The organism is Sulfitobacter sp. 1A13496 (assembly GCF_043557225.1).
In the GTDB taxonomy this organism is placed as follows: Bacteria; Pseudomonadota; Alphaproteobacteria; order Rhodobacterales; family Rhodobacteraceae; genus Sulfitobacter; species Sulfitobacter faviae.
In genome coordinates, this window is the sequence record NZ_JBIFFP010000009.1 from 54664 (window position 1) to 135880 (window position 81217).

Sequence of the window (81217 nt, forward strand, 5' to 3'; positions counted from 1 at the left end):
GGCTGCCCCGGATCAGGATGTTGCAACTGCGCGCTTGGTACCGGAAGACGGGTGCTACTGGTACAAACACAGCGGCCCCGTAGAAACAACCTTGCTGCCGCTGCGCACGGCGAACGGCAATCGTATCTGCACCCCTCGCGAAACTTAATTGCGTTTGCCGTCCGCTGCTTGGCTTAGCTGCGGGCAGTCACGCTGTCCTCCGCCGAGTAAAGATAGGCCGTAGAGCCGGTCTCGACGTTCGGGTAAAGATCATTGATATGAGCCATGACCATCCGTACGCAGCCCGAACTTGCGCGGCCACCGATACTCCGTGGGCTCGGAGTGCCATGGATGCGCAAAAGGGTATCGCGATCCCCGACGTAGAGATACAGCGCCCTCGATCCAAGCGCGTTTTCCGGTCCCGGTTCCATGCCATCGGCAATGTCAGCATAAAGTTCGGGGTCGCGATTGATCATGCTCTGTGTCGGTTGCCAGTGCGGCCACCTGACCTTGCGCTTGATGGTATAGACACCCGGCTCGTAGAGGTTCCCCCGCGCGATGGCCACGCCGTAGCGCATCGCGGTTCCACCCTCTTCAATGTGGTAAAGATATCGTGCGACCGCGTCGACATGGATATCTCCCGGCACGAGACCGGCCTTCGCAAGGACTCGTTGCGGCAGGAACCGCGGGTGCAAATCCCAGGGATTGGAGGTTTCGGGGACATAATTTGGAGGCGTCACCTGTGCGTCCCATTCAGCCTTCTGCGCCTCGGTGGGCCAGCTATCGGCAAACGTCACGCCGGGAACGGTCGCAGAAAATAGCGCCGTTGTTGTTTGAATGAAGTGTCGTCTTGTCAGCATGTCGTACCCTTTCGGTTCCCACCGGCGATTGATGGCAAGAACGGTATGTGTTCTCCTTGAACAGATAGGACTTCTAGTGGCTAGAGGTTCAAGGGCAAATTTTCGTGAGTAAACATGCGATCCTTGCAGTTTCCAGTTTGCTTGGGAGGAGAAAACTGCTCGCACGATACCTGGTCCGAAGTTGCGCAGCGACAATTCGTTAGGGTCAGGATTCATAACCAGTAGATGACGGTTGCTGCGAGCGCGATGGCTGAGAGAAAGACCTTTGGACAGCGGTCATAGCGGGTTGCCACGCGCCTCCAGTCCTTGAGGCGCCCGAACATGATCTCGATGCGGTTTCGCCGCTTGTAGCGGCGCTTGTCGTATTTGACCTGGGTCTTGCGTTGCTTTCGGCCGGGAATGCAGGCGCGTATCCCCTTGTCTTGCAATGCTTCTCGGAACCAATCAGCGTCGTAGCCCCGATCCCCGAGCAGCCATTCGACATTTGGAAGGCTGCTGAGCAGCGCCCGTGCGCCGATGTAGTCGCTGACCTGTCCGGCGGTGACGAACAGGTTGAGCGGTCGTCCTTGGCTGTCGCAGATGGCATGCAGTTTTGTGTTCATGCCGCCCTTGGTTCGACCGATCAGGCGACCGCGCCCCCCTTTTTGGCGGCCATGCTGGTCGCGGTACGGTGTGCTTTCAGATAGGTCGCGTCGATCATCACGGTTTTTTCTTCGCGGTGTCCGGTAGCCAGGCCGACCATCATCCTGGCGAAGATGCCTTTCTCGCTCCAGCGCTTCCACCGGCTGTACAGCGTCTTATGCGGTCCATAGGCTTCAGGCGCGTCGCGCCAGCGCAAGCCATTGCGATTGATGAAGATTATCCCGCTCAAGACGCGTTTGTCGTCGACCCGAGGCTTGCCGTGGGACTTGGGAAAGAAAGGGGAAAGCTTGGCCATCTGCTCGTCGGTCAGCCAGAAAAGGTCGCTCATGTCACCGCTCCGTTTTCCGGGCCGTGAATCACGCAGCGCTTTGAAAATCAATGCATCCTGACCCTAGAAAGTTGCGGGGTACAGGATCACACGCGTGTCCAGCGGAACCATATCATACAACTGGACAATCTGATCGTTAACCAATCTGGCGCATCCGTTTGAAACGGCACTGCCAATAGTGCTTGGGTCATTTGTGCCATGCACACGTAAAAAGGTATCCCCGCGTCCCGGTTGAAAAAGGTAGAGGGCCCGCGCACCTAGAGGGTTGCTCAGACCGCCAGGCATTCCATTCCGAAACGGTCCATACTTTTTCGGTTCACGACGCAACATGCCCGGGGTCGGTGTCCAGCTGGGCCACTCCTTCTTTGCCCCCACATAGAATTCGCCTGCCTCGTAAAGGCCCGGGCGACCGATCCCGACAGCGTAGCGAATTGCAGTGTTATCGGGTTGGGTCCAGAACAGGGCAAACTGGCTTGGAACAACATGGATTTCGTATGGAGCGGAGCCCTCTGGAATGCTCACTACTTGAGGTAAATACTCCGGCGGTAAATCATACTTTGGCAGCACTACATGGGCTGAAACTGGCTGACTGGCCAAAGTGCCAACAGCCCCGGCGGCAAGGAGGAATTTTCTTCGATTCATGAAGCTGTGGCTTTCGAACGGTGAACGTTGAATGAACGCCGGTACACGAAAAAAGACTTTAACAAGTCATGCTAGGTGCGCGATCAGAACAATTTCACTTGTGTTCCTACCTCAGCCAAAGCGAACAGTTCTTTGATATGTTCGTTGTAAAGGCCGATGCATCCGTTCGACGATTGGCGGCCAATTTTCCGCGTGTCGCCCGTTCCGTGGACGCGGTAATATTGCCATGAAAGGTAGAGGGCGTGTGTACCCAAGGGGTTGTCTGGACCGGGTGGAAAATAGTCTGGCCAATCCGGATTGCGGATCTTCATCGAAGGCGTGGGGCGCCAGCTTGGTCCTTCCACTTTCTTGATAACGCTAGTGTATCCGCGTTTTGTCAGTTCTTCGGATTCCGGAACGCTCGACGGATACAGCTTATAAACACTTTCATCCTCTGACCAATATTGCACCGCTCGGGAATCAATGTCGCACAGGATTGCACCGTGGTTTAGATTATCGAAGTGATCCCGCCAGTTTGAGGTGCTGAAGGATGAAATATTGCGGCGCACTGGTGGCGTAGCAAGTGGTGCTGTGGTTTGCGCTGTTGCAACGCCTGCTCCTAGGAACACGCCACTTGCGGCCGCACCGAGCAGCGCTCCGCGACGTGAGATAAATGAGTCTTTAATTAGCTTCATGATCAATCCTTCGGTCGTGCCTCTTTCGCCTGGTTACAACCTTCACCCACTGGAGCTTCAAGCGATCAATTGTCACAAAACGTGAGACGAATGGCTAACGAACGCTTTGGGCTGGAAAAGCCTTGTCGCATTCGAACGGAAAGTGGCTTAAACGATCATCTGGGGCGGCACTAAAGCGTGCCAGGTCAAGCCGGTGTCAGCCTCGACAAATGACCTATATTAGGTCAGCTTTCCACATGCGATACCTCCCGTGCCCCGTCACCTCGCGGATCAAACCGCTTGCCTCCATCCATGCGAGATTGCGCTGAACGGCGGCGCGGCTGGCTCCGGTCATGGCCTCAGCCATCGGGGCGGAGACCAAGGGCCATTCCGTGAAAACCTTTCGCAAGGCAACCGGCGTGCGGCCAGATAATTGCGCCATGACGTTTTCTGCCCGCCCGATCCACACTTCAATATCATCAAGTGTTCGCATCGCCGTTAGAATTGCGCTGTTCATCCCATCCAACCAGCGGGCCAAACGCTCGGGTGGCAAGCCCGAAACGCGCAGCCCCCCGGCCCCGGCCATAGCGAGCGGCGCGAAGATGGCACCGCTTCCATCGCTGGTCGCGATCCTGGACGCGGTGACGGCAGCTTCGATCTGGTCGCCGTGGCGTCCGAGGCCCGCCAAGCTCCACAGGTGATACCCCATGCACGCCCGCGTGATCGGGTGGAGACCCTTTGCGGCTGCCATGACGTCCAGCCACCCACCCGCGCGATCCTCGAAACGCTCAGCGCTGTCTTCAATGTTCTCGGGATCGCGGCGATCCAGGAAGGCGGCCAAGTCAGCTTTCGGTCCAGGACCGCCTGTTAGGCGCCGAACAGCCCATCCAACTCTTGCCAGTGCATTTGGGTCATCCTGTGCACCTGACAGCCGCATCGATATCCAGAGCGCCAGACGATCAGAACTCACCCGATCCCCTGCGAACCAGCTGAGATCCGCTGCCTCGATAAGAGCGAGGCGATGCCGCCAGCCTTCCGGGCCACGCAGCAGCCGGTCATCCAGAGCTCCCAGGCGTCCAGCCACTCTTGCCAGTCGCGCAGCGTGAACGCCTTCTGCTTTTGCCCAGTCTTCGACGACAGCAGTGTCGGGCGGTTCCGCCCGTGGCCCTGGAGGCAAATCATCCGGTTCTTCTTCAAGTGACCTAGGTAGAAACCAGAGATCGTCTTCGTGAGCCTCTTCATCCTCCTCGATGGTGATAAGGAGGTCGCCGTAATCATCAGTCAAAGAAGAGGCTTGCGTCATCTTGTGTGCAAAATACTGATTTTTTGCACATTGCCCAGGCGTTTTCGTGGCCGCTGCCTGCGCCATTTATATAGTACGCGCGCGCGACTGCAGGTGAAACCTCTCAGATCGCTTTCAGCGCAAGGAAACCAAAGGTTTTTGGACGAGCACGACGAGAGAGCACCTACTTGCATTTGGTTACAAACGGTCGTTTAGTAGCGGCACCTTAAATTGCAAATGGCCCGTTTTCATGCCCCTGATAGGCTATGCGCGCGTATCCACAGACGATCAGACCCCCCTGCCCCAGTCTGAGGCGCTGCAATCTGCTGGATGCGTAGAAATCCATGAAGAGCACGCCTCAGGCGGCAATCGTGCCCGGCCAGTGCTTGCGCGCGTTCTGGAGCGCATCAGCAAGGGCGACACGCTGGTTGTCGTTCGGATCGACCGGCTTGCGCGGTCTCTGTCGCACCTTCTCGAGGTGATCGAACGGTTGGAGGCCAAGGGGGCGTTCTTTCGTTCCATTCAGGACCCGATCGACACCGGATCCCCGCAAGGCAAGTTCACGCTGCAGGTTCTGGGCGCCGCGGCCGAGTTTGAGCGGGCGCTGATCCGCGAACGTACCAAGGCGGGGCTGGCGAGTGCCCGTACTAAGGGCCGGGTCGGCGGGAACCCGGGCCTACGCGCCCGCGATCCAGCGGCGCTACGCAAGGTGCGGCTCGCGCGGCAAGACGGCTACATGGAGCGGCTGAACGAGACGGCTCAAGACTGGGTGCCACATGTCCGACGACTTCGACCCGATATGGCCTGGGAAGATGTGCTTCGGATCATCAATGGCTCCCTGCCCTACGACCGCCACTGGACGCAAAGCCGACTTCTGCGCGCAGTGAAAGCCTATGTGCGCGACGGGTTTCTGCCCAATGAAGTGCTTGGTCGCGCTGGACGACGCGAAACCGACGACCGCCTGCCCGTGATTGTCGCTGGCATCAAGGGCGCGGACCCTGACATCACGCTCTAGGCGATCTGTGACCGGCTGGAATCCATGCGCGAACGCTCCCCGCGCGGACGCGCCAGCTGGCAGCCGTCTTCGGTAAAAATGCTGTTGGAGCGGGCGGAACGACTCGGCCTCATGCCGTACGAATCGAGCCAAGATCAGGTGTAGCTTCTGACCCGAATCCAAAAAATTTCACCGGGAGAAAACTCCGCAGGAGGCAGAAAGTGCCATTAGTTGCTTGGGGTTAGCTACTATTGTGCCAACTCAACAGAGTGGCGGCTCGATTCGGTTGGATCTGCATTTAATATATCCATTTCAATGACTTGCTGTTTTTTTACGTGGCAACACCTATAGGTGCTGTGGATAACTTTTGCGCTACATCTAGATTCTTCTTGCCGGACTCACTGGATCGTGGCATTCCCATTCTGACGGCAAATTGCGTCAGACACGTTGTGCGTCGTCAAAATGATCAAGAGCCTTAACAGAGGCCAAGAGCGGGCGGCAGGATATGGATGATCGAAACGTTGGATATGCGCAAGGCATAGGCTCTTCTGACATCGGCACGTTTGCCGACAATCTGGCCGAGTCCTTGGATCGGCAGATGAAGATCGCCTTCGAACCCGAAGAGCGTAAAGCCTTGCGGCGTTTCAGCTCGACCGAAGTTGCCGGTCTCCTGCGCGTAAGCACGTCTAACCTGCGCAACCGGCACAAGGACGGTAGCTTCCCGGAAGTGCATACTGATAACCGCGGGCACCGGTTCTATACAGCCCAAGAAGTGGACGAATTGCGCAACATCTTGGAGCGCACAGGAAAGAACGCCGAATCGTATCGGCCAGGTCGACGCGATGGCGACCGACTTCAGGTGCTTTCGGTCGTCAATTTCAAAGGTGGTTCGTCGAAAACAACAGCGACGATTCATCTTGCACAGCGTTATGCCTTGCGCGGCTACCGTGTTTTGGTCCTGGATCTCGATCCGCAAGCAAGTTTGACCACATTTTTCGGCTTTCGGCCTGAGCTCGAGTTCGCCGAGGGCGGAACAATCTATGATGCTCTGAGATATGAGGATCAGGTTCCGCTCTCTGACGTGATCCAAAAGACCTACTTTCACAAACTCGACATGGTTCCGGCCGGCTTGATGCTCTCGGAGTACGAAACCGAGACAGCAAACGCACTCGCCCGTCGGATGCAGCCCATTTTTGCGGAGCGCCTCGCCTTGGCACTTGAGGAGGTAGAGGCAAATTACGACATCGTACTGATCGACTGCCCTCCTCAACTCGGCTTTCTGACTCTCACGGCATTGGCGGCCTCTACAGGGCTCCTGGTGACGGTCGTGCCAGGAATGCTGGATATCGCTTCCATGAGCCAGTTCCTGAAACTTGCGTCAGAAACGGTAAAGGCCGTTGAAGAAGCGATCGGACGCCGTGTGACATGGGATTTCGTCAAATTCCTGATCACAAGGTATGAGCCGTCAGATGGGCCACAGACCCAAATGGCTGGCTACCTGAGATCAATTCTCGCCGGCCAGGTCATGACTGAACCCATGCTGAAGTCTACCGCAATCTCTGACGCCGGAATGACCCAGCAAACCGTCTATGAAGTTGATCCCGGCCAGTTCATCAGGAAAACGATTGATCGCGCTCTGACCAGCGTGAACGGCGTTGCCGATGAACTGGAGCAGACGATCCAAATGGCATGGGGGCGTCGCTGATGGCCAGAAACATTTTCAACCAACCTCCGAAGGACGAAAAAGAGAGCGCGGCTCCCTCCCCTACCCTGCAAAAAACTGCAAAGCTGCCCGGCTCTGTTGGCGGTTTGCGGGACTCCTTGCGCGAAATCACGGCCAATTCGATCCGGGACATCGAACCCGGTCAGATTGACATGGTTGGCCTTCGCGATCGGTTGGCGCTGGAAGATACGAGTATCGACGAGCTTGCCGAGAGCATTCGCAAGCATGGCCAACAAGTGCCGATCATGGTCCGCCCATCGGGCCAACCCGACAGATACCGCATCATCTACGGCCGTCGTAGACTGGCAGCGATCCGCAAAATCGGAGGAACGGTCAAGGCAATCGTTCGCACATTGGACGACGACGCCTCGCTTATCGCACAGGGTCAAGAAAACAACCTTCGACTTGATCCGTCTTTCATCGAAAAATCTCTGTTTATCAGAGAGATGCAGGAAATTGGGTACAAACCCGGCGTCATTCAGGATGCTTTGGGGTTAACCCGGCAAGGCGTGTCCAACCACCGGGTCGTTATCGATCAACTGCCTGATGGGCTTGTTCAGCTTATCGGGCCGGCACATGGCATCGGAAGACGGCAGTGGGGTGATTTAGCGGCCCTATCGGGAAAGGTAGACTTGGTGAATTCGGCCAAAGAGGTGATCGCCGCCCTGCCCGACGACACTCCAAGCCCCGAGAGATTTCAGGCAGTCTATTCTGCTTGCTCGCACAAGGCGCGTGCAGACAAGAAACCGACCAGTCGCGGCGTGACGTCCGTCGTCAAGAATGAGAGCGGCGACACTGTCGGAACGCTGACAGTCGATCAGAAAGCGATCGCCATCAAGATCGCCAAAAAGGACAACCCGGAATTCGGCCAGTGGCTCGAGGAACGTGCGGAAGCTACGCTTTTGCAACTCTTCGATGAGTGGCGGAATGAGAGCGGCTCTGGGTCCTAACCCAAGCCACATAGAGGAACCCGAGCAAAGGAGAAAAGCGAAGACCAGAAAGAAAAGAGCCCCCCAAAGTTTCCCCTGGAGAGCCCTCATCATTCGATTTGCACTCATGATGTAGCAACCTCCAGCAAACCGGTCAAGAGTCACCGATTCGGTGAACCGATTTTTATTGCCTTTTCCCAGATGAAATCTTGGGAGGAGACAGGGAAGCTGTGGGCCAAACGGTCATCGTGATCAAATCATGGCATTTACAAAACTATCAATCGAGGCTGCTGGTGCAGATGCATCACGCGGCTCAATTCCCGCATCTGAAATCGATATCTGGACCATCTTCCGGGCCCTGAGAGACGCGCGCAGCGTGTTCGGGCTTCGCCCTGGCCACATCCAGACCCTTCAAGCAATGCTCAGCTTTTTGAAACCTGGCAACGGCGAAACGGTGTTTGCGTCCAACTACACCATTTGCCAGCGCGTTGGCGGGATCGACGAACGGACACTCCGCAGGCACATCAACCGCTTCGTTGAACTCGGATTCATCAAGCGCAATGACAGCTCGAACCGAAAGCGCTACCGCGTACGCTCATCCGGCGGCGAGTGCATCAGTTATGGATTGTCTCTCACCCCCCTGCTCCAACGTGCGAGCGAGCTTATCGCCATCGCGCAAGAGATAGAGAATAACCGGCGCGATCGGATATTTATTCGCAAACAGATCCTTACCAAGCTCGCCCATTTGGAAGAGCATGATCCCAGCAACACATTCATCAACCACGCACGGAAAGCTCTACGCAGGAAGCTGAGCCTCCCCGAATACCACGCTCTGCTCGCCAATACAGATGCAAAATGCCAGAGTTTATCTACCCCGGATGGCCCACCTGAAACTATGGAATTGCCCGCCAATGACGGACAAACTGTCCGGCATCAATCTAAGTCTAAGAAAGGAAGAAAAGATTTAGATAGCAACGTAGGCGATGAGGCCCTGAAACCAGACTTGCTTACCTCAGTCTGCGATCAGGCGACATCGTTCTCCACTGAGAGACTTAGAAACTGGTTGGACATTGAAAACCATGCTCGAACACTTGCACCCATGATGGGCATTCACCCAGAAACTTTCGAGAAAGCCAAGAATGCTGTAGGAGCTCAGAAAACGTCATGCGCGATCTTCATCATGCTACAGCTCGGAAAACGCATCAGGGATTTTGGAGCGTATTTCCACAGTATCACCCTGGGTCAAAGACAAAACCAATTTGACCCATTAGCTTTGATCAAGCGACTGTCCGAAACCAATGAGCAAACCGTCTAATGTCCACCGCGGTGGACTTCGAACGGGAAACAGCGCTTATGGCAACCACAACTGTCCAAACGCCCCTAACGGCGCGTGGTGGTTCTTCAGTTTATCTCAGACCAGCAGATGTCCACCGCGGTGGACAAGTGACACACGAGCGAGCCTTGTTGGAAATCTCGCCGGCCATGGAAGAAATATGCGGTCAGGCATTACACCCTAAATCCCTAAAGTTATTGTGGGAGGTCATCATCACCAAAAAGGTTTGGAAAGAGCCGCTCTCGATAATCCAACGGAAACGCCAGCCGCACCGGAGTCTTCGGTGAGGCAGAAGTCAGGTATCCGGCGGTGGTCAGTTTACTCAGTGTGTTGCGAGCAGTACGTTCGGACGTCTTGAGCACAATCTGCGCGTCACCACGTTCCAGTGCGCCATGCCGAAGAACCGCCGAAATCAGTTCCGGCGCTCGCTTGTCATCGATGGTATCTGCAACGAGACGACGATACCGTTGGTCCAATCCGCCGAGATCGAACAATCTTGCTGAGAAAGTGATCTGGTCGAACGTCACCTTTAGGAACCATTCACTGAACGTCTTCAGTGCCGCTTCTGACAGGTTTCCCCGTCCGTCGCGGTCTCCGCGGCGTGGGCTGTCGGCCAGATCCATCATCCGTTTGTACTCACCCCGGTCGGTCAGCCCGCGGGCCAGCCCACGCGATACGGACCAGAGCCCTTGGCCACCAATCCCCGCTGTGAGGGCCATCGCATGAGACATCAGCCTGCTGACACGGCCGTTACCATCCGGGAAAGGGTGGATGTAGTTCAGCCGGTGATGTGCAGAGGCGATCGCGATGATCCTTCCGCTCGAAGACCGCGCCGCAATCTGAAACCGTCTGTCGAAATGGTCCATGAATGCCGCAACGCGCGATGATGAGGGGGGTAGGTGGCGTCCGACCGCAACTTCCCGATCGTCATCCTGGCGCATGCACCCCGGAACGATGGGCTCTTGTGTGCCATCGGGATGCTCGATGACCCGAAACTCATCAGGCATCTCGTCGTAGAAGCTCTTATGGACCCAAGTCAGGAATTCGACAGATGTGGGGCGGGGCAGGGTGCCTATGCGATGCATCTCATCGATGGCCCGTTGAACGATGACGTGCGCCCGGGCCTCAAGGGCGAGAGGGCGGGTTTCTTCCTCAAGCTCGGCGCCAGCCAGCGCCTTTTCGATGTCGCGGGGGCGTGTGTTGTGCCCTTCGATCAGGTTGGAGTAGTAACAGTTCATCACGCGGACGAGATCGGCAAGCTCGGCTGCGCTGTCAGGATGCAGCCCTTGTCCCAGCCCGGTGGCTTCCCTCTGGATGTCGACCGAAAGGTCTGCCAATTCTGTAGGAATATGCTCCTCGAAGAAGCAGGGTTCGATCCTGGCGGGTGTTTCCAGCATTTTTGCCGATCTTCTATGATTGTAAAGTAATTGAAAAACATACACATTTCGGAGCCACAGGCAAGGTTTTGCCGATATGCGTTGCCGATCTTGGGTGCCGATCTAGAATTGCTGCATGAAATCAAAGGCTTCGGCAGATATGCCGGGCTTTTCGGTTTTGTTGTGTGTCCAAAGGGGCCGAGGAAAGTGAAAGTGGACTTCGGGTTTTGTGACTGACGGATGAGGGCCTTTGGGGTCCCTCAGATGGGTCCGGGCGGGGTTCCGGTCTGCCGTTCCGGATGAAGGGCATTCCTATGCAATCAGGTGTCTTGCGCGTGCTCCGCGCAACCGCCGCCTCCTGGTGGCGGCATAGAGAGCTGCGCCGAACTGACCATACGGCGCTGGCACAGCGGCTCGAACGCCAGATCGTCCTGCGTGATCTCGGCTATCTGAAGCAGGCGGCGTCATTGCCAAACGCACATGTGATCTGCGGGGAGGGTGGGACATTCCTCCATCTGGGTTGGACCACCGTGTCGACCTTCGCGCCGATCGAGCGCTTTCCCTTGGCCGCCCTCGCGGTCGCACGAGGAACCCCGTTCATCGATATCCGACCCATCAGTGATGTCATCGCCTTCGCTAACTTGCCGTGCGTGGCGCGGGACGGATCGCTCGACCCTGAGCATTCGGGTGCCGGCAAGTGCGTCTCGCTGACCACCTACATCGACATGGTCGAAGAGCTCGGTGCCAAGATCGCCAACGATCCGCGGTCCCGTCGGTCAACCTGATCCCCAAACTTCTAACCAACACACGAAAGGAGGCCAGCCATGGCCCGATCCCGCACGCCAAAATTCGATGCCTCCGAGGTCATCACAAACGAAATCATCCGCATCATCGAGTGCGGCGTTCTGCCGTGGCGCAAGCCCTGGACCGCTGGCGGCAGCTCTCGTCCCCTGCGCGTGGGCGGTGAGCCTTACCAGGGGGTCAACAACTTCCTGCTGACCATGCGCACCATGATGGCGGGCCACAGCTCGCCCTTCTGGATGACGCTGCCACAGGCCAATGCCTTGGATGCAAAGGTGCGCAAGGGCGAAAAATCCTCCGTGGTGGTCTATTACGGCCAGAGCCGGAAACAGGACGAGGCGTCTGGAGACGCCGACGAGGCCGATGGGGATGAGGCCCGCGTCTTCCGCTTCCAGAAATCCTATCGCGTGTTCAACGCCTGCCAGATCGAAGGGTTGCCCGACAGCTTCTTCCCTGACCCGGAGCCAGTGCCTGAACATCCGCCGTCCGAGCCCATCCCGCACATGCAGGCGTTTTTCGACGCCATTGACATCACGACCGTCTTCACGGGCACGGAAGCCTACTATCTGCCGCCTGTAGACAAGGTGTTCATGCCATCCATTTCTAGGTTCGAGAACCCGCGGAATTTCTACGGGGTCTGGGCCCATGAGCTGGCCCATGCCACCAAGGCGCGCCATCGGCTGAACCGCGACTACGGCCTCTCGCGCTTCGGCAATACGGCCTATGCCCGCGAAGAGATCGTCGCCGAGCTGACCTCGGTGTTCCTTGGCCAGACGCTCGGCTTTACGGCCCATACGCTCGAGATGAACGCGGCGTATCTCTACAATTGGCTGCGCGTTCTGCGCTCGGACAAGGGCGCCATCTTCAAGCACGCCGCTGACGCGCAGCGCGCCTGCGACTATCTGATCGCCAAATCGGAGGCGGGCAGGGCAGGGGAGGGCGCCAAGGCCGCTTGAGAAGTGTGTGACGGCAAAAGTTAAAGCTGGCTTTTGGAAGGGTGTTTCAACTTTTCAGAGGAATGCCCCATGACTATCACCGCACAGCCCCAGACAGACCGCCCGAACCCGACCGTGATCGCCGCGCAGAACGACGCGTTTCGCAAGCTCGCCTGCCTCGGGGTCCCGCCCGCGCAGCCTATACAGGGCCGCATGCATGTCACGCGCTCGCTTATGGAGGCTGGTGACGGCTTCATGGCCGAGGCGGTCAAGGCCACCGGAGCGTTCGATACATTCGAGCCCGAGAACGACCCTGAGGGATGGCATGACTTCGGGGCGGTCGAGATCCGTGGCGAGACCGTGTTCTGGAAACTGGATTTGTACGAAGCGGATTCCGACTTCCGCTATGGCGCCGAGGCCCCGGACAATCCCGCCACCACCATGCGCGTGCTGACCATCATGCTGGCGCGCGACTGGTAGGGCAGGGGACACCCTCTCCTGACACCCCAGGCGATGAAGGCCCACGGACCTCTCAAAGGGAGAGTGGGCCTTTTGTTGTGTTGATCCCTGAAGACGGGGATTGGCCGCGCATCTGAATGCGCGGGCCGCTCCAAACCCACCGAAAAGGATATCCCATGACCGCAAGCTTCAAGCCCGTTTCTGTCGCCATCGGCGACCTTGTCGCCCATCCCGCCAACGTGCGCAGCAACTCCCCGGAAACCTATGACCCCAAGAACATCGCGCATCTGAAAGCCAGCATCGCTGTTCTGGGCCTGCTCCAGCCTCTCCTGGTCCAGAAGATCGACGGCAAATATGCCGTACTCGCAGGCGGTCGCCGCCATGCCGCCCTGAAGGAGCTGGCGGCAGATAAGGCCGCCAAGGCGTTCACCGCTAAGACCAAGGTCGACTGCCGCCTTGTCCCTGAGGATTGCGACGTCATCACGGCCCTGTCGCTCGCCGAGAACATCACCCAGGCACCGATGAATGCCATCGACGAGTTCGAGGCCTTCGCCCGGATGATGGAGGTCGACGGCCAGACGCCCGAGACGATCGCAAAGACCTTCGGCGCCACGGTCGCGGCCGTGAAAGGCCGGTTGCGCTATGGCCTTATCCACCCCGACATCCGCGCCGCGGCCCGGGCCAAGGTGATCACGCTCGACACGATGAAGGCCTTTGCCGAGCACCCGAGCCAGGAGGTGCAGAAGGAGGTCTACGAGGCGCTGACCAAGGAAGACAGCTATCTACAGGCCTACACCGTTCGACAGGCGCTCAAATCTCGCGGCGTGCAAGTCAGCGACGATATCGGGGCTTTCGTGCGCGACGACTACGAGGCACGCGGCGGCACCGTCGCGGCTGACCTTCTGGAAGAGCATTCCGTGCTCGAGGATGCGGCTCTAGTCGAGACCATCCTGCTCGAGAAGCTCGGGGCCGCCGCTGAAGAGGCCCGCGTGAGGCTGGGCTTTGCCTGGGCCGATGCGATGGTGCGCTATGATTACGCGACCATGGCCGACTACGGCCGCGTCTATCCCGGCCCGATCGAGCCCGATGAGGCTGCCCAGAAGCGCATTGATGAGATCACCGCCGAGCTTGAGAAATTGCAGCTCGAGATGAAGGATGAGGGGCTCGAGGACGGTGCCTACAATGCCCTTTACGAGCGCGTGGACGCTCTGGAAGACGAAGCGCGCGATCTGCAGGAGGCTTACAGCAACGAGGACCTCGCCCGTGCAGGCGTGATCGCGTCCTGGTCGGGCGGGCAGCTGACCCTCCATGTTGGCCTCGTCCGCCCGGAAGACACCGTCAAAAAGGAGGGCGCGCGCGGCTCCTCGGCTAGCCCGACCGGGGAGGAGACCCCGGACGCCGGCGAAATCAGCTACCCGGCCTCACTGGCCGAGGATCTCAAGACCGAGCGGGCCATGGCCCTTGGCACCGCGATGGCGCTGCATCCGGAAGCCACGCTCGATCTGACGCTCTTCAAGCTGGTCAGTGACGTTCTGGCCAGTGGCATGAGTGTCACGCAGGCGATCAAGATCGATGCCCGCAAGGAATACCGCAGCCATGCCAAGATGGACGAGATCGACGAGACCTCGCTCGAGCAGGTGGCGGCGGCGCATGATGCGCTTGATCTGTCCTGGCTCGATGACACCCGCGCGCCCGCCGATCAGTTCGCGGCGTTTCGCGCGCTGGAGGCCGGCGAGAAGGCCAAGCTCGTGGCCTATGCCACGGCCAGCACCACGCAGTCCTGCTTCGCGCGGGACCGCCAGCGCGACAGCCTGATGCATGCGTTCGAGATCGAGATCATGCCCGACATCCGCGCCCACTGGACGCCGAATGCGGCCCTCTTCAACCGCTTCAAGAAGGCCTGGCTCCTGAAGATCCTCGGCGAGGATCTGGGTCTGGCCCAGGAGGCTGTGACGCTGGCCTCGTCGAGCAAGAAGGAGATCGTGGCCTTCTGCGACAAGCTCTTCGCCGAGCCCTTCGCCACGCTCACGGACGCGCAGCGCGCTGCCGTGGCCGCCTGGTGCCCGCCCATGATGCAGACCGCCGGTGTCGCCCGTGATGAGGCGGAGCCCGCTGCGGAAACCCCCGAGCCTGACAGCGAGGTCGCGCAAGCGGCCTGAGACCTCATGCGACCCGCGCGAAGTATTTCGCGCGCGCGGGTCGATCCTCTCATACCCAACGGAAAGACATCTCCATGGCTATTCTCAAGTTCTCTGCCTCCGCTGTCGCGGCGCAAATCGCCCATGCGCGCGCCTGCAAAACCTTCCTGCCCAACTGGAACGGACCCGTGGACAGGCCCGCCCTGATCCTCATCGTCGGCAATGGTGTGCATCTGCGCTCCAACGGCATCGATGGCACGACCACCCGCATCGTCACCACCGAACAGGCCGATCCGTCCTTCGCCTTCGCCGAAGGCATGAACCCGTTTCGGGACACCGACTGGATGGCGCAGCGCCGCATGGCGTTTCGCGATCTGACCGGCCAGTTCTACACCGACATCCTGGATGACGTGCAGGTGCTCATCGACCGGGGGCGGGGGGCCATCCGGCTCGCCACCGATGGCCACAGCATCCGCGTCTTCGTGCGCCGGGCTTCGGACTATCTCATCGGCGGGACCTACGAGGTGCCCTCGGGCCTCGGCGGCACCTTCCGGGTCATTCTCAAGGATGCCTGCGACACCTTCGCGATCGTGCAGAACTGCGGCAATTGCGAGGATTTCGACGCCATGCAGCCCTACCGCGTGCCGCTCGATGCGCTGATGGAAATCGATGACCGGAGGGCGGCGTGATGGGATGGCTTTTCTACACCGACGGCCGCGTCAAATCCTACGCGGATGAGAAAGCGGAGATTGCTCGGCTGTCCACCTTCGAGGGCGAAAGGCGCAAGACGGAACTGGTCAAAGCCTGCAAGGTGGGTTCGACTTGGTACGCGGCGTCAAAGGTCATCAATCTCGACGGCACCCCTGTCGAAGACACGACCTATGTGACCGATGCGGACGGGTCGATCACTTTTGGCGCTGTCTTCCTCACCCGATATGATGACGGCTTCTGGGGCTACAAGGACATGGAGGAAAGCGCTGGCCCGAACGAGTCTCGTGCTCCCCTTGGGCTGATCGAGCTTCTCTCCGACCTGAAGGACCCGGACAGCTACGCCCAGGACTGGCGTCAGCGCTGCCGGGACTGGGCGTCGATCCCGGACTACGAGGAAGGCGACAAGATCAAGCTCGCAGCACCTGTGACGCTCACCGATGGCAGTACCTGCCAGATTGTCACCGCGACCCACTACAGGCGCGGGCGGCAAAAACGCCGCTGCTACCGCATCGAGGAAACTGGTGGGCTCGTACGCCTGTCAAAGGCCTCGCTTGCGGGCTCGGAGCTGCTCAGCTCCGCGAAAGGTGCGGCTAGCCCGGTGCTGGCGGAGTTCCTGGTCGGGCGAGATTAGGTCCTGCGCCGGACGGTTCATCGGCCTGCCCGGCGACAGCAGATGCTGCGGCTTGTCTTGACATGACAATGCAAATGCATTACATATCACGAGTAGCAAAGACCCTTTTCTTTCAGGAGACTGCCATGACAGCGCTCGCACAAGATGTCTCGAAACTCACGGACCGGTATCAGACGACCGTGCCGGCGGGTGTGCGCAAACAGCTAAAGTTGGGTAAGGGCGACCAGATTCGTTACTGTACCGAGCCGAGTGGCAGGGTCTATATCGAGCCCGTGCGCAGCGACGAGGACGATCCCGCGCTCGGCGCCTTTCTCGATTTTGTCGAGGCCGATATCAAGGCGCATCCGGATCGCATTCGGGCGTTCGATGGGGCTTTGCATGGCCGTCTTGCAGCACTTGTCGGAGACGTTAACGTCGATCTCGATGCGCCGCTATCGCCCGAGGATGAATGAGCGGCGATAGCGTGCCCGCAGGGGCGCCCCTTGTCGTAAACGGATGGTCGATTTATGCGCATCCGCTCTTTCTGGACCAGCTCGAAGGGCTGACCCAGGAGGTCGAGGCGCGTAAAGCACGTGATCCTAAGACCTGGCGCAAGAAAAACCCGACGAAACGGCTGGCCGCCATCTTCAAGCTGGTCACCGAGGCCATACCGGCAGATCCGGGTGCCGCCGCCTTCCGGCAAGGCGGCACACTCGGCGATCACCGCAAGCACTGGTTCCGGGCGAAATTCTTCCAGCAGTATCGGCTTTTCTATCGGTTCAACAGCGATGCAAAGGTCATCGTGGTGGCCTGGGTGAACGACGACAAGACCCTGCGCGCCTACGGCAGCAAGACGGATGCCTATGCGACGTTCAAAGGGATGTTGGAAGATGGCAATCCACCTGACAATTTCGACGCGCTCTTGAAAGAAGCTGCAGCGGCGGGCAAGCGGTTCGAAACTTCCCTTGAAGCGGTGCCCGATCGGTAAGTGGGCCAGCTTGCTGTGACCCTTTGGCATTATCGTTTACGACGCCCCGCTGGAAGATGTAGCTCGGCTGATAATAGGGCCGGAGAAAGCACAATGATTGAGGCGGAAAAGGATAGGCAGCACCTCGGGCTAGAGGAGCAATGCGCGCCTGACCTGACGGGGCACCGTTTCCCAATTGCTGTGCACGTTGCAGACATGCCCGATGACCTCGGCAAGCTGCTGGATATCGGGCTCGAGGAGCATTTCCGTGGCGGTTGATGTCAATTCGTATGACGCGTGGTTTCGCGCGAAGGTACAGGCCGCGCTGGAGGAGGAATGCACGGGAACTTTCAAGTTCAGGTGATGCAGGCCGCACAGGCATTGATTGATGCGAAACGGGAGGTCGAACCCAAGTCCTGACCAAGCCTTGGAGGTCAGCGCGGTCTGATCTCCTTCACCCTGAAAAGCGAAAGTGGGCTTTTTGTCCTTTGGAACTCAGACCCTGATCCAAAGGAAACCCCCATGTCCAAGCCCAAACTGGCAAACCCGGCTCTCTCAATCTCCGACGCTAACCTCACCTCTGCCCTCGCGCAGATCGGCACGGAGATCGACCAACAACCCCTGCGCAGTTCAGCGCTTGCGCGCATTATGCGCAAGACGTTTCTTGGCAGCGATGCCGGCGGTGCCTGGGACTGGCGCATGGCATATGACCTGATGCAGGCCGCGGCTGTTCAGGTGCTGCTGCGTGAGGACGGCGCGGCAGGTGACATCGCCGTTGCAAGGCTGCTTGCCTCGCGGCTCCTGACGGAAACCCGCCGCTCCGAGCAGCAGATCCGGCTGCAGCAGTTTTCCACGCCGCTGCCATTCGCGGCGCTGGTCTTGCGGGCCGCGGCGATCCGCAAGGGCGAGACGGTGCTGGAGCCGTCGGCGGGCACCGGTGCCCAGGCTGCTTTCGCCGCCCGGGCCGGTGCCACGCTTTTGCTCAATGAAATCGACCCCTTTCGCCAGCGCCTCCTGCGCGCGGTTTTCGGCGGCGAGGTCACAGGCCATGACGGCGAGCATATCGATGATCTGCTGCAGACGCCCGTTCTGCCCGACGTCGTGGTGATGAATCCGCCCTTCGCCTCCTCGGTCGATCGCTCCCGAGACAAGCACATCGCCGCCAAACATCTTATCGCGGCTGCAAAGCGTCTGGCACCCGGCGGGCGGCTGGTGGCGATCATGCCGCCGGGATTCACGCCCGAACGCGATGCCGCGCATTGGTCCCGCGCCTGCGGTCTCCTGACGCCGCGCTTGGCGTTGACGATGCCGGGGCAGGTCTACCGCAAGCTCGGCACCTCTGTCGAAACCCAGCTGATGGTCTTCGACAAGGTGCAGGAGGACTGCGAAATGATCCGCGTCCCTGTGCGGGATCTGGATGAAGCCCATCCTTTTGTCGACGCCGTGGCCGCAACCCGGCCCGAGATGCGTCCCGCCCAACGGGCTGAAGCGACCCCTCATGCTCGGCCGACCGTTCCATCCTCTGCTCCGCGCAAGACCGCCGCTGCACCTGTCGCCGCCTCCAAACCTCGGGTCAAGGCCGTCCGCCCGCTCAGCTTCACGAGCCTTGAGACCCCGCGCGACAACAAGCCTATCTCGGACATTTATGCGCGCTACCGTCCGCAGCGGATCGAGATCGCGGGTGCGCAGGAACATCCCACGCCGCTGGTCGAGAGCATCGCCATGGCCTCGGTTGCCCCGCCCATGCCCTCAAACACGGGCAGTGATGACTTGCGCCTGCCCACACGGTTGATCGAGGAGGGAGATCTCTCCGAGGCGCAGCTCGAGACCATCATCATGGCGCATGATGCCCATGGGCGCGATCTGCCCGGTCGGTTTACCATCGATGACGACCAGACCAAGCTGACGCGCGCCGATGATGACCCAGACGCACGGGCCTATCGCCTTGGGTACTTTCTCGGCGACGGCACCGGTTGCGGCAAGGGTCGCGAATGCGCGGGGCTCATTCTCGTGAACTGGCTTTCCGGGCGCAGGAAGGCGATTTGGGTCTCCAAATCCGCCACGCTCATCGAGGACGCCATCCGCGACTGGACCGATCTCGGCGGCTCGCCCGCCGACATCCAGCCGCTCTCCAAATGGAAACCGGACCAGCCCGTCCCTATGGGTGACGGTATCCTGTTCGTGACCTACGCCACGCTGCGGTCCGCGGGCAAATGCGGCACCACGCGACTGAGCCAGATCCTCGACTGGATGGGCGCAGACTTTGAAGGCGTCCTCGCTTTTGATGAGGCCCATGCCATGCAGAACGCGGCAGGGTCCGAGCAGGGCAGGGGGGGCAAACCCTCCCAGCAGGGCCTTGCTGGCCTGCGGCTGCAACTGGCAGCACCCCGCGCTCGCGTCTTCTACATCTCGGCCACGGGCGCCACGAGCGTGCACAACCTGGCCTATGCCGCGCGGCTGGGGCTCTGGGGGCAAGGCCCCGAATACCCCTTCCCGAGCCGCGAGAGTTTCGTCTCGGCGATGGAGGCAGGCGGTGTCGCTGCCATGGAGGTGGTCGCGCGCGATCTCAAGACGCTCGGGCTCTACACGGCCCGCGCCCTCAGCTTCGATGGCGTGGAATACGATGTCCTCGAACACGCGCTCACCCCGGCCCAGATCGAGATCTACGACGCTTATGCGGGCGCCTTTCGGACGATTCACCACAATCTCGAGGCAGCTCTGACTGCGACTGGCGTCAACGACGCCTCGGGCGAGACCAATGCGTCGGCCGCACGCGCCTCGGCCAAGTCCCGCTTCGAGAGCACGAAGCAGCGCTTCTTCAACCATCTCCTGATGGGCATGAAGGCTCCAAGCATCATCCACGCCATCAAGGACGATCTGGCGGCGGGCAAGGTTTGCGTCATCCAGGTTGTCTCGACAGGTGAGAGCCTGCTCAAACGCCGACTTGAGGCGATGGACCCGGAGGATGAACTCGTTGAGGGGGCCTTGACGCCGCGCGACAATGTTCTCGGCTATCTCGAGCAGACCTTTCCGATCCATGCGCAAAAGCTCGTGGAAATCGACGGCAATATGGTCGCGGAACCCTTGCGCGATGAGACCGGCGCGCTGGTCGTCTCGCGTGAAGCGCTCGCTTTGCGTGACGCGGCCATGATGGAGTTGGTGACGCTGGCCCCGATCCCCTCGGCGCTCGATCAGATCCTCTGGGCCTTTGGCGACGAGGCCGTGGCAGAAGTCACGGGCCGATCGATCCGGCCCCTCAAGGCCGAGGATGGCCATCTCTTCATCGAAAAGCGCAGCGCAAGCAGCAATTCCTCCGAGACCCAAGCCTTTATGGACGGCGAAAAGGATATCCTGATCTTCTCTGATGCAGGCGGCACGGGCCGATCCTATCACGCGGCGCAAACGGCCAAGAACCAGAAGCGGCGGCGGCATTATCTGCTGGAGCCCGGCTGGCGCGCCGATGCGGCCATCCAGGGACTGGGCCGCACGCATCGCTCGGCCCAGGTCAACGCGCCCTTCTTTCGGGTCTGCACCTCCGATGTGCATGGCGAGAAGCGCTTCACCTCGACGATCGCCAAACGCCTCGACCAGCTGGGGGCGCTCACCAAGGGCCAGCGCGAGACCGGCTCGCAGGGCATGTTCCGCGAGGAGGACAATCTCGAAAGCCCGATTGCGCGGGCGGCTTTGCGGGGATATTTTGCCGATCTCGCCGCCGGACGGGCCGAGGCGATGAGCTACGAGAGCTTCACCGATTGGACAGCCCTGCGGCTGATCGACAAGGACGGTGTGCTGCTCGAAGAGCTTCCCCCGATCCAGCGGTTTCTGAACCAGGTGCTGGCGCTGCCCATCCACATGCAGAACGCGCTCTTTGCCGAGTTCATGCGCCGGATCGCTGATCAGTCTGAGCGGGCGCGCGCGGCGGGCACGCTCGATCTCGGCGTGGAAACCCTACGCGGCGACAAGATAGAACAGGTCTCCACCGAGGATCTCTGGACCTGCCCGAAATCCGGCGCCGTGACGCGGATCATCGGACTTGAGGTGACGGACCCAGTCCACGTTCTTGGGGCCGAAGAGGCCCTATCGCGGAATCCGGATAAGCTGCCGATGGTCAATCGCGCCTCCGGCCGCGCGGCGCTCATCTCGGCGCGGCCCATGCAGATGTATGACGAGGACATCGTGACGCTGATGCGTAAGGCGGTGCGGCCCAACGGGTCGAGCTATCTCGAAGAGGCGCGGTTCGAGTCCTCCGCCTGGGAAGAGATCGACAGGCTCGAGTTCACCCGCCTTTGGGATGCCGAGGCTGCGTCCCTGCCAAAAACCACCACGACCAAGCTCTATCTGCTGACCGGGCTGCTCCTGCCGATCTGGAAGGACATTCCGACCACCAATGAGCGCATCTACCGGGTCACGCCCGACGGGGCGACCGCGATGATCGGGCGCACGCTCAGTGAGGAAGGGGCAGCGGCGCTGCGCGCCCGCTTCCTCGTGTCCAACCCCCAAACACCGCAGGAGATGCTGACCGCCGCCCTCGGCACCACCGCGCCTGTCGATCTGGGCCGGGGTCTGACCCTGACCCGTCGCCGTGTCGCAGGCGAGATGCGCCTCGAGCTGGGCGGCGCGGATCGGGGCATGATTGATGGCCTCAAGGCAATGGGGTGTTTCACTGAGATCATCGCCTTCCAGCTGCGGGTGTTCCTGCCGCATGGGGACGGGATCGACACGGGAAGCATTCTGGCCCGGATCGTGGGGCAGCGAGCCGCTAGAGCGGCAGAACAAGCCGCCTGAAAAGTCAAAGCGAGCTTCCGGTCGGGCGGCGTGGATCGGGATTTGGCCGATCTGCGCTTTCCGGGCGCGCGCTGACCAATGCCACGCCCGGCCCCCCAATTGCAGACAAGAGGACAGACCCATGACCAATCCCCAGATCGATTATGCCGCGATGGCGGCTCAGTGGCGCGCGGAGCGCGAAACCACCTTGAAGGCGACCCGAGCGGAGCTGCTCGCGCAACTACGTGCGCTTGGCATCAGCGGGGTCACTGCCGAATACGAAGGCTATGGCGACTCCGGCAATGTCGAGGATGTGACGGTGCAGCCTGCAGAGGTCCAACTGCCGGAGGCGCTTGCCACAGAGGTTGGCGATTTCGCCTGGTCGCTCGCCTATCACCATCACCCGGGGTTTGAAAATAACGAGGGCGGCTACGGCACGCTGACCTGGGACATAGCACTAGACAGCATCACCCTCGATCATGCCGACAGCTATGTCGAATGCTCGCACAGCTATGACGAGGGGCTGTGAGATGGCCCATCCGCTTCATCATGCTGAAAGCTCTGCCCGGAAATTCGGCGGCGTGCCGTCTGACTATCAGTCCATACATGACTGGTTCGATGCCTCGAAAGAGCACCTCGCGCTCTTCACGCACCGAGCCATGCGCCACCACGCTCAAGGCCTGTTCGAGGCGGAACGGGTTTTCGGCCTGACCCTGACCAATAGCGCGGGTCGAGAAATCCCCGTGCGCTGGATCGGCGAGCAGCATGTCCGTGAAGACTGTCAGGGCCGTATCCCGAGCATGGCGGACTGGCTGCGACGGATCCAGCCTGAGCCATGGATGGCCAATGGCCACATCGACCGGCATGTCGGCGATGAGCCCTGCGGCGACCCAAGGGTTGCCTGGGCATCTGAAGTCGCCGCCGGAAGAACGGTTCTTGGTCTGAAGGATTGGATGGCGGCGCACGCGACGCAAGCCACGCAAAGCGCCTGACAGGACCCGGCTTTTTGCCAATTGAATGCCGCACGGAAGCCCGGTTGGAAGATCGGGCTTCTTGCGTCGTTTCCCCACCATTCTACTTGAGGAGGATCACATGACACTCGATGACATCAAGGCGGCCGTCGATGCCGGGCAGACCGTGCACTGGGCCAATACCGGCTACGTTGTCCACAAGGACCGGCTCGGTCAGTACCTCATCACCTATGTCCCGAATGGTAGCTGCATCGGCCTGACCGACCGTGGTGGGCACCGGTTGAACGGCAAAGAGGCGGAGTTCTTCATCGCGCAATCGAAGGTCGCCGCAGAATATCCGGGCAACCAATCAAGACCAGACGGGCAGGGGAGGGGCGTAGCACCCGGAGGCGCGGGGGCATTCCCACTCGGACAGCAGCTCTGACCCGTGGGCGGGGCTGAAAGGAAAGCAGGCTTTCTGATTTGTGATCCCTCAAGGGGTCAAGAAAGCAATCCCGGATGCGCTGGCAAGGACGTCAGGCACCGGCCAATCCAAAAGGAACCATCCCATGTTCGCAGGAACCCTCACCCGCAATGTCGAGACCGCAGCCGCTCAGTACACCGGCATGATCCACGGGACGCGCTTTGACATCGCCATCCAGCTTGAAACCCGCTCGAAGATGTCCGAACGCAGCCCGGATTTTGACGTGACGGCAGTCAACAAATCAGGCCGCAAGGTGCGAATCGGCACGGCCTGGAACGAGACCGGCACGACCAGCGGCAATCCCTACATCTCGATGCAGATCGATGTCGGTTTGGGCCCGTTCCGCGTCAATGCCGTGCAGACGAAGGAAGCGCGCGCGGCCCAGAGCGGCGAATTCGAGATCATCCCGCTGGTCTCGAACGGCCTGATGAAATCCGGCTCGATCTCGGGCGAGCTCACCGCCATGGACGCTGACAACGCCTTCACCGGCTACATCGCCAATATGATGTTCGATCTGGAGTTCATGCTGATCGAGAACAGCTACAAGTCCGAGGAGACCCACCCAGACTACCGCATCGAGGTCAGCTCGCCCCGGGGCACGCCGATCCGCGTTGGCTCGGCGTGGATGGCCAAGAGCAGCCGCACGGGCAATGACTACCTTTCGCTGCTGATCAACACGCCCGATGGTGATCTGCGCGTGAACGCCGTGCAGAACGAAGAGCAGCGCGGCGGGCAGACTTTCTCGATCATCCCGTTCATCGACAGCGGTGAGCAGCCGCAGGATGCGGGCGCGGGGCTCTCGCTGGTCGCGTGACCTTGGTACGAGGCTTGAACATCTGAACTGCAAGGGGAGCCGTGGGTTCACGGTTCCCCTTTTGCTGTGCTTGCTTCAATAGAGCGATCGAACTGCCACTTCATATGGCGTTCCGGTGTAGATGAGACTGCTAGATCGGAAGTGCCGCGCGGAGTTTCGATTAAAGTCAGACTTGTACAACTGCTTGAGCGGCAATCAATGCGTCAACAGCAACTTGAACCTCGGCGTAGAGCTCGGTGTCCAACTCTGCTGCGTCGATTTCCACAATCAGTGCGTAGCGTACGGAAGGCAAACTCTCAGCGAGAAGCTTTTTCGACTTCCACCAACCGGTGACTGGGTGAACAGCCAGCAAGTTGCGCCGCGCCAGATCTGAAGCCCTGCATGTCAGCTGATCTATATGGAGCGACCCGACATGGCGCCGATTGCTACCGAAGTCCCAAAGATCATCTTCGTCGCTTGCAGGACCATCGGGCTGTTCGGCCGCTTTGCTGATCCGGGCCAGAAATTGGGCTTCGTTCTCGCCAGCGCGATTGAGTTGGAAACGCAAGTTGTGGGACGCGTAGCGATACCGAACGCCGCGCGAGGCTTCGGACGGGTTCGGAGCGATAAAGCTACTGAGTGCCACCCGCAAGGTCACATCGGCATTGCCGAGCGCGCGCAAAGCCTCAACGGGCCAGGGAAGGGCGAACAGCTTCATTTCATTGTGGACATCACCGCCGGTCTTCTCTGAAATCCCGTACGGCGTAATCGTATCTTCCACGATGAGGGTCAGCGCGTTCGACGCGCTGCGGCGGGCACGCGCCATGTCCGGCACACCATACCCATAGCGCTGAAAAAGGGGCGTGAAGTGACCCTTGTTTGGCTGGGCCGGCAGATGCGCACGCATCTGCTGCGTCCACCGCGCTGACGACACGTAGAGACCACGCACTGTCTCGGGCCAAAGCGTCGGATAGTCCGACCAGAGTTCCGTTACATCCTTCGCGGCAAGCGCGGTCGCCGCGCTGGTATCGAAGGTGAATGTGAAGGATCGGACTGGGTAATTGTGGTGAGTCGAAAGCAGCGATAACCATCCATGCCGCATTGGCGGTGGCATGGCACTTAGCGCCCAGTTTCCACCCTCAAGGACGACGTCCGGCTTGTTCGGCCAATGGGACGACCACGATGCAGTTCTCGAAGCTGGCGATAGATCGCCGAATGGTGCAAGCGCCTGGGCCGGCTCTCCGTCTGGCAGTACGGTCTTCTCTGTAAAGGCCCCAACAGACAGAACATTCCATGCCTGGGCCGGCGACTCGATTTCGTTGTCTTCGTGATCGCATCGGTCCAGGTAGTTTCCGGCACCAAAGGTGAAGTTGTCGGTATTCCCTGCGGAGACAAGCACCAAGCGTTGTTGTTTCACCTCACCTGAAACACCGGCGGCGAGCTGATCGACCTCCGTCGACCATGACGTCGGCGCGCCGTCATGCGGGGTGTCCTCACCCGTCGTCGTGGTCATGGTGAAGGTCCGGCGCCGGGGGCCGACCTGTTCTACTGTATTGATCGCCTGCCTGGTAACCGCGCCGAGGAGATGATGCGGGTTCATCCCTGCATCAGGCAGCAGCTTCACGGATTCCAGACGGTTCACGACAGAAACCGGATTCGCCTGGTGCAGTTTCGGCGTCAGGTCTCCAAAGAGCGCCAGTCCTCCCATCTGCGTGCCATGGCCCTTCACATCCTCCAGCCCCCAGGCCGGGTTGGCGGCATGTCGGTCATCCACGCTGAGCGCCGGCTGAATGAGAGGATGCGCGCGACTGACACCGGTATCCAAAAGCGTGACGTAGCTAGGATCGGGATTGTCAGTGTAGGTCGTACGACCCGCGAGTTCGTCGACCCACTGCGCCTGTTCTGCCACCGGCAAGCCGTCGAAAAAATCCGCTGTGATGGTGGGAGCAGCAAGGGCGCGCACGCCGCCTAGTCGGCGGACGGCTTGGGCGAGCTGATTGCGATCGGCCTCTACGATCACAACGATATCTTCGGGAAACTCCAGCCGATCTGCTCCCACGGTAACGCCATAGTTTGGTGCGGCTGCGACGAAACCTTCGGTCATTTGAGGCTCGAGCCAAACCTCCCAAACGGTCGCAACATCCGCTGCTGGAAATTTGCCTGAAGGGCTGCGCCAGAGGGCACGCAATCCCGCTTCCGTGATGGCAGCGACGCTCTGCACTAGATCCGCGTTCTTCGGACGGCCTGGGATGAATTCACCATCCTTTTCCCGGTCGGGTGTGTCTTCCGTCCGAAACTGCTCGACCTTCTTGCGCAGCTTTTCAATACCCTTGGCTGTCGCAAACACCGTCGCGCGCTCTTCGGTGCCACCGGGATCAGGGGTCTCGGCGACGCGAAGGAGAGTCAGGCCACTAGCGTCGAGGCTGCCTTTCTTCAGGCGCTCGTCGATACGCGAGCGTACTTCCAGATAGACGCCGGGAAGTTCGGCTGCTGGAATATCTGGCAGCGCGTCGATGGCCTGAAGCAATGCTTGGGCGTGCGCCGCGCGATTGGGGACATCACTTGGTCTTTTGGACCCGCCCCCGCCCTTTGCTTGGAACGGGCGAGGTTGGCCGAGATTGCGAAGGTGGAAGTGCCGAAGGTCTCGTGCCATTGTCATCGGTCCCTAGTTCTTGGAGCGACCGTCGGCGTTCGAGGGCATCAAGCAAATCCTGTGTCGCAATCTTGTCGGTATCATTCAGAACAGCACGTCGAGCGGCATCTTCCGCCGCTGCCACAACATCGGCCGTTGAGAGGCCTGTGGCAACGTCTATAACCCGTTTCCATCCCATGCGAGCGAGTGAGAAGCCGATCAAACGGCGTTCGAGCGCCTGCCGAATGGCAGGGCCATCGGGCATGACATATGGCAAAACAAGATCAAAGCGGCGCAGCACAGCGCGGTCAAGAATTCCCGGCAGGTTTGTAGTGGCAATGACGATCGAAGGCCCGGTATCCTCATCCAGGAATTGCAGGAACGAGTTCAGAACCCGCCGGGCCTCACCGACATCGTTCTCACCGCCCCGGGCCGCGGCCAAAGCGTCGATTTCGTCGAAGAGATAGATACCGCGCGTCGTCTTGACGGCATCGAATATCATCTTCAGCTTCTGCGCTGTTTCACCCATGAATTTTGTGATCAGTCCGTGGAGCATGACCGAAAAGAGAGGGTACTGCAGCTCACCGGCAAGCGCTGAAGCACTCAGGGTCTTGCCGGTTCCGGGAGGACCGGAGAGGAGAACGCGCCGCCGTGGCTTCAACCCTTTCGCCTCGAGCTTTTCGCGCATTCGTGTCTCTACAACGAGATGCGCGAGTTCGCTCTCAATCCTGTCTGGCAAGATGACATCGACGAGGCGCTCGGTCGGATAGGACGCGGCAAGGAACTCCGCCAGATCACCGCGGGGTGTTGCGATAGGAGTGATCGCAGGGGTTCGCTTCGAAGGCGGCTTCTGTCCCGCTTCGGCCCATTGTCGCAACTGTTCAGCCAGACGGGTATGTCCCTTCTGCTCTTCAGCCGCAGAGAGTTGCATCGCCAGATCGTAAAAACGATCAGCGTCCCCTTCTGCGTGGCTCTTGACGAGACCGATGAGTTGTTGGGCGGAAGCCAAGGTCGAGTTGCTCTTTCTGAATGATCATTTTCAATGATACTAAGGTCTTTTCTACATTCGAACCCCTCAGCAGACCAGACAATTTGCGCTGTTTGGAAGCAGAGTGTGTCGGTTTTGTGCTCTCGAGCATCGACTTGGATGCTTGCCTTGCGGCCTCCCCCGCTCGGCTTCGCGTGTCGCAGGGGAGAACGGCCCTTCGGTCCGTCGCGCATTCGGCCATGCGGCCTCACCGCGGCGTTGCACCTAGGCCCCCGGTTTGCCCGCCTCGCGAGCACCTCCCTCCCCGGCCGCTCCGCCGGATTGCGCTCTGGTCTGTTTTGCTTGAGAGCAAAACGATCCCGCCACTCCATCCGTCTCCCGCGTCCGGTCGGGCCGTTTGCCTGCTCGGGTCGGGCAAACCTACCGTCAAAACACACACACATGAGTGCGGAAGCATATCCTCCGGATGGCCCCCAAATCAGCCCGCGTCAAGGATCGCAAAACTTTTCGGCGAGGGCGGTACATATGGCTTGGGGCGATCCCGTGCGTGAGCGCGGGCCTGTGTCGGGTGCTGCGCTCGGAAAACTTTTGCGCCCGGCAAGCCGGCGGCTGCGCCGTCCCTGACCCGGGCAGATTCGGAAACCAGGCATTCGGCCATGCCCCCACACTCACGTGGAGGCCTTGGAACCGAACACTGGAGATAAGAACATGGCTTACGACACCGCAAACACCTACGAGACCATCGAGCTTTTCGGGCTGACCGAGAAGGACGCACAGCTGCCGATCCCGGAGGATCACGTTCTGACCGACCGCATCATCCGCGAGAGCTTCGAGGCTCTGCTCGGGCAGCTGCGCGGGACCGGGCTCGAAGCGGAAATCGAACCGCTGGCGCACGGGCTCGCGACGATCCTGCAGCGCCGCAAGGTGGCGCTCGGCAAGGAGGTCGACCGCACCGCTGACAAGATCGGCGCGCTCGCAAAATCCCACGATGGATCCGAGATCGCCGAGACCGCGCTCGAAGAGGCGCAGTCGCGCTTTCTGCAGCTGCGCGATATCGTCGGCGCAATCGAGGTGATGAGCGAGGCCGCAGCGGAATGCTACGAGGTCGAGACGGGCCACGCCTTCATCCCGGCAGCCGGATCGCGCGCAAGCACCCGGGCGCAAGAGACCGGGGCGGTCTTCGAGGCGCGGCAGCTCCTGGAGCAGCACGACCGCGAGACTGCCGAGAAGTCCAAAGTCGAGGGGGTGCCCCTGATCGTCTCGGGCGCCACCGACTGGACCGATGTCGATGTGATCTTCAATACGCTCGACAAGGTTCGCGAGCGGATCAAGCAGAACCGCAATCAGGAAATATTCCTCTGCCACAAGGGTGGCAAGCACGGGGCGGAGATGATTGCGGCGCGGTGGGCCCGGGCACGGGGTATCGCGCAGGCGCGCTTCGATCCGCGCTGGTCCGCTCACGGACGGGCGGCACCGTTCAAATGCAACGACGAAATGCTGGACGAAAAGTTCGCGGCGACGGGGGTTGTGCTCTTCGGCGGCAACGGGGTCGCGCTGAACCTCGGGCAGAAAGCGGAAGCGAAAGGCCTGACGGTCATGCGGGTTGCTGACCCGGCGAAGAAGACTGCGCAAGATTGAAGAGAGGGGGTCGCGCTTGGCGCGGCCCTTTCGTCATGTCTCATGGCGCGTGCGATCGGTCACACTTGATCGGCAGCTCACGGCGTCCAGCACCGTCATCCTTCTACCCAGCCCGTCAGAGTTCGGCCCATCCGCATCGGTACGGGCTGGGGATGGTGCGCACCTCGCAAATCGTCAGCAGCGCAAGACCGAGGGGTCGAAACGTCGCACATGAGGCTGAAGACCTGCACAACCCTCGGGGGGGTGTTTCGGAACATCGCAGCCACGCGGGCGGGCTCCATCAGCACCCCGGCCAGGATCGGCGGAACTAGGACGCGGAAGGTGGCTGCGGCGTGATGGCAGGGGTCATCCGGATCACTCCTTTTTGCTCATAGATGTGGATCGCACGGGGTCGGCCCAATCGTGCCCTCAGCTCACGCTTCGGCAAGCACAAATACGGCTTCCACGGCGGAGCCGCGGACCCTCCGCATTTGCGCTTGCGACCGGGCCTCTTGCCCCCGTGCTGGCAGATCCCCATCGCAACAAGGAGTAACCCAAATGACCAACCACTACGTCGCCACCGTCCCCGTCAAGTTCACCGACACCGATGGCCAGGAGCGCACCCGTTTTCAGCGCGTGGGCGCGATGTTCCGCAACACCCGCAACGGGGACGGCTCGGAGTTCTTCAGCCTCAAGCTCGACTTCCCAGTCGCGGTCTCGGAGCTGGTGATGTTCCCGCCGAGCGCGAAAGATCCCCAGGATTAAATCCTTTGAAGAGGATGGGCCGCCCCAGGACGATCTTGGGGCGGCCTGATCCCTGTTCCAGGGATGCCGTCACCGGCGTAGGTGATCGCCGATAGCGACTTCCTATTGGTGCCGGTCGCTGCGCGTTCAAGGGGCGCACTCCCCCCCGGGATGATCAGGCCGCGACAGACCGGCCAGTCAGCCTCAAGGGGGCCATCCACAAAAACCTATCGGCCAGGGCCTCCCGGTTTTTGCGGCAGAGATTTGGCGGAGCCAAATCTGGCCCTCCTTGACCCTGCCTGTCCGCCCTGTCGGTGGGGTTTGCGCCCGCCCGCGGTTCCGTCCGAACACATGCGTGTTCGGTCAGACCCTCGGGCGGTGTTGGGGAAGGGGACCCAATGGACAGGTGGGTCGCCCGGTGGTGAGGGCAGCAGAGCCGCGTCCCTGCGGGCCGCGGCGTGAAGCGGACACCAAGGCTGCCTGAGTCTGAATGCAACGTAAGTATATAATTGACAGATAGATATATTATCGTATGGTAGGGGCAGCCTTGGTGGAAGGTGGCAGGAAATAGGGGGTCTTTCTTCCGCATGTCCCGAACAAAACGCCTGACAGAGACCGAGAAGATGCAGATCGTCCGCGAGGCCGCGGAAGGTGTGTCGACGTCTGAGCTGGCCGAGCGCTTCGAGGTCACATCGCGGGCCGTGCGCTATGTCCTCAAAGCTGATGCCGAGCGCCAGGCGGATGCCGCGATCCCGGTTTCCGCGGTCAGCGTGAAGGTCACGGCTGCGGAGCTTGCAGCCTTGGATGCGGTGCTGGCGACAGCCGGGATCGAGAGCCGGGCCGAGGGGCTGCGGCGGCTCATCCAGGCGGCAGGCGGGGTGTTCGTTCCGGACGTGCAGATGGCAGTAGAGATGGCGCGCTACCGCGCCTCTCTGCACGAGGTTGGCAATGGCGTCGCGCAGATCGCCAAGCAGATGGCGCAGGCCAACCGGCAGGGGCAGGGCGCTGGCCCGGAGTTCACGGAATTGCGCCTTGCCCAGATGCGCGGGTTGGCGCGGTTCATCCTGGATTCCGCTGACGAGATCGACCTTCTCCTGCGCCGCCGTCGGGACGCCATGCAGCTGCAGGCCACGGCCGCGCTGAGGGAGTTTGCCCATGCGGCCGAATGATGCTGTCGACGCTGTTACCGGGGAGGTGTTCCGGGATGGCTGGAGCCGCGTCCGGGGCTCGATGCAGGGGCTGCATGTCGCCAAGCAGAAACAGCTCATGCGCGCGGCAGCTGGGCACAGGCCAGCCGTCTTCAAGGCGATCCGGGGCGGGGGCACGCATACAAAATCGCAGCTCGCAAACCAGCTCGATTACCTGACCACCAAGTCCACCCATATCGTGGATTCGTGTGGGTTCTTGGATGGCAAGGTGAAGCTCGAGGCGGTTGAAATCAAGGATCTGACCGAGCGCTTTGCCAAGCGGTGGGATGCAGGCTTCAAACCCAAGCTGGGCCAGACCACACACATGCTCATGTCTTTCCCCATCGGCACGCGGGGTGAGGATGTGCGCGACATCGCGACGGATGTGGCCGAGCGGTTCTTCCAGAGTGACGCGGGGCATTTCGACTACATCATCGCGGTGCATGAAGACCGCGATCACCCGCATGCGCATCTGGTGCTGAACCGCCGCTCGCAAGAAGGCGAGTTCTTTTTCCTCGGGCGCAACCATCGCTTCAACTATGACGATTTCCGCCTTGCCATGGTCGAGGAGGCGGAGAAGTACGGCGTGCGCCTGGAGGCCACGCGCCGGGTGGATCGCGGGGTTGTGCATTACCCGGCCCCCACCCGCGAAGTTTATGCCGCGAAGGAAGAGGGGCGCGCACCCCGCGAGCGAGAACGCGTAGGGCAGGACCTGACGCGGACGCTGGCGGAGATCGCCAATACCAGAACTGTCTACCACTCGCTTGCCGCAGAGGCCTCCCGGGAAGCCCGGGAAGACATCGCCGCAGCCCTCTTCCGCGCGGGCGAGGTGCTGGCGCGTGGCGGGCAGGTGGACCGAACAGGAGATGTGTACATGGCCGAGGATCAAAGTTTCGAGGATCTAAGAAGCCTCTATGCGGAGAAGCTCGCGCGGGTACAGGGCATGATCGCCGAGAAGGCGGACGCGGAACGCCCCCTACTGGAAAAACGCCTCATCGAGATCCAGACGCAGGTCCAGCACATGCAGCCGCTCGGTTTGCGTTCGAGCACGTTGTCTGAGGCTCCGTCGGAAGGCGGGATCTATTCCGAGGCCAATATCGACGCCAGCCGGCTAGACAGTCTGGCCGAGCCGGACTTGCGGTCGCGCATTGACGCGGCCCTGCGCGGCACGGGGATCAGCACATCGGAAGTGGTGGCCCGGATCGAGACGGGCGCCTCAAATGCAGCGCTCGAACATCAATGGATCGCCGATGATCTCTCGAAGGTGGCCGAGGCGTGCGATCTGAACCTCGAACGCCGCGCCGACCTGGAACAGGCGCGCGACATTCTCAACGATGTGCATGTCGAACTTGGGACGCTGCTGGAACGGGAGAACGTGCTGCGCCGGGATGGTGTTATGGAAGCGGAAGCGGTCAGCGAGCGGTTCCATTATCACGAGGACGCGGTTCGGGCGATGGAAGGGACAATCCGTCAGGAGATGCGCGCCGAGGGTCTGACAACGCAGCAGATCGAGGACCGGGTCTGGGAGGTGGCCTCCAAGGCGGAGCGCCGGATCGAAACAGAGCAGCGCGCATATCTCGAGGCACATCCGGATCTGCTCGCACGTCCTGGCGATGTGATCGACCGGTCTGAGCCCTACAGGGAGACCATCACCGATGCGGCCCGCGCCAGTGAGATCACCCGTGAAGTCGACCGCATCATGGAGGGACGCGACCTCCGCACGTCCGTTGCGGATGCTGTCGCAGATGACTTGCACGTGCGCTATCCGGACATGCCGTCCCACCTCGCCCGTGGGCTCGGCGCGACCTATGCGGCCGTCGTCGAGATACGGGACACGGAGGCCATCAATCAGGTCCGCCGCGACAACGAGTTGCGCGAGGGGCTTGGGTCTGCCAAGCGCGACGACCTCCTCGCAGCCCGCGGTGAAACGGCGCCGCAGACTGACCGTGCCAACCGTTTTGCAGACGAGATTGCGCGTGTCCTGGAGCATGAGCGGGCGGGGGAGTTGTCCGCGCCCTTCGAGACCGAGGCGGAGCGGGACGCCTTCCGGGGCGAGATAGCGCGGGTGCTGGATGACCGCCAATTGGGCCGCCTCACATCCGGCGATGCCGATGCGCTGGACAAGGTTCTCGAGGACCGTCTCGACCGGCTCTATGTCGCCAAGGTCTACCTGCAATCCGATGCGGCGACGGCCAACACCGAGGCCTTGCGCCAGGTGGTCGATGAACTTGCCGACGCCGAGTATGAAAAACACCGCGCGACAGACATGGATGGCGAGACCGAGCGGGGCCAGGTCCATTGAGCGCCGCCATGGGAAAAGCGCGGATCGCCACGGGCGCCCTGCTTGTGACGCTGGTGACAGGGGCCATGGGCTATACCATTGCCTCGGCGGTGCTGACATACCAGGACCTTGGCTTCGGGGCCGAGATCGACTTCGCCTATGTCGCGCAGAACTACATGGCGATCCGCGATCGTCGACCGGAGGACGCGCAACTTATCCATCTGATCATCGGCAGCTTCGCCGCTGCCGGCCTGATGCTGAGCCTCGCCCTCTCGGGATCGGCCCTCACACGCTTTGGCCAGACCCATTGGCAGTCTGCGCGCGAGATGAAGGCCAACGGGTTTTTTGGCGCACCCGGGACCGGGTTCATCCTGGGCAAACTTGGGACGCCCGGCTCCCGCGCAAAATACATCTGCTCGAAAGTATTCCCGCACGCGCTGATCGTGGCGCCCACGGGCCGTGGCAAGACCACGGGCTTTGTCATTCCGAACCTGCTGATCTGGCAAGGCTCCGCCGTGACTCTCGATGTGAAGGGCGAGTGTTTCGAGGCCACGGCCCGTCACCGCGCAGCCCAGGGCGACAAGGTCTATCGTTTTGCCCCCACCGATTGGGAGGGCAAGCGCACGCATCGCTACAATCCGCTCCTGCGCATCTATCAACTGAAGGACCCTGCGCGCCAGCAGATGGAATTGCAGCTCCTGGCGACGCTCTTCCTGCAAAGCGACAACGACCGGGTGCAGGGCCTCCTCAAGGGCGGGATCGATCTCTTTGTGGCGGCGGGGCTTTTGGCATTCCAGCGCAAGCGCCCGACCTTGGGCGAGATCTACCGCATCGCCGCCTCGGGCGGGAACAAGCAGAAGGAGTATTTTGCGCGGGGCCATGAGGTCGACAACAGGGCCGCGAAGCTGATCTTCACGCGGCTGGCCTCCACCAACAACGACACGCTGACCTCTTACGTTTCGCTTCTGATGACATCGGGGCTCGATCAATGGCAGAACCCGGCGATCGACGAGGCGACGGCGGTGTCGGATTTTGATTTCCGGACGATCCGCAAAAAGCCCTTTTCGGTCTATCTCGTGGTCCAGCCGCTGATGGTGAAGCCGCTGGCGCCGCTGATCCGGCTCTTCTTCTCCGACCTGCTCTCGGCCATGCAGGAAAAGGATCCCGGGCCGGATGAGCCCTGGCCCGTGATGATCATGCTCGACGAGTTCAACCGTTTGGGCAAGATGCCCATCGTGGTCGAAAGCATCGAGACCCTGCGCACCTACCGCGGCCACTTGGCCGTGGTTACCCAGACGATCCCCGCCCTCGATGAAATCTATGGCGAGAACACCCGCCGTGCGCTGCAGGGCAACGCGGGCGTGAAACTCTATCTCACGCCCTCGGATGAAAAAACCGTCGAAGAGCTCAGCAAGGCTGTCGGCAAGACCACGAAAACCGTCATCACGCGCTCCCAGTCCATCGGCAAGAACCCCTTCGAAGGGCGCAGCCAATCTACACGGACTGAAGAGAGCTCTCTGCTGCCCGAAGATGAGGCGCGCCGCTTGCCGCTCGACGAGATCGTCATGGTGATCGATGCCCAGATGCCTGTCCGGGCGAAGCGGATCCAGTATTTTGACGACCGGCTGTTTAAGGCCATCCATGCGGCGCAGACAGGCGAGTTGCCATTTCCAGAGCCGGGGGGAGGGGGGCCGCAAGGCACGCTGCCGTTGAGCATGCGCGCCATGCCGATGACACCGCCACTGGACGGGTCTGGCGGATCCGAGGCCGACGTTGAGGCCGAACGCCAGGCTGCTGATGGCCAATCGTCAGGGAAAACTGATGTCGCTCCAAAGAAAACTTCGCCGGTCGTTCAAGCCGTTATCGCCGAGGAACAGCGACAGATTGAAATGGATTTTGGGGGGGAAGTGGCTGCTCTTGGTTCGGTGAAAGATGCGGATGTCGAGCAGGTACGAACGGCCGTACATGATTTGGGCGAGTTGGAGACAGCCCTAACACAGGGGCTCTAACTTGATGGGTTGTCGCATCCAGAAGTTGATGCAGTAAGAGGTGGTCACCAGCCGCGTTCTAGAAGTCTGAGATTTCGCTCTCTATCAGGTTTGACCCTTTGCAGGGGTAACCTCCATATCTTGTTGCTCCTCCCTTATGTTACTCCAGATAAAGTGTTACATCTGGAAAAGCCTGTTTTCGGGAATCGAGATGTGAATAAGAAAGTTACAACCAGCCAGCGAATTGGCGAAATCGGGGAGAAGGCGGCTAATCTTCAATTCTTGCGAATTGGGTTCCAATTCGATGGGCGTTCGCGGTTGGAAGCAGGGATAGACGGCATCGCTGAGGTGATGGACGATGATCAGCCGACTGCGAAGATGATTGCCGTTCAGGTCAAGGCTACTGAGCGTGGCAGCTATGTCGGCGAGACGAACGCCGGTTTCACCTATCGTGTCCGCGCTTCAGATTTCGACTATTGGCGTAGCTCCAACCTACCCGTCATCCTAGTTCTCTACAGGCAATTAGATGACACATTCTTCTGGAAGTCGCTCGAAAACCTCGTTGGCGAGGCCGAACGCACATTGCAGTTCGACAAGGAGCGCGACGTCTTGGACGGACGTGCGAAGGATCGCCTCGCTGCCCTGACCGTCGCCAAGCAAGGACACGGTTACTACGTCCCGCCACTTGGGGGAGGGGAGGACGCGATCATCAACATGGTGCCATTGCAGCTTCCTGAGGAAATCTTCGTCGCACAGACACAGCTCTCCACCCAGAAGGCGCTCGCCCGGATGAATAAGGTCCGGGAAGGCCAACGGTACGATTGGATGATCGATGAAACCTCGCTTTGGACATTCTGCGACCCGCTAACCACACCCGTTCGCGACCTAGTTGAGCGGGATCAGGTCGAACGGATCGAAACCGACTTTCTGGCACAACACGACGCCGTAGATCAGCAGCACAAATTTGCGGGCCTGTTGCGACATACTCTGGCGCATGACTTTCGGGATTTGCTTGGATGGGACCGAAAGAAAAAGCAGTTCTACTTCTTGCCGACACCTGGAGGCGTCGCGCGCAAGTTTCGCTATCTTGGTGCGAAGCAGAAGACACAGGCCGACGTTGTCAGCGTCTATCAGAAGTCGAAGGGGGAGGGGCCCATCGACTATGTGCGGCACCATTCATTCCATCCCCGGTTCGAGCGCTTGGCGGACCAATGGTACCTGATCATCAACCCATCCTACTACTTCACTTCGGATGGAGCGCGCGCGCTCAACTATCCGGATGCCTTGTTGTCCGGGAAGAAGCGCCTCGACACAAACAGCACCGTTCGAGGCCAGGTGATCATGTGGCATCGATTGCTGTCAGGTCTGGAATTTGAAGATGCCGGCGAACTGCTGGCACCCGACACCAAGACGGATCGTATCATCAAGTTTGGTGACCCGCCTTCCATCGAACTGCCGAAGAGTGTGCCCGAGGACGTGTGGGGCGCGAAGGCGCAAAAGTCGAGGAAGCCGTCCGGCTCGAATGAACAAGGCAGCTTCGACCTATGAGCGACTTCAAGACAAAGATCTTCCCGGAGCCTGAACTGGAATTTGGTGACCAACACCATCATCCTGATCCACGATTGGGGTTGCTACAGGCGGGCCCGTTGCAAACGAACCTGGGGGACACGATCAAAGTCGGCGTTGTTGGCAGCGCTCTGACCGTCGAAAAATCAGGCGAGTTTCTGAATGCGATCGAAGATGGGTTCGAGGGTAAGACCGAAAAGCACCCGAACCTGCACCCGGATTTCCCCGGGTTGAGAAACCAGAACCCCTATCGGTGCCGGTTTGAAATGGTGGCTGCCGAAGATGGAGTACTGACCAAAGGTCAGATCGAGAAGATTGCTAAGGAACCGAGCGATGCGCGTGCTGTGGAGATGGCCGTCGACGCAGTTATGGCGCAACTGGAAAAGCTGGAGGCGCATCATGAACGGCCGGGCGTGGTCATGGTTTCTCTCCCTGTCAAGTTGATCGAACGGGTCTGGAGAAACGAGCGGGCGCGCGATGACGGAGTTATAGAGGACGAAGCGGCCGACGCGAAAGCTGGCAGAGAAACCTCTCCGAACTTCCGTGGCTTGCTCAAGGCCAGAGCGATGGACCTCAGATTCTCAATTCAGATTGTTTGGGAGGATGTCATCAACCCCGATGCCAAGATCCCTCGCAAAATCAAGGAGAACTCTGACCGCCAAACCCAAGACCGAGCTGACCTCGCATGGAACCTTATGACGACGCTCTACTATAAGGGCAGCGGCAAGGTGCCCTGGCGCAGATTGCCGGAAGAAGGCGAGTTCACCGCCTGTTACATTGGCATCAGCTTTTTCAAGGATGCCGAAACCGACGAGATATGGACCAGTGCTGCGCAAATGTTCGACGAGCGGGGCAGAGGGTTCATTCTTAGAGGCGGTCCTGCACAGTCAGAGTCGCGGGGTCGCCACCCGTTCCTCACTATCGATGAGGCTCACAAGCTTACCGAGAGCGCCTTGGCCGCCTACAAATCGGTCCATAGAACGATGCCGGCACGCGTGATCGTCATGAAGACGTCGCGCTTTCGCGAGGACGAGGCCGAGGGTGTTGGCAAGGCGCTCGACGAGGCAGGTGTGGAACTGCGCGATCTCGTTTGGATTCATGAGAGCTATTCAGTCAAGGTGCTGCGCGACGGCGACTTCCCTGTCCTCCGCGGCACCTTCGTTGAACTGGACGGCAATGGGCTGCTCTATACCAACGGCAGCATTCCCTACTATGGGACCTATCCTGGCCTCTATGTCCCGAACCCCCTGTTGCTCTGTCCACACCCGCAAAGCGAGAGCACAATCGAACAGATTGCGAAGGAAGTTTTCAGCCTCACGAAGGTGAACTGGAACTCGACCCAGATGAACCAACGCTTGCCGATTCCGATCCGAGCAGCCCGTAAGGTTGGTGACGTATTGAAATACGTTCCCTCGGGGCAAAAGGTCAGCAGTGACTATCGGAAGTACATTTAGAGCCTCTTGGGCCTTCGGGAATTTGCAGAAACCGATTTGAAAAAATAGAACGCTAGGGAATTCGGATGAAGATTGACACACTTTTTATACGGAACTTCCGATGCTTCGGCGCAGAGGCTGAAACTCTCTGGTTTGAGAACGGGGTTACGGCATTGATTGGCGGAAACGGAGCCGGAAAAACGGCGGCGCTTCAGGCGTTAGCACGGCTTTTTGGTGTCTCAAGTGCAGAAAGACAGATCCAGACACGCGATTTTCATCTTAGGCCTGACCAAACCGAGCTCGATCCTGGAGCGACGTTGTCGATCGAGTGTATCCTGTCCTTCCCAGAATTAGACGGTCTTGACGAGGCGGCGGCGGCCGACGCCGTGCCGGATTTTTTCAACCATATGGCAGCAACCGGCCCTGGAGAACCGCTTAAAGCGCGCATGCGCCTGCAGGCAGTCTGGACGGATGACGGAACGCCCGATGGTACGGTGGAAGAGGACGTTCGCTGGATTGGTACGCTCGGTGATGACTACGATTGGGATGAGTGCCAAAGGGTCGCCGCCGTTGATCGTGGCACCATCCAACTTGTTTATGTGCCGGCGACCCGTAATCCGGCGGATCGTGTCACTGATTTGCTTAAGGGGCGTTTGTGGCGGGCTGCGAAATGGTCGGATCGCCTGTCCAAGACGACCGAGCGCGGAGCCAAGCTCATCCAGAAGCGTTTTGAGCGCGAAGCACCCGCAGAATTCATCGTCGAGCGGCTTACGAAGCGCTGGCGGGAGGTCCACGAAGCCGACACAGATTCGACGCCAGTGCTTAGACTTGTGGAAAGTCGGCTCGAGGAACTGGTCAGGCGCGTCGAATTTGCATTCCATCCCGATGAGGCCGGTCGCGAGCGGGCGCTTGTCGACCTAAGCGACGGTCAACGCTCTCTGTTTCATATAGCTCTAACTGCGGCGACGCTTGAAACCGAAAAAGATGCTCTGCGACTGGCCGCTGCCGATAGCCCGTTCGATCAGGAAAAGCTGCGGCGTGCTCATCTTACGATTCTGGCCATCGAAGAACCGGAAAACAGCCTGTCGCCGTTCTTCCTCTCTCGCATTATGAACCAAGCGCGCGACATCGGAGCGCTCAGCTCGGCGCAAGTACTGATCTCTAGCCACAGCGCTAGCATTTTGAGCCGTATCAAGCCGGACGAGGTGCGCTACTTCCGGCTCGATACGACCAGCAGGGCCTCATCGGTGAAATCTTTGACGCTACCTGACGATGCGACCGAGGCGGGTAAGTATGTCCGGCTCGCCGTGCGGGCGTATCCGGAGCTCTACTTCGCGCGGTTCGTCATCCTCGGCGAGGGGGACTCCGAACGAATTGTGTTGCCTCTGCTCGCGGAGGCGATGGGCGTCCCTCTTGATCCTTCTTTCGTGCCTGTTGTGCCGCTCGGCGGTCGCCATGTCGATCACTTTTGGCGGCTTCTTGACGCGCTGAAGATACCGCATGCAACGCTGATTGATCTCGACCTGGGGCGCTCACATGGCGGTGCGAACACGATAAGAACGACCGTCGGATCGCTCGCCGAAATTGGAAACGATCTCAGCAACAACTTGGATGTGATGATGGAAGTAGTCGAGCTCGCCAACCTTCCTGCCCTGTCCGACGAAGAGATGACTGATGGATTTGCCGAAAACAACTGGATGCAGGCGCTGAAAGACGAAGGTGTTTTTTTCTCCGATCCACTCGATCTGGACTTCGCGATGCTCGCGGCATTTCCAGACGCCTATAAGGAGCTCGATCCGGGCGCGCACGGTCCTGACGACAGTGAAGAGGCCTTGGAGCGCAAGAAAGCCGCCACTCTCAAAAAGGGCGGGAACGCTGGTCTCTACGATCCTGAGTGGGATGATTGCTTTATCTGGTATCCATACCTGTTCTTGAGCCGAAGCAAGCCTGAAACGCATCTGGCCGCGATTAATCGCATTCCGAAGGCAGATCTTGCCGCAAACGCTCCGCCTGAACTGTGCGCGCTGGTTCAACATGTCAAAATGAAGCTCGGTCTCGAGAACGGCGCAGATTGATGTTGGTGCTTCCCGATGATTGGAGGCCTCAGGGCGTCGACGATCTCGAGCCGGGCGCGTGGCAAGCGCTGCGCGAAACGGACCGAAGCGTATGCGTTACCGCCGGCGCAGGCGCGGGCAAGACAGAATTCCTAGCGCAAAAAGCAGCATACCTCCTGCAAACTGGCATCTGTCTGCCGCCCAAATGCATCCTGGCCATCAGCTTTAAAAGGGATGCTGCACAGACGCTCAAGGCGCGCGTAGGCAAGCGTTGTCCGCCCGATCAGGCGCGCCGTTTTCACTCGCTTACCTTCGATGCGTTCACCAAAAATATGTTAGACCGCTTTCGGGCCGCGATCCCTCAACCCTTTGGGCCGCCCCGCAACTATGAAATTGGGTTTCCGCGGCGCGATGATTTGGAGGACTTCCTCACCCGGAGCGGTCGGCGTGACATCGGCTGGCAAAAATTCGAAAAGGCGATCGCACGCGCGCCGCTTCCGTTCGATGCGGAGGGAATACCACCGGCTTGGCGCGAGCTACTTCATACTTATTGGCAGGAGCAATTGGAGCGTCCAACCGGTACGCTGCTCTCGTTTGCCATGATTAACAGACTTGTCGATTATTTGCTGCGCGAGAACCCCGCGATACGGCGTGCCCTGCAGCTCACCTATCCCTTCGTTTTCCTCGATGAATTCCAAGATACGACATATGCACAATATGATCTGGTGAAGAGTGCTTTTCATGGCAGTGATGCCGTTTTCACAGCCGTCGGCGACGACAAGCAACGCATTATGGGCTGGGCCGGGGCGATGGACAACGCCTTTCAGGAATTTGCTTCTGACTTCAATGCAGTGAACGGAGCGCTACGCTTTAACTGGCGGTCTCATGCGGATCTGGTCGCCATTCAACAGGTGATTGCGGAGCGCATCGATCCAAACGTAGAAGACGTTGAAGCAAGGGGGCAGCGCGCCGTCGACGGTCAGGTCGCTGCGCTTTGGCGTTTCGATACACGCGAGCAGGAAGCACAGCAAATCGCGGCTTGGATCGATAGAGAAATTGAGCACGGAATTCTGGAGCCGCATGATTGCGCCATTCTCGTGCGTATGCGCGCCGACGATGTTGAAGCCGAACTGACGGGCGTATTTGCAGCGCAAGGCCTGAAGATCAGAAACTTGGCGCGTAGTGTTGGTGGAATTGCGATTCAGGAACTACTTGCCGAAGAACTGACAGGTATCTTTATACCGCTCTTGAGGCTCGGTACTGGTGAACGTAGCCCGGGTGCCTGGAACGCCACTCAAGAACAGCTGCAAGCGCTATTCGCCATCGATACTGGCGATGAACGAGCCCAGGAGCGGCTGCAGCGAAGTATTGAAGAATTCTCCTCCACTTTGCGTGCGGCTATGCGCGATAACGAACAGAATGGCGAGAGCGCGGCAAATGTGTTTCAGATCGCCCTTGAATTTGTCGGTGCCGATCGGCTGCGCCAGGCTTTTCCCGCCTATAGACGGGACGCGGACTTCGAACGGGTACGGACAGGGTTCATCACGCTGTTTTGCGAATGCGCCGAAGCTGTGGACGCTTGGTCAGACGCTCTCGATCGCTTCGAAGGCATAGGCCAGGTGCCACTTATGACGATCCACAAAAGCAAGGGTCTTGAGTTTCACACAATGATCTTCTTCGGTCTCGATGCACAGACTTGGTGGAGCCTTTCACCCGGACGGGATGAAGAGCTGAATTCCTTCTTTGTCGCCTTCACGCGTGCCATGCAAAGGGCCTTCTTCGCTTATTGCAGTGAGCGCGGACAAGCGATCGGATGGCTTGAAAACATGTTGCTGCCGGCCGGTCTGGAGCGGGTCGACGGGCTCCTGCACCTTGCGGTTGGAGATGAATAGCAAGTTTAGTTTCAACCACGGCTTAGTGGCCCGTTGGTGCACACGGGGGTATGATCCCGGCTCAGAAGAAGGTGATCTCCCGCAGACCTTGAAATGCACCTTCTCTAAACGCGCCCGTTTTATGCAGCCGAGGGAAATCTGGAAGCCTGTCTAGCTCGACTAACGGAAGCAAAATGTCAGCGCTGAACCATGGCATTTTCGCGGACCTGCTTTCATCATACATCTTCGAAAGTGCCCTTCCGACCGCATAGGCTCCGGCCAAGTCAATTTTGGAAACGCGTGTTCTATTTCTGGGCAGCAGGCTCCCAGTTGTCGATTTACCGCCGACATTGAAATAGATCAGGTCATGGCCCCACCCGAGGCGTATGATATGTGTCCGGTCGGACCGTTGGATTGAAACTCCCGGATATAGGTCTCTGACCCAAACCTTATGTTCATCGCACCAGTCGAGGGCTTCCTTCAGCATCGCTACGCCGCCGAGGTCTTTCTTCCAGATCGGACATAGGTGCTGAAACCCGGCGAATTTGACCCGCTTCTGACTTCTGATGTCATTGGCAATGAAAGCGCCTTCGCGCGTGACCTTCGGAGACCACATTTGTTCCTCGAGCGTGGCTGCATCCTCCAAACCTATGTGTAAGTCATGAATCGCAACTTTGGTATCCGCGGAAATGGTTCTGTGTCGTGCTTCAAGCAGTGTGATGGGCGGTATCGGTTTCCTCGGGTATTGGTCGAGGATCGAAGGCCCGTTGGGTCGAACGATATCGTCAGAAACATCAACTGGTCTGTCCGTTTTCACGTCGTGGTCGACCAGCCAGCGGTACGGTGTCCCGAGGTCCATAGGATCATCATTCATGAGCGAAAGATGTGGCAGACCTTTTTTGAGGAACGCCATGATCTCGCGCGTATCCTGACGTTCCGCCCCCATGAGCCGTCCGTGAAAGGATTGGCGGTCTGACTTGCTTTCACGGGCTTTCAGTGTGTTTTCGATGCGCTCTCGTTCGATATCGCTTAGCTGGCGCCGCATGTACGCAATCGAAACATCTACGTCCCCATAGTCGTCAAGCTCCTCGAGCGCGCTGCCGAACAGCTTCAATGTGATACGTTGCAGGCGGTTCGGATCGCTGTTGATGACCTTGGCCCGAGCAAGCAGTTCAGAAATGATGGTCTGAACCTTATCGCGCCCGATACGCTTTCGCTTGGGTTCCAGTGCCAGGCGAGTTCCGTTTGGGGTTAGCTGCCAGCAAAACAAGCCTTCAAGTATGTCGGCAGGCTCCAAGTACCCAGCCTCGGCCATCTGGCGCAAGACGCGGTTGGCATGATGCGCATCGCAGTCCAGAACACGTATTGCCTCTTCAAGCCCGACAGATCTTCCATTCACTGCTGAGCGCAGGACTGCTTGAACCCGCTCTAGTGGTACCGTTTTTACTGGTGAATGTTTATGGGGCCTGCGTTCATCCAAGGCTCGGTAGCCGCGCAAAACAAAGCTTCATCACCTCCGCCCCAGCCTTCCCAGACGTGCAAGTTGCGCCAGCATCTGGGATCCGGCCCCCGGTGACCCTGTGCCGCTTGCCTGACCTGTCTGTCCCATGCCTTGCCGCACTGGCATCTGCTGCACACCAAAGAACTGCCGCGCTCTAAGGGCGGCAAATTCCGCACCACTTGCGCCACCGATTAAGTAGCGGTTGTAGGCTTGCTGGCTGCCCATGGCGGCGCGGGCGAAGCTGTAACCGCCGCCGAGACCACCTGAGAGGGCGGGCATCATGATGTTTCCGGAGATCGCGCGAACGATGAACGGCGTGGCGATAATGAAGCCCTTCGCCATGAGGACCATCATGAAGAAGGGGATGAGCGCGCCGATGTTTGAGGCCCCTTCCGGGTTGCCAAGCTCGCCGATGAGTGCGGAGGAGACACCCGTGATTGTCGCGAACACGCCGGCCACAACGATGGGGTAGAGCGCGAAGGAAACCAGTGCCGACAGCCAGCGCGCGAAATAGTCCTTGGTGACCTCGAAGAGGGTCAGAAAAATCATCACCGGTGCGATCCCGATCAGAAGTGCGATCATCAGGCGGGAGGCCACGAGGATGAAGGCGGCCAGCCCGCCGAGGATCGAGAGCAAGAGGACCCCGACAATGTCGAGCATGGCCCCTGCCATCCAGTTCAGCTCGGACCCGGCGGCGTTGAGATAGTCCCCTAGTTCCGCGATCAGCCGATCGAATTCTTCTGCAAAGGTGCCAGAGGGACCAGGGGTTCCGCCACCGACCGAGGCGACAAGCGCCCCCGCAATGCTGTCGATGCCGGCCAGGATGGCGGAGGAGAGGGCGTTGAACTGCACCCAGTTGGTCGCGAATATCCCGATGAGCCCGATCTTGACCGCGAGCCAGAAGGCCATGCGCCCGTCCATCGCCTTGTACTGGTAGATCATGTTCAGGAAGACGAGGATCACCACCAGAGTTGTTCCCAGCACCAGAAGCGTGCCGACTGTCGCCGCGACGGACCCGAACTGGGTTTCTGCGGCGGTGTCGAGATAGCCCTGGGAGGTTTCAACGAAATAGGTGACGACGCTCATGACGGGGCTGCCTTACCAATTGCCCGCGGCTTCGCAGATGGCCTTGGCGGCAGGGCGGGCAGCGTTTGCGCGGCGGTTGTAGGCGTCCGAGGCTTGCAGCATCTCCCATCGTTCGTCACTCGCGTACCTTTCCCGAAACACCGCCTCGGCAGCGTCCCAAGAGGGGAACCGGATTTCACAATCGCAGTTGCCAGTCTCGACGATGCGCTCGAGGTTTTGGGCGCGGTAGATGTCCTGAACCAGAACCCGCTGATAGGCTTGGCGCAATGGTATGTTTTGCATCCATTCGGACTCCAGCGGTCTGTCCGGGCAAACATCAAAACTGCGCTCAAGGCTCGGGACCAGGTTGCGCTCGGCCAAGGAGGATGACGCCGCCAGTACCAGAGCAAGAGTGACGAAAGTGATATCGATCCGGCAACGTATCATCAGACCGCGCCGCCAGCTGTCGTTTCCCGCTTCAGGAAGACAGTGTGTCCCACGTTGGCGAATTCCGAAGAGCTGATCGACACTACCTCCCAACCTTCTGCCCCTTTGGCATTAAGGCTGGCCTGCATGTCAGCGAGGCTGGTCTTACGAGTCATGGGAAAGCTGAGGATATCATATTCAAAGGTCTTCATTGGGAAGCTCCGATCTCATTGGCGCCGGGGAGGTAGAATTCGGTGATGCCGCGTTTGCCGTCATTCCGACCGGCTTGGATGATCACATCGATGGAGTTCTCGATGTACTGGATCATGTCAGCATAGGTCATTGGGATCTCGGTCTTGAGCGCCGCGATTGCGAGGCGCTGCACGGCAAGTTGCGGGGTTTCGGCGTGCAGCGTGGTCATTGACCCGCCATGACCGGTGTTTATCGCCTCGAGGAAGGTCATGGCCTCCTTGCCGCGCACTTCGCCGAGGATGATGCGGTCCGGGCGCATGCGCAGCGTCGCGGTCAGAAGCACATCGGCGGTTTGGAATTCCGCGTCGCGGTTGGCGATGAGGGTCACGGCATTGGGCTGGGTCGGCAGAAGCTCGGCCGCTTCCTCAATGGTGACGATGCGTTCTTCTGTTGGCACGTGCGAGAGGATCTTGCGCGCGGCGACGGTCTTGCCGGTGGACGTGCCGCCCGAGACGATCATGTTGAGCTTGTTGTCGACACAGAAGGCAAGTGCATCATCGATGGCGCCCGCGGCCACCACTTCGCGCAGTTCGCGGGTTTTCTCGAGGCGAAGTTCTTCCAGTTTGCGTTCCTTGCCATAGAGGAAATCGAGGGTGATCCCGTCGAGCGGCAGGCTTGAGAAGAACCGAAGGCTGATCGACATGGCTGAGAGCACGGCTGGCGGGGTGATGACCTGCGCCCGGATCGGGCGGCCCTTGTAGGTGATCGAGACGGAGACGATGGGGCGGTCCTTGCTCATCGCAGTGTTGGCGGAGGAAGCGATCTGGTTGCCGAGGTCCTTCACTTCGGTTGCGGTCAGCGTCTGATCCAGCTTCCGCATGAAATGATCGCCCTGGAATTCGCCCCAGCAGGTGCCGTCAGGGTTGATACATATCTCGATGACATCGTCGCGCGCGGCGGCATCGATCCGATCAAGCGAGGTCTGGAGATAGCTCAGCGACATGGGCTCAGAACATCTCCAGATCGCGGTCGACCATCACCGTGACGCGCGCGCCCTGATCGACATAGATGACGGGGCCGATGGAGAGGTAGTCGCCAATCACGCTGTCCGTGGCATCGGCCAGATCATCGCCCACGTCTTCCAGCACATCCGCGGCGGTTTCGTCCTGGACATTTGCGGCGGCGGCGCTTGGTGCGGCGGAGATCAGTGAAATCAGCGCTGCCGATCCAAAGCGCTCGTCAAAGCGCGTGTCGACGAAGCCAGTCACGCCGGAGCGGCCAAGTTCATCGCCTCCGAAAGAGCTGATCTGGATGGTCTGGTTGTCAGGCAGGATGATCCGGTCCCAAGCGATGGTGACCCGGCGCTGCGCGATATCAACGCCCGAGCGATAGCGCCCGATGAGGCGGGATCCGCGGGGGATCAGGAGGCGCGCGCCATCGACGCTGTAGACATCCTCGGACACAACGGCCCGGGTCTGGCCGGGCAGGGAGCTGTCGAGAGCGGTTTCCATGACCGCCTGGATCATTGTACCCTGGATAATGGTGTTGGACGGGTTGGCGATGACCTCTGCCTGCGTCACCGAAGTGGGCAGCGCGCCGTTCAATACAAAATCCGTCACTTCCCCGAAGGTGCGTTCGTTAAGTGCCGTCTCATTTGCGCCTGAGGTGCCACCAAAGGCGATTGTGGGCGAGGTGACGCGGCGCTCCTGAAACGCACGTTCTTCAGCGGCGCGGCGTTCAAGTTCCGCGAGCCGTCGTGCTTCCTCCTCGCGGCGGAGCCGTTCTTCTTCCCGCGCGCGCAACTCGTCCTCGGTGGGTCCGATGGGTGCGGGGAGCGGGCGGTTGGCCTCGAGTTGGGCCAGTTCCAGATCCATGCGGAGTTGCTCAAGGCTGCGATCCTGCGCCGTCAGTTCGTCCTGGAATCGTTGCTGTGCGGCTTCCGAGGCGGCTTGGAGCGCAGCGATCTGAGCGGTCAGCGCGTCGATCGCCTCTGCGGCGGCCGTGTCTTCTTGGACCACCGGCTCAGGCGCGTTGCGCAATTCCTCGATCTGGGCCTGAAGGGCTGCGAGCTGTGCCAGAAGCTCCGCATTTGGTTCCACCGGTTCCGGCGCGACCAGAACGACTTCGGGCTCAGGCGGGGGCAGGGTTTCGATGGCGCCGAACCCGTCGCCTTCGTTTTGGAACACGTCCGGCGTGGCCGTGGGTAGGGCCTCCTCTTCCTCGGTTTGGGACAGGAGATAGAGCAGCGCTCCGCCAGCACCGATTATTAGAACAACGACCAAGGCCAGAAGTGACGAGCGCCGCGGGGCAGGGGGCGAACCAGCGCCCTTGCCTTGTTCGAGGGCCGCGAGGCGTTTCTCGAGGTCTGTGTTTCCGGTATCGCTCATGAGCCTACCCCCGCAGGTGGGGTGGCCTCGATGCAGACCACCTCCTCTCCGATCCGCAGCACCCATTGTCGGTTCACTCCTGAAACCCGGATCACACCGTCCTCGGTGGCTTGCGTGTTGACCGTGCGCTCACGGCCACCCGCGTAACGAAAGATCGCTGGCACCGGTGCGTTCCGTGGGAACTCAAAATACGTGAACGTCCCGTCATCCCAGACGCGGGCAGGGGTAAACTCGGTCCGCGCGCTTGCACCGTAATTATAGTTCGGCGCTTGGGCTGCGATGGCACGTGTGGGGCGGCTGGTATCCTCGGGGTAGCGGAACTGGACCACGTAGAAGGTCGGACTGCGGGTCTCCTGGACGTTAAAGTAATAACTGCGCCTGTTCGTGTAGACGGTCACATTGGTATGCACCCCGCGTGCCACCGGCTTGATCGCGAAGGCCTGACCGCCGGGTACGCCGTCGATCTCGAAGCCTTCCGTGTCGCCCGCAATGATCGAGCGGATGCTCTCGCCTCCCCCGAACTCGACCGTGGTCACATGGGTGAGCGACACGCTGAGGCGGTAGACCTGACCTTCTTGATATGTTGCCAGCCGCACCCGATTGTCATTGGTCCCGCCACGCGGGATGGCTTCGGCGAAAGCAAGGCCGGGCAACAGGGCAATCAGCAATATGAAAAGTCGAGCGGGGAACAAATTCAATTCTCCAATCTGTCGGAGCGGATGGAATATTCTAGGACCGTGAAGCCGAAGGGGTTGGTCCAGACCTCGTCGATGGACCGGCGAGTCTCGGGACGGAACTCGAAGAGCAGCGTGGCGGTGAAGAGGCCGGTCTGGGTGCCGTTGATGGAGGTCAGACGCTTGCGCAGGCGCACCGTGGCGCGGTTGGTGCCTATCCGGTTGATGCTGAGGATTTCCACGTCGAGCCGGGCATTGGGGCCGTAGACCGTCGGTGGATAGTTCGTATTTGCGCTGTTCCAGATCTGGCGCAACCCGCTCTCGGCGGCCCCGTCCGAGCGGCGCAGGACGTTGCGGATGCGCAGATCGTTATCGAGCTGGTTGTAGACCTCGCGGTCGGCGACGTAGCGAAACACCTCCGCCTCGATGATCGCCTGGTTGGCGGTCACCGAGGAGGCGCCGACCGAGGCTTCGGGGAGTGCAAAGCCGGTGGCGGGATCATAGGGAACAACGACGGGGGGCGGGTCGACATCGAGGATCGAGACCGCCGCGGCGCTCAGACAGCCGATGACACCGAAGACAAGGCCCGTCAGGCCAAGGCGTTGCCAGAGCCGTTCGCGGCGCAAGGCACCGTAGACCAGTTCTTCCTCGATGATTTCTTGTTCACTCGCCACCATTCATGCCCCCACGATTACTCGGCCCGAAGGTCCGGCAAGGTGAAATCCATGAAGCGCTGTTCTTCGGCGATTGTGGCGGCATCAATCACGCCGCCTGTGCCGTCGCCCACGGTCTGCACCGCTTCGAGCTGCCACATGGCGACCAGCGCAATGGCGAGCTCCGCGGTCACGCGCGTGTTGAGATCGATGCTTTCCTTGAGTTCGTCCATGTCGTCGATGAGCCCGACAAGGCGGTCTACCCGCTCGAGCGATTGGCCCGCGTCCTCGTAGCTGTTCTGGGCGGCGGCTGAGACGAGCGCGCCGGTTGTTGCCTGCGTCGCCACGCGGTTGGCTCCGGGATTGCCGCTCGTGGCCATTTCCGAGAGGGTGTCCTCGTCAAAGCCGAGGTCGGCCAGCACCCGGTCCATCTGGGTTTCGATCTCGCCCGCGCCGGACCCGGACAGGCCGGAGAAATCCCCAGTCTTGATCGCCTCAATCGTGGCAAGGATGTCGCCGAACTCCTGGTCGAGCAGGCCATTGAGTTCGTCTTCCATTTCCATGCGGATGATTTCTGGAAGCTCGGCAAGGCGGGTCAGCGCTTCGTAGGTGCGCTGCAGCTCCGCGAGTTGATCCGTGAGTGTGGCAAGCTGTTCACGGAGCTGCGTCAGCTGCTCGTTTTGCAGGATCTCGTCTTCGATCATCTGCCGCAGCTGCTGGATGTTTTGCGCGATGTTCTGGGTGTCGACGACAGGCACACCTTGCGCGAGGGCAGGGGATAGGGCGCCAAGATGCAGACCGATCCCAAGTGTCGTGGCCAAGGCCGTCCTCACGAGCAAATGTCCCATCATTCAATCTCCCTGATCGTAAAATCCATGAACGCGCCTTCGGCCATGCGGGCGCTGGCCTGGGCCAGCTCTTCGGCGAAGAGCAGCTGGGTGCGGGCGGCCTGAAGCCGGATGCGGGCAGCCACGAGACGCACGAGTTCGGCGCGGGCATAGGTGTTGAGCGCGACGCTCTCCTGCACGTCCTCGGTTTCGGAAATCCGCGTGACGATGTCGGAGATGCGCAGGGCGGCTTGGCGGATCGCGGCGGGTGAGTTGCTGCCATAAAAGGCCGCCCCATGACCCGTGAGCGAGAGGTTGGCATTGGCGAGAAGCGCGGGGTCGATCGTGCCAAGCGCTTCGATCCCGCCGATACGGGTCAAATAGAGGTTATAGCGTTCGGGGATCACCTGGACGTAGTGCTGGGTCTCGCGGAAGGGTGGCACGCCGCCATACTCGAAAACCCGGCCGGGTCCGGCGTTATAGGCCGCGAGGGCGTTGATGATGTTGCCATCGAATGTGTTGAGCTGGGTCGCGAGATAGCGCGCGCCGCCTTGCACCTGAAGGTAGGGGCTGTCATAGTATTCCGGGTTGATGCCCAGATCGCTGGCGGTGCCCGGCATGATCTGGGTGAGACCATAGGCGCCAACGGGAGACCGTGCCCCAATCGTAAACCGGCTTTCCTGCCAGATCAGCGCTTGCAGCAACGCGCGCCATTGGACGGGGGAGAGACCCGCGCGGCCAACTCCCGCAAAGCCGCTGGTTTCCTGAGCCACGCGGATGATGAGCGGCTCGATAGTCTCAGACGCGTCCCCGAACATCTGTGCACCGCCGGGGTTGGGATCGATTTCGGCCGTGCCATAGACGGCTTCTACGGCGCGTTCGGGATCGCCACTGCCGCCCTCAAGCCCCAAGACCATGGCCGGCAGGCCCTGACCGCCGAAGCTGGTCTGGGCATCGAGGATGCGTTGCAGGGTTTCCAGCTGTTCGCGCTCGATCTCGGCGATGAGTTCGCGCACGGCAAGCTTGTCCGCCTGGAGGGCCAAGTCTGTTTCGCGGTCGCCGGTCTCGACGATGTCGCGCGCGGTCAGCCCGCTGTCATTGGTCGACACCCCTTGAGCAAGGGCAACACCGGGCAGCAGGCAAAGGGCCAAGATATGGGGCAGGCTAGACTTCAATGTCGCGCTCCGGTGCGCCGATCGGCGTGAAGCTGCAATCAGGCGCGATGGGGGCCGTCGAAGCGAGGAAGGTGAAGCAGTTCGCCTGCGGTTCCTGGTATTGGGCGCAGGAGGCCAAAGCGCCGAGTGCGGCGAGCAAAAACAAGATACGGGTCATGAAATCCTCCAGAAGTCCGGGCGGTTGCGGTAATCGGCGCCGACAAGCGCCTCGCCTTTTTCCATGCCGCCAAGGATGGTTAGATTGGGCCCAAGCGCACTCAGATCGGCATCGACGACGATGGAGCCCTGGTCGTCTCGGATGAGGGCGAGACGGCTGTCGCTGCCGGTATTGAGAAGGACGTCCAGCTCCTTCTCATAGAGGTTCAGCATCGCGTAATCGGCGGCATGGGCGCGGATGTTCGGAAGCAGGATCTGCGTGGGCACGGCTTCGACGATGGTCTTGCCGGTCCGGGTGCGCTCGAGCTGGCTGGCGTATTGCGTCATCATCACCGCGACAGTGTTCTGCTTGCGCGCGGTCACCAGCCAGTTCGACAGCCGCTCGGCGAAATACGCGTTATCGAGCGCCTTCCAGGCCTCGTCGATCACGATGATGGTGGGGCGGCGATCCTCGATCTCGCGCTCAACCCGGCGGAAGAGATAGGAGAGGACGGCCATGCGTTCTTTCTCGGCCTCGCTGTCGAGAATGCCGGTCAGATCGAAGCCGACGACATCGCCTTCGAGCGAGAACGTGTCTTCCAGCGTCTGCCCGAAGATCCAGCCATAGCGGCCCTCTTCGGTCCACTCGAGCAGGCGCTGGTGCAGATCGCCGCCATCGTCGGTGGAGACAAAGAGCGATGCGAAATCCCGCCAGTTCCGCAGGGCCGGATTGGAGGCCTGCGCGTTCTGACGCACGACTTCTTGGATGCGGTTGGTCTGCGCGGGCGTCAGCGGCTTGTCGGTACGATAGAGCAGGGTGGCGAGCCAGTCCGAGAGCCAGGCGGTGCCGCGCGCATCGGTCTCGGTCCAGAGCGGGTTAAGGCCCGTGGGTTGGCCGGCATTGAGCGATGCATAACGCCCGCCATTGGCGCGGACCGCCATCTCCATACCGAGGCGGTAATCGAAGACGAAGATCCGCGACCCTGCTCGACGGGCTTGCGTCATGAGGAAGGCCGAGAGGACCGATTTGCCTGACCCGGGTCGTCCCATGATCAGCGTATGCCCGCTGGTGGGTTCTTTGTCGGGCGAGCCTTGCTCGTGATAGGAAAACCGATAGGCGCTTTGCTCGGGCGTGGGCAGATAGGTGATGACGCGGCCCCAAGGGGTTTTCTCAGTAGGCTTGCCAAGCTGAGTCCGATGAAACGCCGCGAAATCCGCGAAGTTGCGGTTGGTGATAGCACTGGCGCGGACGCGCTTGGGCTGGTTGCCGGGGTGCTGGCTGAGGTAATGCGCCTTGGCCGCCACCCGTTCGCCGATCATCTTCACGCCTTCGGCGGCAGCAGCGTTGACGATCTCTGCGCTGAGCGTCTGTAACTCGTCCAGCGTATCACAGAAGATCGTCACGACCATGTGGTGCTCGCCGAAGCTTTGGCGCTTGGCCTCCAGATCGTCGGCGGCGATGTCGAGCGCTTCCATGAGCGAGAAGGCCGCATCCTGGCTGGCTTGCATCTGACGCTTTTGCCGCTTGATCCGACCCGCCATGAGGTTCGAGTTGATCGGCGTGAAGGAGTGCGTGACGATCATGTCGACCGGCAGGTTCAGCATGTCGAACATCGTGCAGGAGGTGGCCTCGGAATATTCCCCGATGGTGAAGCTCTTCCCGAAGCGATGTCCGACGACCCCTTCCGAGAGCTCGAAGTGATCCCCCTGAAACGTCACGCGGGTATTGGCGACATTGAAGGACAGAAAACCGTAGGTGTTTGCGGGGTAGAGCGGCAATTCCTGGCCGGTATTCAGCGCGCCCAGAAAGCCGATGAGTTCGCCGCTCTCGGAAGTCAGCACGCGCGGGTTCAGCTCGGTCAGGCCTGACACAAACACGCTTACGGCCTCGCCGAGACGGCGCAGGCGTTTCTCGGTTGCTTCCTTGAGGCGATTAGGGGCGCTGCGATTGAGGAAGGGCAGGACGCTTTTGGGAGGTGGGCGATGGATGACCGTGAGCGTCAGGGTTTTGTCGCGCAACCCGCTGGTTTCGAGTTTCGTGCGCCAGAGACGGTCAACGACTCCTGCAAAACTCTCCTCGCGTATGGGCTCGAGCTCCGGCGTGATCGCCTTGGAGACCTTGTGGACGTAATAGCTGAACTCCGGCCCCAGCTGCGCGATGATCCGGGCGAAAAGCGCCGTCACCTTGTCGAGATAGGCATCATCCGTCGTGTAGCTATTGACCCCATCGAGCCGGATGCACTGAAAAAGCTCATTCACCCGCGTTCGCACGGTGCGGTCATCGACTAGGCTGACATAGGGCAGCATATGCGCGAGGCGTGTTTCGCGCGCATACCAGTCCGGCGTCATGGTGCGGAGATCGATTGCTTCATCCAAGGCATTGTTAGGGCGCATAGCTGTCACCGCCGTGAATGGAGCGGTTGCGCGTCGGTGGGGTTTCCTGCAGCGCTGTCATCATCACGTCGATGAAGCGCGGGTCCCAGTCCGCGGCCTTCCACAGCACGGGGTAGAGCAGGGCGGCCACGCCCAGCACCGCGATGTGCTGGACCCAGACAAAGAGCAGCACCGAGCCGAAGAGCCAGACCATGGCGTACATGATGGGTAGGCCCAGAAGCTTGGGCGGGCGCACGAGGCCGAGAAAGAGGGGCGAGCGCTCAGCCACCGGCAAAGACCGCGGCAACGATGGTGGGAGCGGCAGCAACACCGGCGATGCCGACAAGCACCCAGAGCGCCTGGCGCAGATCGATGATGTTGAAGAACCAGCTCAAGAAGACGCCGAGCACAGCGAGCGTCGCGATGACAACGCCAAGCGGGCCGGTCAGCGCATCCACGATCCCTTGCAACAGGCTCTGGATCGGTGAGAGATCGATGCTTTGCGCGAGGGCCGGTTCCGCAACGAGCAGGAAGAGCGCGAGCGCAGCGACGAATAGGTTTGAAATCCAACTTGTTTGGAAAAAGCGGTATCGCCAATGCACTGCCGCGCTGCGCGCTCTCGTGACATTGCCGATAAGTGTTTTGAGGAATGAATTCCAAAAAGGTTGGGACATCATGAATTTGATCCTTCCAATCGGGCCACGACGGCCATGACACGGGCCACGTGGTTCAGGGTTTCTCGGTAGGGGGGAATGCCGTCATACTGGCGGACCGCATCCGGGCCAGCGTTGTAGGCTGCGAGCGCGAGCCGCGGATCGCCGAACGTCTCCAGCATCATCGCAAGATAGCGGGCGGAGCCGTCGAGGTTCTGCATCGGATCGCGCGGGTCAACGCCCAGATCGCGCGCCGTCGCTGGCATCAATTGGCCAAGGCCAATGGCACCTGCACTTGAAATCGCATTCTGCCGATAGGCGCTCTCAACCTCGATATTGGCTCGATAGAGAGCCAGCCAATCCGTCACGGAAAGCCCGGCGCGACGCAGGCCAGGATGGCGGGCATAGCGCAAAGCCGTGGTCTGAATCCCGGAGAGGACATCGGCGCGGGGCAGCGGAGTCGGGCGGGCAAGGGCCGCGACTTGGACGCCCTCTTGCTCGGCCTCTACCTCTCCGTAGATCGCGATCCCATCGGAGGCCGAACCCTGACCGATGCCGTCATTGTAGTTTCGGGCAAAACCGCTCTGAGACCGCGACGGGGTCAGAGAGCCGTCGCTTTCCATGATAAGAACCATTTGCGCTGAGGCAGGTGCTGCGACCAGCCAGAGACAGACGAGACTAGTTGCCAGCGCCCTTGTCTGATGGGTCTTTGTCTGACGGCGCAAGTTTGTGCGTACGGCTTGTCCCCGCCTCAAGCGGCAGGTCGACATGCGCAAAACCAAGGCCAATGAAGAAAGACACCACGCCAGAGATCGTCTTGAACTCGCGGATCTTGATGTCGTTATAGGTCGTCCGAGTACGGGCCGTGACCAGCAGCTTCTCCACGCCTTCGTTGGAGACCACACGCATGATCCAGACCCCGTAATAGCTGGGGCCTTTCTTGTGTGCCGATTCTTGGCACAGGATTTCTGCGCCGTAGCCGCTTTCCACGAGCTCGCGGAACCTGGCTTCCGTAACCACATTTGGTGCTTCAATGTCCCAGTTCATGGCCCGGCTCACGCTTTCTCCAATGGCGCGACCCTAGGCATTCCTACTTGAAGCCCAGAGTTACGATATTATACTTATGACCGCAATAGTATATTACAATTTTTGCGGTATACGTTGATCCGATACCTTTAGGCACGTAACATGCGCTCGTTCAAGGATTTAAGCGGCTTTGGCTATCTTCGGTTGCGCATCCTGCCTTTGATGCGCACATTCGGTCTGCTTTCGCTTGTCGGTTGTCCGGCGCTCGCCGAACCATGCATCCCTCCGCCTCGGCCATTTGTTCCAAGAGATCAGAAGGTTGTCGCGGAATTTGTGACCATCCTCCGTCATGACTTCGAGCTCTACTTCCGCGACATACAGAACTATTTTCGCTGCCTCGACGAGGAGCGTGCTCGCGCCTTCGAGGAAGCGCGCGAAGTCAGCGAGGAATATGGGCGCTTCTTGGGCTCGCTTCACCGATAACTTCGGGGCGAAACTTTTGGCCCGAGTCGCGGGTTCCGAATTCGATAACTGGGCTACGGGCTCAATTCAGCCGAGAACCCGTTCCAGTCTCGACGTCAGCGGCTTAGGGGCCGGGTTTCAACATGCGAGCCACGCTTCGGCCGGCCGACACAATGTAGGGCGGCATGGACAGTGAATAGTGGCCGCAATTAAGTTTCAGTATGCTGGGCGCGGCCCCGGCGTGCTTCAGCCCTTGAATCAGCCTATCAGAAAGCTCCGGCAGCACCACCTTGTCTCGTTTGGCCAATACTACCTGAAGTTCGAGATTGTCCCGCGCCAGATGATGCGCATGGTTTACCAAGTTTAGTGGTCCCCAAGCCCTTCTGAGGTCGCCCAATTCGATCACGGGTTGAAGGCTCTCGCAAATCGTTCGCGTTGCGCGCCCGGTCCACACCATGTCCGCAAGACTTCCGGCCGTGAGAAATAGCGCAGCTTTTGAAACAGTTTTGTCATGGGCGGCAATCAACCCGGCAACCCAGGAACCCAGACTCATTCCGAGTACAGAAATCTCTTTATAACCTTGCTCCTTTAGCCACCGTATAAGCTTTCGACCATCCCATACCGCCTGTCTCACGGATTGAGTCGTCCGTCCGAGATTCGGGCTTAGCATGTAGTCGGCATAATCGGCGCCGGGACGGCTACGTTCGAAGTGATACGGCAGTGCCATCTCGACTACCGTGATCCCACGCCGGGAGAAAAAGTTCGCCATCTGTTGATACCGCGCGCTTGCATTCCAATGGTGAAACACAACCAAAGCTTTATCGAATGATCTGCTTTCTGTTACTTTCGCCCAGACGAGATTGTTCTCTGCGACGTCAGTAGAAATTCCTGAAGGAAATTTGGCCCAATCTCCTTTGCGTTCGACGACCAAGTCGTTGTTACCCGGTTCATCGAAATAGGTTGGGTCCTCGACAGCCTGGTCTGCAAGATTACAGAAGGCCTCGATACCTGCCGGATGTCCGGAGCTAGGGAAGGCAAGTTCAGTGTCCAGAGCGAAGTCTGTCCGCCTCTTTACTTCGTCCCCCCGCTCTGCGCGTCGCTCATCCCAACGATCGAGCCAGCTATGATACACTTTCTTCTTCTCCTTGGTCAGTCACCCGCCATGTATCGATGCTTGGATAAATCAGGCCGTAGATTGCAGACAGCAGCCCGGTGCACAGCAAGATCGAGAAGCCGGCGACCGCGCCGATCAGCACGTAGACGATGACCAGAAGGGCGATGAGCGCCAACATCATTCCCAATTCTCTCCAATTTCGGCCACGTCCAATGTCTCCTTGCTGACGCAACACGGCCTGGACTCGCATAAGCCCATAGAGAAACACAGTGCAGGTCGCCAATACGATCAGCAGGCTGCTATAGTTCGTCGGCATGCTGTATTCGAGCCAGTCGCTTGCCTTCTCATGATTTCCCAAAACTGACAGGAAATCGTTAGCCAACCAAGCCGTTATGGTCGATTCACTTGATAGCATAAAAGTGCTTTGGAGCTTCATGCATATGGCAATCAAGAGTCCCAAAATACAGCACCGAAAAATCCCACGCATGATTTTGAGACCGACTTGATTAGGCTGACATTGATATTCTCCATCTACCCACGATTCAGACTTTCGTCCAAGTTCCCAAGAATCGTGCGCTATTGTGAAGAGCAAAATGAGTCCTGCAAAGAAGAGAAAAAATACCGCACCCATGTAGAGATAGGCGAACCCGGTGAACGCGACCGCCTCCGGTATTGAAATGATGTGCGGGCGCTCAATCGCCATCCGAGCCCATTCCACCGGGTAGTTGCCGGTATCGCGGGTCAGTAATGGGCCTAAACACCTATCGATCCACTGAAGAACCGTAGCTATAGGTAAACAAACAAGAAAGGCCGCCCAATACGTCACCGAAAAGGTCGCGACTTTTCGCACCCACATGTCGTCATTCGCGATTCCTTCACCTTCAGGACTTAACAATGACCGCCTTGTACCCCTCCAATAGACCACTAAGTCACGCACGAATACGAAGTATAGCGGCATGAGCACCATGAAGAGGAGTGTCCAGTTCGGTGCCCATAAGTACCCAACCTGCTTAATCACACCATTCGCCTGCGGAAAAACAATGCTGTGAATGCCCAAAAAGTAAGAGGAAAATCCAAGGGCCACTGCCCCTGCGAACACTGACGCCGACAAATCCAAAGGGGATCCCCGGTTGAACACGGCCTCCGATGTTCTCGCCAAGCTAAATCTCCGCCTCGGCCATATAACCTCACCTTTGTGCGCCAGCGGTGACGGAACCACGGTATCAACATCGATTGCCGCGTTCTGAACCGTATCTGGAGGACTATGCGCATCGTGGCCGTCTGACCCCGCACGCAGCGCTCGCCTCCTGGCTACCAATCGTGCCCGGGCCACACTAAGTTCCGTTTGCCACTCGCTGGTCGCCTTCGGATCATCACACCCAAACACCCTTGCCAACCATCGAATGTTCTCGGTGCTGATTCCTTTCTCGTTGTCTTGGTACCAAAGTTGCACCGTTCGCAGCTCGATCCCGGACCGGTTGGCTTCGATCTGAGTGATTGCGGTAGCAAGAAGTTCGGGTGTCCACGGCCCCAAGGGTATCCCATCTTTGTCAGTAGGCCGACCCGCTCCGGCCGCGCTCAACCGTCTGAACAACTCCTTAAAGTCACTTCCGTCATCCAACGGAGGAACAAAGTATTTTCCATTTTTTATCAAGGGCGTAACGTTGTTCGTTTCGTTCTATTTCGCCGGCGTTCGCTTCGTATCGTGAATTCGCGGCTCACGACAGTGCAACTAAAGGCAGTGTGATTCGATCGCCATCTACTGGGCCAGAGAATGTCTGACGTGATCGAAATCCTGCTTGGTGGTTGGAAACTGGAATGAAGAAAGCGGTGAGACTGTTGAAAGAAGAAGCAGAGCCCATAGCCCGATTGTTTGGAAATGATCGGGAGCGCACGGTTGGATGGGTATACCTGTGGGATTCCTCTGAGTTGTCGGTGCTCTGGCTGGACGAGCAGGTACCTGCCGGTTCTATCGAGCCGCCGCTTCATCCCGAAGTGCTGGCAGAGGCAAAATCGTCGACACCAGTGAAAGTGATCGAATACCTCGAAGCGCTTTCGAGTGGCGGCGAGCATACCCAAATTAGCAGGCCTTAATAGTCATCGGAGCAGGTCTTTCAAAAATATACTATTGGCGCAATGAATATAAAATATCTAGAGAGACCGTCAACCTGCCAAAACTGTAGGAGAGTATTCATGCCCAAAGCGCTTACTCGTTTCGTCGTCCTTGTCGCTCTTGGCTCCACGTCTTTCTTCGGAACGGCCGAGCGGGTTAGGGCGCAAACCTATCCGATCGATTGCGCGATTCTCCTCTGTCTTTCAGGGGGTTGGCCCGCATCAGTGCCATGCTCACGCGCCCGCGCGGAATTCATTCGAAGAATAACCCCCTGGCCAGTAGAGCCTCCATTGCAGATATGGCGTTGTCCGATGAGAGCATCCCATGAACTCAATGGCACTGGTAAAAATGGCGGCCGTATCTTCGACATTCTGTTCGATATACCGCGTCATCCGCTGCTCCAGACGATTACCGTTGCCCCATCTCAGGAAGTCGGCCTGTCATCGACGGGCGTGTTCCCGGCGGAAAGGGTTGAAACGGGTGATAAGAGCAGTGACTTTTCTATTACGCTTGGTCGAGAACGCGCCGACATCGACATCAGCGGTCCGGAGTTTAACTTCGTGCGCTCGATACGAATCTTTGATGTGCGGAACGCTCGACAATATGAGGCAGGCAGCGAGGGGGACTGCGAGCGGAGCGCGGTCGTTGTACTTGGAACTTATGGCGTTCAAGGAGACTTCTCTTGGCAGCGTTCATCGATCGGAACCTTGCCGAAAGATCATGTGGGGCTGGAGAGGTGGGGCGACAATTGTCCGAGCATCCGCCACCGTTCGGTATTCGTCGAGTGGCGCGATTACGGGGGCAAATATGGCTACGAGCAGGTCAACTACTGAGCCCAGTCGGGAAAAAGCCATTTGTTTTAGATGAACTCACGCCGAAGGGCAATTTTCTGAGTGATGTGTATCGGTAGACCTACATCACGCCTTCACGCTCCAAGCGCTTGCGCGCCGCTTTGCGAGCCCGGCGGATCGCTTCGGCCTGTTGGCGAACTTTCTTCTTAGAAGGCTCCTCGAAGTGCTGCTTGAGTTTCATTTCGCGGAAAACGTCTTCGCTTTGAAGCTTTTTCTTTAAAACCCGAAGAGCCTGATCGACATTATTATCGCGGACACTGACCTGCATATGGATAACACTATTACTCATGGCGGCCGTGCCGGCTTCCTTCGTCGGTACGATCGGTTTCATCGGCATTGTCGGTCCATATGTGGCACGGCTTCTTTTAGGGGAAGATCAACGCTTCTTCTTGCCCGGAGCAATGCTAGCTGGCGCGCTGATCCTTTCGGCCACATCTGTGCTCTCGAAGGCCTTGTTCGGCGCTGTCCTGCCCATTGGCAATGTCACGGCATTGGTGGGCGCTCCCTTCTTTGCCGCTCTTATTCTGACCAAGGGGCGCAAAGCATGGTGACGCTGCAACTTGAAAACCTCGTTGCGCGCTATGGTCGGCATGAGGTCCTCAGCAAGGCAACAACACCGCCAATTCGAGGAGGCAGTGACGGCTCTTGTGAGGGCAAATGCGGCTGGTAAGTCCACGCTGTTTCGGCGCATCGCAGGACAGATGCGGGGGGCAGGGACTGTGCGCTTCAGCGATGCAGCCACGGAGGACTTGCGCTACATGCCGCAGGATACGGGGATGAATGCAGCGCTGACGGTCTACGAATCCATCATACTCGCGCTGAAGCGCGGTGGGAGCGGTTGACGCCTTTCTACTTCCGAGCTAACGGCCGTGAACGACGTATTGGCCAGATTGGGCATCACCGCTCTTGCTGAGCGGCAATTGCCGGAACTGTCAGGCGGGCAACGTGAGGTCGTATCGATCGCACAGTCGCTGGTGACGCGGCCGCGGGTTGTCCTCATGGACGAGCCCACCTCCGCGCTCGACCTTTGCCTCCAATACGAGGTATCGGAGGCTTTGCAATCCTATGCTGCTGAAAGCGGAGCTGTGATGATCCTCGCTTGGCATGACCTAAATCAGGTGAATACAGAATGCTCGGTCATCATTTTACCTCATAATGATCTCAAGCTGGCGGAAATTGCTGTTGAGCGGTTTCTCCGCGTTCCAGTGTCATGCCCGCAGTTTGCTGTGAAATCGGCCAACTACAGCAGCTAGGTCTCTTTTCGATCCACCCGGATCAACAACAATGGTTCCGGAATGGACCAACAGAAGCACGCCGCGAATGGCGAGTTCTGTCAAGAACCAGTTCACGTCACGTTCTGACAATCCCAAGCATTCTGGTGCCGTCACAACGACCTTATCCCCTTGATTTAGCGACAGCAGCAGTTGCTCTCGTTGGATGAGATGCTTTCGAGGACGCGTAGTTTGCCCTTCAAACTGGTCACACCAAACCTGTTCAATTACCCCATGCAGCGAAATTTCTTGTCGCTGCCGTTTGGCGGACGGCCTACCTTGGGCGGAAAGGATATATCCCCACGTAGCGCCGGATTTCGAAAACTTTGGGTCCATTTAAGGTCTTCCTCCTCTTAATCGTTCTTAGAAGCGGGAGGACTAGATCACGATCCAGCTTGCCGATTGATTGCCTCCGGCTAGGCTCACCCCTCTCCGCGGAACCATCTTCTTATCTGACCTAGTAGGCCAGATTCACAGAGCCAAACGCGACTATGCGCCGGCTTCGAACCTCGTGAGATTGAGGTCTCGGCCCTAGCTTGCTTGTCTCTTGCAGACGCTACTGAAGCAGGACGTGCATCCGTTTCAGATCGCTTTCGCTCAGCTTGCCTTCGCCGACAAGGGCAATCATCTCGTCATGATCAGCCAGTGTCTTGGTTAACATGGTTTTTCTCGTCTTCTTCCGGCCTGCCGTGACCGTAAAGGTCGGCGTTCTCATGGGCTCGGTCTTCGTGCTCAAATTCCAAACTCGAATGACCGATGCTAAAATCGTCCTTCAGCCGGTCCTTGATTGCCGTCTTGATATTTTCGATTTAACGCCAGCCGTCCGCTGTCAGCACGATGTGGCAGTCCAAAGCCGCCTTGCGCTCCTGCATCTGCCACAGATGGGCGGGTCGATCATGCGCATGCCACCCTCGTAGATCAGGTAGAAGCCGAGCAGGATAAGGGTCGTGTAGTTGATGAGCGCTGCGACAATTTCTATCCGCCCATAGCCGAAGGTCATGCGCGCGTCCGCAGGCCGCCGCGCGATTTTCCGAGCGGCAAAGGTGATCACCAACGATGCCATATCCGAGAAATTGTGCAGAGCATCCGCGATCAGTGCGAGGCTGCCGGATAGGATGCCGCCGACAATCTGCGCGACGGTCAGAAGACCGTTGGCCCAGATGGAGATGGAGACTCGACGGTCGCCGGACTCGAGGTCGATATGGGCGTGATCGTGGGCCATCAGGCAACTTCCTATCTGTTCGGCAGATCAAAACGCGGTCAAGCGCCGCGTTTTGACTTCCTTTCAACATGTGCAGCCAGACCGGACTTATTCGCAACAGGTTCGGTCACTCGGGATCCCATGTGCCATTGGGTCAGCAGCAGCCAGAACTCTTCTCTGGCTGCGACACTTCCTGCACCAATTCGGCTGTTTCCGCGCCGTCGGCTTCCCGTGCCACGTCCGCTTGAGCCACGATCCCACAGCATTTGCCGCTTTCGTCTGTAACCACGCTGCGGCGCACCTGTTTTTCTTCCATCTTGCTGCAACAGCTTTTAACGTCCTCATCAGGTGAGACTGTCAGGAGGTCATCCGACATGACGTCAGAAACCGGCGTGTCGGCTGCCTTTCCCTCTGCGACGGCACCACAGCAGATGTCGCGGTCCGTAATGATGCCGACCGGCTCACGGGCGTCATTGATCACGGGAATCGCGCCGACCGACTTTTCATCCATCAGCTTTGCGGCCTCCTGAATCGTAGTGTCGGTACTACAACATGTTGGATTGCTGGTCATGATTTCGTGAACTTGCATGATCTTACTCCTTGTTTTGGTTACTAGGGTGGAAGCCGAAAGACGGGTGTTCAAGTTCCTTTCAGCGCGCTGAGTGGCGAGTTTTCGCGCGAGCCGTGCAGCAGCCACAATTTGGATAATTCAGTACTTGGAGCGCTGGTTTCTCTTCGGTCCAGGTCGGAAAAGGTCGGCAAGGGACATCAGGTATCTCCTCGAATCGCTTCCAAGGAAATGTAGTTACTACAGTTACTGTAGCTTCAAGCCACAAGTCTGTCCGGGTAGACGCGGTTGGAAACCTTCCCGAACAAATCGTTAACCTAGCTGCCCCTAGTCAGGACCCCACTACAGCTCGGCTTCGTTCCGAGGATGGGTGTTACTGGCATAAGCACAGCGGTCCAGCAAAAACGACACTGGTGCCGCTCTGCTCAATAGGTGGCAACCCGATCTGCACTACGCGTTCGGCGTGAGATATTGACCAGTGCAAACTGGGTGGGCGTAGATCACGTTCGCGGGGTCACGCTTTCTTCTGCCGAATACAGGAACGCCGTCGAACCAGTTTTGACGTTCGGGTATAGATGGTTGATATGTGCCATGACCATGCGGACACACCCCGAACTCGCGCGCCCGCCGATGCTTCTTGGTTCGGGCGTCCCGTGAATGCGTAGATAGGTGTCTCGGTTGCCTTCAAAAAGGTAAAGCGCCCGCGAACCAAGAGGGTTTTCTGGGCCAGGGTCAACACCGTCGGCAACCGGGCCATAGAGCTCGGGATCGCGTGCGATCATGTTTTGGGTCGGCGTCCAGTTTGGCCATTCCACTTTTCGCTGGATCGTATACGTGCCGGGCTCGTACAGGTTACCACGGGCGATCGCCACACCGTAACGCATCGCAGTTCCCCCTTCTTCGATGTGATAGATGTAGCGCGCTACGGCATCGACGTGGACGTCTCCCGGAACAAGCCCGTCCTTAGCGTCCACCCGCTGGGGCAAAAAGCGCGGGTGCAGGCCCCACGGGTTTGACGTAGTTGGATCAAAAGCGGGAGGTGTGACCTGCGCGTCCCAGGCGGCCTTCTCCTCCTTGGTGGGCCGGGTGGCTGCCAGTAGCGGGCCAGCGATTGGAGTAGAAAACAGCGCACCGCTGGTCTGGAGAAAATGTCGTCTTGTCAGCATCATTCTTACTCCTTCAACGTTAGGTAGGCAAACTAAGCTTAAACAAGGCCACTCTGCCGTTCAGTAAGGAAAGCCTGAAGCAGTATGGCCTGTTTGACTCGAATGCCGTTCTTCGTCTGCGGCCCTAACTCCTAAAGCTACTGTAGGTTCAAGAGAAATATTGAGGTCGAACCGGGGCTTTCGTGTTCTTACTTAGACAAGAACAGACCAGTCCGCCAGCAATTCGGTCGTGGCCCGTCACCGCAGGACTATCCGGTATTCTGGGTGCGGGGCCGATGTTCGCCATTGGTTGAAAAAACCTTCGCGGTAACATCTCGACTGTGTCTCACGTCGAAAGAACTACATCTAAAGAACGACCAAACCGGAGCGATGTAACGACCTGGCCGAAGGCCACGACATCTTGAATCACGTCTCGCGATAGTTGTCACAAGCCTCAACCCCTTCTGCGACGACATCAAGAAGAGCATCTACATCGCTCAATAGCGTTGTGATACGTGAATTGCTGATACGGTAGCGAACAAACCGTCCATCTCGATCGCTGGCGACAAGCCCGCACTCCAGCAGGCATCGCAAATGATTGGAGATATTGGGCTGCGTTAGTCCCGTGTGCGCGACGAGCTCCTGAACGACGAACGGACTTTTTGCCAAGGCGTCCAGAATCGTCAAACGACTGGTATCTGCGAAGCCGCGAAGCAATTTCGCGCGCTGTTCAATAGTGGTGGTCTTGTCTTCCATAACGATTTGCGCCATATCATTTCTCGCTGATATATAGAATCTTCTATCCACTTTAGCAGGAAAGCCGCGATCATGGCCAACACAGACAACGAGATAGCAGATGCGCCATTGTTTCGATACCGGGTTTCCGGCATGGATTGCGCGAAGGATGCTGCACAGATCGAGCGGGCGGCACAGTCGGCCGGGGTAGCGCCCGGCGATGTGAAAGTGTCGGCCGCAACCCACATCATGACACTGGCTGCACCCGAAGGGCGCCTGCCGGACATCGAAAAGGCCGTTGCGGTGACCGGCTACGGCTTCGACCGGATCGAGGGCGATGGAGACATTCCGCCGAATCCCGCCCATCAGGACCCGGCCTACCGACGCGCGCTCTGGATCGTCGTGATCCTGAACGTGGGCTACGGTGTCGTTGAAATGATCGGCGGGTTCATCGCCGGGTCACAGGCCGTGAAGGCCGATGCGCTCGATTTCATCGGCGACGGCGCGATCACCTTCCTTGGCCTGCTGGCCATCGGCTGGAGCCTCGCCTGGCGGGCACGGTCGGCCTTGATCCAGGGCATCTTCCTCGGGCTCCTCGGTCTCGGCGTCCTCGGCACGACCATCGTCCGGGTCTTCGAACGGACGACGCCGGATGCGGGTCTCATGGGCCTGCTTGGCATGATTGCCCTTGTCGTCAACGTCATCTCCGTTCTGCCGCTGCTGCCGTTCCGCAAGGGCGACGCGAACATGCGGGCCGTCTGGCTTTTCTCTCGCAACGACGCCATCGGCAATGCGGCGGTTGTCGTTGCCGCCGGTCTTGTGGCCTGGCTGGGCAGCGCGTGGCCCGACCTTATCGTTGCCTTCGGTATCGCCGGGCTATTCCTGCACTCGTCCTGGGCGATCATTCGCGATGCGCGGGCCGATCTGAAGACGACTGCATGAACAGCCGCGTTCTAGGCGGAGTTTGCGCCATCTCGGCGTTCGCCCTCGATCAGGGCACCAAGGCGCTTGCCCTGAACACACCTGCGCTTGAGGGCGGCGTCGAGGTTCTACCCTTTCTCAATCTCGTGCGGGTTCTGAACGATGGAGTCAGCTTCGGTATGCTGGGCGGGATCGTGCCTTGGTGGGGTCTCATCGCGCTTGCTGGCGTGATCGTGTTATGGCTGCTGATCTGGTTGTGGCGCGCGCCGGACAGGCTGACGGCTGCCGCTCTCGGTCTGATCATCGGCGGCGCACTCGGCAATGTCCTCGACCGGCTGCGTTATCAGGCCGTCCCAGACTTTCTGGATTTCCATTACGGAACATACCACTGGCCGTCCTTCAATCTTGCGGATGTGGCGATTTTCTGCGGCGCGGCCCTACTGTTCTGGGACAGCTTCCGCTCTGCGACGGACAAGCCTGGTCAGGGTCAACGCAAGGAAAACACAACGGGGGTGTAACCCATGTTCGGCATACCATCTGCGAAAGGCTTTGACAGCACACTTGCCCTGCTGCGCAACCCATATGGGTTCATTTCGGAGACCTGCCGCGCACTCGACACAGACCTGTTCGAAACCCGCATCCTCCTTCAAGAGACGATCTGCATGACCGGCGCGGCGACGGCAGAAGCCTTCTATCGGGAAGACCGGCTGATCCGCGCAGGCTCGATGCCAGGCCGCATACAGAAGTCCCTGCTGGGAGAAGGCGGCGTTCAGGGATTGGACGGCGCTGCCCACCAGCACCGCAAGAAGATGTTCATGTCACTCATGGGGACCGAGCGGATCGCCGCGCTTGAGGGCACGTCGCTTCACATGTTGGACAACTATGCGCCGGACTGGGAGGCGAGGAACGAGGTCGTCCTCTATGACGAAGTGCGCGAAATGCTCACAAGAGCTGCCTGCGCCTGGGCCGGGGTGCCGCTTAATGAAGCTGAGGTGGCGACCCGAACGGCGCAGCTTACAGCGCTTTTTCAGGACGCCGGGGCCCTTGGCCCCAAACACTGGCGCGCGCGTCTGGCGCGCCACCGCCTGGAAAAATGGGCAGCACGGCTAATCCAACAGGTCCGCGATGGTGAGCTTCAGCCGACGCAGGAAAGTGCCCTTCATATCATCGCGACATGGCGCGATCTCGATGGGGAGTTGTTGACCCCCAGGGTGGCCGCCGTAGAGCTGTTGAATGTCCTGCGCCCGACCGTCGCGGTATCCGTGTTCATAGTTCAGGCGGCGCATGCTTTACATCGGCATCCCGAGTGGCGGCAAAAGCTGAAGGACGACGAGGGACAGCTCGAACCTTTCGTGCAAGAGGTCCGCCGTCTGTATCCGTTCTTTCCCGCGGTTGCGGCACGGGTGAAGAGCGATTTCGAGTGGCGCGGACATCGCTTTCCCAAAGGGTACAGGGTTCTGCTCGACCTCTACGGCACGAATACCGACGCTCGTTCGTGGGACGCGCCGCAAGAGTTCCGGCCCGAGCGGTTTCACGATCGGGAGGTCACTCCCTACGAGTTCATTCCGCAGGGCGGTGGCGATCACCACAGGAACCACCGTTGTCCGGGCGAGTGGATCGCGATCAGCCAGATGAAGGCGTTTTGCAGTTTCTTCGTGAACGCCATCGACTACGAAGTGCCGGATCAGGATCTGGATCTGGAAACCGGAGAACTGCCGCCCATGCCCAAATCTCGGTTCATCATGCGTAACGTCAGGCCTCGGCAGTAGCTTCGCCCTCGTCCGGATCGACCGACCGCGCATCCTTCGTGGCCTCGAACGCCTCCCATGCAACGTAGGGCACGATCAGAAGCGCCGCCACCGGGTCGGCCCACCACCAGCCCATCCATTGCGTCAGACCGATCCCGGCCAACACCACGATCGTCTGATACTGGCAGATCATGGTGTCCTTGGCATCGTACTTCAGGGCGGGCGCATCGAGCCGCTTGCCGTAGCGATACTTGCCCCAGGCGAGGAACGGGTTGGCCACGAGCGAAGCACCCAGAATCGCGATACCCCACCAGTTGAAGCCCGGCGCCTTCTGCGAAATGAAGGCGGAGACCGCCTCGTAGAGGATCGCCGCGACGACGATCCAGAAGGCACAGGCAACCACGTAGAGCGCGACCTTCTTGCGGTGCAGGACCGTGCGCTTGTCGGCACCGTCCACCTCACTCTTCAAGCGCCAGATCAGAGTCGCAGCCGAGGTGGCCTCGACCGTACTGTCGAGGCCCCAACTCACCAGCGCTGCGCTGCCGGTCAGAAGTCCCACGGTGACGGATACGACGACCTCGATGATGTTGTAGACGAGGCTGGCGATCTCGACCCGGATGCCGCGCGTCAGATTGGCCTGCCGGTTATCTTGATGACTGCTCATAACATCTCATCACCGCAAAATTTTCGGCGAAAGTTCGAGGCGAGAATTGGCTACCTTGCCATCAGTTGCGCCACGGATCGAAAGCCGAGATTGTCCTGTTTCCAAGCTTCCTCAGTAGAGGCGAGCTTGTCCCTCATACATGAAAACCAAGGGCTTCGGACCTGTCGCGTAACCGGTGTTGAGCCGCTCCATGCGGAAGCCGCTTGTCTCGATCAAGTCGGCCGTCGGGCGGTCAAGATGGCAGTTCCCGGCGCAGTGTTTCCAGACAGGCGTCAGCCAGCGTTGCCAGCGCCGGATACGGGGTCCGGGCGCCAGGCCATGCTCGACGAAGCGGAAGACGCCATCCGGCTTGAGAACGCGCCGGATCTCGGCGAGAGCCTTCTCCGGTTCCGAAACGCTGCAGAGTGTCCAGGTGGCGACGACGCAATCGACGCTGCGATCTTCGAGCGGCAATGCTTCGGCCACGCCCTCGATCATCTCGGCCGCGGGCATCAGTCCATGGGAGGTTTGCGCGGCCCGAGAGAGGAGTTCGGGCGACGGATCAATACCGATGATCTGGCGCACGGCCTCGGGGTAGAGCGCAATGTTCAGGCCCGAGCCGATTCCGATCTCCAGCACACGCCCATGCAGGCCGGAGATGGCGCGGCGCCGGTAGGGAAGAAGTTGATCCTGGCCCATCGCCAGATGCGTCAGCCGAGGGAGGATATGTTTCTCGTACAGTCGCATCTGTTCACCCGATCCGCGCAAGGACAGGGAAGGTGTCCAGCAGCCAGTAGGCCAGTGCGCTCAACCGCCCGGTCATCATCGCCAGGCCCATCAGGATCATGACGCCGCCCGCAGCCTGATGCAGGCGGCGACCCCAACGACCGATGCCGCGCAGCCTGCCGGCAATACTGTCGGTGAACCCCGCGACGACCAGAAACGGGATCCCAAGGCCGGCCGAGTAGACGGCAAGCAATGCGACGCCCTCGCCAATCGTCGCGCTTGTCGCGCTGGCGGTTAGGATGGCACCGAGGATCGGCCCGATGCACGGTGTCCAGCCGAAACCGAAGGCGAGTCCGAGCACGTAGGAGGCGACCGGTTGCCCGCCCGGCAGGTCGAGATGGAAACGCAGGTCGCGCTCCATGGCCGACAGGCGCGCTGCCCCGATCATGAACAGACCGAACAGGATCACGATCGCGCCGCCGACGAGGTTGAGTTCGTAGCGCCACTGCAGCAGCGTCTGACCGAGCGCGGTGGCAGAGGCCCCAAGCGCGATGAATATCGTGGAGAAGCCAAGGACGAAACAGAAGCTGAGCCAGACGGCCCGCCCCTTCGAAGGCGCTGCACTGCCGGTGACCGTACGTCCGGCAACGTAGGATACGTAGCCGGGCACGAGCGGCAGCACGCAGGGCGACAGAAAGGAAACGGCACCGGCCAGCAATGCCGCCATTAGTCCAAGAACGGAAAGTTCAATCAAATCCACATCTCCAAACTGATCGGTAGACCGCCACCACGTGTGCGCACGGAGCGGAACGGCTGGCGCGGTCGTCGTGCTTTTCCATGTCCTATTGCTTACGTTCGTCAATAAGAGCGCTTATCTGCGCAACGGCTTCGGGGCTGTTCCATTCGGCCGGGCCTGCGAGGCGCCCCCGCTCGCGCCCAATGCGGTCGATCAGAATCGTTGTCGGCAGACCCACCACGGCCAAGGCCAGCATCGCGCGCGTATCCTCCGCGATATAGAGATCGAGGTTGCGAATGCCGGTCTCTCGGTAGAAGCGGCGCACAGGTTCGAGACCGGCCCGATCGATCGACAGCGGCAGAACATGAAAATCCGATCCGCCGAGGCGCGCTTGCAGCGCGTCGAGCGTCGGCATCTCCTCGCGACAAGGCGGGCACCAAGTCGCCCAAATGTTCAGAAGCACGACACGTCCCTCGAAGTCCGCCAGCGTCAGATCCCGTCCATCTCCATCCACGAAAGGCGGCGACAGGAGATCACGCGGAGTCCCGTGATTAGGGATCGGTGGTCGGGCGGAGGCAGGGCTTGCCGCAAGCGCCAAGACTCCGGCAAGGACGTCACGTCGCCTCACGGGTCGCTCTCAGCCTGCAACCGGCGCACGACCGGCAGAATGTCCTCCTCAAGCGAGGCCTGATCAAAGGGGCCGACATGCTTGTATGCAATGCGCCCCTCGGCGTCGATTATGTATGTTTCCGGCACTCCATAGACGCCCCAGTCTATCGCAACGCGGCCTGATCGGTCCGCGCCGATGCGGGTGAAGGGATCGCCGAGCTCTTCGAGGAAACCCAGCGTCTCCTCGGCATCGTCCTTGTAGTTGATACCGTAGATCGGAACGGTGCCCGCTTCGGCAAGATCGACGAGAAGCGGGTTCTCCGTGCGGCAGGGGACGCACCACGACGCCCAGACGTTGACGAGAGAAACCTGGTCTTGCAGGTTCGCCGAGCCTAGGCCGTCCTGCCGCCCTTCGATGGGCGGGAGCGCGAATTCCGGGATTGGTCTTCCGATCAGCGTCGAGGGCAACCGGTCGTCGTTGTTCCAGAGGCCCCAGTAGAAGACTACGCCCAGCAACCCAAACAGAAGAATAGGCAAAATCATGAGCGGCCGTCCGCTCCGGCGCCGCTTTTCTTGGTTATCCTTCGAACTCATAGCCTGCCATCAATGCTTGGAAGGAATAAGGTATCAGCAACCGCTGATATGAAGCAAACCGTCGCCGATCACAATGCCGAACGATGGGGGAGGCTTGGCCGCGGCTTCGCAGACCCGAGCCATACTTACTGTTTAGATTCGTAAGAAATCAGTGAAAGGTCGGTATCTGAAGAGGCCGTTGAATTCAGACCTCTGAACGGCCCCTTCGTCCGCTCTCCGGACATGCGCACCGAAAGCAGCGAAAAGCCGGTATTTGAGCAACTCAGCACGCTCAAATTCTCGCAGCATGATGGCAAAGCTGTCTTTGCCAGCGCTAGTAGTTCACCTGTTCGAAGTCGTAGTTGCCATCATAGTCACGCCAATCGACGAAGACAGATCGGTGATAGATACCCGGGCAATTCTGGCCCCAACGTTCAAGTCCCACATGGGCCTCAGGCAGGGCAGTTATAGAAGATCGCTGCCATGAGAAATCGCCTTGGGTTCCATAAGTGCCGAGGACTACAGTGGCGTAGCGTTCGCAGTCTCCTTCGCTTCCTGCTTCGTATTGCCGCGCGTAACGAACATCAAAGACACGGATGGATCGTACGAAATTGAACTCAGGTCCGCTGATATCGATGTCCGCCCGATCTTGAACGAGCCGGAGGGCCTGGTCGGCGGGAACGAATTTGTCTCTTGGCAAGGATTGGAGCGGTCGATGGCTGTCGGGCGGGTACAAGGCTTCAAAGATACGGCCAGCGTTGTTTGGTGGCCGATCGCCCTCATAGGAGGCGCCCATGGGACAGCGCCAGATTTGCAGCGGCGGTTCCACTGGCCAAGGCGTGATACGCCTGATGAATTCGGCGCGAGCTCGGGCGCAAGGGACGGAAGCGGGCCAGCCGCCAGACAGACACAAGAGGATCGCGCAGTCGATCGGGTATGTCTGCGCTCGGGCGGACATTGGTAGCGAAAGACCAGTCACGGTGAAAGCGACTGCAACCGAGGGGAGGAGCTTCTTGATCAGATAGTGCATGCTGCGGAACCTCCGTGAGAGGAGTCCAGCATATATACGATAATATACTATCGCAATGTGAGCGATACCTGAACTGCGACTCATGTTGGGATCAGGGTAGGGGCGTCATCGCATTTCCTCCAACATCTTTTCGCGGAAGACCTCAGCTGGCGTTTTCCATCCAAGGCACTTGCGCGGCGTATTGTTGAGGCGATCACAGATCACCTTCATATCGTGATCTGTGCATTGCCGGATATCGCGTTTGCGGGGCAACCACCTTCGAAGGCGTCGGTTAGTGTTCTCGACTGTGCCTTTCTGCCAGGGGCTGGAGGGGTCGCAGAACCACGTCTGGGTTCCGATCTCGGCTTGCAGGTGGGGCCAACTGACAAACTCGGTTCCGCGGTCAAAAGTGTTGGACCGACGGGCGACGAGGGGGAGGTCTTTGATGGCGCTCATGATCTTGGCCATGACCGGCTTGGTGCGCTTGTTCGGGTTTTTCAGGATCACAGTGAAGCGGCTGACGCGCTCAACCAGTGAGGTAACGTTGGACTGGCCAAGCTTTTGTTTAAACAGCATCAAATCAGCTTCCCAATGACCGAACTGACGGCGATGAGCGACATCATCGGGTCGGAACAGAATGCTGACATCGCGGTGGAATTTGGGTTCTCTGCGCCTTCTGGTGCGACGTGGTCTGCGGGCGACACGGTGGGTCGGTAGATACCACCACAGGTCTTCGCGCTGACCTTCCTTGGAGTAGATGTAACGATAGATGGTTTCCTGACAGACCCTGAGAGGAGCGCGTTCGTGAATCATACGGTTACTGATCTGCTCTGGTGTCCAGCCGTTCTTGATACGCTCGATCACGCACTTGCGAAGCTCAGGATGTTTGATCAGTTTGCGCTCTCGAGCACGACGTTCCGCTTGCATCAGGTGAGCAGCGGCACCGTAATAGCCATCGCAACCCGGCATGCTTTCGTCCGAAAAATGGTTGCGCTTTAGCTCGCGAAATATCGTTGATCTGCAGCGCTTCAGAACGCGCGCCATCTCATCAACTGGGACCTTAGCGTGTCTCCAGCGTTCTATCTTGCGTCGTTCTGTGATACTCAGTTGGTCGTAAACGGCTCCCATACCGATTCCTCTCATTAGATAAACTACTGTTTTCTAACAAGAGTCGCGCTTGAGGGTAGCGCGCGCCAATGGTGTCTCAAGGGTCGTTGCGACAGTTTCCGCTATCTCAGTTTCCTCAACTCTTCCCTGAACGCTTCCGTCGGTGTGCGCCAACCAAGGCACTTTCTTGGCGTGCCGTTGAGGCGGTCACAAATCGCCTTCATATTGCGATTTGAGAGCGCCGCGAGCTGGGTGTCACGGGGAAGATATCGCCGTGCGCGTTTGTTGAGGTTCTCGACCGAGCCTTTTTGCCAGGGTGCTTGTGGGTCACAAAACCAGCTGTCAGTGCCGATGCCCGACTTGAGCTTTCTCCACTCCCGGAATTCGAAACCACGGTCAAAGGTGATCGATTTGCGGGCCGGCTGGGGTAGGGGTTCCATCACATCCATCAGCTTGCGCATGAAGTGGGTCGAACTGCGGTCGTTGTTGCGAAACAGGACGGCGAACCTGGTCTTGCGTTCGACGAGCGAAGCCACGTTCATCTTGCCATTGGCACGTTCAAAGATCATCAGATCGCCTTCCCAGTCACCGAACGCCTCGCGTGTCTTCACATGTTCAGGGCGCTCGTGAATGGACCGATCCAGCGGGAATACCTGGTCTCGGGGGCGTCTGGCATACCGGGACCGTCGTTTCTTGCGACGACTTGGAAGGTATCTGGCTAATTCTTCGGATTGTCCCTCAGCGCTGTAAACATGGGCGTAGATCGTCTCATGGCTGACGCGAATGGCATGTCCTTCGAATGTAAGCCGACCGGCAATCTGCTCGGGCGACCAGCCTTCTTTCAACTGAGTGATAACAGCCTTCCGAAGCTTAGGGAGACGGATCAATTTCCGCCGCCGCGCACGTCGAGCTTCTGCCTTCCGCTGTGCAATCACACAATAGTAGCCACTGAGATTTGGCATTTCGCCATCAATGTAAAAATTCCGCTTTATGTCGCGATAGACTGTTGAGCGGTGTCTCCCAAGCTCAGCGGCTATTTTGTTGATCGAGAATTTTGCTCTGAGCATGTCCTCGATGATGCGTCTTTCACGCAAATCCAGCTCTGTATGTGCCATGTCTGTTCTCCTTGCTTTTTCAGCAAGATACCGGAAGTGTCGCAACCCAGTTTAGAATGTGCCCAACACTAAGTATAAATACGCATAATGAAGTTTATGTTAAAATGCCTGATCAAAACATCTGCACACAATTTGCTCAGCCGCATCTTCTAAACAGCAGAAGCGTAGAGAAAATCGGTCCGATCCTCCATTTTCGAATAGACGCGGCGATCATCCGTAATTCCAACGGATCGCGAGGTTTCGCGATTACCCCAAAGAGATTTTGCAGATCCAGTCGAGAATTTTATCCAGCACCGAGATGCGCGAAAATATTGCCTTTGGTCATGGGCATTTCGTCTCTTTCAGGTTCATCCGGTCCGCGCGCACATACCGGAAATCACAATACCTGCCGCCAGAGACGAGCGTTTGAGAGCGTTCCAGTTGCCCTCCCCACATCTCCGCCAGCGGATAGTCCAGATTACAGGCATCCCTTGGCAAAAGTCACGGGCGTCCTCCGGCGAGAGCAGCTTGTGATGCAGCTCCTGGTAGGGACACCGCGTCACCAGGAAAACCCCTCCACGATCGCTGTCGATCCAACGCTTGCAATAGGACTTCGGGCCGAAGGGAAAGACGTCCATAATCAGATGCGTGTCGCGTTCGAGACGCTTTGCCGGGTCGCGGGTCGTCAGGCGCACAACCGCGTCCGGAACGGCCATGAACCTGCGGTAAATGATCCATGCCGCATCGCCGACCAGTTCGATGGCATAGGCACGCTCGACGCCGCGGTCGATGGCGGACTGGATCGCAGAGATGATCAGCGCGCCGTTCAAAAGCCAGAGCCGCGCACCGGCGCTGCGTTCGTGCGGGATTTCGGCTGCGTGCTTCTCGAAACGGGTCCATGTATCCGTTAGGAGCGCGTGGATCTCCGCCCGGGTGAAACGGCCCTTCGCCATCTCGCCGCGCACCCGGTTGCGGCCCAGAATGGCCCGCATCGCCGCCGCGCGCACGACCGGGCGGAACAGGACGCGGAACAGGCGCTGTCCGTGGGTCATTTCAGCCAGTCAGGCCCGAAGGCCCTGCCCCGATCCGTAAATGTCATCCAGCCAAGGACGGCGCCGCCCAGTGCGGACATGACGATGCCATTGAGCATGAACAGAAGGCCCGCACCCTGGGCACCGAAATAACCGAAGGTCATATCGAGCCTGAGACAAAGGGTATTGCAAAACAGCCCCAGCATCACCGTTGACAGCAGCGCAGTCAGGCCCACGGCACGCCAGCCGTCCACTCGGCCCAGCAAACCCAGCACCAAGACCGCACCGAATGCACCGCCCATTCCAACGCCGCAATAGACCAGGGTCCACATGGTCTTGTTGAACCAGCTGCCCTTGGGGAAAAGGTAGAACCCCCAGACGAGGAGGATCACAGCCTCGCCAAGGATCGAGAAAAGGAGCGCCAGTTTCAGGGGGCGGGCAGCACCAGTCCCGCCCGCGGTGAATGCGTGTTCGGTCGCGGAAGTCATTCCCGCTCTCCTTTTTGTTCGGTCAGGTCGCGCAAAAGGCCAACGATCCGGGCTGCGGCCTCTGCGACTCGTGTTTCGGACATCTCGCTCCATGTTGCGGCAAACCAGCGGTCGCCGCCCTCAAGCATCCCGAAGGTGGCATCCATCAATAGGTCCTGCGGCAGGTCGGTGCGCACCGCGCCAAGCGCCTGGCCCTGAAGGATCAGCGCTTCCAGCCATTGACGCATCTGCCCCGCCAGTAATTCAAGTGCGGGATGCGCCGTGCCGTCGGCGCGCGCCTGGATCGCGCTCCAATTCAGGGCCGCCAGGACGGGATCGGTCAACTGGCGTTGCAAAAAGGCGCGATACATCGCCTCCCACATCGCCCAATAGTCCGAGGCGGTCGCGGGCGGCGCGCCGGGAACCATGGCTGCCAGCAGGTCGTCAAGCGCCCGTTGCGTCACGGCGGCATAGAGATCGTCCTTGCCTTCGAAATAATGATAGAAAGACGATTTGCTCATCCCCGCAGCGGTGATGACACGGTTTATCGAGGCGCCGGACAGGCCATAAGTCGCGATCTCTGCCGCCGCAGCATCGAGGATTGCCGCCTGTCTCTCGGGCGTGACATTCTGGAAGCGCTTCATGGGAGCCATGGCAAAAGTTGTACTATGGGTTGGACCCGGAGTCCAATCAAACGTATGGTAGCTTTACTTGAGGCATTGGATCACGGCGCTTTCTTGCGTAAAGATCGTTAGAGGGATCATAAGTTGTTAGTTTCGATAGCCATATCCGTCGCACTCTTCGTCGCCACAGCCTATCTGCATCTGATGTCCCTGCGCTTCTGCTCAGGCCGCATGGCATCGGTTCCAATGCGGCCGCATACGCGCGTGCTTTCCATCGTGAGTCTGTTGTTTGTCACCCATCTGTTCCAGATCGGGCTCTTTGCGGGCGGCTTCTGGATTGCGGGGGCGTGGTTCGGGATCGGTGGCTTTGAGGGGTCCGACATGGCACACCCGCTCGACTACCTATATTTCTCGGCCGTCATGTACACATCGCTCGGGATCGGAGATATCGTCCCGACCGGTCATCTGAGATTTCTCGCCGGTGTCGAGGCACTGAACGGGCTTTTGATGATCGCCTGGTCTGCGTCCTTCCTGTTTGCAACAATGAACCGTCTGTGGGACTGGGAGCCTTGCCTCGAGCCCAAAGATGAGGAGTGAGGCATCCGTTGTTAGAGGGCTCAACCGATCAGCGGCTCTTGAACGCAATGAGGCCGAGCAAAGCGGCGACAGCTGAACTGCCCACAACGGCGAGTTTTGCCGTTGCGGCGATCGGGGTTGCGTCGAAAGCCGCGCCGATGATGAACAGGCTCATGGTGAAGCCGACACCGGACAGCAGTGCGACCCCAATGACGTCCCGCATCGAGGTGCCGGGCGGGAGTGTTCCGATGCCGAGGCGAAGCGCCAGGAGTGTTCCGGCGAGAAGTCCCAAAGGCTTTCCGACAATCAGCGCCATCGCAATACCGATGGCCACGGACCATGCCTGTGGATCGGCGGGAAAAAAATCCAGCATAACGCCGCCGTTGAAGAAGGTGAAGATCGGCACGACAAAGAACAGAGCAAATGGCGAAACGCGCCGCTCAGCGCGCGCTGTCGCTCTTGGCGGAAACGACGACAGCGGCAGAGAAAACCCGACAATTGCCCCTGCAATCGCTCCTTCGAGACCGGTCAGTATAAGTCCTGCCCAGAGAACGCAGCCGAAGGCGAGGTAAGGCACGAGCGATGCCCTTCGGGTTCGATTGAGTAGAAATAGACCTGCCAAGCCGCCAACCACCATCCAAAGCGGCCAAAGCTGATCGAACGATCCGTAGAACAATGCGATGACAATTACTGCGCCGAGGTCGTCGAAAATCGCGGCGGCCGTTGCAAAGGCGATGATCGCAGGACCAAGCTGACCCGAAAACAGCGAAAGGACGCCAAGGACCAAGACGATGTCTGTCGCAATGGGGATCGCCGACCCACGAAGGGCGACAGTATCTCCGAAATTGACTCCAAGATATATGGCTGCCGGCACGATCATGCCCCCAAGCGCCGCACTTGCCGGAAGCATGGCCGCACTGGGTTCGGACAGCGCCCCACGGGTCAGCTCGTGATTTGTGTGGATGCCAATCAGAAAGAAGAAGACCGTCAGAAGGCCCTGATTGATCCACTCGATCAGAGGGGCTTCGATTGCCCAGGTGCCCGCCCCAACCCGCAGAGGCAGGTGATGCACAATCGCATAGATGTCCGCCAGCGGCGAGTTCGCGGCCACCATACCCAGAGCAAGACCGACGAGCATGGCGAACCCCGCGCGCCGCCCGTCGCGGACCGATTGCGTGGCCACATCCGTCAACTGTGGGCGGGCTCATCTTGCGGCGCCAGCCAGCGCGACAGATAGGCGCGTTCGAACAGAAAGACTCCCGCGATCGTAACGGCCGCATAGGCGACGATGGCCGGATCGCTCTGCAGCTTCATGGCCGTGAACGCGACCAGAACGATCGCATCAAACCCGAGTGCTGCAAGAATGACGACACCCGAGGCGCCGATCTCTGCCCTGCGGTAGCGCCAGACACCCCAATGCACAGCCATATCCATTGTCAGGTAGAAGAACGCACCCAGCGACGCGATGCGGCTCAGATCGAAAAACACGGCAAGAAAGGATGCGATGACCACCGTGTAGACCAGCGTATGCCGCTGGATCGGACCGGACATGCCGAAATGGCTGTGCGGGATCATCTTCATGTCCGTCAGCATCGCCAGCATCCGCGAGACGGCAAACACACTTGCCAGCACGGCCGAAGCTGTCGCCACCACGGCCAACAGGACCGTCAGCAGGAAGCCGACCTGTCCCAATGCCGGTTCCGCCGCCTCGGCCAGCGAATAGTCCTTGGCGGAGATGATCTGATCGATGGTCAGGCTGGAGCCGACACCGAAGGCCACAAGCAGATAGACAACGACACACAGCGCAATCGAAATGATGATTGCGCGCCCCACATTGCGGTTGGGATCGGTGATCTCAGCCCCGCTGTTGGTGATCGTCGTGAACCCCTTGAACGCAAGAATGGCAAGCGCGACCGAGGCGACGAAACCCATCGCGCCAAAGTCGCCAGCGTCTTGCGTCGCGGCGGCAAAGCCAAACCCGCTCGACCACAGGGCAGCGATCCCGAAGAGCGCGATGCCACCGATCTTGATCGCGGCCATGACCATCGAGAACAGCCCGATCGATCGGTTGCCCGCGATATTCACAAGAAAGGCAAACAGGATCACCCCGACCGCGAGGATGGGCACCAGAGGTCCGCCCTCGATATCGAAGGGACGCAAGAGATATGTGGCAAAGGTCCGTGCGACGAGGCTTTCCGCGATCACCATGCTGAGCGCCATCAGCAGCGCCGCCCCAGCCGCAATCCCTCCCGGCCCGTAGCATTTTTGCAGGATCATCCCGATCCCCCCTGCCGAAGGCCAGGCGTTGGACATCTTGATGTAGCTGTAGGAACTGAACCCGGTCACGATCGCACCGATGATGAACGCAATGGGAAAGAGCGGCCCGGCCAGTTCGGCAATCTGCCCTGTCAGGGCAAAGATCCCTGCCCCGATCATCACGCCCGTGCCCATGGCAACCGCGCCGCCCAAAGTGATGGAGTTCTTCTTGTAGCCGTCGCCGCCGTGGCCGTGCTCGTGATTCATGATTTGCCCCGTCTTTCCTGTTTCTTAGTTTGGCCTTTGCCAAGCGTTCGTGTGTATGGCCGCTCCGCCTGCCAAGTGGCGACGCAGACCGCTCAGCGCCTGCTCCAGATCAAGGTGGTCAACAATCGAATTGGCCCCTGCCTGTCGCGCATCGCCGAACCGCATTGCATCAAGTGTCACCAATATCATCGCAGCCGTCAAATCAGCCTGATCGCCACCTTCGAACAGGTTCGCGGCAATCTCTTTGCCGTCGCGATCGAACGCAACCGCCGCGATCCGTGTTCTTAATTGCCCGAATTGCGGCAGCCACTCTGAAAGCTTTGTCAATCGCCGGGAATGCTCTGACATCCAGCGTCCGAGCCAAAGCCGTTGTGCCACTGCAAACAGGCGTGTGACAAATGGCGGATCGACGGCCAGGTAATGGTGAACACGGACTTCGCGTCCGCCAGGATGAATTCCCTCATCGGGAAACGCCACATCGAGCGCCAGTCTCGGCGCCTCGTTCTGTGCGAAACTAAACCACCAGGGGTGCGTGCCAGGAAATACAGACCGGCCCGTCACCGGGTCGTCATAAGGCTGTCCAAGCGTCCGAAAGAACCACTCAGACGCTGCCTTCCCGTAGTGACGGCCCATGCCAAGCTCGACTCCGATACGCAGCGTCTCTACCCGTTTGTCGCTTGCCAGAGCTGTCGCCATCAATGTGCTGAGACCCGGAGCAGTTCCAACACCCGTCACAAGACACCCGTTTGTCCCGTCCGCCGCCCGGATCAGGGCGTGGACATAGCTCGGCGTCGCCGATGTATCGAGCACCGTACCGCCTCTTGCGAGAATTTCAGCGACCAGCCCCGGCGGTGTCGCTTCGGTCAGATTTACGACCATGGCGTCGTCGGGAAGTGAATGGGCCGCGTCGGGGCGCGCCACGTCGAGGGCTGTGTAAACCACGTTTTCATGCGCCGTTTCAACCGCACGGTTTCGCCTGGAAACCGCCCAAACCTTCCATTCCTGATGGTCGGAAAGGAGGCGAACAAGCCGCGACCCGACATCACCGGATCCTCCGAGGATCACCAGATTGCTCACTCCGTTCACCCTCTTGGTCTCGGCGCTTCTAAATCGCAAATCCGTCTTGCATTTCCGATATCAAACTCAATCTTCGATCAATTCGCAGGCGAGCGCTCGATCGTCGGCAAAAACTGACGCCGCTCCGGTTTCCCGATAGCCAGCTTGCGCTCTGCAAAAAACGGAACAGAACGCTTGCGTTCATTGCGCGGCAACTTCCCGGAATCGAGGCAGAAACGCCGGAACATTCTCTGCATATCTCTCCCATGCCTCGCCAAACCGGGCCCGACTGTCGGCCTCCTCGCTCTTGGCAAGTCGCGCATACATCCAGACCAGAACCGGGAACATTGCAAGCGTGAGGATTGTCGGCCATTGCACGAGGAACCCTGCCATGATGAGAACGAACCCCACATATTGCGGATGCCGTATCCGGGCGTAGGGACCCGTGACCGCCAGTCGCCCGGCCCGCTGTGCTGCCCAGAGATGGTGCCAGGCCACCGAGATCAGCCAGAAG

General features: G+C 59.5%; 83 protein-coding genes and 2 pseudogenes (1 of these 85 cut by a window edge). 39 read left to right on the forward strand and 46 right to left on the reverse strand.

The window, feature by feature from the left end:
• Positions 1-148 carry the 3' portion of a hypothetical protein gene (locus tag ACGYLX_RS16850; protein ID WP_088635920.1) on the forward strand. 137 nt of this gene lie to the left of the window's left edge, so only the last 148 of its 285 coding nucleotides appear in the window; its start codon lies beyond the left edge, outside the window; it ends in the stop codon at positions 146-148.
• 25 nt (positions 149-173) lie between these two features.
• On the opposite strand, the gene ACGYLX_RS16855 is transcribed toward ACGYLX_RS16850, so the two are convergent.
• From ACGYLX_RS16855 to ACGYLX_RS16875, 5 genes are all read right to left on the reverse strand, one after another.
• The gene (locus tag ACGYLX_RS16855; RefSeq protein ID WP_088635921.1) at positions 174-839 is read right to left on the reverse strand and encodes a L,D-transpeptidase; all 666 of its coding nucleotides are present in this window, start codon (positions 837-839) and stop codon (positions 174-176) included.
• Between the two features lie 212 nt (positions 840-1051).
• Positions 1052-1809 (reverse strand): IS5 family transposase gene (locus tag ACGYLX_RS16860; RefSeq protein ID WP_088635922.1). Its coding sequence is split into 2 segments (ribosomal slippage): positions 1052-1485 and positions 1485-1809, totalling 759 coding nucleotides; the frame shifts between segments, so codons are not numbered across the junction.
• A gap of 63 nt (positions 1810-1872) precedes the next feature.
• The gene (locus ACGYLX_RS16865) at positions 1873-2451 is read right to left on the reverse strand and encodes a L,D-transpeptidase (RefSeq protein ID WP_009815505.1); all 579 of its coding nucleotides are present in this window, start codon (positions 2449-2451) and stop codon (positions 1873-1875) included.
• 83 nt (positions 2452-2534) lie between these two features.
• Positions 2535-3125 (reverse strand): L,D-transpeptidase, encoded by a 591-nt coding sequence (locus ACGYLX_RS16870; RefSeq protein WP_088635923.1) that lies wholly within the window; start codon positions 3123-3125, stop codon positions 2535-2537.
• 214 nt (positions 3126-3339) lie between these two features.
• Positions 3340-4407 (reverse strand): hypothetical protein, encoded by a 1068-nt coding sequence (locus tag ACGYLX_RS16875; protein WP_088635931.1) that lies wholly within the window; start codon positions 4405-4407, stop codon positions 3340-3342.
• Between the two features lie 229 nt (positions 4408-4636).
• Here ACGYLX_RS16875 and ACGYLX_RS16880 point away from each other — a divergent pair.
• The 4 genes and pseudogenes from ACGYLX_RS16880 to repC all read left to right on the forward strand — a co-directional run bounded on the left by ACGYLX_RS16880 (position 4637) and on the right by repC (position 9347).
• Positions 4637-5545 (forward strand): annotated as a pseudogene (locus tag ACGYLX_RS16880) (recombinase family protein).
• Between the two features lie 340 nt (positions 5546-5885).
• Positions 5886-7085: a plasmid partitioning protein RepA gene (repA, locus tag ACGYLX_RS16885; RefSeq protein ID WP_103764504.1), complete on the forward strand. Its 1200-nt coding sequence runs from the start codon at positions 5886-5888 to the stop codon at positions 7083-7085.
• On the forward strand, positions 7085-8053 hold the full coding sequence (gene repB, locus ACGYLX_RS16890) for a plasmid partitioning protein RepB (protein ID WP_394450891.1): 969 nt from the start codon (positions 7085-7087) through the stop codon (positions 8051-8053). Before repA ends, repB begins: the two co-directional genes overlap by 1 nt.
• 238 nt (positions 8054-8291) lie before the next feature.
• Positions 8292-9347 (forward strand): plasmid replication protein RepC, encoded by a 1056-nt coding sequence (gene repC / locus ACGYLX_RS16895; protein WP_394450893.1) that lies wholly within the window; start codon positions 8292-8294, stop codon positions 9345-9347.
• A gap of 212 nt (positions 9348-9559) precedes the next feature.
• On the opposite strand, the gene ACGYLX_RS16900 is transcribed toward repC, so the two are convergent.
• Entirely contained in the window at positions 9560-10762 is a 1203-nt protein-coding gene (locus ACGYLX_RS16900) for a Fic family protein (protein WP_394450895.1), read from the reverse strand.
• Positions 10763-11040: 278 nt separating this feature from the next.
• On the opposite strand from ACGYLX_RS16900, the gene ACGYLX_RS16905 reads away from it, so the two are divergent.
• The 15 genes from ACGYLX_RS16905 (at position 11041) to ACGYLX_RS16975 (ending at position 24374) form a co-directional block, all read left to right on the forward strand.
• Entirely contained in the window at positions 11041-11526 is a 486-nt protein-coding gene (locus tag ACGYLX_RS16905) for a hypothetical protein (protein ID WP_394450897.1), read from the forward strand.
• Positions 11527-11565: 39 nt separating this feature from the next.
• Positions 11566-12498 (forward strand): ArdC family protein, encoded by a 933-nt coding sequence (locus ACGYLX_RS16910; protein WP_394386540.1) that lies wholly within the window; start codon positions 11566-11568, stop codon positions 12496-12498.
• A gap of 69 nt (positions 12499-12567) precedes the next feature.
• Complete coding sequence (locus ACGYLX_RS16915; protein ID WP_394450899.1) at positions 12568-12957, forward strand: DUF3768 domain-containing protein; 390 nt, start codon at positions 12568-12570, stop codon at positions 12955-12957.
• 155 nt (positions 12958-13112) lie between these two features.
• Positions 13113-15095 (forward strand): ParB/RepB/Spo0J family partition protein, encoded by a 1983-nt coding sequence (locus ACGYLX_RS16920; protein WP_394450900.1) that lies wholly within the window; start codon positions 13113-13115, stop codon positions 15093-15095.
• Positions 15096-15169: 74 nt separating this feature from the next.
• Entirely contained in the window at positions 15170-15763 is a 594-nt protein-coding gene (locus ACGYLX_RS16925) for a regulator (RefSeq protein WP_276154153.1), read from the forward strand.
• Entirely contained in the window at positions 15763-16416 is a 654-nt protein-coding gene (locus ACGYLX_RS16930) for a DUF6927 domain-containing protein (protein ID WP_394450901.1), read from the forward strand. Before ACGYLX_RS16925 ends, ACGYLX_RS16930 begins: the two co-directional genes overlap by 1 nt.
• 125 nt (positions 16417-16541) lie before the next feature.
• Positions 16542-16868, forward strand: coding sequence for a type II toxin-antitoxin system PrlF family antitoxin (locus tag ACGYLX_RS16935; protein ID WP_394450902.1), 327 nt, complete (start codon positions 16542-16544; stop codon positions 16866-16868).
• A complete protein-coding gene (locus ACGYLX_RS16940) occupies positions 16865-17383 on the forward strand; it encodes a type II toxin-antitoxin system YhaV family toxin (RefSeq protein ID WP_394450904.1) in 519 nt (172 codons plus the stop codon). The genes ACGYLX_RS16935 and ACGYLX_RS16940 overlap by 4 nt, the downstream gene beginning before the upstream one ends.
• Before the next feature lie 93 nt (positions 17384-17476).
• The gene (locus ACGYLX_RS16945; protein ID WP_170850626.1) at positions 17477-17641 is read left to right on the forward strand and encodes a hypothetical protein; all 165 of its coding nucleotides are present in this window, start codon (positions 17477-17479) and stop codon (positions 17639-17641) included.
• A complete protein-coding gene (locus ACGYLX_RS16950; RefSeq protein WP_394450906.1) occupies positions 17586-17726 on the forward strand; it encodes a hypothetical protein in 141 nt (46 codons plus the stop codon). The genes ACGYLX_RS16945 and ACGYLX_RS16950 overlap by 56 nt, the downstream gene beginning before the upstream one ends.
• A gap of 158 nt (positions 17727-17884) precedes the next feature.
• Entirely contained in the window at positions 17885-22147 is a 4263-nt protein-coding gene (locus ACGYLX_RS16955) for a strawberry notch-like NTP hydrolase domain-containing protein (RefSeq protein ID WP_394450907.1), read from the forward strand.
• A 121-nt stretch (positions 22148-22268) separates the two neighbouring features.
• Entirely contained in the window at positions 22269-22655 is a 387-nt protein-coding gene (locus ACGYLX_RS16960) for a DUF6878 family protein (RefSeq protein ID WP_295039768.1), read from the forward strand.
• Position 22656: 1 nt separating this feature from the next.
• Positions 22657-23118: a DUF6915 family protein gene (locus tag ACGYLX_RS16965; RefSeq protein ID WP_394450910.1), complete on the forward strand. Its 462-nt coding sequence runs from the start codon at positions 22657-22659 to the stop codon at positions 23116-23118.
• A gap of 100 nt (positions 23119-23218) precedes the next feature.
• Entirely contained in the window at positions 23219-23521 is a 303-nt protein-coding gene (locus ACGYLX_RS16970; RefSeq protein WP_394450912.1) for a hypothetical protein, read from the forward strand.
• Between the two features lie 124 nt (positions 23522-23645).
• Complete coding sequence (locus tag ACGYLX_RS16975; protein WP_295039772.1) at positions 23646-24374, forward strand: DUF736 family protein; 729 nt, start codon at positions 23646-23648, stop codon at positions 24372-24374.
• Positions 24375-24540: 166 nt separating this feature from the next.
• Here ACGYLX_RS16975 and ACGYLX_RS16980 read toward each other — a convergent pair whose 3' ends face one another.
• Positions 24541-27006 carry a S8 family peptidase gene (locus tag ACGYLX_RS16980; RefSeq protein WP_081536349.1) on the reverse strand — a complete coding sequence of 822 codons (2466 nt, stop codon included), beginning with the start codon at positions 27004-27006 and terminating at the stop codon, positions 24541-24543.
• Positions 26912-27994: an AAA family ATPase gene (locus tag ACGYLX_RS16985; RefSeq protein ID WP_394450914.1), complete on the reverse strand. Its 1083-nt coding sequence runs from the start codon at positions 27992-27994 to the stop codon at positions 26912-26914. Before ACGYLX_RS16985 ends, ACGYLX_RS16980 begins: the two co-directional genes overlap by 95 nt.
• 687 nt (positions 27995-28681) lie before the next feature.
• On the opposite strand from ACGYLX_RS16985, the gene ACGYLX_RS16990 reads away from it, so the two are divergent.
• From ACGYLX_RS16990 to ACGYLX_RS17030, 9 genes are all read left to right on the forward strand, one after another.
• The gene (locus ACGYLX_RS16990) at positions 28682-29611 is read left to right on the forward strand and encodes a DUF2493 domain-containing protein (protein WP_394450916.1); all 930 of its coding nucleotides are present in this window, start codon (positions 28682-28684) and stop codon (positions 29609-29611) included.
• A 537-nt stretch (positions 29612-30148) separates the two neighbouring features.
• On the forward strand, positions 30149-30355 hold the full coding sequence (locus tag ACGYLX_RS16995; protein ID WP_007120662.1) for a hypothetical protein: 207 nt from the start codon (positions 30149-30151) through the stop codon (positions 30353-30355).
• Between the two features lie 566 nt (positions 30356-30921).
• Positions 30922-31503, forward strand: a complete 582-nt coding sequence (locus ACGYLX_RS17000) for a transposase (RefSeq protein ID WP_260081235.1) — start codon at positions 30922-30924, stop codon at positions 31501-31503.
• The gene (locus ACGYLX_RS17005) at positions 31490-33823 is read left to right on the forward strand and encodes a relaxase/mobilization nuclease domain-containing protein (protein WP_394450918.1); all 2334 of its coding nucleotides are present in this window, start codon (positions 31490-31492) and stop codon (positions 33821-33823) included. Before ACGYLX_RS17000 ends, ACGYLX_RS17005 begins: the two co-directional genes overlap by 14 nt.
• Before the next feature lie 8 nt (positions 33824-33831).
• Positions 33832-35811 carry a type IV secretory system conjugative DNA transfer family protein gene (locus ACGYLX_RS17010; protein WP_394450920.1) on the forward strand — a complete coding sequence of 660 codons (1980 nt, stop codon included), beginning with the start codon at positions 33832-33834 and terminating at the stop codon, positions 35809-35811.
• Between the two features lie 192 nt (positions 35812-36003).
• Positions 36004-37338 (forward strand): DUF4365 domain-containing protein, encoded by a 1335-nt coding sequence (locus ACGYLX_RS17015; RefSeq protein ID WP_394450922.1) that lies wholly within the window; start codon positions 36004-36006, stop codon positions 37336-37338.
• Positions 37335-38810, forward strand: coding sequence for a hypothetical protein (locus tag ACGYLX_RS17020; protein ID WP_394450924.1), 1476 nt, complete (start codon positions 37335-37337; stop codon positions 38808-38810). Before ACGYLX_RS17015 ends, ACGYLX_RS17020 begins: the two co-directional genes overlap by 4 nt.
• 65 nt (positions 38811-38875) lie before the next feature.
• Complete coding sequence (locus tag ACGYLX_RS17025; RefSeq protein ID WP_394450926.1) at positions 38876-40864, forward strand: ATP-dependent endonuclease; 1989 nt, start codon at positions 38876-38878, stop codon at positions 40862-40864.
• A complete protein-coding gene (locus ACGYLX_RS17030; protein WP_394450928.1) occupies positions 40864-42735 on the forward strand; it encodes a UvrD-helicase domain-containing protein in 1872 nt (623 codons plus the stop codon). The genes ACGYLX_RS17025 and ACGYLX_RS17030 overlap by 1 nt, the downstream gene beginning before the upstream one ends.
• Before the next feature lie 61 nt (positions 42736-42796).
• On the opposite strand, the gene ACGYLX_RS17035 is transcribed toward ACGYLX_RS17030, so the two are convergent.
• From ACGYLX_RS17035 to ACGYLX_RS17110, 16 genes are all read right to left on the reverse strand, one after another.
• On the reverse strand, positions 42797-44212 hold the full coding sequence (locus tag ACGYLX_RS17035; protein ID WP_394450930.1) for a hypothetical protein: 1416 nt from the start codon (positions 44210-44212) through the stop codon (positions 42797-42799).
• Between the two features lie 12 nt (positions 44213-44224).
• Complete coding sequence (locus ACGYLX_RS17040) at positions 44225-45301, reverse strand: type IV secretion system protein (RefSeq protein ID WP_394450932.1); 1077 nt, start codon at positions 45299-45301, stop codon at positions 44225-44227.
• A gap of 12 nt (positions 45302-45313) precedes the next feature.
• Complete coding sequence (locus ACGYLX_RS17045) at positions 45314-45727, reverse strand: hypothetical protein (protein ID WP_394450934.1); 414 nt, start codon at positions 45725-45727, stop codon at positions 45314-45316.
• Positions 45727-45918: a DUF4177 domain-containing protein gene (locus ACGYLX_RS17050; protein ID WP_089963179.1), complete on the reverse strand. Its 192-nt coding sequence runs from the start codon at positions 45916-45918 to the stop codon at positions 45727-45729. Before ACGYLX_RS17050 ends, ACGYLX_RS17045 begins: the two co-directional genes overlap by 1 nt.
• A complete protein-coding gene (locus ACGYLX_RS17055) occupies positions 45915-46901 on the reverse strand; it encodes an ATPase, T2SS/T4P/T4SS family (protein ID WP_394450936.1) in 987 nt (328 codons plus the stop codon). The genes ACGYLX_RS17050 and ACGYLX_RS17055 overlap by 4 nt, the downstream gene beginning before the upstream one ends.
• 4 nt (positions 46902-46905) lie before the next feature.
• Positions 46906-48285 carry a TrbI/VirB10 family protein gene (locus tag ACGYLX_RS17060; protein ID WP_394450938.1) on the reverse strand — a complete coding sequence of 460 codons (1380 nt, stop codon included), beginning with the start codon at positions 48283-48285 and terminating at the stop codon, positions 46906-46908.
• Positions 48282-48977: a TrbG/VirB9 family P-type conjugative transfer protein gene (locus tag ACGYLX_RS17065; protein ID WP_394450940.1), complete on the reverse strand. Its 696-nt coding sequence runs from the start codon at positions 48975-48977 to the stop codon at positions 48282-48284. Before ACGYLX_RS17065 ends, ACGYLX_RS17060 begins: the two co-directional genes overlap by 4 nt.
• 2 nt (positions 48978-48979) lie before the next feature.
• Positions 48980-49636 carry a virB8 family protein gene (locus ACGYLX_RS17070; RefSeq protein ID WP_394450942.1) on the reverse strand — a complete coding sequence of 219 codons (657 nt, stop codon included), beginning with the start codon at positions 49634-49636 and terminating at the stop codon, positions 48980-48982.
• 14 nt (positions 49637-49650) lie between these two features.
• Complete coding sequence (locus ACGYLX_RS17075) at positions 49651-50460, reverse strand: type IV secretion system protein (protein ID WP_394450965.1); 810 nt, start codon at positions 50458-50460, stop codon at positions 49651-49653.
• Positions 50460-51614 (reverse strand): lytic transglycosylase domain-containing protein, encoded by a 1155-nt coding sequence (locus tag ACGYLX_RS17080; RefSeq protein WP_394450943.1) that lies wholly within the window; start codon positions 51612-51614, stop codon positions 50460-50462. Before ACGYLX_RS17080 ends, ACGYLX_RS17075 begins: the two co-directional genes overlap by 1 nt.
• On the reverse strand, positions 51604-51771 hold the full coding sequence (locus tag ACGYLX_RS17085; protein WP_394450944.1) for a hypothetical protein: 168 nt from the start codon (positions 51769-51771) through the stop codon (positions 51604-51606). Before ACGYLX_RS17085 ends, ACGYLX_RS17080 begins: the two co-directional genes overlap by 11 nt.
• Positions 51768-54143: a type IV secretion system protein B4 gene (locus tag ACGYLX_RS17090; protein ID WP_394450946.1), complete on the reverse strand. Its 2376-nt coding sequence runs from the start codon at positions 54141-54143 to the stop codon at positions 51768-51770. The genes ACGYLX_RS17085 and ACGYLX_RS17090 overlap by 4 nt, the downstream gene beginning before the upstream one ends.
• Positions 54133-54411 carry a type IV secretion system protein VirB3 gene (locus ACGYLX_RS17095; RefSeq protein WP_008327373.1) on the reverse strand — a complete coding sequence of 93 codons (279 nt, stop codon included), beginning with the start codon at positions 54409-54411 and terminating at the stop codon, positions 54133-54135. Before ACGYLX_RS17095 ends, ACGYLX_RS17090 begins: the two co-directional genes overlap by 11 nt.
• Positions 54404-54688, reverse strand: coding sequence for a TrbC/VirB2 family protein (locus ACGYLX_RS17100; protein ID WP_394450967.1), 285 nt, complete (start codon positions 54686-54688; stop codon positions 54404-54406). The genes ACGYLX_RS17095 and ACGYLX_RS17100 overlap by 8 nt, the downstream gene beginning before the upstream one ends.
• A 107-nt stretch (positions 54689-54795) precedes the next feature.
• A complete protein-coding gene (locus ACGYLX_RS17105) occupies positions 54796-55410 on the reverse strand; it encodes a lytic transglycosylase domain-containing protein (protein WP_394450948.1) in 615 nt (204 codons plus the stop codon).
• Positions 55411-55453: 43 nt separating this feature from the next.
• A complete protein-coding gene (locus ACGYLX_RS17110) occupies positions 55454-55822 on the reverse strand; it encodes a hypothetical protein (RefSeq protein WP_394450949.1) in 369 nt (122 codons plus the stop codon).
• A 141-nt stretch (positions 55823-55963) separates the two neighbouring features.
• On the opposite strand from ACGYLX_RS17110, the gene ACGYLX_RS17115 reads away from it, so the two are divergent.
• Positions 55964-56284: a hypothetical protein gene (locus tag ACGYLX_RS17115; RefSeq protein WP_394450951.1), complete on the forward strand. Its 321-nt coding sequence runs from the start codon at positions 55964-55966 to the stop codon at positions 56282-56284.
• Positions 56285-56387: 103 nt separating this feature from the next.
• On the opposite strand, the gene ACGYLX_RS17120 is transcribed toward ACGYLX_RS17115, so the two are convergent.
• Positions 56388-57395, reverse strand: coding sequence for an alpha/beta hydrolase family protein (locus ACGYLX_RS17120; protein WP_394450953.1), 1008 nt, complete (start codon positions 57393-57395; stop codon positions 56388-56390).
• The gene (locus ACGYLX_RS17125; RefSeq protein WP_394450955.1) at positions 57385-59031 is read right to left on the reverse strand and encodes an RcgA family putative transporter; all 1647 of its coding nucleotides are present in this window, start codon (positions 59029-59031) and stop codon (positions 57385-57387) included. Before ACGYLX_RS17125 ends, ACGYLX_RS17120 begins: the two co-directional genes overlap by 11 nt.
• A gap of 164 nt (positions 59032-59195) precedes the next feature.
• Between ACGYLX_RS17125 and ACGYLX_RS17130 the strand changes: the two genes are divergently transcribed.
• Together ACGYLX_RS17130 and ACGYLX_RS17135 are read left to right on the forward strand one after the other, a co-directional pair.
• Positions 59196-59471: a hypothetical protein gene (locus tag ACGYLX_RS17130; protein WP_132446209.1), complete on the forward strand. Its 276-nt coding sequence runs from the start codon at positions 59196-59198 to the stop codon at positions 59469-59471.
• Between the two features lie 99 nt (positions 59472-59570).
• On the forward strand, positions 59571-60323 hold the full coding sequence (locus ACGYLX_RS17135; protein WP_249777989.1) for a hypothetical protein: 753 nt from the start codon (positions 59571-59573) through the stop codon (positions 60321-60323).
• Between the two features lie 79 nt (positions 60324-60402).
• Here ACGYLX_RS17135 and rpsU read toward each other — a convergent pair whose 3' ends face one another.
• Complete coding sequence (gene rpsU / locus ACGYLX_RS17140; protein ID WP_185805296.1) at positions 60403-60609, reverse strand: 30S ribosomal protein S21; 207 nt, start codon at positions 60607-60609, stop codon at positions 60403-60405.
• Positions 60610-60628: 19 nt separating this feature from the next.
• On the opposite strand from rpsU, the gene ACGYLX_RS17145 reads away from it, so the two are divergent.
• Both ACGYLX_RS17145 and ACGYLX_RS17150 read left to right on the forward strand, forming a co-directional pair.
• Complete coding sequence (locus ACGYLX_RS17145) at positions 60629-60892, forward strand: iron chelate uptake ABC transporter family permease subunit (protein WP_249777990.1); 264 nt, start codon at positions 60629-60631, stop codon at positions 60890-60892.
• 318 nt (positions 60893-61210) lie between these two features.
• Positions 61211-61594 (forward strand): ATP-binding cassette domain-containing protein, encoded by a 384-nt coding sequence (locus ACGYLX_RS17150; RefSeq protein WP_271694222.1) that lies wholly within the window; start codon positions 61211-61213, stop codon positions 61592-61594.
• 656 nt (positions 61595-62250) lie between these two features.
• Here the strand turns inward: ACGYLX_RS17150 and ACGYLX_RS17155 are convergent.
• From ACGYLX_RS17155 to ACGYLX_RS17170, 4 genes and pseudogenes are all read right to left on the reverse strand, one after another.
• A pseudogene (locus ACGYLX_RS17155) lies at positions 62251-62834 on the reverse strand (cation diffusion facilitator family transporter).
• Between the two features lie 133 nt (positions 62835-62967).
• A complete protein-coding gene (locus tag ACGYLX_RS17160; protein ID WP_394450957.1) occupies positions 62968-63402 on the reverse strand; it encodes a CBS domain-containing protein in 435 nt (144 codons plus the stop codon).
• Positions 63403-63881: 479 nt separating this feature from the next.
• Positions 63882-64547 (reverse strand): L,D-transpeptidase, encoded by a 666-nt coding sequence (locus ACGYLX_RS17165; RefSeq protein WP_067264455.1) that lies wholly within the window; start codon positions 64545-64547, stop codon positions 63882-63884.
• Between the two features lie 405 nt (positions 64548-64952).
• Entirely contained in the window at positions 64953-65282 is a 330-nt protein-coding gene (locus ACGYLX_RS17170) for a helix-turn-helix transcriptional regulator (RefSeq protein WP_236627323.1), read from the reverse strand.
• A gap of 72 nt (positions 65283-65354) precedes the next feature.
• On the opposite strand from ACGYLX_RS17170, the gene ACGYLX_RS17175 reads away from it, so the two are divergent.
• Genes ACGYLX_RS17175 through ACGYLX_RS17185 form a run of 3 tightly spaced genes read left to right on the forward strand, consistent with a single transcriptional unit; the run spans position 65355 to position 67951 of the window.
• Positions 65355-66203: a cation transporter gene (locus ACGYLX_RS17175; RefSeq protein ID WP_067631019.1), complete on the forward strand. Its 849-nt coding sequence runs from the start codon at positions 65355-65357 to the stop codon at positions 66201-66203.
• Positions 66200-66700, forward strand: a complete 501-nt coding sequence (gene lspA / locus ACGYLX_RS17180) for a signal peptidase II (protein ID WP_067631017.1) — start codon at positions 66200-66202, stop codon at positions 66698-66700. Before ACGYLX_RS17175 ends, lspA begins: the two co-directional genes overlap by 4 nt.
• A 3-nt stretch (positions 66701-66703) precedes the next feature.
• Positions 66704-67951 (forward strand): cytochrome P450, encoded by a 1248-nt coding sequence (locus tag ACGYLX_RS17185; RefSeq protein WP_067631015.1) that lies wholly within the window; start codon positions 66704-66706, stop codon positions 67949-67951.
• Here the strand turns inward: ACGYLX_RS17185 and ACGYLX_RS17190 are convergent.
• The 9 genes from ACGYLX_RS17190 to ACGYLX_RS17230 form a co-directional block, all read right to left on the reverse strand.
• Positions 67935-68594, reverse strand: a complete 660-nt coding sequence (locus ACGYLX_RS17190; protein ID WP_082849320.1) for a cation diffusion facilitator family transporter — start codon at positions 68592-68594, stop codon at positions 67935-67937. The genes ACGYLX_RS17185 and ACGYLX_RS17190 overlap by 17 nt on opposite strands.
• A gap of 111 nt (positions 68595-68705) precedes the next feature.
• A complete protein-coding gene (locus ACGYLX_RS17195; protein WP_067631010.1) occupies positions 68706-69320 on the reverse strand; it encodes a class I SAM-dependent methyltransferase in 615 nt (204 codons plus the stop codon).
• 4 nt (positions 69321-69324) lie between these two features.
• A complete protein-coding gene (locus tag ACGYLX_RS17200; protein WP_348348220.1) occupies positions 69325-70026 on the reverse strand; it encodes a cytochrome c biogenesis CcdA family protein in 702 nt (233 codons plus the stop codon).
• Positions 70027-70141: 115 nt separating this feature from the next.
• Positions 70142-70663 (reverse strand): TlpA disulfide reductase family protein, encoded by a 522-nt coding sequence (locus ACGYLX_RS17205; RefSeq protein WP_067631003.1) that lies wholly within the window; start codon positions 70661-70663, stop codon positions 70142-70144.
• Positions 70660-71187, reverse strand: a complete 528-nt coding sequence (locus ACGYLX_RS17210; RefSeq protein ID WP_067631000.1) for a DsbE family thiol:disulfide interchange protein — start codon at positions 71185-71187, stop codon at positions 70660-70662. Before ACGYLX_RS17210 ends, ACGYLX_RS17205 begins: the two co-directional genes overlap by 4 nt.
• 364 nt (positions 71188-71551) lie before the next feature.
• A complete protein-coding gene (locus tag ACGYLX_RS17215; protein WP_394450960.1) occupies positions 71552-72247 on the reverse strand; it encodes a hypothetical protein in 696 nt (231 codons plus the stop codon).
• Between the two features lie 105 nt (positions 72248-72352).
• Positions 72353-73354 (reverse strand): IS30 family transposase, encoded by a 1002-nt coding sequence (locus tag ACGYLX_RS17220; protein WP_067630998.1) that lies wholly within the window; start codon positions 73352-73354, stop codon positions 72353-72355.
• Positions 73355-73455: 101 nt separating this feature from the next.
• A complete protein-coding gene (locus tag ACGYLX_RS17225) occupies positions 73456-74448 on the reverse strand; it encodes an IS30 family transposase (RefSeq protein WP_067629841.1) in 993 nt (330 codons plus the stop codon).
• A gap of 321 nt (positions 74449-74769) precedes the next feature.
• Positions 74770-74883, reverse strand: coding sequence for a hypothetical protein (locus ACGYLX_RS17230; RefSeq protein WP_141100289.1), 114 nt, complete (start codon positions 74881-74883; stop codon positions 74770-74772).
• 77 nt (positions 74884-74960) lie between these two features.
• On the opposite strand from ACGYLX_RS17230, the gene ACGYLX_RS17235 reads away from it, so the two are divergent.
• Complete coding sequence (locus tag ACGYLX_RS17235) at positions 74961-75338, forward strand: hypothetical protein (RefSeq protein ID WP_110812048.1); 378 nt, start codon at positions 74961-74963, stop codon at positions 75336-75338.
• Positions 75339-75475: 137 nt separating this feature from the next.
• On the opposite strand, the gene ACGYLX_RS17240 is transcribed toward ACGYLX_RS17235, so the two are convergent.
• Together ACGYLX_RS17240 and ACGYLX_RS17245 are read right to left on the reverse strand one after the other, a co-directional pair.
• Complete coding sequence (locus ACGYLX_RS17240) at positions 75476-75946, reverse strand: hypothetical protein (protein WP_088664340.1); 471 nt, start codon at positions 75944-75946, stop codon at positions 75476-75478.
• Entirely contained in the window at positions 75943-76569 is a 627-nt protein-coding gene (locus ACGYLX_RS17245) for a TetR/AcrR family transcriptional regulator (RefSeq protein ID WP_065335121.1), read from the reverse strand. Before ACGYLX_RS17245 ends, ACGYLX_RS17240 begins: the two co-directional genes overlap by 4 nt.
• 123 nt (positions 76570-76692) lie before the next feature.
• Here ACGYLX_RS17245 and ACGYLX_RS17250 point away from each other — a divergent pair, with 123 nt between their 5' ends.
• On the forward strand, positions 76693-77145 hold the full coding sequence (locus tag ACGYLX_RS17250; protein WP_227513932.1) for an ion channel: 453 nt from the start codon (positions 76693-76695) through the stop codon (positions 77143-77145).
• A gap of 28 nt (positions 77146-77173) precedes the next feature.
• On the opposite strand, the gene nhaA is transcribed toward ACGYLX_RS17250, so the two are convergent.
• The 4 genes from nhaA to ACGYLX_RS17270 all read right to left on the reverse strand — a co-directional run.
• On the reverse strand, positions 77174-78307 hold the full coding sequence (nhaA, locus tag ACGYLX_RS17255; protein WP_394450969.1) for a Na+/H+ antiporter NhaA: 1134 nt from the start codon (positions 78305-78307) through the stop codon (positions 77174-77176).
• A 5-nt stretch (positions 78308-78312) separates the two neighbouring features.
• The gene (locus tag ACGYLX_RS17260) at positions 78313-79647 is read right to left on the reverse strand and encodes an APC family permease (protein ID WP_088664342.1); all 1335 of its coding nucleotides are present in this window, start codon (positions 79645-79647) and stop codon (positions 78313-78315) included.
• Between the two features lie 24 nt (positions 79648-79671).
• Positions 79672-80724, reverse strand: coding sequence for an NAD-dependent epimerase/dehydratase family protein (locus ACGYLX_RS17265; RefSeq protein WP_394450962.1), 1053 nt, complete (start codon positions 80722-80724; stop codon positions 79672-79674).
• A 180-nt stretch (positions 80725-80904) separates the two neighbouring features.
• Positions 80905-81217, reverse strand: a 313-nt coding sequence (locus ACGYLX_RS17270; RefSeq protein WP_394450963.1) for a methyltransferase family protein, incomplete at its 5' end; no start/stop codon positions are given.

Coding starts and splice junctions, on each gene's coding strand:
- ACGYLX_RS16855 (WP_088635921.1), bottom strand. CDS start 839: ATGCTGACAAGACGACACTTCATTCAAACAACAACGGCGCTATTTTCT.
- ACGYLX_RS16865 (WP_009815505.1), bottom strand. CDS start 2,451: ATGAATCGAAGAAAATTCCTCCTTGCCGCCGGGGCTGTTGGCACTTTG.
- ACGYLX_RS16870 (WP_088635923.1), bottom strand. CDS start 3,125: ATGAAGCTAATTAAAGACTCATTTATCTCACGTCGCGGAGCGCTGCTC.
- ACGYLX_RS16875 (WP_088635931.1), bottom strand. CDS start 4,407: ATGACGCAAGCCTCTTCTTTGACTGATGATTACGGCGACCTCCTTATC.
- repA (WP_103764504.1), top strand. CDS start 5,886: ATGGATGATCGAAACGTTGGATATGCGCAAGGCATAGGCTCTTCTGAC.
- repB (WP_394450891.1), top strand. CDS start 7,085: ATGGCCAGAAACATTTTCAACCAACCTCCGAAGGACGAAAAAGAGAGC.
- repC (WP_394450893.1), top strand. CDS start 8,292: ATGGCATTTACAAAACTATCAATCGAGGCTGCTGGTGCAGATGCATCA.
- ACGYLX_RS16900 (WP_394450895.1), bottom strand. CDS start 10,762: ATGCTGGAAACACCCGCCAGGATCGAACCCTGCTTCTTCGAGGAGCAT.
- ACGYLX_RS16905 (WP_394450897.1), top strand. CDS start 11,041: ATGAAGGGCATTCCTATGCAATCAGGTGTCTTGCGCGTGCTCCGCGCA.
- ACGYLX_RS16910 (WP_394386540.1), top strand. CDS start 11,566: ATGGCCCGATCCCGCACGCCAAAATTCGATGCCTCCGAGGTCATCACA.
- ACGYLX_RS16915 (WP_394450899.1), top strand. CDS start 12,568: ATGACTATCACCGCACAGCCCCAGACAGACCGCCCGAACCCGACCGTG.
- ACGYLX_RS16920 (WP_394450900.1), top strand. CDS start 13,113: ATGACCGCAAGCTTCAAGCCCGTTTCTGTCGCCATCGGCGACCTTGTC.
- ACGYLX_RS16925 (WP_276154153.1), top strand. CDS start 15,170: ATGGCTATTCTCAAGTTCTCTGCCTCCGCTGTCGCGGCGCAAATCGCC.
- ACGYLX_RS16930 (WP_394450901.1), top strand. CDS start 15,763: ATGGGATGGCTTTTCTACACCGACGGCCGCGTCAAATCCTACGCGGAT.
- ACGYLX_RS16935 (WP_394450902.1), top strand. CDS start 16,542: ATGACAGCGCTCGCACAAGATGTCTCGAAACTCACGGACCGGTATCAG.
- ACGYLX_RS16940 (WP_394450904.1), top strand. CDS start 16,865: ATGAGCGGCGATAGCGTGCCCGCAGGGGCGCCCCTTGTCGTAAACGGA.
- ACGYLX_RS16945 (WP_170850626.1), top strand. CDS start 17,477: ATGATTGAGGCGGAAAAGGATAGGCAGCACCTCGGGCTAGAGGAGCAA.
- ACGYLX_RS16950 (WP_394450906.1), top strand. CDS start 17,586: ATGACCTCGGCAAGCTGCTGGATATCGGGCTCGAGGAGCATTTCCGTG.
- ACGYLX_RS16955 (WP_394450907.1), top strand. CDS start 17,885: ATGTCCAAGCCCAAACTGGCAAACCCGGCTCTCTCAATCTCCGACGCT.
- ACGYLX_RS16960 (WP_295039768.1), top strand. CDS start 22,269: ATGACCAATCCCCAGATCGATTATGCCGCGATGGCGGCTCAGTGGCGC.
- ACGYLX_RS16965 (WP_394450910.1), top strand. CDS start 22,657: ATGGCCCATCCGCTTCATCATGCTGAAAGCTCTGCCCGGAAATTCGGC.
- ACGYLX_RS16970 (WP_394450912.1), top strand. CDS start 23,219: ATGACACTCGATGACATCAAGGCGGCCGTCGATGCCGGGCAGACCGTG.
- ACGYLX_RS16975 (WP_295039772.1), top strand. CDS start 23,646: ATGTTCGCAGGAACCCTCACCCGCAATGTCGAGACCGCAGCCGCTCAG.
- ACGYLX_RS16980 (WP_081536349.1), bottom strand. CDS start 27,006: ATGGCACGAGACCTTCGGCACTTCCACCTTCGCAATCTCGGCCAACCT.
- ACGYLX_RS16990 (WP_394450916.1), top strand. CDS start 28,682: ATGGCTTACGACACCGCAAACACCTACGAGACCATCGAGCTTTTCGGG.
- ACGYLX_RS16995 (WP_007120662.1), top strand. CDS start 30,149: ATGACCAACCACTACGTCGCCACCGTCCCCGTCAAGTTCACCGACACC.
- ACGYLX_RS17000 (WP_260081235.1), top strand. CDS start 30,922: ATGTCCCGAACAAAACGCCTGACAGAGACCGAGAAGATGCAGATCGTC.
- ACGYLX_RS17005 (WP_394450918.1), top strand. CDS start 31,490: ATGCGGCCGAATGATGCTGTCGACGCTGTTACCGGGGAGGTGTTCCGG.
- ACGYLX_RS17010 (WP_394450920.1), top strand. CDS start 33,832: ATGGGAAAAGCGCGGATCGCCACGGGCGCCCTGCTTGTGACGCTGGTG.
- ACGYLX_RS17020 (WP_394450924.1), top strand. CDS start 37,335: ATGAGCGACTTCAAGACAAAGATCTTCCCGGAGCCTGAACTGGAATTT.
- ACGYLX_RS17025 (WP_394450926.1), top strand. CDS start 38,876: ATGAAGATTGACACACTTTTTATACGGAACTTCCGATGCTTCGGCGCA.
- ACGYLX_RS17030 (WP_394450928.1), top strand. CDS start 40,864: ATGTTGGTGCTTCCCGATGATTGGAGGCCTCAGGGCGTCGACGATCTC.
- ACGYLX_RS17040 (WP_394450932.1), bottom strand. CDS start 45,301: ATGAGCGTCGTCACCTATTTCGTTGAAACCTCCCAGGGCTATCTCGAC.
- ACGYLX_RS17045 (WP_394450934.1), bottom strand. CDS start 45,727: ATGATACGTTGCCGGATCGATATCACTTTCGTCACTCTTGCTCTGGTA.
- ACGYLX_RS17050 (WP_089963179.1), bottom strand. CDS start 45,918: ATGAAGACCTTTGAATATGATATCCTCAGCTTTCCCATGACTCGTAAG.
- ACGYLX_RS17055 (WP_394450936.1), bottom strand. CDS start 46,901: ATGTCGCTGAGCTATCTCCAGACCTCGCTTGATCGGATCGATGCCGCC.
- ACGYLX_RS17060 (WP_394450938.1), bottom strand. CDS start 48,285: ATGAGCGATACCGGAAACACAGACCTCGAGAAACGCCTCGCGGCCCTC.
- ACGYLX_RS17070 (WP_394450942.1), bottom strand. CDS start 49,636: ATGGTGGCGAGTGAACAAGAAATCATCGAGGAAGAACTGGTCTACGGT.
- ACGYLX_RS17075 (WP_394450965.1), bottom strand. CDS start 50,460: ATGGGACATTTGCTCGTGAGGACGGCCTTGGCCACGACACTTGGGATC.
- ACGYLX_RS17085 (WP_394450944.1), bottom strand. CDS start 51,771: ATGACCCGTATCTTGTTTTTGCTCGCCGCACTCGGCGCTTTGGCCTCC.
- ACGYLX_RS17090 (WP_394450946.1), bottom strand. CDS start 54,143: ATGCGCCCTAACAATGCCTTGGATGAAGCAATCGATCTCCGCACCATG.
- ACGYLX_RS17105 (WP_394450948.1), bottom strand. CDS start 55,410: ATGGTTCTTATCATGGAAAGCGACGGCTCTCTGACCCCGTCGCGGTCT.
- ACGYLX_RS17110 (WP_394450949.1), bottom strand. CDS start 55,822: ATGAACTGGGACATTGAAGCACCAAATGTGGTTACGGAAGCCAGGTTC.
- ACGYLX_RS17115 (WP_394450951.1), top strand. CDS start 55,964: ATGCGCTCGTTCAAGGATTTAAGCGGCTTTGGCTATCTTCGGTTGCGC.
- ACGYLX_RS17130 (WP_132446209.1), top strand. CDS start 59,196: ATGAAGAAAGCGGTGAGACTGTTGAAAGAAGAAGCAGAGCCCATAGCC.
- ACGYLX_RS17135 (WP_249777989.1), top strand. CDS start 59,571: ATGCCCAAAGCGCTTACTCGTTTCGTCGTCCTTGTCGCTCTTGGCTCC.
- rpsU (WP_185805296.1), bottom strand. CDS start 60,609: ATGCAGGTCAGTGTCCGCGATAATAATGTCGATCAGGCTCTTCGGGTT.
- ACGYLX_RS17145 (WP_249777990.1), top strand. CDS start 60,629: ATGGCGGCCGTGCCGGCTTCCTTCGTCGGTACGATCGGTTTCATCGGC.
- ACGYLX_RS17160 (WP_394450957.1), bottom strand. CDS start 63,402: ATGCAAGTTCACGAAATCATGACCAGCAATCCAACATGTTGTAGTACC.
- ACGYLX_RS17165 (WP_067264455.1), bottom strand. CDS start 64,547: ATGCTGACAAGACGACATTTTCTCCAGACCAGCGGTGCGCTGTTTTCT.
- ACGYLX_RS17170 (WP_236627323.1), bottom strand. CDS start 65,282: ATGGAAGACAAGACCACCACTATTGAACAGCGCGCGAAATTGCTTCGC.
- ACGYLX_RS17175 (WP_067631019.1), top strand. CDS start 65,355: ATGGCCAACACAGACAACGAGATAGCAGATGCGCCATTGTTTCGATAC.
- lspA (WP_067631017.1), top strand. CDS start 66,200: ATGAACAGCCGCGTTCTAGGCGGAGTTTGCGCCATCTCGGCGTTCGCC.
- ACGYLX_RS17185 (WP_067631015.1), top strand. CDS start 66,704: ATGTTCGGCATACCATCTGCGAAAGGCTTTGACAGCACACTTGCCCTG.
- ACGYLX_RS17190 (WP_082849320.1), bottom strand. CDS start 68,594: ATGAGCAGTCATCAAGATAACCGGCAGGCCAATCTGACGCGCGGCATC.
- ACGYLX_RS17195 (WP_067631010.1), bottom strand. CDS start 69,320: ATGCGACTGTACGAGAAACATATCCTCCCTCGGCTGACGCATCTGGCG.
- ACGYLX_RS17200 (WP_348348220.1), bottom strand. CDS start 70,026: ATGGCGGCATTGCTGGCCGGTGCCGTTTCCTTTCTGTCGCCCTGCGTG.
- ACGYLX_RS17210 (WP_067631000.1), bottom strand. CDS start 71,187: ATGATTTTGCCTATTCTTCTGTTTGGGTTGCTGGGCGTAGTCTTCTAC.
- ACGYLX_RS17215 (WP_394450960.1), bottom strand. CDS start 72,247: ATGCACTATCTGATCAAGAAGCTCCTCCCCTCGGTTGCAGTCGCTTTC.
- ACGYLX_RS17220 (WP_067630998.1), bottom strand. CDS start 73,354: ATGGGAGCCGTTTACGACCAACTGAGTATCACAGAACGACGCAAGATA.
- ACGYLX_RS17225 (WP_067629841.1), bottom strand. CDS start 74,448: ATGGCACATACAGAGCTGGATTTGCGTGAAAGACGCATCATCGAGGAC.
- ACGYLX_RS17230 (WP_141100289.1), bottom strand. CDS start 74,883: ATGTGGGGAGGGCAACTGGAACGCTCTCAAACGCTCGTCTCTGGCGGC.
- ACGYLX_RS17235 (WP_110812048.1), top strand. CDS start 74,961: ATGCAGCTCCTGGTAGGGACACCGCGTCACCAGGAAAACCCCTCCACG.
- ACGYLX_RS17240 (WP_088664340.1), bottom strand. CDS start 75,946: ATGACTTCCGCGACCGAACACGCATTCACCGCGGGCGGGACTGGTGCT.
- ACGYLX_RS17245 (WP_065335121.1), bottom strand. CDS start 76,569: ATGAAGCGCTTCCAGAATGTCACGCCCGAGAGACAGGCGGCAATCCTC.
- ACGYLX_RS17260 (WP_088664342.1), bottom strand. CDS start 79,647: ATGAATCACGAGCACGGCCACGGCGGCGACGGCTACAAGAAGAACTCC.